Here is a 114,571-nt window from a genome sequence, read left to right as displayed (position 1 = left end):
TCGCCGGGTCTTTGAATATGTTGACGTAATTGGACAGTCCGATGAACTTCCAGTCGCCGTAACCGGCGTAGTTCGTCAGGCTGAAGAACACGCCGACGAGTGCCGGCAGGGTGATGAAGAAGGCGAACAGTGCCAGGACCGGCACCACCATCCAGTAGTAGGTGGGGTCGATCCTGTTCTTAGACCTGATGGCCCGCGACGTGGCTTTCGGGGGAACTGTCGAAGCGGCGGGCTGCGATACCTGCGCCATCTCGGAGGTTGTAGTCATGGGGGCTCCTGGATTATGTCGGGTCAGACCGCGGTGCGCTCGGCGACCCGGCGCCATTCGTCGTCGAGGGCGGAAAGGAACTGCTGGCTGTTCTTGCCGTACACAAAGGCCTGGACGTAGTTGTACAGCGGGACCGACGGCGGGAAGTAGGTGGTGGCTCCCTGGTAGTACCGCCCCTCCCGCACCGAGGCGGCAAGTCCGGTGATCTGGGGATTCTCGACGGCGGGAGCTTCCTTAAGCGGCGAGAACGCCGCGTTCTTCTCGCTGTAGGCGTTCACCACCGAGGGGTCCAGCAGGTAGCTGACGAACCGCCGCGCCGCGGCCATGTTCGGGGTGTTGCGCGTGATGGACAGGGCCATGTCCACGTTCACCCGGACCTTGGTGTCCGCGGGGTTGTTCGTGACGGGCAGCGGGAAGCTGCCGAGCCTGACATTCTTGTTGGCGGCCACAAGCTGGGAAAGTGCCCACGGGCCCTGCAGGTACATCGCCGCCTGGCCCTTGGCGAACGCAGCATTGCCGTCCGCGTAGTTCTTGCTGGCGGCGCCCTTCTGCGAGAACGAAGCCAGCTCGAGCATCTTGGGCAGGGCCGGGCCGAAGTTGCTGGTGAACGACTCCGCGGCGTCCGCGCTGATGGCGGCGCCCTGGGCCGTGAGCCTGGCGAAGAAGTCCACGATGTCCAGGGCGCCGCCGGCCACGTAGTCGAACATGCCCTGCCCAAGGGTCCAGTTGTCCTTGAAGGTGCCGTAGATGGGGGTGATGCCGGCGGCCTTGAACTTTTCGCAGGCGGCGACGAACTCGTCCCACGTCGTGGGGACAGAGACGCCCTGCGCTTCGAAGATGTCCCGGCGGTAGATGACCCCGGCAGCGGCCAGGGAGAACGGGAGGGCGCTGGTCTCGTGCCCGTTGTACTGTCCCCACGAGCTGACCAGGTCCTGGATCTTGGGGTCGATCGTGGCCGCGGCGGGCAGGTCGGAGAGGTCGGCGAACACGCCCTTGCGGACGAAGTCGGCGGTGGCCTGGGCGAAGCCGCGGGTCACGACGTCGGGCGGGTCGTTGCGGACCAGGCCGGGAACGAAGTTGCCCTCGTTGAAGTCCTGGATGACGCGGATGTCCGGGTTGAGGGCCTCGAAGTCCTTGATGACCTGGTTGAAGTAGGCCACCACCTCGGGCTTGTTCTGCATGAAGCGCAGCGTGGTGACGCCGTTCTGGCTGCTGGGCACCGAGCCGCAGCCCGCCAGCGGAAGGACGGCTGCCGCGCCGGCGAGCCCGGCCGCCCTTAAGAGCGCGCGGCGGCTGAACTGAGTGTCGCGGGCAAGAGAAGTTGCGTTCACAGCGCGAAGGCCGGGGCGGAGTGCTGGCAGGTGGTGCGCCGCTGCGCATTGCGGAATGGGGAGTACTTCAAAGGGCTGTTCACAGTTGCTCCTTTGCAAAAGGCGGAGGAAAAGCTGGAAGGGAATTTCCGTGGGCGGTGGCCGTCCGGCCCACGAAGAGAATTTATATGGAATCTAAATTTAGTTCCTCAAGTATTATGTGGGGCAGAGCACAAGGAGGTCAACACCATGTCCGAAATGACGGCGGCCACACCCCAGCTGCTGCGGCGCGTGAGCGCCGGTGCAGTCCTGGACTTCATGCGCGCCTCGGGTGCGGTGACAGTCACTGAAGTCATCCAGGCAACCGGCCTGACCCGGGCCACCGCCATCTCCGTGTGCGAAGACCTCATGCAGCGCGGGTGGATCACCGAACTGGAGAACCAGCGCGCCTTCGGCGGCTACCAGAAGGGGCGACCTGCCCGGCGGTTCGAACTCAACGAGCGGGCCGGCTTCGTCCTTGGAATGGATGTGGGCTTCTCGAAGGCAACGGTGGTGGTGTCCGATCTTCGCGGCAAGGCGCTGGGACGGGCCAGCCAGCCGTTTGACATTGAGGACATTTCCGCCGAGGAACGGGTCGCGGTCATTGACCGGGCCGCCATGATGGCGCTGAACGGGGTCGGGGCCTCCCCCGACGCCGTACTGGCCGTCAGCGCCGGCATCGCCGCCCCGGTGGACCGGAAAGGCAACGTCCTCGCGTCCCAGCACTTCTGGGGGCTGTTCGACGTCGGCCTTGGGTCCGCGCTGTACAAACTCAGGGGATGGACGGTGCTGCTGGAGAACGACGCCAACCTGGCCGCCTTGGGCGACCGGTGGCGGGGCGCGGCGGCGGGTGTGGACGACGTCGTCGTGATCCTGGCGAGTGAGCGCTTCGGTTCCGGCGTCATCGAAGGCGGCCGCCTGCTCCATGGCAGCGGCGGTGGCGCGGGTGAACTCGCGTACCTGGACCTGGTGGAGGGCGTCGGCGACACGTTCGGCATAGCGACGCTGGCGCGGATTTGGGCCGCGGAGTCGCTGAAGGGCACCGCAAAGACGTCCCTTCGCGACCATGCGGCCACGGGGGCCGAGGCGGAGCACGTCTTTGCCGCCGCGGCCGCCGGCGACTCGGAGGCTCTGAAAATCCTGGACCGGCTGGCCGACAGGATGGCCCGGGTAATCGGCTCGGTGGCCACCATGATCAACCCCGAACTCGTGGTGATCGGCGGGGCCGTGGCCAACTCTGCGGGGGTCCTGCTCGGGCCCATTGCCGCCCGGTTGCCCGAGTTCACGGCCACCCCGCCGCGGGTGGCGGTCTCGCCGCTGGGGGATTCGATCGTGACAGTGGGCGCGGTTCGGCGTGCCCTGGACTACGTCGAGACGAACACCCTGGATTTGGAGCTCAACCTCCCGGCGTGACCCGGGACCGGCGTGATCACTACTCCGGCATGATCACTACTCCGGCATGATCATGGTCCGCAGGTCGAGCTGGCGCAGCACCCTGTCGGCCACCTCGGGGTCCATGTCCGGTTCACTGCGGGCCGCGACGACTTCCTGCCGTGCAGCGTCCAGCGCGATGGTCTGGACCGTGATGGCCAGCTCCCTGCCCCGCTCACGCTTCTCGGCCAGGCTCTCGTTGCGGAGGCTGCCGTCCAGCAGTTCGGCATGGAGCCGGGTCATCTTCTCCTTCACCAGCGCCACCTTCTCCGGTGGCAGCTCCTTCATGAGCTCGTTGTCCTTCAGCGCAGCGACGGCGGCTGCCTGCGCACGGCGGGCCAGGAGCCGCGCGGCGTCGCGCTCCTCGGTTCCGTCCTGGGACGCATTCAGGACCTTCATCAGCCACGGCAGGGTCAGACCCGGCAGGACCAGCGTGGCCAGCAGCACCGCACAGGCGATGACCAGCAGTTCGTCCCGGGCCGGGAACGGCGTGCCGTCCGCGAGCGTCAGCGGCAGTGCCAGCGCAAGGGCGAGGGTGGCGAGGCCGCGCATGCCGCACCATGTGAGGATCAGGACCTCCTTCGCGGAGGTCGGCTGCAGCAGGTTCTTCCGTCTGCGGGCGGAGAGGGCCAGCAGCCCCAGCCAGCCGAACCGTACAGCGAACACCAGGACGCAGACCACGACGGCGGTTCCCACCATGCCGAAGATTGCCGCGCCCTCCGCATGGATCACGTCCTGGATCTCGAGCCCCACGAGCCCGAAGGCAAGACCCGTCACCAAGAGCTCCACCACGTCCCAGAAGGCCGTCCGGGTCACCCGCTCCGCGGCGTCCTGCGGGCGGGTGTGCCGCTGCATCTCCAAGGCGGTGACCACAACGGCGATGACGCCGGAGGCGTGGAATTCCTCGGCCAGGATGTAGGCGGCAAAGGGCACCACCAGGGTCACGGCGCTGCGGGCCACCATGGAGGCCACGAGCCGCGTGATCAGCGACGTCAGCCAGCCCATGGCGATGCCGACCACGACGGCAAGCGCCGCTCCCACGACGAACTTGAGGACGACGTCGGGCCCTATCCGTGTGCCGCCGACGGCGGCGGCAACAGCGGCTTGGAAGATGACGATGGCGGCGGCGTCGTTGAATAGCCCTTCGCTCTGCAGCACCGTGATTAACCGCCGGGGCATATGCACGCGGCCGGCAACGGACTCCACCGCGACAGGGTCAGGCGGGGCCACCATGGCTCCGAGCGCGATGGCGGCGGGGATGCCGATCCCGGGAATCATAAGCCAGGCGACGCCGGCGACCACCGCGGTGGAGATGACCACCAGGGCCACGGCGAGCATGATGAGTGTGCGCCACCGGACCCGGAAGACGGCCCAGGAGCTCCGCTGGGCCGTGGCGAACAGCAGCGGCGGCAGGAAGATGGGCAGGATCAGCTCCGGCGGGATCTCGATGTCCGGGAAGCCCGGGATGAATGTCAGCGCAACGGCCAGCAGCAGCATCAGGACCGGATAGGGCAGCCGCAGCCGGTCCCCGAGGCCTACGGCCACCACAGTGGCGAGCAGGAGCCCGATGATGAGTGCCAGCTGGTCCATGTGCCCACTTTCCCCGGAGTGCGCCGCGCCTCTGGACCAAGGGCGGCCGTGCCTTTCAACCCTACCGGGAACACCCGGGGGCGCGGCCTCGCCGGCGGCGCTGCTCCCCGCCGGGCTGCCGCAGGGCTACTGCAGGGCGTCCAGCGCGGCCGCGACCGGCTCGGTGCCGTCTCGGAATTCGATGGTCTTGCCGGCGCTTCCGGGCCGGTCCAGCACCGCGGCGGCAACGATGGCCACGTTGGCACGCGAGGTGTGCGTGCCGGTGCCGGCGTCCTCGGGGTTCACGTCGATCAGCCCGTTCCCCGGCCCCTCGGTCAGGGAGCCCGGCCCCAGGATGGTCCATTCGAGGTTGGTGCTGCGGAGGTACTCGTCGGCGGCGGCCTTGGCCGCGGCGTACGCGTGGAAGCTGTGCCCCTCAGGCACCCCGTGGTCCGGGCCTGCGCCAAAGTAGGACACCATCACGTAGCGCCCGACGCCGGCCTCCGCGGCCGCGTCCATGGAACGGATGGCAGCGTCCCGGTCTACCGCGTAGGTGCGGGCCGGGTCCCCTCCCCCGGCGCCGGCTGACCAGACCACGGCGTCGTGGTCCCGGAGCGCGGCGGCGATGTCCGCCGTCGTCGAGTTTTCAACGTCAAGGACCGACGGCGATGCACCGGTGGCGGCGACGTCGGCCGCATGGTCCGGATTGCGGATGAAGGACGTGACGCTGTGCCCCTGTTCGGTGAGGAGGGCGGACAGTTGCAGGGCCACCTTGCCGTGGCCGCCGATGATTGCGATGCGGGTCATGTCCCCATTGTGTCCCACCTCCGGGCCGCAGGCGCCCGCCGCAGGTCATCAGCCCGCCCCTCTGCGTCCACCAGGTCATTCCGTCCGGTTGGCGTAACGGAGGAACACCGTGCCGTTGCCAAACCGCCGCTCCCCGAGCAGCTCAAGCCGGAGGCGGACGTCGTCCGGGAGGAAGCGCTTGCCGCCTCCCACCGCCACGGGCGAGAGGAACATCTGGAACTCGTCCACCAGCCCGGCCCGGATGGCGGCCGCGGCGAGCTCCGCGCCGCCCACCGCCAGGTCCCGGCTGGCCTCTGCCTTGAGCCGTCCGACGGCGCCGGCGCTGAAATCCCGCTCGATCCTGGTCCGGGCGGTGGTCACGTCCTGCAGGGTCCGGGAGAAGACCACCTTGTCCGCTGCCTTCCAGAGCTCGGCGAAGTCGCGGATGTGAGCGGGCAGGTCGGCGAGCTCGCCGAAGTCCTCCGGATGCTCCCAGGCGGCCATCACCTCGTACATCCGGCGGCCGAGCAGGTGGGTTCCAGCCGGCCGCATCTGCTCGTTGACGAAGGAATGCACCTCGGCGTCAGGCTCGGCCCAGTCGAAGTTGCCGTCCCGGTCCGCGATGTACCCGTCAACGGACATGAGCCCGGAGTAGATCAGTCTGGCCATGCCGGCTCCTCTTGTCCGCCTGCCTGCTTGTGTGCCTCCTGCAGCAGTCCGACCTTAGGTTCATGCCGCCCGAAAGACAACGGTTGCGCTGATTTTGGCGGCAGTCGCAGCGTTGCCACAGGATTGCGTCAAGACCTGATCAAGGATCCGATTCTCCCGCATCCGGCTGACATGCTGGTTGATGCATCAAGCAATTCGTACCGTTCCAGGATTCATCATGGGGGAATCATGCCGCTAGGCACGTTCAATCACACACGACCGTCCAAGCCCGCTGGCCCGTTCAAACAGGCCCGACGCCGGGCGGTTGCCGTCACTGCGTCCATCACGTCCGGCCTTTGGGTCCGGTCGCTCTCAGCCGCCGCCGTGGCCGCCGGCCTGCTGCTCACCGGACTCGCAGTCCCCGCCGAGGCTGCCACCTACTATTCCGCGCCGCTGCGCACCGCCGCCCGCGCCCTCGCGGTGGCCGCGGAGAACAACGCCGGCTACGACCGGACCCGCTACTTCGGCACCTGGCTGGACACCAACCGTGACTGCCAGAACACCCGGGCGGAGGTCCTGCTGCAGGAGGCAAAAGCCGGCGCAACGTACACCACTGCGCGCCGCTGCACCGTGCGCACGGCCCGCTGGGTCACCAGGTGGGACAACCGGACGCACTATTCGGCGTCGGCCGTGGAGATCGACCACACCGTTCCCGTCCACGAGGCGTGGGGCTCAGGTGCCCGCTACTGGTCGCAGGCTCGCCGGGTGGCGTTCTACAACGACCTCGGCGACGGACGGTCCCTGAACGCGCAGACGGCGGCGCTGAACTCCGCCAAGCAGGCGAAGGGGCCTGAGGCCTGGATGCCGCCGGCCAACCGCTGCGAGTACGTCGGCAACTGGATCGCGGTGAAGATCCGCTGGGGCCTGCGGGTGGACAGCGCCGAGAAGGCAGCCCTGATCCGCTACGCCGACTCCTGCCCGAACGTGCGCATCAGCGTCACGAAGGCTTAGGCCGGCGCGGGAGCCCCGCAGCCGAGAAGCCCCGCACCGCCCAACCTGAGCAGATCAGAACGGCGGTGCGGGGCTTTTTCGTGGGCCGGTGCTGTTTAAAACAAAAGCAGGCCAGGGGCTGAATGCCTCTGGCCTGCAGATTCTGTAGCGGTGGGGAGGCTCGATCTCCCGACCTCACGATTATGAGTCGTGCGCTCTAACCAACTGAGCTACACCGCCATGAATGAGAAAAACCCGTGTCAAGCCGGTCAAGACCGCCTTGACACAGGCCCTCATTCAGAGCCCCCCACCGGAATCGATCCGGTGACCTCGTTCTTACCAAGAACGCGCTCTACCACTGAGCTAGGGGGGCAACGAGTAAATACTCTACCCGAAGATTTCGCACTCAACAAATCGGCTGCCGAACGGGGTCCCCGAGGCCAAAAAAGCCCGGAATTACAGGCTCCGGGCGGGCTGCAGGCCACCTCCGGATGCCTCACCGGGACTTTTCCGGACGCGGATGTGATGAAGGAAACACGCCGCCGGAAGAACAGCCTTAAATAGAAACAGGCCGGCTGATCAGCCGGCCTGTTTCTATTCGGATGCGGAATTCACCGCAGCGTCATCATCGCGGAAATTATCCCGATGAGGTGACTACCACTTGCCCTTGCGGTTGAAGTCGCGGTGGCCGCCCTCGTTGCCATGGCGCGGCTTGCGCGAGCCGTCGCCGTGGCCGCCGAAGCGGGAGTCGCTCGACTGGCCGCGCTCACCGAAGGAACGTTCGGAACGCTCGCTGTACGAACGGCCGCCGCGGTCCGCGGAGGAACGCTCGCCGTCGTTCTTGCGGAATTCCTTCTTGAAACCGCCGCCGCCCTTGAAGTTGCCGCCGCGGTCGCCGCCACGGTTGCCCTGGTAGCCGCCGCGGTCACCGGAAGGCTTGCGGCCGGAGTCCAGCTCGAGGTGGATCAGCTCGCCGCCGATCCGCGTGCGGGACAGGGCCTTCAGCTGATCGGGGCTCAGGTCTGCCGGCAGCTCCACCAGCGAGTGGTCGGAGCGGATGTCGATGCCGCCGATCTGCGACGACGAGATGCCGCCTTCGTTGGCGATGGCGCCCACGATGGAACCCGGCATGACGCGCTGGCGGCGTCCGACGGCGATCCGGTAGGTGGCGTTGCCCTCCGTGAGCGCACGGGTCGGGCCGCGGGAGCCGAAGCCGTCCTTGGACCGTTCGCGCTTCTGGTACTCCGGAGCAGCAGGCAGTTCCTTGACCAGCAGCGGCTGGCCGCCCTGGGCCATCACGGCCAGTGCCGCAGCGATTTCTGCTGCCGGCACGTTGTGCTCTTCCTCGTAGGACGCGATCAGGTCACGGAATGCCGCCACGTCTTCGGACTCGAGCGTCTCGGTGATCTTGTCGGCGAACTTGCCCAGGCGCAGGGTGTTGACGGTTTCGGCGGTTGGCAGGTGCATCTGCTCCACGGGCTGGCGCGTGGCCTTCTCAATGGAACGCAGCAGGTACTTCTCGCGCGGAGTCATGAACAGGATCGCGTCGCCGGACCGGCCGGCACGGCCGGTGCGGCCGATACGGTGCACGTATGACTCGGTATCGTGCGGGATGTCGTAGTTGACCACGTGGCTGATGCGCTCGACGTCAAGACCGCGGGCGGCGACGTCGGTGGCAACCAGGATGTCGATGCGGCCTTCCTTGAGCGCGTCGACGGTACGTTCGCGCTGCTGCTGCGGGATGTCGCCGTTGATGGCGGCAGCCTGGAAGCCGCGGGCGCGCAGCTTGTCGGCGAGGTCCTCGGTGGCCATCTTGGTGCGGACGAACGCGATGACGCCGTCGAACTCTTCGACCTCGAGGATGCGGGTCATGGCATCGAGCTTGTGCGGGCCCATGACCTGCAGGTAGCGCTGGCGGGTGTTGGCGCCGGTGGTGGTCTTGGACTTGACCTGGACCTCGGCCGGGTTGTTCAGGTACTGCTTGGACATCCGGCGGATCTGGCTCGGCATGGTGGCGGAGAACAGTGCCACCTGGCGGTCCGACGGGGTCTGCTGGAAGATCTGCTCGACGTCTTCGGCGAAGCCCATGCGGAGCATTTCGTCGGCCTCGTCCAGCACCAGGTACTGGAGCTCGGACAGGTCCAGGGAGCCCTTGGCGATGTGGTCGATCACTCGGCCGGGAGTACCAACGACAACCTGGGCGCCGCGGCGAAGGCCGGCGAGCTGGGGGCCGTAGGCGGAGCCGCCGTAGACGGGGAGGACGGTGAAGTCATCGATGTGCTTGGCGTACGAGGTGAAGGCCTCGGCAACCTGGAGCGCGAGCTCGCGGGTCGGGGCGAGAACCAGGGCCTGCGTCTTGCGGGACGGGCCGTTGAGGTCGTGGAGCTCGGCCAGGCGGGACAGTGCCGGTACTGCGAATGCTGCAGTCTTACCGGTGCCGGTCTGGGCGAGGCCCACGACGTCGCGGCCTTCAAGCAGCAGCGGGATGGTTGCTGCCTGGATCGGGGAAGGCTTTTCGTAGCCGACGTCCTGCAGGGCGGCCAGCACGCGGCCGTCGATGCCGAGATCGGCGAACTTCACGCCTTCTTCATCGTTTTCATCGACTTTGGCAGCAGGGGCCTCAGCGGCAGGGGCTGCGGCTTCGGCGGGCTCGGCTGCGGGGACAGCAGCCTCGGTGAATTCAACGTTGGCGGTTTCGGCGGTTGCCGTCTCAGTGGCGTTGATGTTCTGGGCGTCGTCGTGATTTTCGGGCATAGGGAAATGTTCCTCATCCATAGGGGGCCAGGCGGCACAACCCGAGGTGAGCGGAGCCGCAGTACATGTGCCGTGGGCGCCGGGCATACATTGACCGGCCGGTCACGTAGAAGTCCGGCGCTTTCGCAATCCCGTGGCAGGACTTCACACTGCATCTCTTGGCTGCTATCCCAGCAGTCTGTACAGCGTTTTCTTCAGCCGGCTCTCCCTATGAAACTGCCCGCATCACATTGGCGGGCCCCAACACTTGCCAGTCCTGCCTCAAAAATTGGGCAGGAATAAGGGATTTCCGGAGTGGGGGATATTTCAAGTGTAAGGCATGACCCCCCATGCGACCGAACCGAGGGGCCGGCAGGGGTGGTGAGCTTGGGCACACGCGGCATTTCTGCACCGGTTTCCGCGGCGGCCGCGGCCGGCGCCCGCGCCGGTCCAGGGGGCACTTACGGGGGAACCCGGCCAAAGCGGTGCAGAAATGCGGCAAGGCCGCCGGGCCAGCTCCTGCGTACTAGCGGCCCACGCGGCGGAGCATCTTCTCGAACCGGTCGTGGTACTCGGGCTGCAGCCGGATTTCGCCGTCGGCCTCGGCATCGCGCAGGGCCTCGATGGCGTCGACGTCGGGCTCGCTGAACCAGCGGCCGACGGTCACACCATGCTTGGGCACGAAGAGGCGGTGGATGTGGTCGCCGGCCTGCACAGAGCCGGTCTTGGTGACGCGCAGGTAGGCACCCACCCGGCCAGCCTGCGTGAACCGCTTGACCCACTGGATCTCGTCCATGCGCCGCTGGAAGGTAGCGCACGGAACTCGCGGCGAGGTGACCTCAACCTCAACGTCCAGCCCGATCCGCCAACGTTCACCGATGACGGCGCCCGTGGTCTCGATCCCTGCCACGCGGAGGTTCTCCCCGAAGATCCCGGGCGGCAGTTCGCGCTGCAGCTCGCCGATCCAGTAGTCGGCGTCGGCCTGGGAGTAAGCGTAGAGTGCCTGGTCCTCTCCCCCGTGGTGGATGCGGCTGGCCTGGATGTCGGCGTGCAGACCGAGCTTGTGCACCTTGACCGGGCCGTCCACCGGCCGTTTGTCGATGGCGGTGACGCCCACGCTTCCCTCGTCCGGGAGGAGCTGGTGGACCCGGCAAACGGCAAGAAGAGTGGCTGTGTGCATGGCATTAGTCTAGGTTCTCGGCCTGACCAGCGCTTTTGGTGGTTCCGAGGGATAGTCGGGCAGGGAAATTTATTCACCGCAGCACCTTCCAGCCACTAGGCTTGCTGCAGTGTTTACCGGCATGGACAGCCGGTTCCGCCGGCCGCAGCCAAGCGTTCCGGCCGCCACCAGCGCCGCGTTCAGCAGCACACGTATTCGACAGCACACGTATTCAACAGCATGGAGCAGCAGGGGGAACCATGGACCCGGAGAAGGACCCGAGCAAGGACGCTCACGGGGGCCGGAGCGACGACGAGTCCGGCGGGAACGACCGCTCGGGCGGTGCGTCCGGCGGCCCGGCCAAGCCGCCGCCATGGCAGGTGCCGAAACCTGAGCTCCACCCCGAACTGCTGACCCCCGGCACACCCGGACAGGAAAGCCCCGGAAAGCCAAAGGCGGGGAAGCCCCGCAAGGGAACCGCAGGCGCACAGAAGCAGGGCCCAGGCGGCCAAGGCCCCGGAAACCAGAACCAAACCGGATTCCCCCAGCCCAGCCCCGTCTTCGACCCGTTCGCCCGTGACCGCGAGCGCGACGCCGCTGCACGGAAGAAGCGGTCGCAGCGCCGCACGGTGGTGGTGGGCCTCGGCGTCACGGCGCTCCTGGCCGGCACCATCACGGCGATCGTGGCCAGCAACGAGCAGGACCCCGACTACGCCCAGGTCTGCTTCAACGAGGAAACCGGTGAGCGGGTCGAGGATACCCAGTGCAACAGCTCGGCCGGGCGCGGCGGGGCCCTCTACGCCTGGTACTTCTATTCGCGCGGGGCCAGCGTCCCGGGCATCGGCCAGAACCGGACGGCCTACCCGAACTTCACCAGGACGGTGCCGCAGGGGGCCAAGACGTCCACGGGCTACAGCAGCAAGGGCGGGACAGTCAGCAGGGGCGGCTTCGGCAGCAGCTCCAAGGGCGGAAGCACGGGAGGCTAGTCGTGAAGCGGTTACTTTCGGAGCCCCGGCCGGACTGGAAGCAGAAAATCGAGGAACAGGGCCTGGTGTTCTCCACCACCACCCTGCCTGGTGGCAACAAGATCGAGTACTGGAACGAGGCCGCCTACTACGAATTCACCATGGACGAGGTGGAGGCACTTGAGGTCACAGCCGAGGACATGCACAGAATGTGCCTGGAGGCCGCGAAGTTCCTGGCCACGGGTGCCATGGGCCCGATCGGCATCGGTCCGCAGGCGCTGGAACTGGCCGCCGAGTCGCTGCAGGCCGGGGACGTGGACATCTACGGGCGCTTCGACTTCATCTATGACGGCCAGGGCGGCCCCGCCAAGATGCTCGAGTACAACGCGGACACCCCCACCGGCCTCATCGAGGCGGCCGTGGCCCAGTGGTTCTGGCTGCAGGACGTCTTCCCGGAGAAGGACCAATGGAACGGGATCCACGAGGCACTGATCCGGCAGTGGAAGAAGCTGCAGTACCGCACGGGGATGAGCACCTTGCACGTGGCCCACTCCGAGGCCGAGGAATCCGGTGAGGACTGGATGACGGCCGCCTACATGCGGGACGTGGCCGGCCAGGCAGGGTGGACCACCATCGGCATCAACATGTCGGACATCGGCTGGGACCCCAATCTGAAGCGCTTTGTGGACATGGACAACTTCATGATCAGCACCATCTTCAAGCTCTACCCCTGGGAGCTGATGATGAAGGAGCCCTTCGGCCACCGACTGCTGCAGCGCTCGCACAATCCCCGCTGGGTGGAGCCGGCCTGGAAAATGCTGCTGTCCAACAAGGCGCTCCTGGCCGCCCTCTGGCACCTCTACCCGGACCACCCGAACCTGCTGCCCGCCTATCTCAATGATCCCGGCCCGCTGCGGGAATGGGTGGCCAAGCCGCTGCACGGACGCGAAGGCGACAACATTCGGATCCACGCTGAGGGCATCAGCCTGGAGAAGCCGGGCGGATACGGCCGCGAGGGCTGGTGCTACCAGCAGTACCACTCCCTCCCCGACTTCGACGGCAACCACCCGGTCCTTGGCCTGTGGGTGGTGGACGGCGAATCGGTGGGTTGCGGCATCCGCGAGTCGGACGGGCCGGTCACTGATTACTTCTGCCGCTTTGTCCCGAACACCATTGACGCGCCGGCGCCGCTGAGCGTGCAGGCGGCACAGGCCAACGCGAACAAGGCAGGTATAGCTTTATGAGAACAGGTGCTCGATGAGGACACGAACGACGACGACGGCGGCCGGCGGCGCCGGGGGCCAGCCCGCCGGTGCCGTCCCCGGCAAGGGGCTCCGCGCTGGGATCCTGGACCTCGGCGACTCGGTGATGCTGGGCCTCGCCTCCACAGCGCCGGTGTACTCGCTGGCCGCGACCTTGGGCCTGATCGTGGCCGTCAACGGCAACTACACACCGCTCATCCTGGTCCTGGGCTTCATTCCCGTGCTGTTCATCGCCTACGCTTTCCGCGAGCTCAACAGCGCCATGCCGGACTGCGGCACCACCTTCATCTGGGCACGCCGCGCCTTCGGCCCCTGGGCGGGGTGGCTGGGCGGCTGGGGCGTGGCCCTGGCCGGCGTCGTGGTCCTGGCCAACCTGGCGCAGGTGGCGGGCCAGTACCTTTGGCTCCTCATCGGCGACGGGTCCCTAGCGGGGAACAAGACGGTGGTGACGGCCACCGGCGTCGTTTTCATCGCCTTCATGACCATGGTCAACTACCGCGGGATCCGGCTGGGTGAGCACGTCCAGCGGACCCTGACGTACATCCAGTACATTTCGCTGGGCATCTTTGCCGTGGCGATCATCCTGCGGATCGCGGGCCTGACCGGCGGGGCGCCGGCGGGCCAGCCGTTCGACGTCGAATGGTTCAACCCGGCCGGGGCGTTCGCCGATCCCGGCGCAGTGGTCCACGGCATCCTGCTGGCCCTGTTCATCTACTGGGGCTGGGACACGTGCTTGGCGGTGAACGAGGAGACTGAGAACCCGGCCACCACCCCGGGCCGCGGGGCGGTGATCTCGGCATTCGTGCTGGTGGCCATCTACGTCTCGGTGGCGTTGCTGGTGATGATGTACGCGTCCGTGGGTACAGAGGGAATCGGGCTGGCCAACGCCGAAAACCAGGACGACGTGTTCCTTGCCATGAAGGACGTGGTGCTGGGTCCGTGGGGCTGGCTGATTGTGGTGGCAGTGCTGGCATCCGTGCTTTCCTCCACCCAGACCACCATCCTGCCCACCGCCCGCGGTACCCTCTCCATGGGTGTGCACCGGGCTCTGCCGCCGAAGTTCGGGGAGGTCCACGAGCGGAACCGGACCCCCGGCTTTTCCACCCAGGTGATGGGCGCCGCCGCGGTCGTCTACTACGTGGCCATGAGCTTCCTCAGCGAGAACCTGCTGTCCGATTCAATTAGCTCCATCAGCCTGTTCATCGCCTTTTACTACGCCCTGACCGGCTTTGCCTGCGCCTGGTACTTCCGGAATACCTTGCGCGAATCCGCCCGCAACCTGTGGTTCCGCGGTTTCCTTCCGATGTTCGGGGCCCTGCTGCTGACCGCGGCATTTTTCATCTCGGCGGCGCAGATGTGGGATCCGGCTTACGGAAACACACAGATCTTCGGCGTCGGCGGGGCCTTTGTCAGCGGCGTGGTGCTGCTGGCCCTGGGCGTCGTGTTGGCCGCTGTCTGCCGGTTCCTGCCGTCAACCCGTGAGTACTTCGTGGGCCGGAAGCAGGTTCCCGCAGGAAAATAGCGCCGGCACGTAGGATGCTGCAATGAGCAACGACGCCCTTGATCCTGCGGAAGCCACGGCCGAGTACGGACTCCCGGACCCCTCGGATGTCCTGGCACTGGATTCCCTGCTGTCCCACGATGAACTGGCCCTCCGGCAGCGGATCAGGGACTTCACCGACCAGCAGATCCGCCCGGACATCGCGGACTGGTACGAGCAGGGGGTCTTCCCCCTGCACCTGCCCGCGCAGCTGGGCGAGCTGGGCGTCCTGGGCATGCATCTGGAGGGCTACGGCTGCCCCGGCCGGTCCGCCGTCGAGTACGGCCTGGCCGCCATGGAACTGGAGGCCGGCGACTCCGGAATCCGCACGTTCGTCTCGGTCCAGGGTTCACTGGCGATGAGCGCCATCCACAAATGGGGCTCGGAGGACCAGAAACAGGAGTGGCTCCCCCGGATGGCCGCCGGCGAGGTGATCGGCTGCTTCGCACTGACCGAACCGACGGCGGGCTCCGACCCGTCGTCGATGGCCACCGCCGCGCGGCGGGACGGAACCGGCGAGGACGCGGGCTGGATCCTGGACGGAGCCAAGCGCTGGATCGGGCTCGCCTCCGTGGCCGACGTCCTGGTGGTTTGGGCGAGAACAAACGACGGCGTCCGCGGCTTCCTCGTTCCCGCCGGCACGGCGGGCGTCACCGCCACGCCGATCGGGCGGAAACTGTCCATGCGCGCGTCCATCCAATGCGATGTGACGTTCGACGGCGTTCGGCTGGGTTCGGAGGCGCAGTTGCCCGGCGCCCAGGGACTGAGCGGCCCGTTCAGCTGCCTCAACGAGGCGCGGTACGGCATCGCCTGGGGCGCCATGGGCGCAGCCCGGGACTCGTATGAGGCGGCGCTGCAGTATTCGGTGGAGCGCCAGCAGTTCGGCAAACCGCTGGCGGGCTACCAACTGACGCAGGAGAAGCTCGTCAACATGCTGCTCGAGGTCCAGAAGGGCACCATGCTCGCCCTGCACCTGGGCCGGCTCAAGGACGCCGGGCGCCTCCGCCCCGAGCAGATCTCGCTGGCCAAGCTGAACAACGTCCGCGAGGCCATCAAGGTGGCGCGCGACGCCCGGACCATCCTGGGCGGCAACGGCATCACGCTCGACTATTCGCCTCTGCGGCACGCCGCCAACCTCGAGTCGGTGCGGACATATGAGGGCACCGACGAGGTCCACACGCTGATCCTGGGCCAGCACATCACGGGGCTCCCGGCGTTCCGCTGAGCCGCGTTGCCGGCTCTCGCCGCGGCCGCATTGCCGGGAGCATACTGGGCACATGGCTGACGCTGACGATTTCCTGGCCTTGGGAAGGCCCGAGGAACATCGGGTGGACAGTAGTGCCGAAGATTGGTTCTTGACTCGCGATGAGCGGGGGAATGCGGCCACTGAGGTGCACGCGGGCTGTGCCGGATCGCCGCCCTGGTCGGAGGGCAACCTCGTGCGCCCCCTTATTCATGGCGCCACCTACTTCGCCCGGCTGCATGAGGAGCTGTCAGCCCTGAATTCGGGAGACCGCGTGTGGTTCACCGACTGGCGTGGCGATTCCGACGAGCGGCTGACGGCGGATGGACCGACGATCGGCGAGTTGCTGGCACGGTTGGCCCGGGCCGGAGTGGAAGTGCGCGGCCTGATTTGGCGGTCCCACGGGGAGCGCGTGTCAGCCCCGATGAGCTGGCGTTCCAACGAACTCCTCAGCCGCCAGATCAACGACGCCGGCGGGGAGGTGCTGCTGGATCAGCGTGTGCGCCTCTTCGGCTGCCATCACCAGAAACTGGTCGTCATCCGCCGGCGGAACGATCCGTCGCTGGACACCGCGTTCGTGGGCGGAATCGATCTTTCCCACAGCCGCCGGGACGATGCCGATCACGGAGGAGACCCGCAGGCGGTGGCCATGGATTCCAGGTACGGAAAAACGCCGCCTTGGCACGATGCCGCACTCGAACTCCGTGGCCCGGTGGTTGCGGATGTGCTGGAACTGTTCGCCGAGCGGTGGAACGACCCCCATCCCCTGGACCGCCGCACACCGTACCGGATGCTGCTGCAGCGCCTGGCCGATATGCCCCGGCACCCCGAACCGCTCCCGGCCACTGCCCCGCCCCCGCCGCCCGCGGGACCTCACGCCGTGCAGCTGCTGCGCACCTACGGCATGAAGCACCCGCCGTTCCCGTTCGCACCCGACGGTGAACGAAGCATCGCCCGGGCCTACACGAAAGCCTTCGCCCAGGCCCGCTCGCTGATCTACATCGAGGACCAGTACCTGTGGTCTGAAGAGGTCGCGGCCGGAATCGCGACGGCCCTCGAAAATAACCCCGAGTTGAACGTGATCGCCGTCGTGCCTCGCTACCCGGACTCCGACGGAATACTCGGCGGGCCGCCCAAGCGGGTCGGGCAGATGCGTGCCATCAGCAGGATGCGCCGGGTTGCGCCCGGCAGAGTCGGGGTGTTTGATCTGGAAAACACTGCCGGGACTCCGATCTATGTCCATGCCAAGATCTGCATCATCGACGACGCCTGGTTCACCTGCGGATCGGACAACTTCAACCGCCGCTCCTGGACCACGGACAGCGAGCTCACCTGCGCAGTGGTCGACACCGCGGCCAGTCAGCGGGAACCGCCCGGTACAGACAGCAGTACAGACGCCGGACAAGGGGCAAACACGGGCCCCGGCGCCTCCCGGCCGCTGGCCTACGGGCTGCGGCTCGAGCTGTGGGCCGAACACCTGGGCGTGGACGAGGATGACCCCCAGCTCCACTCCCCTGCGGCCGGGCTTGAACTCTGGAACGCCGCCGCCGATGCGCTGGACCGTTGGCACGCAACTGGCCGCCACGGGCCCCGCCCCAAGGGTCATGTGCGCCACCACGCTCCTGAGCCCGTGCCGCCCTTTCAGCGTCTCTGGGCAGGCGCTGCAAACCGCCTGGTAGTCGACCCGGACGGCCGCCCCCGCAGGATGCGCGGCACCACCCCGTTTTAGGCGGGCAAGTCCAGGTTCCAGCGGCCGCCCCAGCATCTTGCCCGCCCCCAAAAAGCGCCAGAAAGCGTCAGGCCGAAAACCCGCCGTCGGCCTTAATGAGCTGACCGGAAACCCAACGGCCCGCCGGGGACAGCAGGAACGCCACGGTTGCCGCCACGTCGGAGGGGGTGCCCAGGCGGCCGCCGGGCTGGCGCCGGGCCAGTTCTTCACGGATCTGGCCGTCCATCCAGCCGGTGTCCACGGGTCCGGGATTCAGCACATTGGCGCTGATGCCCAGCGGTCCAAGCTCACGCGCCGCGGCGATCACAATCCGGTCCAGCGCCCCCTTGGACGCACCGTACGGCAGGTTGAACGCTGTGTGGTCGCTGGTCAGCGCGACGATCGCACCGCCGTCGTCCGCTGCCTGCTGCGCGAAGGCGCGGACCAGCTGCCAGCTGGCCCGGGTGTTCACGGCGAAATGCCGCTCGAAGCTTTCGAGGGTGGTGTCCAGGATGCCCGAGTCGACGGACTCGGCGTGGCTGAGGACCATGGCGTGCAGGGTCCCCGCCTGCGCGGCCACGTCGGCCATCAGCCGGTCGACGGCGCCCGGGTCCTGGAAGTTGGCAGGCAGGGCCACCACCCTGGAGCCGATGGCCTCCAGTTCGGTGGTGAGCCGGCCGACGTCGTCCGGCTGGATTCCCCACGGCATCCGGGCGTCGTAGTCCTGCCAGTAGGTCAGCACCAGGTCCCAGCCGTCGGCGGCCAGCTGGCGGGCGATCCCCGCGCCGATCCCGGCGAGCCGCCCGGCGCCGGTGACCAGTGCGGTGCTCATTCCGCCAGCTCCGTCACCGCATCGCGCCGGAGGGCCACGAGCCAGCACGCCATCATGGCCAGCGCGCAGAAAACTCCGGCGCTGGATGCCATGATCCACAGCTCCGGCGTCTGGAGGTTGAGGTTTTCGGCGCCTAGGGCCGTGCCGATGGTCTTCGGCGAGAACAGGAACACGACGGTGGACACGCCCAGGACGGCGGCCATCACCCCGCGCTGCAGCCGGTACCGCCGAGGCGTTTCGCGCAGCGTCCAGGCGAACGCCGGAAGCACCGCGGCCATCCAGACCCAGTGGTGCGACCACGAGACGGGGCTGATCAGGAGCATGGTGGTCGCCGTGGCGGAAATGGCCACCACCCTTGCGCCCTGGCTGCTGGCCACCCTGATGAGGGCGGCGCCCAGACCCACAACGAGCAGGCTCACGAGCAGCCAGGGCACGTTCACTGCGTCCGCCGGAACTCCGAAGTGCAGCAGCGCACCCTTGATGGAAAGGTTGTCCACGTAGCCGGCGCCGCCGATCCGGGACGTGTCGGGAAGAATTTCCAGCCAGAAGCTGAGGGACTCGGCGGGGCGGAGCAGCCAGCCCAGCAGCACGGTGAACGCGAAGCCGGCGCACATGTTCAGCAGCCCGCGCCAGTCCTTCCGCACCAGGAAATACAGGCCGAAGACCAGTGGTGTCAGCTTTATTCCTGCGGCAACGCCCACCAGGAAACCGCTGCCGGGCAGGCCGTTCCGCCATCGGGGGTTGCGGGTCAGCAGGTCCGCCGTCATCAGCCCCAGCAGGAGGATGTTGATCTGGCCGAAGGCCAGGGTTTCGCGCCATGGCCCAAGATTGAGGACCGCCAGAAAAAGCACGACGGCGCCGAGCCGGTTGAGCGCGGACCGGAATGTCAGCGAAGCGAAGGTGCTGCGCCAGCTGGGCTTGCTGTTCCAGTAGCGGACGCCGAGCGCCGCCACCCAGACGGCCACAGCAACGCCTGCAGTGTTGAACAGCATCAGCGCGGTGGCCTGCGGCAGTTTCGCGAGCAGGCTGAAGATCAGCGCCGCGAACGGCGGGTAGGTGAAGGGCAGTTCCGGGCCGCCTGCCCAGTTGACCGTGGGCTGGTAGAGGCCCGACGGTGCCAGGCCGGAGTCGTTGAGGATCTTGCCGCCGTACCAGTAGACGCTGAAGTCCAGGCCCTTCTCGCCCCAGGCATCCAACCGCGAGGTCACGAAAAAGGCCGCGGCGAGCACGGCGAGAAGAACCACCAGTTCGACGGCGGCCAGCGCTGCCCGGCGCCGGCGCAGCTGCAGTTCGGCGGTCTGCGCCAACCACTGGCCGGGGAGTTCGGCGGCGTCTTCGGGTCTGTCGTTCTTTGTTCGGGCAGTAAGCAATGCCATTCAGTGTCCCCCAGGTGTAGTCCGGCTGCGCCTCCGGGACGCGTAGCGCGTTCTGCCGCAAGAGCCGGCGCCGCCGCGGGCGCCCCGCCTAGTCTACTGAAGCCGCGGCCACCGCTGCGGGCTTCCGTCGCCCGGTGTCTTTGCGGATGGTGGCGCTGATCACCGCGGCGATGGTGCACATCGCGGCGGCGCCGAACCACGCGTAGGTGTAGTGGCCGGTGGCATCCCGGATGGCTCCAGCGGCCAGGGCTGCCGCGGCGGCGCCGAGCTGGTGCGCGGCAAATACCCAGCCGAACACCACGCTGCCGTCGGCGCCGAACACCTGGCGGCAGATCGCGGCGGTCGGGGGAACGGTGGCCACCCAATCCAGGCCGTAGATCACCACGAACACGATCATGCTGGGCTGGACCGAGGAGCCCAGCAGCAGCGGGAGCACCAGGAGCCCGATCCCGCGGAACTGGTAGTACACGGCGAGCAGGATCCGGGGGTTGAACCGGTCGGTCAGCCAGCCGGAGGCGATGGTGCCCAGGATGTCGAAGATCCCGACGACGGCGAGCAGGCCGGCCGCCGTCGTTTCCGGCATGCCGTGGTCATGGGCGGAGGGGATGAAGTGTGTGCCGATCAGCCCGTTGGTCGTGGCGCCGCAGATGGCGAACCCGGCAGCGAGCGCCCAGAAGGTCCGGTTCCTGCTGGCGCTCCGCAGCACCTGCAGAGCCCGGACGGCTGCGTTGCGGCGGGGCCCTGCCGGCTCCGGGGCAGCGGCTGCTTCCGACTCTCCTGAAGGGGCGCCGGACGGTTCCTCTGCCCCGTAAGGCAACGCCCCGACGTCGGCCGGGGAATTTTTCAGGAACTTCAGGACCAGCGGAACCACGGCCAGGGCACCGGCGGCGATGAGTAGCGAGGCCTGGCGCCAGCCCGGGTCCTGGGCGAGCATCGCGATGAACGGCAGGAAGACCAACTGCCCGGCGGCGCTGCCGGCGGTCAGGATGCCGATCACCAGTCCCCGGCTTTTGCTGAACCAGGTGTTGGCGATGGTCGCCGCGAACACCAGCGCCATCGATCCGGTGCCCAGGCCAATCAGCAGGCCCCAGGTGAGGAGGATCTGCCAGGACTGGTTAACCAGCACGGTCAGGGCGCTGCCGGCGCCGATCAGCCCGAGGGCGACGGCGGTGACGGCGCGGATGCCGAACCGTTCCATGAGGGCCGCGGCGAAGGGGGCCGTGAGCCCGAACAGCACCAGGTTGATGCTGACCGCGGCCGACAGCACGGTGGTGGACCAGCCGAACTCCTGCTGCAGGGGCACCATGAGCACACCGGGCGCGGCACGGAAGCCGGCAGCCCCGACGAGCGCCAGGAACGCCACCGCCGCAACGGCCCACGCCGGATGCAGCCGGCGCCGTTTCTTCTGCCCCTCGCCCGGCTTCTCCGGCTCCTCCTCGTTTGGAGTTTCCGCCCCCTCCCCTCGAGTTTTAGTCCCGATATCGTCCTCTAATAGGCCTTCAGGGCGCGATGTCTGGACATAAACTCCGGGGTCCTCGGGGGTGGTCATGCGGCTGTTCCTTCTTTTCCGCCGCCTTGTACGCGGGTGGTGGGTGTGTTGGTCGTTGTCTCGCGTTGCCGGGGCGCCGTCGCCAGCGGGACCGGCTCTTCTGTTCGGGTCAGGCTGTGCCAGCTGGTGTTCTCGGCGGTGAGCCGTTCCCCGCACCCGGTGCAGGTGTCCGCGGAGGACGTCCGCTGCCCGCAGGTTGCGTGGACCACGTACATGTGGGCGTGCTCCGACGGCGCCGGCAGGTGATTTTCTGACCAGATCACGACGGCGTTGAGTACCGGCAGGGCGTCCTCCCCTTTGGCCGTGAGGACATACTCCTGGCGGGTGCGTCCGCCGTCGCCATACGGCTGTTTAGCCAGCAGGCCGGACTCCACGAGGGAAGCGAGCCGGCGGGTGAGGACCGAGTCGGCCACCTGGAGGCGCGTCTTCATCGCGTCGAAGCGGCCGTTGCCGAAGAAGACCTCGCGGAGGACCAGCATGCCCCAGGGGTCGCCGAAAATGTCCAGGCCGCGGGCCATGCTGCAGTTGCGCTGGGACCAGTCGGAGCGGAGAGCCATGCTGCGAGACTAGCTGACTTTCTTGAAGAAAGCTAGGGTTGCAGGGCGGACAGATCGAAGTGGCAGAACACGGCAGTGTTTCTCGGACACACTGCCGCGAAGTGCCATCTCGAGCAGGACCTGTCCCTAGGTTTGCCGGCGGAGCCCTGTCCGCGAGGGCCGGTAGGCGGCGGCCCAGTACACCAGAAGCGCCACGCCGCAGAGAACACCCAGGCTGGAGACCATGAGCGGCCATTGCGCCTGCGGGTTCACGCCCCACACCTCGGCCCCGGCGGCCATCGCAAGGTCCTTGGGCGCAAGGTAAAAGGCCACGGCCGACGCCGCCACCACCGTCCAGCCGGCCAGCCGCATCAGGCCGGTCTTGGAGGGCACGCGGTGCATGGCGAAGGCCATGGACGGCAGTGCCACCGCAATCCAGACCCAGTGGTGCGACCACGAGACGGGGCTGACCAGGAGCATGAGCACGGCGGTCGCGGACACCGCCACGAAGTTTTCCTCCACGGCCACCGCCCACCTGATCACCAGGGCGGTGAGTCCGGCCAGGGCCAGGGCGAGCACCAGCCACAGCAGGCTGGTGAACCCCGAGTCCGGCAGCCCGGCGTGGAGCAGCAGCCCCTTCAGCGACAGGTTGTCCACGTACCCGGGATCGCCGATGCGCCCGGTGTTGGGCAGGATCTCGGTCCAGAACGTCACCGAGGCGTGGGGCAGTGCGGCCCAGGCCACGGCGATGGAGCCGAGGAAGCCGGCCGCCATCCAGCCCAGGGCCTTGAAATCGCGGCGCACCAAGAAGTACAGGCCAAACGCCAGCGGTGTCAGCTTGATGCCGGCAGCGATGCCGATCAGGAGGCCGGCAGGCCAGCGGATCTCGCCCGCCCGCGACTTCCCGTGCAGCGCGAAGTCGGCCAGGATCAAGCCCATCAGGATGATGTTGATCTGCCCGAACACGAAGGTGTCGCGCCACGGCCCCAGCAGCACGATCGCCCCGGTTCCGGCCAGGGCCACAGTCCGGAACCGCCAGTCCGCAAAGGCGTCCCGCCAGCGCGTCATCCCGAAGTAGTGCCGGGCGAGCCAGGCGGACACCACCCCGGCCCCGCCCAGCGCGGCCCAGATGAAGAGCTGCCCGCTTTGGCCCTGGCCCATGGCGGCCAGGCCGGCGAACAGCAGCGCGGCAAACGGCGGATAGGTGAACGGCAAGCCATCGCGGGGCGCGTACAGCTCGCTGATGCCGGCCTCGCCGGCCTGGAGCACCTTGGTGCCGCCGTAGTAGTAGACCTCGAAGTCGTTCATGGCCGGGGCATACCAGGCGTACAGCCACAGCAAAGCGAGGACGACCGCGGCTGCACCGCCCGCCGTCGCCAGCCAGCCGAGGACAACCCGGCGCGCCTTACCGTGGCTGCCGGCCTCCTGCCGGGTACCGCCGCCTTCCTGCGTCTGCGGGGAGGCCGTCACTGGATGTGCGTGAAGGCTTGCTCAAGGTCGGCGATGAGATCCTCGACGTCCTCGATGCCGCAGGAGAGCCTGATGAGGTTCACGGGGACGGCCAGTTCGGTGCCCTTGACCGAGGCGTGCGTCATCTCCGAGGGGTAGTTCATCAGCGACTCGATGCCCCCGAGCGATTCCGCCAGGGTGAAGACCGACGTCGATTCGGCCACCTTGCGGGCAGCGGCCTCACCGCCCTTGAACTGCACGGAGATCATGCCGCCGAACTTCTTCATCTGCTTCCTGGCCAGCTCGTGGCCGGGGTGCGAGGGAAGGCCCGGGTACAGTACCGCTTCCACCTCGGGCCGTTCGAGGAGCCATTCGGCCACGGCCTGGGCGTTGTCGCTGTGCCGGTCCATGCGAACGCCCAGGGTCTTGAGCCCGCGCGTGGTGAGGAACGCGTCCATCGGGCCGGAGACGGCACCCACGGCGAACTGCACGAAGCCGATCTTCTCGGCCAACTCGGCGTCCTTGACCACGATCGCGCCGCCCACCACGTCGGAGTGCCCGCCGATGTACTTGGTGGTGGAATGAACCACGACGTCGGCACCCAGGTCCAGCGGCGTCTGCAGGTACGGCGACGCGAAGGTGTTGTCGACGATGAGGAGGGCCCCGGCGTCGTGCGCCACCTTGGCGAGCGCCTCGATGTCGGTAATCTTCATCATCGGGTTGGACGGGGTCTCCACCCAGACGAAGCGGGTCTTGTTGGCAGCAACCGCAGCCTGAACGGCGTCGAGATCCGCCATGTCCACCGGGGTGTTGCCGATCCCCCACTCCCCCAGCACGCGGCTGATCAGCCGGTAGGTGCCGCCATAGGCGTCGTTGCCGAGCACGATATGGTCGCCGGGCCGCATCAGCGCGCGGATGAGCGAGTCCTCGGCCGCGAGTCCCGAGCTGAAGGAGTAGGCGTGCGTGCCCCGCTCGAGGGCCGCCAGCTGCTCCTGCAGGGCGTCCCGGGTGGGGTTGGTGCCGCGGCCGTATTCGTAGCCGTCCCGCAGCCCGCCGATGCCGTCCTGGGCATAGGTCGAGCTGAAGTGCAGGGGCGGAACGACGGCGCCGGTGCGTGGCTCGAAGGCCTGGCCGGCGTGGACGGCGCGGGTATTGAATCCTTGGTTCTCAGTGACAGACATGGGGCTCCTTTAGCAGTTGCTGAGGTAGGGATCAGTTGCTGAGGTAGGCGAGGAGGTCGTGACGGGTCAGGATGCCGATGGGCGCGCCGACGAATGTCACCATCACGGTGTCGACGTCGGAGAGCAGTTCGCGGGCGGCGGAGATGGTTTCGAGCGAGCCGATCACCGGCAGCTTCTCCCCCATGTGCTCGGCAATCTTGTCCGTCAGCCTGGCCTCGCCGCGGAACAGCTTGGCGGTCAGGGTCCGTTCATCCACGGCCCCGAGGACTTCGCCCATCACCACGGGCGGCTCCGCGGAGAGGACCGGGATGTGGCTGACGCCGAACTCATTCATGATGTTGATGACGTCGCGGACTGTTTCGTTGGGGTGGATGTGCACCAGGTCCGGCAGTTCGCCCGTCTTGGACTTGATGACCTCGCCGACGGAGGCCTCCTCGCCGCCGGAGAGGAAGCCGTAGGAGCGCATCCACTGGTCGTTGAAGATCTTGGCGAGGTAGCCGCGGCCGGAGTCGGGCAGGATCACCACCACCACAGCGTCCTCGGGGAGGTCCCGGGCGGTGCGCAGGGCGGCCACGACGGCCATGCCGGAGGACCCGCCCACCAGCAGGCCCTCCTCGCGCGCCAGCCGCCGGGTCATCTCGAAGGAGTCGGCGTCGCTGACCGCGAGGACCTCGTCCGGGACCGACTTGTCGTAGTTGCCGGGCCACATGTCCTCGCCCACACCCTCGACGAAGTAGGGGCGACCGGTGCCGCCTGAGTAGACAGAGCCTTCGGGATCGGCCCCGATGATCCTGACCCGGCCGCCGTCGGACTCCGGGCGGTCCGCCGACACCTCCTTGAGGTAGCGGCCGGTGCCGGTGATGGTGCCGCCCGTGCCGGCGCCGATGACGCAGTGCGTCACCTTGCCGTCGGTGTCCCGCCAGATCTCGGGGCCGGTGGTCTCGTAGTGGCTCAGCGGCGCCGCGGGATTGGAGAACTGGTCCGGCTTGTACGCGCCGGGGATCTCCGTGACCAGGCGGTCGGACACGCCGTAGTAGCTCTGCGGGCTGTCAGGCTCGACGGCGGTGGGGGTCACCACCACTTCGGCGCCGTAAGCCTCCAGGACCGCGCGCTTGTCCTCACCCACCTTGTCCGGGACCACGAAGATGCACTTGTAACCCTTTTGCTGCGCCACCAGGGCCAGCCCGACGCCGGTGTTCCCGGAGGTGGGCTCGATGATGGTGCCGCCGGGCTTGAGCTTGCCGTCACGCTCGGCTTCCTCGACCATCTTCGCCGCGATGCGGTCCTTGATGGAGCCGCCAGGGTTCACGTATTCCAGCTTCACGAGGACGGTGGCCTTGACGCCCTCGGTGACGTGGTTGAGCTTGATGAGCGGGGTGTTGCCGATGAGGTCCAGGACAGACTGGGCGTACTTCATGGGTACCAACTTACCGTCTTGGGCTGGCTGGTTGTCCCAGCGGCTTTCGGTGCGAAGATTGGGCCGTGGCGCGGCTGCGAATACCGAAGAATGTGCGGAGCTATCTTCTGCCAGGCTTCATGCTGCTTGCCGGCGCCGCCTGCCTTGGCTGTGGCCTGCTGCCGTGGCCCGCGTTCGGGGAACTGGCGGGTCGCACTGTCCCCGTTCTCGCCTTTGTGGTGGCGATGACCGTTGTCACGGAACTGGCTGACTATGCGGGGCTGTTCCGCGTGGTGACGGACCGACTTTCGGGGCTGGGCCGGGGCAATGTGTTCCTGCTGTGGCTGTTTGTGCTTGGCCTGTCCTCCGTTGCCACGGCTTTCCTGTCGCTCGATACCACCGCGGTGCTGGTGACCCCCGTGGTGGTGCTGCTCGCCGTCCATGCGAAGATCCCGCCCCTGCCCTTCGCCCTGAGCACGGTGTGGCTGGCCAACACCGCGTCGCTGCTCCTGCCGGTCTCCAACCTCACGAACCTGTTGGCGCAGTCGCACATGTCGCTGAGCCCGCTGGGATTCGCCAAACTGATGTGGGCGCCCGCCGCCGTCGGCCTCCTGGTGCCGGCGCTGCTGCTCTTGCTGGCCTTCCACCGCGACCTGCGTGGGCGCTACGGGCCGCAGCCGGCCCACGCGGCAGGCGACCCGACGCTCCTCCGGGCGTCGGCCGGCACGCTGCTGGTGCTGCTGCCGGCACTGGTTTCGGGGATTCCCGTGGCGGTTCCTGCGGCACTCGCGGCCGGGTTCTTGGTGGCCGTGTTCCTGTGGCGGCGGCCGGCAGCCCTGCGCTGGTCGATGCTGCCGTGGCGCCCGCTGATGCTCACCGCCGGGCTGTTCATGGTGGTTGAGACCCTGCACTCGCATGGCCTGACCGAGGCTCTGGCACCCGCTGCCGGGGCCGGCGAGACCTTCCCGGATCTGCTGCGCCTCGCGGCGCTGGGCGCCGCCTCCGCCAACATCGCCAACAACCTTCCCGCCTACCTGGCCCTGGAGCCCGTGGCCGGATCGCCGCTGCGGGTGGGCGCACTCCTGATCGGGGTGAACCTGGGCCCGCTCATTTCGCCCTGGGCGTCCCTCGCCACACTCCTGTGGCACGAGCGGCTGCAGAGCCTCAACCTCCGTGTGCGCTGGGGCGGCTTCGCGGTGGCCGGCCTCGTCACCGTTGTCCTCGCACTTCCTTTGGCTGTCCTGGCGCTATGGCTGGGGAACGGGATGCCTTGACGGCCCCATTGCCACTACGGAAGTACTGGCCGAAGTACCAGCCGAAGTACTAGCCAAGGCCTGTCCGGGCAGGGCAAGCTGGCTACGGCGCCCACGGCCGGGTGCCGACATCAGTGCCGTTGGAAGGAACCGTGCGTGGACTGGACCCTCGAAGTGGTTGTGCTGCCCGTGAGCGACATCGGCCGGGCCGTGGAGTTTTACCGGGACAAGGTGGGCTTCAACCTGGACCACGACACGCAGAACGAGCACCTGCACGTGGTCCAGCTGACGCCTCCCGGTTCCGGGTGTTCGATAGTGATCGGCGACCTGCCGTCGCAGAATGAGATGGCGCCGGGCTCCATGCGGGGCCTGCAGCTGGTGGTGGCCGATGCCCGGGCGGCGCGCGACGAGCTGCTCAGCCGCGGGGTTGAGGCGAGCGAGGTCACCGTTTTCGATGAGCGCGACGGCGGAACCTTCTTCGGGTTCAGCGACCCGGACGGCAACACCTGGGCGGTGCAGGAGCTCAGGATCCGCGCCCAGCAGCCCCTGATCCCGGTGGAGGCCCGCGGCCGCTTCGGCGAGGAGTAGCCCCGGCTGGCGACTGGGTTAGCCGGAAGCCCCGCCGGCATCAGCCGGGAGGTTCTCCCACAGCCCCAGGATGTTGCCCTCGGTGTCCTTGAAGTAGGCGTAATGGCCCATGCCCGGGATGGTCTCCTTGGGCTTGACCACCGAACCGCCCAGCTGCTCAACCGTGCGCAGCGTCGCGTCAATGTCCTCAACGTCCACCGTGATCACCGGTGTGGTCAGCTCACCCTCCCGTGCCATCATGCCGCCGTTGATGGCGCCCGGCTCCGTGGGCCTGCCGGTCTTTTCGTCCATCGGCGTGGTGATCACCACGTTGTAGTCCATCTCCGGCATGGGGTCGATCCGCCAGCCGAGGGCCTGATTGTAGAAGTTTCTCGCCCGGTCCTGGTCGTCCGCGGGGATTTCGAAATGCACCACGCCACCCATTGCCAGCTCCTGCAACTCGAAGGAAGGGACACGGCGGACCCGCGCCTCACTGGGGATTGTAGTCCTGGCACCGCCCCGGGTTAAGGGCCCGGGAATACCCGGCCGGCGGCCACGGCAACGGGTTTGTCGGTACGGCGTGGGACGATGATGACATGACCATTGCTGACGCCCCTGCCCGGCTGGCAGCCGCGGCGGACGCGTCCCTCAGGTGGCATCCCGGCGGCCCGTACAACCTGCAGCGGACCCTGGGCATCCTGATGCGCGGCAACGGCGACCCCTCCTTTTCCTCGCGGCCGGACGGGCTGTGGATGGCGTTCGCGACGCCTGATGGCCCCGTCACGCTGCGGCTCACCGTTGCTGGCACTGCCCTGGAGCCATACGTCGATGCCCAGGCCTGGGGTCCCGGTTCCGGCGCTGCCCTCGCCGGCGTTCCCCGGCTCCTCGGCGCCGGTGACGACTGGTCGGCGTTTGACGAGCCTTCATTCACCGCCACGCTCCCCCACATGGTCCGTGAGGCCCGACGCCGGAACCTGGACGTCCGCCTCCCGTCCACCGGGCGGATGGTTGATTCCCTCGTGCCCACCATTCTGGAGCAGAAGGTCACGGTCATTGAGGCGCGGCGGGGTTTCCGCTACCTGATGTACCGGCACGGAACCCCCGCGCCCGGCAGCGGCACGGTTGCGCCTCCCGGACTCCTGGTCCGGCCCACCGCCGAGGGGTGGCTCCACATTCCGTCCTGGGAGTGGCACAAGGCAGGAGTCGGTCCGCAGCGCTCGGCGACTGTCATGCGCGCCCTGCGGTCCGCCGTCGCCCTTGAACGTCTGGCGCCCCTCCCGGCGGCGGAGGCAGCAGCCAAGATGCAGACCATCCCGGGTATCGGAGTCTGGACAGCGGCCGAGGTGGTGCAGCGGACGCACGGCTGCCCCGACTCAATCGCGGTGGGCGACTACCATCTGGCCGCCTATGTGGGCGCGGCGCTGACCGGGCGGCGCACTGACGACGCCGGCATGCTGGCCCTGCTGGCACCGTGGACGGGGCACCGGCAGCGCGTGGTCCGCATGCTCGGACTCAGCGGCTTCCGCAAACCCACGTTCGGTCCGCGCATGACCATCCAGGACCACCGCAGCCACTGACATCTGACCACTAACCGCAACGCGGGGTCACTTCGCGCCCAATCTCCTGCCTTCATGGGGCATCAGGTGACCCCGCGTTGCTTCAGGCGGCGCGGCGCTTGGCCCTCTTGATCCGGCCGATCACGCCTCGGAATCCCTCGTCCATATCGTCGGCGTTGACCTTGAAGTAGGACCAGCCCGAGCTGGTGAAAGCCTCGTCCCGCCGGTTGTCGCGTGACTGCTGTCCACGCGAAAGATGATGCTCGCCGTCGTACTGCAGTGCGATCCGGAAACGCCGGTACCCGAGGTCGGCGGTGGGCGACCAGGGATCGTAGGGATCCAGGCACACCTGCAGTTCCGGCTCCGGCAGGTGCGAATCCACCATCGCCAGTCGGAGGAAAGTTTCCGGGTAGGAGTCGGCGCCGACCCGCATTTCGTCCAGGGCCAGCCTTGCCTTCTCAACACCCTTCATGTTGGGGTGCTGCCTTATGAGCAGGCGTAGCCCCTCCTTGTAGGCATACGGCTCCGTCCGGCCTTCAAACTGAAGCCTCGGAATCCGGATCAGCTGGTCCCCCATGGCAATGACGTACTTCAGGGGCAACACGGCCGCGAGATCCAGCCAGGTCCGCGGCGGCAGGGAAATGGGAATACCGCCGCACTCCCCAATTTCGCCCGGAACCATATGGACGCGGTGGCCGACCACTCCGGCGCGCCGAACCCTCGGAAGCTCATGCGGCTTGCTCAGGTGGACAGGGTCCCCGCCCATCCAGGGCGGAAGCCCCAGGGGTGTAAGCTCAGCGGCGGTCTGATGCGACACCCAAGCTCCTGGCGTCGCCGCCGCCAAGACCCTGGCCCGTTCCCGCAGGTCGAGGTCCCGGCCCTGCGGCAGGTAGATGAGACGGCCACCGTCGGCCAAGTCTTTGGCGCGGAGCCGTTTCGCCGGAACGCCCAGCGCCCTCGACTCGTACACCGTAAACGGCGAGCGGTGCAGGGTATCGGGGAGGGGCGTTGTCCGGGCCATGGGAATTATTGTGGCTGCTCGAAGGGCGCCCTTCGGAGTTATCCACAGCCCCACCGCTGCAACCAGCAACGCGGGGTCAGGTAGCGCCCAATAAACACCTCCCATTGGGCGCTATGTGACCCCGCGTTGGTTTTCAGGGCCCCCCCGCGTGGGTTGAGTTGTTTCAGAGGCCCAGCCGGGCAACGGCTTCCTCGCGCATCTCCACCTTGCGGACCTTCCCGGACACCGTCATGGGGAAGCTGTCGCGCACATCGACGTAGCGGGGCACCTTGTAGTGCGCCAGCTTGCCGCGGCAGAACTCGGCCACCGCGGCCGCATCCAGCGGTTCGGCGCCAGGCTTGAGGATGATGCAGGCCATGAGCTCCTCGCCGTACCTGGCGTCGGGCACCCCGATCACCTGCACGTCCTGGATGGACGGATGCGTGTAGAGGTACTCCTCGATCTCGCGCGGGTAGATGTTTTCGCCGCCGCGGATCACCGTGTCCTTCATCCGGCCTTCGATCACCACGTACCCACCGTCATCCATGCGCGCCAGGTCGCCGGTGTGCATCCAGCCGTCCGCGTCGATGGCCTCCGCTGTCTTGTCCGGCTGGTTCCAGTACCCCTGCATGACGGCGTAGCCCCGGGTGCACAGTTCACCGATCTCGCCGCGCTCCACAACTTCCCCGGCCGGGTCCACGATCTTGTTTTCCAGCCGCGGCATGGTGCGCCCCACGGTTTCCGTCCGCTGCTGCAGCGTGTCGCCGTCGCGGGTCATGGTGGACACGGGCGACGTCTCGGTCATGCCGTAGCAGATGGCCACGTCCTTCATGTTCATCTCGGAAATCACGCGGTTCATCACCTCGATGGGGCACAGCGAACCGGCCATCACCCCGGTGCGGAGGGTGGAGAGGTCGTACGAGGCGAAGTCAGGCAGCGCGAGTTCGGCGATGAACATGGTGGGAACCCCATACAGGGCCGTGCCGCCGAAGTCCTGCACCGCCTCCAGCGCGGCGGCCGGCGTGAACCCGCGCCCCGGGATGATCGTGGCGGCGCCGTGGCTCAGCGCGTTCAGGTTGCCGATCACCATCCCGAAGCAGTGGTAGAACGGCACCGGAATCACCACCCGGTCATGGTCGGTGTACCCCAGCAGCTCGCCGATGGAATACCCGTTGTTGAGGATGTTGTGGTGCGTCAGCGTGGCGCCCTTGGGAAAGCCCGTGGTTCCGGAGGTGTACTGCAGGTTGATCGGATCGTGCGGATCGAGGCCCGCCATGCGGGCCTTCAGCTCTGAATGCCCGACGGCGTCCGCCCGCTTGAGCAGCTCGGCGTACGTGAACTCCTGCTCACCCAGGGGGACGCCGGCGTCGAGCCCGTCCAATTCGAAGTCCGGCAGGAACACGAGCTCACGGAGGTCCGGGCATCCGGCGAGCGCTTGGCGCGCCATCCCCACGTAGTCGCTGTTCCGGTCCGACGGCGCCGTGACCAGCATCCGCATGCCGTTCTGCTTCACCACGAACTCCAGTTCGTGGCTGCGGTAGGAAGGATTCACGTTGACCAGGACCGCACCGATCTTCGCCGTCGCGTACTGCAGGACGGTCCATTCCGCGCAGTTAGGGCTCCAGATGCCGACCCGCTCCCCCTTCGCGATGCCAAGGGCGAGGAGCGCCCGGGCCAGGCGGTCGACGTCGTCGTTCAGTTTGGTGTAGCTCCAGCGGCGGGCGTCCGCGCCCGGCACGGCGGCAGCCTCGATCAGTGCGTCATGCAGGGGAAACTGCGCGACCACGCGCTCAAAGTTCTCGCCGATGGTTTCCTCGAGCAGGGGGACGTCCGCGTCCCCGGCGGTGTAAGCGCGCATGATGGCACGCTATCAAGCCGGTATTGTGAAATCCATGAGTGCACCCATCGACCTGCAGGCCACGTTCATCCCCAACGACGGCGAGTTCTTCCGCGTGAAGCTCGCCCTCGAAATCGCCATTGACGAGGTAGTCAACGAGCCTGGCTGCATCCGCTACGAGCTCACCGAGGCGACGGAGGAGAAGCTGGTCCTGACCGAGCGGTGGGAATCGGAAGAGGCCCTCGACGCGCACTCCAAGGGCATCGCCCTGCAGGACCTGAACGAGTCCCTCAGCGCCCTCCTGGCCGAACCTGCCCAGGTGGAACGCCTCTAGTCCTCACATACCAAAGCAACGCGGGGTCACTCCGCGCCCAATACCACGTGGTTATTGGGCGCTAAGTGACCCCGCGCTGCTGTTTATGGTGATCTTAGCTGCTGTTTATGGTGATCTTAGAGGTCCGGATCCCTTAGAAGTCGGGGATCTGCGAGCCATCCTGGGGCCCGGCGCTCTTGCCGGGGCTGTTGCCTGCGGCCGCAGCTGCTTCGGCCTGGGAGCGGGCCACATGGGCGTGGACTTCCTCCATGTCGAGCGCCTTGACGGCGTCAATGACCTGTTCGAGCTGCGGGGCACCGAGCGCGCCGGGCTGTGAGAAGACCAGCACCTTCTCGCGGAACGCCATCAGCGTGGGGATCGAGGAAATGCCCGCCTCCGCTGCCAGCTGCTGCTCGGCTTCGGTGTCCACTTTCGCGAAAACGACGTCCGGGTGCTTTTCCGAAACCGCGGAGTACGTGGGGGCGAACTGACGGCACGGGCCACACCATTCAGCCCAGAAGTCCACCAGGACAATGTCGTTGCCCTCGATGGTCGATGCGAACTGTTCACCTGTGATGTCAACGGTAGCCATGGTTCAACCGTACGCGAGCCGTGTCCGTAAGTCCCGCGGCCCGGTCGCTTGTTCGCTCCCCGCGTCACCGGGAATATTCTGCGCCCGCTGTTGCCGCTCAGCCCAATGCCCGCTTGGGCGGCCACGGCGCACGGGCAACGCCGGATAGCGCGGAAAAACCTGCGGGAAACAAGTGCCCGCTCCCGGAAAAACAGGTATTCCCTACTCGTGCAGTGCCTGTGCGGTGGTTCCATACTCGAATCAGGCTGGGGCCGGCACGTTCGCGAGCAGCGTGCACCACTCATGAATAGCGGTCATGCGCCCCATATGCCGTGCTTCCGCCCCCGTGGGCCCCAGCGCCTCCTGTGTCTGCGCGTTACCGTCCGCCGCGCACCCGGACAGCCGCCTGCGCCGAAGCAAAGGTCCGCCATGAACCTGCAGGAGACGCCAGTTCCCCAGAACACCCCTAGCCACGAAGACGATCCGCAGCGCCCGCCGTCGGGGCCCCCGAGCTTCGTCAGGCCAACCCCGGGGCGGCATGGATCGCTGGACGGCAAGTCCGGCGCCCGCGTGCTGCTCATCTCGGCTGCGGTGGCCGCTGCCCTGCTGGCGGCGTCGGCCGGCGTCAACGCGCTGGTGGCGTCCGACGCCGGAAGCCCGGCTGCCGCCGTAGGCCAACCCGCCGCCGTCGAACAGTTGCCCGCCCCCGCTCCGTCGGCAGCAGAAGCCGCGGCACCTGCCACTGACACGCCGCCCGCGGCGCCCGCCGCTGCGCCTGCTGTGGCGCCGGTTGTCAAGTCCCCTGCCGTGGCGCCAGTTGCCAAGGCACCCGCGAAAGCACCCGTCAAGGCATCGGTCAAGGCATCGGTCAAGGCACCAACTACCGCCAAGGCGCCGGCACCGAAACCGGCAACGGCACCGAAAACCACAACGGTCCGCAACGTTGCGCCCGCCCCTGTGCCCAAGCCCACCACGTACCGGGTGGTTGCCGGTGACACAGTCGGTTCAATTGCGGCGCGCTTCAATGTCAGCACCGGCGGTGTGCTGTCAGCCAACGGCCTTGCACCGAGCTCCGTCATTTTCCCGGGTCAGACGCTCAAGCTCAGCGGACCCGCGGTGGCCGTACCGGCACCGGCTCCCGCTCCGGCCCCAGCGCCCGCGCCTGCCCAAGCGCCGGTAGCCGCCCCGGTACCGGCCCCGGCCCCGGCCCCGGCTCCAGCGGTGCGGACCATCTACGTGGCTGGCGCCGGCGGCCAGGCGATGGTGGACAGCTGCATCGGCCCCATACATTTCACGCCAACTGACGGATACTCGCTCTTCATCACCGAGCACGACTTCTGCGGCGGCTGGGCGCGGTTCTCAGGAATCAGCGTCGGTGAACGCGTCGACATCCCGGGCTACGGCTCCTACACGGTCTCGGCCCGCGGGCAGGTGCCGAACCCAGGCACCACCAACGACGTCGCTGCGGTGTTCGGCGGGTTCCCACGGGCGGTCCTGCAAACGTGCATTCCGGGCACCACCCAGATGATCGTCATCGCGCTGAACTGACCGGTGACCGGGGTACGAAGCCCGGCCCGGACACCGACGGGATCCCGGGCGGACTAACGGGGCCTGCACGCAAGGCCGCCCGTAAGATCGTGGCCATGACGCAGCAACGCTACCGGGACCTTGCCGAATGGCCACTGATGGGGACGGCCATTGTGTTCCTGGCGGCGTACGCGTGGCAGGTGGTCGGCAGGACGGAGGGGCGGGGAGCCGAGTGGCTCGAGGCCACCCTGTGGCTCACCTGGGGCGTTTTCGCGCTGGACTACGCGGCCAACCTCTGGCTGGCCGAGGACCGCAGGCGCTGGTTTGTCCGCAACCTGCACGAGCTGCTGATCGTCGCCCTGCCGTTCTTCCGCCCGCTTCGGCTGCTCCGCCTGGTGACCCTGCTGTCGGTGCTTCACCGGACAGTGGGTGAAACACTGCGCGGCAGGGGTGGTCACCTACGTGGCCGCTTCCGCTGCCCTGCTGGTGTTCGTGGGTGCCCTGGCCGTGCTCGACGTCGAGCAGTCGGCTCCCGACGCCAAGATCCTTACCTTCGGCGACGCTGTGTGGTGGGCCGTGGCCACCATCACCACCGTGGGCTACGGCGACATGTACCCGGTCACTCCCCTGGGCCGCATGGTCGCGGCGGCGCTGATGATGAGCGGCATCGCGGTCCTGGGCGTGGTGACGGCCTCCATTGCCTCGTGGCTGGTCCAGCGGGTCGAAGAGACATCTGTGGCAGCTGCCGAATCGGCAGAACAGCCGGTACTGACGGAGGTGGGTGAACTGGCCGCCGAGGTGGCCGCCCTCCGGCGCGAGATCGCCGAACTCCGGCGCGACCTAGCCCCGTAATTGAGGCAGGGCTGAGTATCCAGTGAGCGGTAGGCCCGGCCTGGGGCCAGAGCCGGATAAGCAAAAGACCCCCGGAACCAGTAGGTTCCGGAGGTCTTTCCAATGTGGCAGATGAGGGATTCGAACCCCCGTAGGCGTTGCCAGCTGATTTACAGTCAGCCCCCTTTGGCCGCTCGGGTAATCTGCCGAACTTCAAAAGAAGATCACCACGGCTTTGTTTCCATCACCGCGGCAAGACAACCTTACAGAACTTCTGCCGAAGAATAAAATCGGGGATCCGCAGCCGGAAATCCGCAGAAAATCAGGCTTCACCGAGGATCCGACCCGCCAGCTTTGCCTCGAACCGCAGGGCCTGCTCCTCGGTGATCTGGTTGAGCTGCACCGCCCGCTGGAGATCCGCCTGCACTCCCTCCAGCCGGGTTGAGGCATCGGCGACGGGGCTGAGGATGATCGACGCGGCCACTGCGGCGGCGGCCACGGACGACGCGGCAGTGGCGATGGTTCCGGCGGCTGCGGCCGTGGACCTGGTGACGTAGCGGACGGCCTTGTGGGACATTGCTTTCCTTCCGAGCGGCTTCCAACTGCTACAACTCTGGGCGCCAAAACTTCGTTCCCGCCATGACTTGGCTATGAGTGAACTGTGAATGCTGCCCACGTTCACTTCCCCGCCATCCGTACTACGCTGGAAGCCAGATATCCGCACCCTGCCCGGAGCCTCAACGCCCGGGCGACGCAGGCACCAGCAAAGGAGAGTCATGGCAGGCGAGTCCACATTCGACGTCGTAAGCAAGGTAGACAAGCAGGAGGTGGCCAACGCGCTGAACCAGGCGCAGAAAGAACTCGCCCAGCGGTACGACTTCAAGGGCGTCGGCGCCGAGGTAGATTTCAGCGGCGAGAAGATCCTAATGAAGGCGAACTCCGAGGAGCGCGTCCTGGCCGTGCTGGACGTGCTGCAGTCCAAGCTCATCCGCCGCGGCATCTCACTCAAGTCACTGGACACCGGCGAACCGTACGCGTCGGGCAAGGAGTACCGGCTGGAGGCCTCCATCAAGGAAGGCATCGCGCAGGACCTCGCCAAGAAGATCAACAAGCTCATCCGCGACGAGGCCCCGAAATCCGTCAAGTCCCAGATCCAGGGCGACGAACTCCGCGTCACCTCCAAGTCCCGCGACGACCTGCAAGCCACCATGGCCCTCCTGAAGGACTTCGACGAGGCCGACCTTCAGTTCGTTAACTTCCGCAGCTAAGAAAACGTCAACGGGCCGGGGACACGCCCACCGCATGTCCCCGGCCCGTTTGTGCATCCTGCGACAACCGACGTGGGCCGAGCCACGAAAGGACAGGACATGAGCTTCGCGGTCAGTCCCGAGCCGTGGGACGCCGAGGACGGCGTCAGGCTCCGCGCCATGCAGCGGGCTGAACTGGATGCCCGCTACGGCAGCGACGACCACGAGCCGGGTTCCGCGCCCAGCGCCGGGGACATCACCCTGTTCCTGGTGGCCCGGAACCACGAGGGGGCAGCCGTTGCCTGCGGCGCACTTCGCCGGCTCGACGCCGCGTCCGCTGAGATCAAGAGGATGTTCGTGCTGCCCGGCCACCGCGGAAGCGGCGCGGCCACGGCAGTTCTGCGGAGCTTGGAAGCCGAGGCCGCCCGCCTGGGCCTGACCGAGCTCAAGCTGGAAACCGGCACAGCCCAGCCCGATGCCATCCGCTTCTATGAGCGTGAGGGCTACCGCCTGATCGACAACTTCGGGCCCTACGCCGGCGCGCCGCTGTCCGTCTGCTACGCCCGCACGCTGGCTTGACGAGGCGAACCGTATCAGGCGACAAAGGACGTACGACGGCGGTGCTCAGCTGAGCGGCCGGCCCGCCATCCGCTCCAGGCGGCTGATGCGGTCCTGCATCGGCGGGTGCGTCGCGAAGAGCTTGCTGAGCCCGCCGCCTCGGAACGGATTGGCGATCATCAGGTGCGAGGCGTTGACCAGCCGCTGGTCCTGCGGCAGCGGTGCGACCTGGACGCCCTGGTGGATCTTACGCAGGGCGGAGGCGAGTGCCAGCGGATCGCCGGTGAGCTGCGAACCGTCCTCGTCGGCGTCGTACTCCCTGGTCCGGGAGATGGCCACCTGGATCAGCGAAGCGGCCACCGGTGCCAACAGGGCCATGGCAATGAGGGCCAGCGGGTTCGAGTTGCGCCTGTCCCCACCGCCAAAGAACAGCAGCATCTGCCCCACCGAGGTGATGACGCCGGCCACCGCCGCCGCGACGGACGAGGTCAGGATGTCGCGGTTGTAGACGTGCATGAGCTCGTGGCCGAGGACGCCGCGCAGTTCCCGCGGGGTGAGGAGCTGCAGGATCCCCTCCGTGCAGCAGACTGCAGCGTTTTGCGGGTTCCGCCCGGTGGCGAAGGCGTTGGGCGCCATGGTGGGCGAGACGTAAATCCGCGGCATCGGCTGGCTGGCGCGGGCGGAGAGCTCACGGACCATCTGGTACAGCTGCGGCGCCTGGGCTTCGGAGACGGGGTACGCCTGCATGGAGCGGAGCGCGATCTTGTCGCTGTTCCAGTAGCCGTAGGCCGTGGTCCCCACGCCGATCAGCGCCATGATCAGGATCGGGGCGGAGCTGCGGGTATTGGCGGCAATCAGGGCACCCAGGCCCAACAGGATCGCCCACAGCACGCCGAACAGCGCCGCCGTTTTCAGTCCGTTGTGGTGATTGTGCACATCTGCCTCCACAGCTCAGAAGTCGGAACCGGCACGGCCGCTACGGAACGGGATTCCGCGCGTCGTACTCGAGGAAGCCGGATTGCCACCGCGCCACTATCCAGGCCACCACGATGCACAGGATGCCGCCGAGCAGCAGGACCCAGCCCTCACTAAGAATTTTAGTGCCGCCGCCTGCCAGCATGTCGCCCAGGCGCGGCCCGCCGGCCACCACCACAATGAAAACCCCCTGCAGTCGCCCGCGAAGGTAGTCCGGGGTCGCAGCCTGCAGGATGGTGGTGCGGAATACGGCACTCACCGAGTCGGCAATGCCCGCCAGGGCGCAGCAGAGGGCTGCCGGGATCAGCCAGAAGGTAACGCCGCCGGAGCCGGACCGCCCGGCCAGCACCACCACGAGTCCGAACGCCGCAAACGAGGCACCCCAGCCCATGACGGACCACACCACAGCTGTCCCCTGCCGCCGGACGGCACCCAGCGGACCGGAAAAGAGCCCGGCGAGGAAGGCGCCCACCGCCACGGCCGCCAGCAGGATGCCCACTGTGGTTTCCCCGCCGCCGATCATGAGGGCGCCGATGGCCGGCAGCAGTGCACGCGGCTGGGCCAGGATCATCGCGATGAGGTCGAGGATGAAGGTCATCCGCAGGTTGGGCCGCGTGCCCAGGAACCGGAAGCCCTCCACCACGGACCGCATTCCGGCCCGCCCCGCTTTCTCGCCCGGCGGCATGGGTGGAAGCTTCAGCAGGGCCCAGAAGGCAAAGATGAAACTGACAACATCCAGCGTGTACGTCCAGCCGAAGCCGACGCTGGCTACCAGGACACCGGCCAACAGCGGCCCGGCCGTCATGGACAGGCCAATGGTGATCATGCTGAGTGCGTTGGCGGCCGGCAGGAGCTCTTTCCGCAACAGCGCGGGAATGATGGCGCTGCGGGCAGGCTGGTTGATCGCCTGCGCCCCGCTTTGCACGGCCACGAGGGCGTACAGCAGCCACACATTGCCCACCTGCAGCCAGGCCTGGAGGGCGAGCCCGCCGGTGGTCAGCCACAGCACGGCGGACGATAAAAGCGCCACTGTCCGGCGGTCATGGGAGTCGGCGATGGACCCGCCCAGGAGGCCGCCCACCACCAGCGGCACCAGGGCAAAGATGCTGAGCAGCCCGACGTACAGGCTGTCCTGGGTCAGCCGGTACACTTCCAGGCCCACCGCCACGAGGGTGAGCTGGCTGCCCACGTTCGAGACCGCCGAGCCCAGCCAGAGCCGCCGGAAATCCGGGCTCTCGCGCAGCGGCGTGATGTCGGCCAGAAGTTTTCCCACCCGGCAACTCTAATCCCATCAGAAACTTAGTCCCACCTTATTGTGATCTAGTCAAAATAAGTGTTTCAATGGAGTCATGACCGATCACCCGGAAAGCCACGAAGCATGGGCCGCGGCCCTGCGCGCCCACGGCCGCCGGGTGACCAAGCAGCGGCTGGCGGTGCTGGCCGCCGTCGAGCATCACCCGCACTCCCCGGCGGAAAATATCCTGGCGGCCGCCCGCGAGGAACTGCCGGAACTGACGGCGCAGTCCGTGTACGTGGTGCTGGGTGATCTGACGGACCTGCAGATGCTGCGCAGATTCGAACCTCCGCATTCCCCGGCGCTGTATGAGACGCGAGTGGGCGACAACCACCACCACGCGATCTGCATCAGCTGCGGCCGGGTGGAGGACGTCGACTGCGCTGTCGGCCATGCCCCGTGCCTGACCCCGCACTGGAGCGAGGATTCCCACCCCATGACCATCCAGATCGCGGATGTCATGTACCAGGGGATCTGCGGAGAGTGCCAGCGGACCCAAAAACTTGCTTCAAACGTAACTGACAAATAATCGACAAAGTCGAAAACCAACTAATAGGAGAAAGATGACTTCGAACATCTCTGCGCCTGCCGTGTCCACCACGCAGTCCGGCGCCCCGGTGACGTCCGATGCCCATTCCAAGGCTGTCGGCGCCGACGGCGCGATCATCCTCACGGACCACTACCTGGTGGAGAAGCTCGCCCAGTTCAACCGCGAGCGGGTTCCGGAGCGTGTGGTGCACGCCAAGGGCGGCGGTGCGTTCGGCACGTTCAAGACCACCGAGGACATCTCCAAGTACACCAAGGCCGCGTTCCTGCAGCCGGGCGTGGAGACCGAGATGCTGATCCGTTTCTCCTCCGTCGCCGGCGAGAGCGGCTCCCCCGACACCTGGCGGGACCCCCGCGGTTTCGCGGTGAAGTTCTACACCTCCGAGGGCAACTACGACCTCGTTGGCAACAACACCCCGGTGTTCTTCATCCGCGACGGCATCAAGTTCCCGGACTTCATCCACTCCCAGAAGCGCCTGCCCGGATCGCACCTGCGCGATGCCGACATGCAGTGGGACTTCTGGACCCTCTCCCCCGAGTCCGCACACCAGGTCACCTGGCTGATGGGTGACCGCGGCCTGCCCGCGTCCTGGCGCGAAATGCAGGGCTACGGCTCGCACACCTACCAGTGGATCAACGCCGAGGGCGAGCGGTTCTGGGTCAAGTACCACTTCAAGTCCAACCAGGGCGTCAAGTCCATCACGGGGGAAGAAGCCGAAGCCCTCGCCGGCTCGGACGCGGACTTCTACATCCGCGACCTGCACGAGAACATCGAAGCCGGCAACCTCCCGTCGTGGGACCTGCACGTCCAGGTCATGCCGTACGAGGACGCAAAGACCTACCGCTTCAACCCGTTCGACCTGACCAAGGTCTGGCCGCACGCGGACTACCCGCTGATCAAGGTCGGCACCATGGAGCTGAACCGAAACCCGGAGAACTACTTCGCGCAGATCGAGCAGGCCACCTTCGCGCCGTCGAACTTCGTGCCCGGCATCGCCGCGTCCCCGGACAAGATGCTCCAGGCCCGGATCTTCTCCTACGCGGACGCACACCGCTACCGCGTGGGCACCAACCACGCCCAGATCCCGGTGAACCAGCCCAAGAGCCAGGCCAACAACTACAGCCAGGACGGCGCGGGACGCTTCCTGTTCAACGCTCCTTCGGTTCCGGTCTACGCACCGAACACGTTCGGCGGCCCCGCCGCCGTTGAGCCGCAGAGCCCGGCCGGCGGCTGGGAGAACGACGGCGAGCTGACGCACGCTGCGCACTCCCTGCACGCCGAGGACAGCGACTTCGTCCAGGCCGGCGCGCTGTACCGCGAGGTTTACAACGACGCCGAAAAGGCCCGCTTCCTGGACACCATCACCGGTGCCGTGGGCGGCGTCAAGAGCCCCGGCATCAAGGAACGCGCCATCCAGTACTGGACCAACGTTGACGCCGAACTCGGAGCGAAGCTTCGCGCCAACCTCGGCGCAGCTCCCCTCTCCGAGGCCGAAGCCGCCAACAAGATCGGCTAACAGCACCAGATAGCAACAGGAACCCCGCCGCGGCACAGTGACCCGTTCACAGCCGCGGCGGGGTTCCCTGCGTCCGGCGGTGTTCCCCTAGGCGGGCCCTCCGTTACGCCGTGCCCTGCCCCAACTTCGGCAGAACCGGACGGCATGGCAAAATCAGCAAGGCACTTTCCGTCCTACCCTCGGCAAAAAGGAACTCATGAGCATCGTCCAGCAGGCGCGGGGTGGGGCTGCGGCCGGGACAGTCGCGGGTGCAGGGCTCCGGCGCAGACCGTCGTTCCGGCCTGACATCCAGGCGCTGCGCGCCCTTGCCGTGTCCTTGGTCGTCCTGAACCACCTGTGGCCCAAGGAACTAACCGGAGGCTACGTCGGGGTTGACGTCTTCTTCGTGATCTCCGGGTTCCTGATTACCTCGCACCTGCTGAAGGAACTCCTGGCAACCGGCCGGATCCGCCTGGCTTCGTTCTATGCCCGCAGGATCCGGCGACTGCTTCCGGCGGCCTTCCTGGTCCTGACCGTGTCGCTCCTCGCCGCCATGGTGTGGCTGCCCTTCTCGCGCTGGGAAGACACAGCACGAGAAATCCTCGCCAGCGCCCTGTATGCGGAAAACTGGGTGCTGGCGGCCAAATCCGTCGATTACTCGGCGTCAACGTCATCAGCAACGGTGGCCCAGCACTTCTGGTCGCTCTCCGTCGAGGAGCAGTTCTACCTCATCTGGCCGCTTCTGCTCATTGCCTTGTTTTGGCTGGCCGGCCGCCGCAACAGACCGGCAATCGCCGTAGTGTTCGCCGGAATAGCCGCAGTGACGGCACTCGGGCTAGTGGCCTCGGTGCTCACGACGGAGTTCTCGCCGAACCAGGCGTATTTCGTGACACCGGTCCGGGCCTGGGAGTTCGGCGCGGGTGCGCTGACCGCCCTGGCACTCGGCCGGCACAGGCTGCCGTCGCCGGCCATGAAGGGGGTCGGGCCCGCCGGGTTCGTACTGATCGCGTGCTCGGCCCTTGCCTTCAACGACGGGACGCCATTCCCCGGATTCCTCGCCCTCGTTCCCGTCCTGGGCACGGTGATGGTCATCTTTGCCGGGAACGATAACCGCAGACCGGCCTTCAAGCCGCTAATCAGCATGCTTCCGCTGCAGTACCTCGGCAACATCTCATATTCGCTGTACCTCTGGCACTGGCCGCTCATCGTCATTGCCCCGTTCGCCTTGGGGCGCGCCCTGGGCACCTTCGACAGAATCGGAATAGTCCTTCTCGCCGTTGTCCTGGCAGCTCTCACGAAGGCGTATGTCGAGGACCGCGGCCAGTCATCCGTTTATCTCAACGCGTCAGCGCGCCGGACTTTCGTCGCGATGGCCGTCGGCATGGCCCTTGTTGCAGGGCTGGCCGGCCTTCAGCTGCAGGTCAGGGAAGTTCGTCGCGAGGCAGCGGAACAGGCCGCCGCAGCCGCCGCCCTGCAGCCTTGCCACGGACCGCTGGCACTGCTCGCCGGTGCCGACTGCGCCGATCCGTTCGGACCGTCAGCTGCCCCCGTGATGTCAGATGCCAATGAGTACTGGAAAACTCCTCCAACATGCGACCGCCCAGACGACGAGTTGAAGGCCGCTGAGACCAGGACGCACCAGCGTTGCGACTTTTCCGGCGGGAAGCGCGATGCCGAAACTGTCTGGCTGGTGGGCGATTCCCACGCGCAGCAGTGGCAGGCGGCGGTCTTCGCGGCGGCCAAGCAACGAGGCTGGATCGTCCATACAGCCCTGCTGGGAGGATGTCCTGTGGCGGACGTCAGATTCACGGGCTATGCAGACAACGTCGACCAGAACTCCACCCGGACCTGCATGGACTGGGCGAAAAGAGTAACGGACGCCGTAGCTGCAGACCGGCCCGCGGCGGTTTTCACGTCCATGTTTGCGAGGAAGCAATCCGTTGACGACGGCTCAGGCCGTCCGGTGTCCGAACAGTTCTCCGCGGGCCTGCAGAAGACCTGGCAGCGGTGGACCGATGCAGGGTCCAAGGTCTATGTCCTGGCAGACCCGCCGCTTAACCAGGCGGTGCGGCAGCCCGACTGTACTAATCTGCATGTCCAGGACCCGGCGGCGTGTGCCGTGGATCGTGCCCTTGCCCAGCCGGAGGATCCGCTAACAACGGCAGCCAAGTCTACGTACAACCGCGACGTCCAGCTTGTGGACCTGACCGACTACTTCTGCGATCCGCGCAAGTGCTATACGGTTGTTGGCGGCGTCAATGTCTACTTCGACGCCAACCACCTCAACCGGGAGTACAGCGAGCTCCTGGCGCCGCTGTTGCTGGACAGATTGGCGAAGTGAGCTAGGTTAAGCCGGTTTGCCGGCAAGTTTTCCACATGGGCAACGTGCCCGTAGCCTGGGCCGGACAGCTTCCTTAGGCTTCATTCATGAGCACATTCGAGGGCATTCCGGCAGCAGCAGCTGAGTTTTATGCTGAGCTGGAAGAGAACAACAGCCGGGAGTGGTGGCAGGCCCACTTAGAGGTGTACCGGGAGTCCGTGAAAGAGCCTCTGGCCGCACTGCTGGCCGCACTTGAACCCCGCTTTGGACCGGGGAAAATGTTCCGGCCCAACCGGGACATCCGCTTCTCCCAGGATAAATCCCCGTACAAGACGGCCCAGGGCGCTTTCGCCTCATACCAGGAAGGCGTGGGGTTCTACCTGCAGATCAGCGCGGACGGCCTGCTCCTCGGCGGCGGCTACCACTCACATTCTCCCGCGCAGCTGGTCCGATACCGGAACTCGGTGGACGCAGCTGGCAGCGGCGGACAGCTGCAGCACATCGTGGACGCCGTCGCAGCAGCCGGCTTCGCCGTCGAAGGCGAAAAGCTAAAGACGGTGCCGCGGGGCTTCCCGAAGGACCACCCGCGCGCCGAGTTGCTCAAGCACAAGTCGCTGTCCGCAGGTGTTGCGCTGGGCGAGCCGGACTGGCTCAGGTCATCGGAAGCGGAAAGGGAGATCGCCGCCCGGTGGGAACAGCTCCGTCCGCTGGTCGACTGGGTGGGAAGGCACGCCGCCCCCTGACGGCATCAGGGGGCGGCAGCCCAGCGGAACCAGTGACGGCCCGGTCCGTGCTGGCGCTAAACCTTGCTCAGCTCGTCGTCGTCATCCCGGTCGCCAAGGCCGCCTACAGGGCCGTCCACAGCTCCTTTGGCGCCGGCGAACTTCTCGTTGAGGCGGGAGTGGCGCTGCCCGTACGCGAAGTAGATGGCAATGCCCAGCAGCAGCCAGATGCCGAAGAAGATCCAGGTCTCCACGGCGAGGTTGGTCATCAGGTACAGGCACAGCACTGCGGATACGACGGGGAGCACCTTGCCAAACGGGACCCGGAAGGCCGGCTTCAGGTCGGGGCGCTTCTTGCGCAGCACCAGGATGCCCAGGCTGACCATCACGAACGCGGACAGCGTGCCGATGTTGATCATTTCCTCGAGCAGGTCCACGTTGGTAAGTCCGGCAACCAGGGCAACGGCAGCGCCGCAGATGATCTGCAGGCGGACCGGCGTCGAACGCTTTTCGCTGGTCTTGGACAGGGAGCGGGGCAGCAGGCCGTCGCGGCTCATGGCCAGCACCACGCGGGCCAGGCCCATGAGCAGCACCATGATCACAGTGGTCAGGCCCACGAGCGAGCCGAAGGCGATCACCTTCGCGGCGTCGGTGTTGCCGACAGCTTCAAAGGCCGTGGTGAGTGTGGGGCTTTCCGCCTCGGCGAGCTGCGTGTAAGAGACCATGCCGGTCAGGGCGAGGGACACAAGGATGTACAGCAGCGTCACTAGGGCCAGCCCGCCGAAGATGCCGCGGGGCAGCGTCTTCTGCGGGTTCTTCACCTCTTCTGCGGAGGTGGCCACTACGTCGAAGCCAATGAAGGCGAAGAACACCAGCGCGGCGCCGGCGAAGATGCCCATGGTGCCGTACTGCGCGGGGGCAGCACCGGTGAGGAAGCCGAAGAACGACTGCTTCAGAACGTCGGCCGCACCGGCGTTGGCCGTGGGCTCAGAGGCCGGGACGAAGGGGGTGTAGTTGGAGAACTTCACGTAGCTGAAGCCCACGATGATCACGAACACCACCACGGCGATCTTGATCAGCGTGAAGATGTTGCCCACGCGGGCGGACAGCTTGGTTCCAAGCACCAGCAGCACGGTGAAGACGGCCACGATGAGGAAGGCGCCCCAGTACAGGTCAACGCCGCCGATCGAGATGGCAGGCGGCATTTCGACGCCCATGAGGGCGAAGACCTTGCTGAGGTAGATGCCCCAGTACTTGGCGATAACGGCAGCCGCGGTGAAAAGCTCCAGGATGAGGTTCCAGCCGATAATCCAGGCCAAAATCTCGCCCATGGTGGCGTAGGTGAAAACGTAGGCCGAGCCGGCCACGGGGATGGCGGTGGCAAATTCGGCGTAGCACATGATCGCCAGGGCACATGTGACCGCGGCGACCAGGAAGGAGATGGTGACGGCGGGGCCGGCGAAGTTGGCGGCGGCCTTGGCGCCCACGGAGAAGATGCCGGCGCCTACAGCAACAGCGACACCCATGATCATGAGGTCCCACGTGCTCAGGGAGCGCTTCAGCTTGCGTCCGGGCTCATCGGCGTCGGCAATTGACTGCTCGATGGATTTGGTCCGGAAAAGGTTCATTGGAAGTCCACAGTCCTGATAGGGGATGGAAACAGACCTATCAAGAATAGTGTCCATCCAGTGGACGGCCACATTTGTCCCGAATACTGAGACGGTCGGCACGCAAACCACGCCCGGCCCTCCTCCGCGCTGCGGCTGCGCGGTGTGGTGGAGGGCCGGGCGTGGGTCCTTGGGTACGAGCTGGCGGCCTTGCCGGCCGCCAGCTCTGGTATTGCTGGGTTACAAGCCGGTTCCCGTGGTGAACGTCCAGGACCGTGTAACAAACGGATTCCCGGCGAGGTCACGTACTGCCGATGTCCCACCGGTAACCGTGACCCGGTACTGCGTGTTGGCCAGCAGTGTTCCGGACGGGTTGATGGTCAGTCCCCGGTTGTTCGGGTTGAAGATCATCGTCGCCGGGAATACCGCCCCGTTGGACACTCGAGTCAGCCGAACAGTCGTGGAGTTGTATCCGGTGATGTTTTCGCTGAAGAACGCCGTCAGGTTGCCGTTCCGTGCCTGCCCCGTGGCCCCGGCTCCCCGGAAGATCGAGGTCAGCGTTGGAGCTGGCCCGGTCGTAAACGTCCAGGTGGTCGGCGCCACTGTGTTGCCCGCAGCATCACGGATGTTGGAAATAGCTGCCGTGTAGGTACGGTCGGGCAGGAGTGTTGCGGACGGATTGAGCGTCGCGGTCCTGGTCGTGCCGTTGTAGGTAACCGCTGCCGCCAGCGGCGTCCCCGTTGTGTTGTTGGTTCCGAGCCGCACGGCGAATGTTGAGTTACCCACGTTTGCCACTGCTTCACTGAACGTTGCCGTCAGATTGCCCGTCTGGCTGACGGACCGTGCGGCAGGAGCGGGCGTCCTGGCAGTGATCGTCGGGGCCACGAATTCACTCCGCGGGGTGACGAGACCGCTACGAGCCGAAGGTGCTCCCGTGCCTGCCGAGTTGATTGCCGAGACATCAAACGTGTAGCCGGTGCCGTTGATCAGTCCCGTGATCACCGTGCTCGTTACATTGCCGACCGTGACTTCGCGGGCAGGCGTGGCCGCCGCTCCGACGAAGACGCGGACTCGGTACTGCGTGACCGCCGTGGCGTTGGTGACTGCCGCGGGGGCGGTCCACCTGACCGTGGCCTCGGCCGTTCCGGCCGTTGCCGTGCCGATAACTGGTGCACCAGCGACGACCGGGGCGACGGTAGTCACGACGTTGGACGGCGCAGAGAACGGGCTGGTTCCGATGTCATTGGTAGCTGACACCTCGAACTTGAACTTTCTTCCGTTCTCCAATCCAGTTACCACCAAGCTGGTGGCGCCGGCGGGTGCCGTGCGCAATGCTCCCACCTGGACACCGGCGGCGTTGGTCGTTACATCCAGCACCCTTACCGAGAAGCTGGTGGCAAGGCCTCCTGCCCCTGGGGTGAAGTTCACCGTTGCCTGACCGTTGCCGGCCGAAGCCACGCCGATGAGCGGGGCTGCGGGAGCCACAGAGTCGGAGAACCGCAGGGTTTCGATGTTGCGGAGGGTGTCCGTTCCATCGGGACCCGCATTGTTGTGGCTTACCGTGGTCACTCCGTTCGCTTCTTCGGTGATGGTGTAATTCGCGCGGATATCGGAGAACACCGCCGTATCGGTGCCACCGCTGGCGGAGAGGATTTCGCGGACCGCTACGATGTTGCCCGGGTTTACGGTTCCCGCGAAGACAGCTTCCTGAAGCGTCGGGCCCGTCAGATTGCCATTGGCATCCTTCAGGTAGCGGCTGGTCATTGCGCTCTGCCCTGCTCCGTCGGCAGCGGCACTGCCGATCTCGGTGGCCGGATCATTGGGGTTAGTGCGGACACTGAGCCGGACGCTGAGGTATGCGTCTCCGTCGATGACGTCATCGCCTCCGCGGCCTTCGATTTCGTCACTTCCGCCGCCGCCCAGGAGCACGTTGCCGGCTCCCCAAACCAGGGATCCGGGGGTAAGGAGCGGGCAATCCTTGGAAGCGGATGCTGCGATGACCGCATCCGCGGACGTATCGAGATCTGGAACCAGAGCGTCAAGACCCGTTATGCGGTTGAGCCCTTCCTGGTCCAGCACGTTGCAGCCGATGAAACCGCCGCCGCCGACGGCACTGGGAACAACGTCGTCTCCACGGATCTTGTCATCGAACTTCCAGCCAGAGGCGGCCTCAACTTCGTTGAACTTGTCGCGGACATCAACAGTAAGGATGTCAAGCGGAACAAGCGGGAGGTCAAGATCCAGGTTCTGCGGCTGGGGATCCCCAAGGCCGATCTCCCAGTCGTAACCGGACGCTCCAGCAACCTTTTCGATGCCCGGTCCGCCGAGGCCGATGTCGTCGCCGCCCTCCATGTCGTAGTCATCGTCACCGCCCTGGCCGATCAGGATGTCGTGTCCGGGCTTCTGCGAGTCATCCAGGAAGAACAGGTTGCCGCTGTCCCCCTGCATGAGGTCCGGCTGGTCGCCGCCTTCTTCCCAGTCATCGCCGCTGTCACCGAATGCGGCGTCGAGGCTCTGACCCAGCATGACGAAGTCGTCGCCGGCTCCAGCGAAGGTCTCGTTGGCGTTGGCTCCGCCGTTCGTGAAGTCCTTGCCATCGCCACCCATGACGATGTCCAGGCCGGGACCGGCGTCGATCGCGTCATTGCCGGGGCCGCCCTTCGGGACGTCGTCACCGGCGAGGTCGGTGATGATGTCGTCGCCTTCTCCACCGAGCGCGACGTCGGCGCCGTCACCACCTTCGATGACGTCATTGCCTTCACCGCCCCAGAAGGTGTCGCTGTCGTTGCCGCCGAAGATACGGTCCACGCCGGCGGTGCCGTTGTAGACGCTCTGTCCGTTGATTCCGGAGGGGTCGACGGAGTTCCGCGCGCGGTACTTGATCGTGCCGTCCGGCATGCGGATCAGCAGGTCCGCCTCACTGCACTCCGAGTCCGGGTCATCCGCTACGGCGTTGCCGGATGCTGCAAAGCCGGCTGTGGTGCCTGCCAGCTTCTTCAGCTCAAACTTGCAGTCCGAGGTGGCGAACGCGTCGGCCTTCAGGGTGTGCACATTGGTGTTGCGCATCATCATCTCGGCGAACGAGTTGCCCTCCAGCTGAGCCCTCAGGTTCATGCCCGGGGTGCGCGCCAGGTAGTAGAGGCGGTCGCCGTTCTGCAGGTCCGTCAGCTGGTTCTCGAAAACGTAGTTGAACGTGCTGCCCAGCAGGCCGCCGAACACAACGGTCTGTTCCGCGAGGCCGCCGACCCAGAGATCGACGTTGTCGAGGCCGGTCTTCGAGTTGGCGCCGTCGTTGGCCCAGGCGTCCGTGCTGTTCATGAACGCGGCGGCGTCGGTCGGAGGGACGTCCCCAAGTTCGGGATTGACGATCGCCCGTGCAGCTGCCCGACGCGATTCCAGCGTCGCCGGACCGTCGTCGGCGGTGTCAAGGAGGCCGTCCGCCCCTGCATCCTTAAGGATTGTGGGGTGCTGGCCGTACGCCGCGACGAAGTTGACGAGGGACTCCGGGTGCTTGAGGTTCTCGCCGAAGTCGACCCAGTTGATGTAGGGCTTCAGCTGGCCGTCATTCGTTTTGTTGAAGAGCTCACGGCGAAGGACGTTCAGCCGCGGGATTCCTTCAGAACGGGCCCGGGTCATGTTGATCGTTGGAAGGTCCAGGGGCAGGCCCAGCAGGTTGTTGCGGAGCGTGTCGGTCACGAACTCATCAAGTTCGTTACCGGCCTGGTCCGACATTCCCATGATGATGCTGCCTGCAGCCTCTTCCGAGGTCAGCGCCCCGGCAGGGCCGCCGTCGGTGTACTCCGGCGGGTTGAGGAATCCGTCGAGCAGCGAGATGTCGTTCGGGCTGCCCTTGGTGTCGTCGGAATCACCGAATGTTCCGTTGAGGCCCGGGCCGTCCTCGTTCCTGCGCGAGATCGTTTCGGTCAGCATGGAGTGGCCGAAACGGTACACGGCGTGAGCAAATTCGGCCTTGACCGCCGGGTTGAGTTCCGTCTGAGTGAAAGCAAATGGCTCAAACGGGTTGATCGCCGGCTGCACCTTGCGGGCGAATTCCTCGAAGACCAGGTGCTGGTATTCCATCTCGGTGATAAATCGAGCCGCCTGGAAAAGCCGCTCACCGTTCCAGCCATCCCCACCGTTTGCGCTACCTGCACCGGTGGCCAGCTTCCACTCTGCCAGGGCCTTGACGCCGCTGGCGGAAGTATCGGTCGTCAGGACGTGCTCAATGTCGTCGACGAGCCGGTCGTGCTCTGAGTGGAAGATCTGGTGGATGGCCGTCAGGCCGATGTTCTCGTTGACGCGGCCGTCGCCGGCGATGAAGTGCGCGTCCAGCATCTCGTCGTCATAGGTGCCGGGGGCCTGGCTGGCGAAGTCGGCAGATGCCGTGTTGTCGGCGTCCGGAGCCGGCGTAACCTTGGCAGTCGCAGGGTTGTGGTCCGTATCCTGCGGGGACGGATCAGCGTTGTGGGCGATGTCGGTCAGGAACGGGGTGTCAAAGTACTTGACGTTCGCCGGGACCGGTACGGTCTCGTCCACCGTTGTCGTCAACGGGTCGTCGAGGTGTCCCTCGACCAGCCCCGTCGCCGTCACGTACTGCGGCAGGCCGTTGGGTCCGGGGATGAACTTGCCGTATGGGTCCGCGGCGATCATCGGGACGTTCAGGACGTCCTTGTCTTCGAGCCTGAGCCCAAGCTTGGTCGCGGCCTGTTCCTTGGTCGTAGCCCAGGTGGCCATCCCACCGGCCGTCGGGCCGGTTGGACCGCCCAGCAGCTTGCCCGTTGAAACCGGCTTGCCCTCGGCATTCTCGACGTACTCCCGCACGAACACCTGATGGGAAGCGTGCGACGTGTAGGTCTGGCTCTGGTCAACCCACGGTGAGTCCGTGTTGTTCGCGTCCTGGATGTCGTCAGCACTTTCATCGGCAGGAGTGTCAGGCTTGTCACCCAGGATGCCGTCCGGGCCGGGCTGGTTCTGGCCACGGGTGAGGACCATGAAGCGCATATGCGGGTCGAGGTCGTCCGCGTTGCCAAAGACGTGGTCCGGACCTGCGATCAGCGGGTCGTCGCCCTTCAGCGGAACGTAGACCGTTCCGCCGCTCTTGACAGTCTGATCGACACCGTGGTCGAAGAACTGGCCGAACAGGGTGAACATTGAGTTGTAGGGCGGGGAGAGGCCGACGTCGGTGGTCACGTTCTCGATAAACAGCGTGCTGTGGGACGGGACGCAGTCTGCGGGGACGCCTGGGGTGGCGCCCACCGGGTCCGTGGTGCACGGCTCAACGCCCGTGTTGCCCTGTGTCCTCACCGGGAAACCGGCGGCCGCCCGAGCAGCCGGGTTGGTGGAAGTCTGGTCCACGATCAGGTTGCTGATCACGCGGGGCTCGGAGTCGAAGACGTTGCCCTTCTTCTGCTTGTAGGAAGACGGGCCGGGAGGGCCGAAGCCGGCAGGAACAGCGTCTGCATCGTTGAACACCGGCGTTGTGAGGCGTGGGAATTTCTGGTCAGCTGCACCGAACGTTTCCTGGCCCGGCTGCAGGTTGTTGCATGACCCGTCAACGGTCCGCAGCCCCGCGGAGACCAAGGGGCTCGGGATCTGGTTGGGGCCCGTGCCGATCAGCGCGCCGCAAGGGCCGGTAGCTGAGGTCGTATTGGCCACATGCGCTTCAGCGATCTTGATCTGCTTCAGGATGAAGGAGAGATCTGAGGGGGTGATGGTAAATCCTTCCCCCACTGGTGCCTGCACCGCGTTGGCTGCCACAACGGGCAACCCCATGGCGATCGGCATCATTAATGTAGTTACTGCTGCCACCGTCCGAAAGGACATGGACTGTTTGCTGCGCTTCTTGCGTCGTTGACGCCGGTTGGTTGGTGGATCCACGGGGGCCCCGGATCGACTCTGATCCGGGTCCCCCTCTGACTTCAAGGCTGAATTGTTCATGGCACACCTGCCGCTAGGAGGAATGTAACGGTGCCATCGTCCGGTGGAGTGCCCGTGAAAACCTTGGGGGGATAGCTGGTCGGCCCGCCCAGCCACCCAAATTGGGGGTTCCCAATCGCGGTTTAAATGTGCAACGCCCGGACGAAGCCCCTGATTCGGGGCCCCATCCGGGCGTAACACTATGGAGTTTTGCTGGGCAAAGCCTGTCTACACGGGCCAGTCCATGAGCGTGGAGCGGATCAGGAAGCGTTTGCCTTCCGGCGCCTCGACCGAAAACCCGCTCCCCCGGCCCTGCACCACATCCACCGTCAGGTGGGTGTGGCTCCAGTAACCGAACTGTTCCCGGGACATCCAGAACTCCAGCGGCTGCCCGCCGTCGTAAGCGGAACCGAACACGCCGCCGTCGTCCGCAGAGAGATCAAACCGCCCCAGCAGCACGTCCGAATCCCCGGTGAGGAACTCCCCCGCCGGGTAGCACATGGGCGCGGAGCCGTCGCAGCAACCACCGGACTGGTGGAACATGAGCGGGCCGTGCTGCGCCCAGAGCTTCCGCAGCAGCCCCACCGCCTCGGCGGTGAGCGCCACCCGGGAGAAGTCCTCCCCGGGCAGCGTCACGGCGGCGTTCAGCTTAGTGTCGGTCATCAGAACCTCAGCACCACCCGGCCGTCGATCTTGGCGTGCTTCATTTCGTCGAGCACCGCATTGACTTCCGAGAGTTCCCGGGTGGATACAGTCGGGTGGATCTTGCCTTGCGCGTAAAAGTCGAGCGCTTCCTCCAGGTCCTGCCTCGTTCCCACGATGGAGCCGCGGACAGTCAGGCCCTTGAGCACAATCTCGAAGATCGGTGCGGGGAAGTCGCCCGGCGGCAGGCCGTTGAACACGATGGTGCCGCCGCGGCGGGCCATGCCGATGGCCTGTCCGAAGGCCGACGGGTGCACCGCCGTGACCAGGACGCCGTGGCAGCCTCCGGTTTTCTGCTGGATGACTTCCGTGGGATCCTCGTGGAGCGCGTTGACGGTGAGTTCGGCGCCGTGCTTCTTGGCGAGGGCGAGTTTGTCGTCCGCGATGTCCACGGCGGCGACGCGCAGGCCCATTGCCACGGCGTACTGGACGGCGATGTGCCCCAGCCCGCCGATGCCGGAGATGGTGACCCACTCCCCCGGCTTGGCCTCGGTCATTTTCAGTCCCTTGTAGACGGTGACGCCGGCGCAGAGCACCGGGGCAACCTCCACGGGGTCCGAACCGGCCGGAATCCTGGCGGCGAACCGGCTGTCCACCAGCATGTACTCGCCGAAGGAACCGTCCACGCTGTAGCCCGCGTTCTGCTGCGCCTCGCACAGCGTCTCCCAGCCGGTGCGGCAGTACTGGCAGTCGCCGCAGGCGGACCAGAGCCAGGCGTTGCCCACCAGGTCACCGACGGCGAGGTCCGTGACCCCCTCGCCGAGGGCCACCACCTCGCCCACGCCTTCGTGTCCCGGCACGAAGGGCGGCGACGGCTTGACCGGCCAGTCCCCTTCCGCGGCATGGAGGTCGGTGTGGCAGACACCGCTGGTGATCACCTTGACCAGGGCCTGGCCGCGGCCCGGGGTGGGAACGGGGATGTCCTTGATCTGAAGATCCTTGGCGAATTCGGTCACTACGGCTGCTTGCATTGTCGTCGTCATTGGCGAAATCCTTGCGTCGTTGAAGCGTTGTTCTGGGGTGGTGCGGGACGGTGTTGCTGCCTTCCTGAGGGGTGGCCAGGGGTCGGTCTTCCGCCGCGGTGCGGGCGGGAAGCATGGTGCGGGCGGGGACGGATGGAGCTGATCCGTCCCCGCCCGGGCTAGGGGCGGCCTAGAAGAAGCCGAGCTTGTTTTCGTTGTAGCTGACCAGCAGGTTCTTGGTCTGCTGGTAGTGGTCCAGCATCATGGCGTGGTTCTCGCGTCCGATGCCGGAGGACTTGTAGCCGCCGAACGCGGCGCCGGCCGGGTATGCGTGGTAGTTGTTGACCCAGACACGGCCGGCCTGGATCTCGCGGCCTGCCCGGTATGCGACGTTGCCGTTACGGGACCAGACGCCGGCGCCCAGGCCGTAGAGGGTGTCGTTGGCGATGCCCATGGCGTCGTTGTAATCGCTGAAGCGGGTCACGGACACCACCGGGCCGAAGATCTCCTCCTGGAAGATGCGCATCCGGTTGTGGCCCTCGAAGATCGTGGGCTGGACGTAGTAGCCGCCAGCCAGGTCCCCGGGCAGCTCCGCGCGCGCGCCGCCGGTGAGCGCCTTGGCACCTTCCTGCTTTCCGATGTCAATGTAGGAGAGGATCTTTTCCAGCTGGTCATTGGAGGCCTGCGCGCCGATCTGGGTTTCGGTGTCCAGCGGGTTGCCCTGGATGATCTTCTCGGTCCGGGCGAGGGCGTCGGCCATGAAGGAGTCGTAGATGTCCTCCTGGACCAGGGCCCGGGACGGGCAAGTGCAGACTTCGCCCTGGTTGAAGGCGAACAGCGCGAAGCCCTCGAGCGCCTTGTCGTAGAACGCGTCGTTGGACTGGGCGACATCGTTGAAGAAGATGTTCGGGCTCTTGCCGCCGAGTTCCAGCGTCACGGGGATCAGGTTGTTGGAGGCATACTGGCTGATCAGGCGGCCGGTCGTTGTCTCGCCGGTGAAGGCGATCTTGCGGATCCGCGGGCTGGAGGCCAGCGGCTTGCCCGCCTCGACGCCGAAGCCGTTGACCACGTTGACCACGCCGGCCGGCAGCAGGTCGCCGATCAGTTCCATCAGCACCAGGATGGACGCCGGCGTCTGTTCCGCGGGCTTGAGGACGACGGCGTTGCCCGCCGCGAGCGCGGGGGCCAGCTTCCAGACGGCCATCAGGATGGGGAAGTTCCACGGGATGATCTGGCCGACGACGCCGAGCGGCTCGTGGAAGTGGTACGCGGTGGTGTCGTCGTCGAGTTGCGACAGCCGGCCCTCCTGGGCGCGCACGGCGGAGGCGAAGTAGCGGAAGTGGTCGGCGGCGAGCGGGATGTCCGCGTTGAGGGTCTCGCGGACCGGCTTGCCGTTGTCCCAGGTTTCGGCGACGGCGAGCAGTTCGACGTTCTCGTCGATGCGGTCGGCGATCTTGTTCAGGATCGCCGCGCGCTCTGCAACGGAGGTCTTGCCCCAGGAGGGGGCCACCTTGTGCGCGGCGTCGAGGGCTAGTTCGATGTCCTCGGCGGTGCCGCGGGCCACCTCGCAGAACGGTTTCCCGGTGACCGGCGTGATGTTCTCGAAGTACTGGCCCTTCACGGGGGCAACCCATTCGCCGCCGATCCAGTTCTCGTAGCGGTCCTTGAACGTGACCTTCGAACCTTCGGTGCCGGGCTGTGCGTAAACGGTCATTGCTAGCTCCTTTGCTGTGCAACACGGAGGCGATACGTCATGGTGATCGCCGATGCATCGAGCCTAGGAGCGGGTAGGTTGCAGCAAGGTTGCAACAGAAGTGACCCGGGTCACCCGGAGTTTGAGCCCGTCGAAATTAGGTTTCGGCAAGCTCGACCAGCGGGCAGGAGCCCCGCGTTGGGGACTAAACGCTCAGTTCCGCTTCCAGCCGTTCCAGATCCGCGACGACGGCGGCCCGCTTGGGTGAGCGCGGCGGCAGGAGCTTCAGGGCGGCGCGGCGGACGTCGACGTCGTCCGCCGCCTCCGGCAGTTCCGCGTACTTGAGCAGCGACTCCGCGCTGCCGTCCGTCAGGACGGCCTCCCGCAGCAGCGCGGACACGCGGTTCCGGAGCTCAACGACGCCGGGCGCCTCAGAGCGGGGCAGAACAGCGCCGCGGTAGATGTCGAGGGCGATCCGGTGGGCGCCGCGCTGCAGGCAGGTGAGCACCTGGCTGCTGTCCGGCAGGAGATCCATGGCCAGCCTGTACGGCCGCGATTCCGGTACCGCGGCCGGGTTCAGCTGCTGTAGGACCTTCCGGAGGCGCACCATCTCGGCCCGCAGGGTGATCGTGGACCCGTCCCCCGGGTACAGCAGGACGCTCAGTTCCTCGGCGCTGAGCCCGTCCGGGCGGGTGCCGAGCAGGGCCAGGATCTCGCTGTGCCGGGCAGACAGCACCACGCTGCGGCCCTCGATGCTGAGCAGTGCCTGGTCGCGGCCCAGCAGCTGCAGGCTGTTGCGGTACAGGCTGCCTTCCCGCGCAGAACCGCCGGCAGCCCCGGAACCGGGGTGCCGCCGTCGTGCCTTAACCCGTTCCTGGGCGGCAGCGAGCTGCAGGCGTTCCACGCGCAACTGGGCCTGGGCTGCCGCCACGGTGGCCTCCACGAGGGAGAGCGTGTGTGGTGCGACGGCCGCCTCGGTGCCCGTGATGTCCACGACGCCCAGCAGCGCGCCGGAATCGGGGTCCTGGAACGGGACCGCCGTGCAGCTCCAGGGGTGGACTGAACGCTTGTAGTGCTCGGCGCCGGAGATCTGGATGCCCCGGCCCAGGGCGAGCGCCGTCCCGGGGGCGCTGGTCCCCACGGTCGCCTCCGACCAGTCGGCGCCGGGAACGAACATCATGCCCTCCGCCCGGCTGCGCGCGCCGGGATCGCCCTCCACCCAGAGGAGGCGGCCCACTTCGTCGCCGACCGCAACCAGCAGGCCGCTGTCATGGCTGGGCCGGATGAGGAGCTTCTGGATGACGGGCATGATGGCGGCGAGGGGGTGTTGGCGGCGGTATTCGTCAAGCTCGTCAGCGGCGATGGCCAGCGGGGCCTCGGGATGGTCAGGGTTGGCCCGCAGCTTGGCCGACCGCTGCCAGGATTCGCGGATTAGCCGGCGCAGGCCGGGAAGCTCTTCGGCATCGGGGAATGCTTCGCTCTGCGCGTGGCTGTCCAGGAATTCGTGGCCGGCCAGGGCGCGGCGCTGCAGCAGCACCGAATCCTCGGTTCCGGGTGCCGTCGGCTGGATCAGGTTCTTCATCGAACTCCCACTCGCCCAAACGCTTGCCCGCGACAGTCTAGTCCACCCCCGTCAGGCGCGGGAGATCTGGATCATCTCCTCGCGCGGCACCACCTTGATGCGTTCGCGCACGACGCCGTCGGACGCGGCGGATTCCGTCCACGATGCGCCGAGGGCGGCCTCGTGAGCGTTCAGCTTGTTCCAGCCCTCCCACGTGGTGTACTCGATGCCGCGCTCCTCCAGCAGGTCGATGATCGCCTGCGGGTCCGGGTTTTGCGCCGGCGGCAGGGTGAGCCGGTCCTCGAGGAGGAACCCGATGGTCTCCAGGGCGTCGCCCTTCGTGTGCCCGATCAGGCCGACCGGGCCGCGCTTGATCCAGCCCGTGGTGTAGATGCCGGGAACGGCGTTCCCGTCGGCGTCGAGGACCCGGCCGCCCTCGTTGGGAATGACCCCGCGCTTGGCGTCGTATTCCAGTTCGTCGAGCGCAGAGCCGTGGTAGCCGATGGCGCGGTAGACGGCCTGCACCGGGTAGTCGATGAACTCCCCCGTGCCCTTGACGTTGCCGGTGCCGTCCAGCTGCATGCGCTCGAACTTGATGCCGGCAACATGGCCGGATCCGCCGTCGCTATCGCTCCCATAGATTTCCACCGGGCTGTGCAGGAAGTGCAGGTGCAGGCGGCGCGACGACGGCTGCTCGGCCTCTGCGTGCTCCTCGACGAGCCAGTTGGTCATGGTGTTCACCATGGTCTTGGTCTGGTTGTTGCTCCGGATCGCGTCGTCGGAGGCCTCGTCGAATTCGAAGTCCTCCGGGTACAGCACAATGTCGACGTCGCGGGCGTGGCTGAGTTCGCGCAGCTCCAGCGGGGTGAACTTCACCTGGGCGGGGCCGCGGCGGCCGAAGACGTGCACGTCGGTGACCGGCGAGTTCTTCAGGCCCTGGTAGACGTTGTCCGGGATCTCGGTGACGAGCAGTTCATCGGCGTGCTTCACGAGCATCCGGGCGACGTCCAGGGCCACGTTGCCATTGCCGATGACGGCGATTTCCTTGGCATCCAGCGGCCAGTCCCGCGGAACGTCGGGGTGGCCGTCGTACCAGGACACGAAGTCGGCGGCTCCAAAAGAGCCCTCGAGGTCGATTCCGGGGATGTCCATATCAGCGTCCTTGATGGCGCCGGTGGAGAAGATGACGGCGTCGTAGAAGGCGCGGAAGTCGTGCAGCGTCAGGTCCCGGCCGTAGGTGACGTTGCCGAGGAAGCGGATGTCTCCGCGGTCCAGGACTTTATGCAGGGCGTTGACGATGCCCTTGATGCGCGGGTGGTCAGGCGCCACGCCGTAGCGGATCAGGCCGTACGGTGCCGGGTAGGCCTCGAAGAGGTCGATGCTGACCTCGAAGTCGCCGTCCTTGACCTCGTTGGACTTGGTCAGGATGTCCGCGGCATAGACGCCCGCGGGTCCGGCGCCGACGATCGCGACGCGGAGCGGGCGCTTGGCCGTGGATTCAGCTGTGTTGGACACCTTAAGCCCTTCCGGAACGGGAGACCGCGCCCCACCGGCGCGCAGTTTTCAATTCTAATTGTCCGCCCGGCCCCCGCCCGCATCAGCCGCTCTTGCGGAGGGGCACCACGTCGCCCTCGCGGTACAGCAGTGCCCGCAGCTCCGACTCGGCCGAATCCAGGCGCTTGGGGTCTATGGTCTCCCCGGCTGCGAAGTGGTCCAGCAGCCGGGGGTCCACGTAACTTTTGCGGGCGATTGACGGCGTGTTGCCCAGCACCGCCGCCGCCTCCATCATGGCGACGCTGATGGCACGCTTCCGCTTCCCCTCGGTTTTCTGCGGTCCGCTCCGGGCCAGGCTGACGGCGGCCGCGACGGTGCCGCGCAGGGTGCGGAAGTCCTTTGCGGTGAAGTCGTCGCCAGTGCGTTCCTTGACATAGCCGTTGATGTCGGCGCTGGTCACGGGGTGCCACGTCCGGCCGTTCTTGTAGGCCAGCAGCCGCGCGTTGCCGCCGCGCCGCTTGAGGGCCTGGGCCAGAGGAGCCAGGTCCGGGTCGTCAATGCGGGACTCCCATGTTTTGCCGCTCTTGGCCGGGAAACTCAGATGCAGGCATTCCTTGCGGACACGGACGTGGGCGCAGAGCAGGGTGGCAAGCCCGTGGCTGCCGTTTTCGTTCGTGTACCGCTCTGACCCCACCCGCAGGGAGCCGCTGTCCAGCAGCCTGAAGGCCGCGGCCAAAACCCGCTCGCGGGTGAAGCCGTCGGACCTCAGATCCATGGTGACCAGCCGGCGGGCGGTGGGCAGCGACTCGGCGAGCTGGAGCGCGCGGTCGAATTTCAAGCGGTCCTTCCGTTCGCGCCACTCCGGATGGTAGATGTACTGCCGGCGGCCCACGGCATCCAGCCCGGTGGCCTGGATATGCCCGTTCTCAAAGGGCGCTATCCAAACGTCCGTCCAGGCGGGCGGAATCCCGATGGCTTCCAGCCGGTCGCGGACCGGACCGGGCGGCAGTGTGGAGCCGTCCAGGTCCCTGTAGCTGAACCCGGCGCCGGCCCGCACCCTCCGGTAACCGTGGCCGGAGGCGTTGCTGTGGCGGAGCCTCATCGTGCCGGCGCCCTGCGGTGAGTCGTACTCATAATGGCAAGCCTACTGACTAATTCGTTTCCGCAGGCAGCTTTTCGCTCGGTCAGACGGAATACCGCTCCTTAGGATGGTGTTATGGGACTTGTGCCTAACCCCGACGGATCCGTCTCCTCCGCTGTTCCGACTGCCCCTACACCTGGCGCCGCGCCCGCCGGCGTGACCGGCTCCGGTAGGGCCGGGTCACCCGGTTTGCCTGGGGCACCCGGTTCGCCCGTGGCACCCCCTTCCCCCGTGGCACCCAAGGCGGTGGACAAGGAGACGACGGCGGGAATCCTGTTCGGCATCGGCGCTTACGGCCTGTGGGGGCTGCTTCCGCTGTACTTCTTCGTTCTGCAGCCCGCAAGTGCCGTTGAAATCGTGGCCAACCGGGTGGTCTGGTCCCTGATCTTCTGCGCCCTCCTGATCACCGTGACCAGGGCATGGCGCGCCCTGGGCGCTGCCCTGCGGAACCGCGCCATCCTCGGAACCTTGGCTCTTGCCGCCGGCCTCATCGCGGTGAACTGGCTGACATACACGTACGGCGTCACCACCGGGCAGGCGGTCGAGGCCTCACTTGGCTACTTCATCAACCCGCTTGTGTCCGTCCTCCTCGGCGTGTTCGTCCTCAAGGAAACGCTCCGGCCCCTGCAGTGGGCCGCCGTCGGAATCGGTTTCATCGCCGTCGGGGTGCTGACCGTGTCCTACGGGAAACTGCCCTGGATCGCCCTGACCCTGGCCGTCAGCTTCGGCCTCTACGGCTTCGTGAAGAAACGGGTGGGTCCGCGTGCCGACGCCGTCACCAGCCTTACCGTGGAGACCATCGTCCTCGCGCCCCTGGCCGCGGCCACCATGATTTTCCTCGCGGCGAGCGGCACTGCCTCGCTGACCACCCACGGACCGGGGCACTTCTGGCTGCTCCTGGCGTCCGGCGTCATCACGGCCGTGCCGCTGGTGTTCTTCGGCGCCTCCGCCCGCCGGCTGCCCATGACCACCATCGGGCTGCTGCAGTACTTCGCCCCGGTGCTGCAGTTCATCGTTGCTCTGGTGGTGTTCCGGGAGGCCATGACGCTGGACCGGTGGATCGGCTTTGGCGTTGTGTGGCTCGCCCTGCTGGTGCTCACAGTGGACATGCTGGCCGCAACGCGGAAAAGCTCAGCGGCCAAGCGCCTCGCCCGCAGGGAAGCGCGAACGGACACTTAAGCCCCGGCGGCGGGGCCACAACTGTCCGTTCGCCCTCGGGAGGGCAGCACCGATCAGGGGGCCGAGTCCTCGCGGTCGTAGTCGCGCGGCACAACCACCATGGGAACCGGCAGGGCCCGCAGCACCTTGTTGGCCGTGCTGCCCAGGAACATGCGGTTCTTCCCGGCCAGGCGTGAGGACCCCACGATGAGGATTTCGCCGTCGTCCCATTCGAGTCCGTCGATGGCTTCCTCGATGGTGCGGCCGTGGGCCACGGCGACGCCGACCTCGTGACCGGCGGGTACCTTCCCTGATGCGGCCGTCAGGACGGTGTTCGCGTGAATGTGCGCTGCATTGATGGCCTCCCCTGCGTCTCCGGCGGCGTCGAGCTCCACCAGTGACACCAACCGCAGCGGCACACCGCGCCGCCTGGCCGCCCTGATGGCGGTCTCGATTGCGGCCTCGGCCCCGGCACGTTGCCCCACGGCCAGCGTCAGGCGGGTAACGGGTGCCGTCCGCTGGTAGCCGCGCGGCGCGAGTGCCACCGGGACCGTTGAGGCGTGCAGCAGCGCGTTGGCCACGCTTCCCACGGTGTGCCGCTTGAACAGGCCTGCGCTGGCGGCGCCGACCGCGATGAGTCCGGCTTCGAACTCCGCCGCAGCGTCGATGAGCCCGCCGGCGAAAGAATCGGCCTCCCGCACATGGAATTTCGCGGGCAACCCCTCCGGAACGAGAGCCAGGCCCTCCCGTTCTGCCGTCAGCACCTCCTGCTCCGCGGCGCTGACCCGGCTGCCCTCCGGGTTTAGTGCCACGTACGGCGTGCCCGGCTTCACCACATAGACCAAATCAAGTTCGGCGCCCTGGGCCAGGGCCAGTGACGTGGCCAGGGCGACGGCGTCCGCGCCGCGCTCGGTGGGTGTGTAGCCGACTACGTATCGCATGCGAAACCCCTCTTTGGGTAGTGCAGACCGGCGTCCGGATCGCGGCGGCGCTCACCGGCCTGCGGCGTGAAGTGCAGTGGTGAGGATGACTCTACCGCGGCGCCCGCGCCGGCGGGCGGGAACGCAACGGGAGTACGACGGCGGCGAGAACGACGGCGGGCCGGGCACCTTTTGGTACCCGGCCCGCCGTCGTCGTACATCCCCCGCGCGAACTGGCAGCTAATGCCCTGTTGCGAGGATTTTGGGGGCATTACCTGCCAGTTCGCGCTAAAGGAAGAAGAGAACTATGCGTTGGCCTTGATGGCCGCGGCGAGTACTTCCAGGCCGTCCAGCAGCAGCTCGTCGCTGATCACCAGCGGCGGCAGCAGGCGGATGACGTTGCCGTACGTTCCGCAGGTCAGGATGATGACGCCTTCCTTGAGGCAGGCGGCTGCAACGGCCTTGGTGAGCTCCGGGTTGGGCTCCTTCGAGCCGGCCTGGACCAGCTCGATGGCCAGCATGGCACCGCGGCCGCGGATGTCGCCGATCACGGAAACTTCTTCAGCGAGCTCGCGCAACTTGCCGAAGGACAGGTCCTCGATGTGCTTGGCGCGGGCGTTGAGGTCGTACTCCTGCATGGAGCCGATGGAGGCCAGTGCGGCGGCGCAGGCCACCGGGTTGCCGCCGTAGGTGCCGCCGAGGCCGCCCGGGTGGACGGCGTCGAGCAGGTCCGCGCGGCCGGTGATGGCGGACAGCGGCATGCCGCCGGCGATGCCCTTGGCCATAGTGATGATGTCCGGAACGATGCCCTCGTGGTCCACGGCGAACCATTCGCCGGTGCGGCAGAAGCCGGACTGGACCTCGTCGGCGATGAAGACGATGCCCTTTTCCTTGGCCCAGGCGGACAGCGCCGGCAGGAAGCCTTCGGCCGGGACGATGAAGCCGCCCTCACCCTGGATCGGCTCGATGATGATGGCGGCCACCTGATCGCCGCCGATCTGCTTCTCGATCGCGGTGATGGCGCGCTTGGCGGCCTCGGCACCGGTGATCGCCGGGTTCTCCTCGCGGAACGGGTAGCTCATGGGCATGCGGTAGACCTCGGGCGCGAACGGGCCGAAGTTGGTCTTGTACGGCATGGCCTTGGCGGTCAGCGCCATGGTCAGGTTGGTGCGGCCGTGGTAGGCGTGGTCAAACGCGACGACGGCGTCCCGGCCGGTGGCCAGGCGGGCTACCTTGATGGCGTTTTCCACGGCTTCCGCGCCGGAATTGAACAGCACGGTGCGCTTCTCGTGGCTGCCCGGGGTGAGCCTGTTCAGCTGCTCGGCAACCGCGACATAGCCCTCGTAGGGGGTGACCATGAAGCAGGTGTGGGTGAAGTGCTCCACAGCCTCCTTCACGGCACCGACGACGGCGGGATCGGACGCGCCGACGCTGGTCACCGCGATGCCTGAGCCGAGGTCAATGAAGGAGTTGCCGTCGACGTCATGGATGATGCCGCCGTCGGCGTCTGCGACGTAGACGGGAACGCTGGAGGCGACGCCGGCGGCGACCACGGCCTTGCGGCGTTCGGTCAGTGCCACGGACTTGGGGCCCGGGAAGTCGGCCTGGACGCGGCGCTTCTGCTCGAGGCGGTAAGTGATTTCTGATGCTGTTGCGGTCATCGTGTTTCTTTCTTTACTGAATGGGCGCCGGCGGTTGGGGCCACGCCGGCAGGGTTCCCTGGCCGAAGCGGAGCGAGGTTAGGGTGCCGGTGGGGACTATGCATCAAGGGCGGACATGACGTGCTTGATGCGCGTGTAGTCCTCGACGCCGTACATGGAGAGGTCCTTGCCGTAACCGGACTGCTTGAAGCCGCCGTGGGGCATTTCGGCGGTGAGGAGAATGTGCGTGTTGATCCAGACCGCACCGAAGTCAAGATCGCGGCTGAGGCGCATGGCCGTGCCGTGGTCGCTGGTCCAGACGCTGGAGGCCAGGGCGTATTCGACGTCGTTGGCCAGCTCCACGGCTTCGGCCTCCGTGCTGAACTTCTGGACCGTGATGACCGGGCCGAACGTTTCCTTCTGCACGATGTCGTCCGTCTGCTTGGCTCCGGTGATGATGGTGGGCTCGAAGAAGAACCCCTTCTCCCCCGCACGGTGCCCGCCGGTTTCGATCCGGCAGTGCACCGGCAGCGAGTCCACCACAGAGCTGACGGCCTTGAAGTGGTTGACGTTGTTCAGCGGGCCGAAGTAGTTGTCTTCGTCGTTCTGGGAGCCGGTGTGCAGGGTCTTGGTGTGCTCCACCATGGCCGCCACGACGTCGTCGTGCACCGAATCCTCCACCAGCACACGGGTAATGGCCGTGCAGTCCTGGCCCGCATTGAAGAACGCGAACTCAGCGATGGCCGCGGCGCTCTTCTTGATGTCGGCGTCCTTGAAGACAATGGCCGGGGCCTTGCCGCCGAGCTCCAGGTGGGCGCGCTTGAGGCCCTTCGCCGCGCCCGAGGCGACGGCGATGCCGGCACGCACGGATCCGGTAATGGACACCAGGCCCGGCACCTTGTGCTCCACCATCAGCGCACCGGTTTCCCCGGTGCCGAGGATGACGTTCAGGACGCCGGCGGGCAGGATGTCCGCGGCCAGGCGCGCCAGGACCAGGGTGGATTCGGGCGTGGTGTCGGACGGCTTCAGGACCACGGTGTTGCCGGCTGCGAGCGCGGGGCCGATCTTCCAGATGGCCATCAGGAACGGGTAGTTCCACGGCGCCACCTGGGCCACGACGCCGATCGGCTCGCGGCGGATGAAGGAGGTGTGGCCTTCGAAGTACTCGCCGGCGGACTTGCCTTCGAGGATGCGGGCAGCACCGGCGAAGAAGCGCAGCTGGTCGGCGCCGGCCGCCACCTCCTCGGACGCGATCAGGGCACGGACCTGCCCGGTGTTGCGGTGCTGGGCATCGACGAGCTCGTCGCTGTTGGCCTCGATGGCGTCAGCGAGCTTGAGCAGCATGAGCTGGCGCTGCCCGGGGGTCACGTGCTTCCAGGTCTTGAAGGCGTCTTGGGCGGCGGCCATGGCGGCGTCGACATCGGCCTCGACCGAGACGGGCGACTTGGCCACGACGTCACCGGTCACGGGGTTCACGATGTCGATCAGGCCCGTCCCGGCCGGCGCGACGAACTCGCCGTTGATGAAGTTCTGCAAGGTTTGAACCACGGTGTACAACCTCTTTCGTCCTGAATAGTGTGATGCGGCTGACTCGAGCCTATTCCAGCCCGCCACCGCGGGGAATAGCCACCTGCACACCCGTGGGCCGTTGCTTTAGTGCGAAAGCCCAGCCTCCCGCTACCCTTGGTCCATGGCAATTTCCCTCGCGGCGCTGCTGGCCGTGCAGTCTCTGGGACTCAAGAAATCCAGCCTCGCGGAGACCACCTCTCACCAGGACATCCGCTGGGTGGCGGTTACCGAACTCGAGGACCCGCAGCGATTCCTCAACGGCGGCGAGCTGGTGCTGACCACCGGGCTGCGGATGAAAAGTGCGCCCGAACAGCGCCGCTTTGTCCGCCAGGTCCAGCGCGCCGGCGCCGTGGGGATCGGGTTCGGCGTGGGGCTCTCGCACGACGCCGTTCCCCCGGCTTTGATCGCGGAAGCGAACCGCTGGGGGCTGCCGGTGGTCGAAGTGCCGTACGGCACTCCGTTTATTGCCATCAGCAAGCTTGTGGCGGACGCTCAGTCCGCGGACCACTACTCCAAGCTTGAGCGGCTGATCGCAGGGCACCAGATCCTGGCCCGCGCCCTGCTGACCGGCGGCGGCCTGGCCGAGCTCCTGCGGCACCTGGGCGGCATGCTCCGCACCGAGATCGCGCTCACCCAGTTCACCGCCCAGCTGTACAACAGCGGCAGCGAGCCGCCGTCCGCGGACTCCTGGACCACGTACCCCATTCCCACCGGCCGCCGCGATGCCTGCACATTGTGGGTGAAGCAGCCGTTCGAGGATTCCGGCATCATCGGCTACGCGCAGAACCTCATCAGCGTGGAGCTCAACAACATGGTCAAGCAGCGCCAGGCCGAGCGGGCTCTCTGCGGGCAGGTGCTCGAGGACGTGATCCACGGGACCCTGGACCCGAGCGAGGCACAGCGCCGTCTTGCCGGGACGGGCATCAACAGCACGCGCAAGAATGTGGTGATTCTGGCCGGCTCCGAGGCGCACCACAAGCAGCTGGTCAGCTCCTCACTGCCGCAGGCGCTGGAGACGGCGGTGACCGCCGTCGTCGGAAAGGATCTGGTCACCGTGGTGCCCGACGACGGACGCGGCGCCACGGCGATGGCCAGGAGCCTCAGCGACCACCTCGCCGAGGCCGGGATCCACGCCACCATCGGCATCGGCGGCGCGTACACCAAGCCGAACGGCCTTCGCTGGAGCTACTTCGAGGCGCGCGACGCCGCCAGCCACGGGCTGCCGGTTAATGAACCCGAGCGGCTTAGCCTGACCTCCCTGCTCCTCGCGAGCGAGGACGTGCCGCTGGCGGACATGGCCAACGAGTCACTGGATCCGCTCCGGAGCTTCGATGCCGCCCACGGCGCTGAGCTGATGGTTACGCTGGAGAGCTACCTGAACAGCAACGGCTCCGTTGCCGCCGTCGCCGAGGCCCTCACCCTCCACCGCAACACTGTCCGCTACCGGCTGGCGCAGATCACCGAACTCACCGGGTACGACCCCTCCGTCACCGCCGACCGGGTGCAGCTGTGGCTGGCTCTGGCCGTCGCCCGGCTCGGGGCGCGGCACGCCGGCTGAGCCGGGCTACCCATCCGGTCACAGCGATCTGCGTGCGTAGCCGTCCAGCCGGCGTGCGAGCTCAACCGGGTTGCTCAGGGCAACCAGGTGTCCGCCCGGGATTTCGTCGGTCCCCAGGCCCAGCCGGGTGCGGACCACGCGGCGCTGAAAGGCCACGGGGAAGAACCGGTCGTCGCGGCCCGGTGCTCGTGTTCCTCTTACACCGCGTCTCGGTGCGGCCCTCGAGAACCCCCGCTCCTACTCGAACCACACCACGTTCCACTCGAGGATCCGCGGCTCCGCGAGCCCCTCGGTGGTGAATGGATCGCCGGCGATGAAGCGTTCGGCGTCCTCGCGCGAAGTGAAGATGCCCATCGATGAGCCGGCCGGATCAGGAGCCTGGAAGGGGCCAAGAGCGACCAGCCCGCCCCCGCCGGCGCGGAACTCCTCGTAGTAGGCCTTGTGGCGGGGATACGTCTCAAGGACTCGCGAGCGGTCGACGCCCACAGGCAGGCTGTACAGCACGACGAATTTCATGGACGCGATCCTACCGGCCGCCACCGGAAACACCGGAGAGGTCAAGCACAACCGTCCCCGCCGCTCCGTCCACGGTGACGGTGTCCCCGGTTCGAATGCGCATGGTCGCGTCGGGGACTCCGACGACGGCGGGAAGCCCGTATTCGCGGGCCACCACCGCTCCGTGGGAGATGGGTCCGCCCATTTCCATGACCAGCGCCCCCGCTGTCATGAACAGCGGCGTCCACCCCGGGTCCGTCGACGGGGCGACGAGGATTTCGCCCGGCTCCAGGTGCGCCCCGGCCGGGTCAAGGATGACCCTGGCTTTGCCAGTGACGGTGCCGGCCGAGGCCGGCGTCCCGGCCAGGGTTCCCGCCTGCAGCTGCCCGCCCGAGGACGACGCCGCAGCAGTCCGTCCGGCCATGGCCGCTTCCACGTCGGTGCCATCGGACAGCAGCAGGCGGGGGATGCGCCGGCGCCGCATTTCGCGTAGGTAGCTCTGGCGGCGTTCGGCGACGGGTCCGCGCAGGTCCGCGCCGCGCAATGCCACGCGGGCTTCGGTGAGGTCAAGGAAGAAGACGTCGTCGGGCACCGCGATCCGGCCCGCGTCCGCGAGTTCCTGACCCACCAGCTGGAGCTGGCGGCGGAGGACGGCGAACGCCGCAATGAGCCGGAACTTTGGGTACTCGCGCATGCCGGCGGTTTCGCGGGCACGCCGCAGGCTGTGGGCAACGGTTCTGCCCAACTGCCGGCCCCGGGAACGGGCAGCGCGTGCGGCCAGCTCGGCCGCCTTGGTTTCCGCGTTTTCTGCGGCCCGCCGGAAGACACGGTCCGGTGCGAGTTCCGGGTCCGCCAGCTTCAGGTAGTTGGCCAGGGCGTTGATGATGTGGGCGGGGTCCTCACCCCAGCGGGGAATGCCGAGGTCAATTTCTGCCACGGCGCGGTGTCCGTACCTGGCGAGGAAGTTGCGCAGCGCGCCCTGGCAGACGGTGGGCAGTGATCCCTGGGCGTAGCGGCCGGCGAGTGTCTCCGGATCCTCCCCGGTCAGTGCGCGGACCGACTCGGGGTCCTCCCGGATGGAGGTGGCTGTCCGCCAGAGCTCCAGATCCATCTCTGTGGTCACGTTGTGGGGCAAACCGCGCAGCACGGCCTGCAGCTCGCCGGCCTGCGCAAGCCGGCCCAGCAGCAGCCGGGCCAGGCCAAGCCATACGTACCCGGCGGCCGCCGGCGGCAGTACCCCCATCACGGCGGGCGTGATCTCTTTGGTGAGGAGGCGTTCCACGAAATCCAGCCGCCGGGAGCCAGAGGCCGGCTCCGGCAACACCAGCATCCGGTCCAACGCATGGTCCGCTTCCCTGACCCGCTCCAGCGCGGCGGCGGGATTGACCAGCGCGCGCAGGATTTGCCCAACCAGGCCAAAGGGCGGCGAGGCCCGGAGCCCCGCCTTCAGCGACGCCAGCTTGGGTGCCCTGGTGAGGGCGAAGCGGGGGTCGGCCGCCAGGTAGGCCAGCACATCCACAGACCTGGCATCGGCCACTTTCATGGCTCTCAGGAGGCCGCGCCTCCCGCCCTTGCTCCGCAGGAGGGGCGTGACATCCACATACATGCGCATCCCGATCTGGGCGGAACGGTAAGCCGCGGGTCCGTTGTCCGCCGACCGGGCGCTGTCGCTCATCAGGGTGAAGGATGCCAGTCCCATGGGGGTCAGCGGCCGGGTCAGCCCCTGCAGCAGGCTGGCGCACAAGTAGGCGCGGGCGCCGCCGTCGTGGTTGTCAGGCTCGGGCAGGGGAAACAGCGTGGTGATCGGACGGGATTGCACCACCCGGATTCCGCCGTCCGGCGCGATAGCCCACTCTAGATCCTGCGGCTCGCCGTAGAGTTCTTCCACACGGGTCCCTACCCTTGCCAGGGAGCGGACCTGCTCATCCGTCAGGCACGCCTTGCGGCCGGCGTCCTGCCGGCGCAACAGCCGTGTCCCACCGCCGGGGGCTGGCCCGATTTCGGTGCGTTTGTCCCCCAGGCTCCGCTGGAGGATCTCCCCGGTGGCCGCGTCAACCGTGAACTGGTCCGGGTTCACAGCCCCGCTGACCAGCGCCTCGCCGAGTCCGGGCGCTGCGTCGATGACGGTTTCCCTCCTCCGGCCGGTCAGCGGGTTTGCCGTGAACATCACGCCGGCCACGTCGGCGTCAACCATTTCCTGGACAACGACGGCGAGGCTGACCGAGTGCTGATCCATCCCGTGGTCTGCCCGGTAGGCCACGGCCCGGTCTGACCAGAGGGAGGCCCAGCAGCGGCGGATTGCGTCCAGCAGCGGGTCCGGGCCGACGACGTTGAGGTACGTGTCCAGCTGGCCGGCGAAGCTTGCTTCGGGAAGATCCTCGGCGGTGGCGGAGGAGCGCACGGCCACCGGGAGGTCCCCGCCCAGGCCGGCGTAGGCGGCAAGGATGTCTTCGTTTATGTCCTCGGGTATGGGAGCCGACTCCAGCCTCCCGCGTGTCTGCGCCGCGGGCTCGGAAGGTTGCACTCCTGCCGCGGCCGCCGCCCGCCGGTAGGCCGCGGTGGTGACGCAGAAGCCGGGCGGGACCGGCATTCCGGCGGCCAGAAGGACACCGAGGTTGGCAGCCTTGCCGCCCACCGCTGGCACCATGTCCGCGTCCACGCGGGCCAGGCTGATGACAGTCCCCACCTGGCGTGGTGCGCGCCGCTCTGCCTGTTCAGCCATCGGCCGCCGCTATCCCACTCCGCGCCGGACCAGCTTCCGGGACTTCCGGTGCGCCTTGCGGTACTTGGCTTCGGCTTTGGCGGCGCTCTTCTGCTCCCGCTTCAGCAGCGAGCCGTAGGCCGCCACCACCGGCTCCGGCAGGTCCGGCCCGCCGGCGAGCTTTCCCAGGAAGATCCGCGCCATCACACTGTCGTGGTGGTCGCCGAGGATCTTCTGCTGTTTGTGCGCGGCCTTGGCGAGCTTGGCCGCGCGCTTGCCGAAGACGGGATCGACGGTCTCGGCCGCGTGCCTCAGCCGCTTGGCGTCCTTCCGCACCTGGTGCAGCGCGGTTTCCTGCGCGGTGGCATCCTTGAGCTCCATGCCGGGCTTTTCGCTGGCGTCGTCTTTGACGCGCAGAGCCGCCTTGTGGGCGCGGCGCAGGCGTTTTGCCGACTTGCCCACCAGCTTGCGGGCGGCCTTGCGTGCGGGTGCCGCAGCGGACGGGCGGACGGGCGGGTGGTCACGGAAGTCTTCGAGGTCGTCCAGGAGGCGGAAGTAACGGTCGGTCAGGAGCACCTCCTGCGTCTTGCGGTAACCGGCCTCCAGCCTGGTGACCAGTTCCCGCTCGATGCGCCGCTTCACGTCGTCGGCCGCTTCCCCCGGCGGGAGCTTCCCGGCGTGTGTCCGCAGCCGGTCCAGCATGACTTCAGCGTCACGCGGCGTTCCGAGGATCCGGCCCAGCCACTTGAGCTCGTCGCGCAGCCTGCCCACCGCTCCCCCGCCGTAGAGCTTCCGGTAGACCGCGAGGGCAGACCGCACGCGGCGCGTGGCCGAGCGCATCGCATGGACCGCGTCCGGCTCCTCCAGCCGCACCCGGGGGTCGTTGGCCAGGATTTCGCTGATCTGCCCGTCCAGGTACGCGGTGACGACGGCGGACGCCGGCCACTTCTTGCCCGGTTTCCTGCCGCCGGGCTGCCTTACGCCGCCTTCGGCCTCCGCCGTGCCGTCAGCTTCGGCAGTCCCCGATATTTCCTTGACTTGGGCCTTCGGCGCCGCCGCGCCCAGTGCTCGCCGGAGCTTGGACTCGTGCGCTGCGGGCCGGGCACCTGCCGCGGACAAGACCGCTGCGGCTGCCTTGAAGACCTCCGGCTGGCCGTGGACCAGCTCAAGTTCCCATTCGCGCCACTGCTGCTCCCGGCCGGCGGACTCACCTGCCGGTTTCTGGTCCGCGCCCTGAAGAAGCCTGGCGTCCACGGTGTCGTCGGCAAAGTCGGCGAGGTGCACGCCGTCGTCCCCGTACAGGGCAAGTGTGGTGCGCCGCGTGCTGAGGCGGGCTACGGGCACGGGATCCGATCCGCGGAGGTAGGCGTGCAGGTGGGCCAGCAGTTTCCCCGGAACGACGTCAGCCTGGCCCAGCGGGGCGTGGATCTCGCGGCGGGCTTCCGGTCCCTCTTCCAGTCCGGGTCCGGTTGCGGACCCGGACTCAGCCCCCCGCTCCGGTGGCAGCTTTACATGCCAGCCGGCGTCGGCTCCGCCGCTCCTGCGCCGCAGCGTGATGCGGCGGGAGGCGAGAACCAGATCTTCAGTGTCGAAGTAGACGGCTTCCAGTTCAGCGCCGTGCGGCTCGCCCACGCGGCCCACACCGGGGATGGCGGCGAGGTCGGGCAGCTCGGCGCCGGCGTCGACGTCGTACTTCTTCTCCCTTTCAAGGCCTTCGGCGGTCATGGCCGGACGCCGTCCTTTCCCCTTGCCAATCCCTGCGCGCTACGCGCCTGCTGGCCTGAGTCTATGCCCGCGCAGGAACGGCCCGCGAGAGTTTCCCCACAAAACTCTAGACATCAAACGTCAAACGTCTAACGTTAAGGAATGGCGACCACTTCCTCAGCACCCGCGACCACGGCCACGTACCCAACCAGGCCCCGCGCCGCCGTCGCCGCCGCCGTGATTGCCCTGGTCCTCATCGGCCTGAACCTGAGAGCCGGCATCACCGGCGCCTCGGCGTTGCTGCACGACCTGCAGCAGGTGCTGGGATACGGGCCGCTGGTCGCCTCGCTTATCCCCTCCATTCCCACGCTGTGCTTCGCGGTGGCCGGTGCCGCGACGTCGTGGCTGACCGGGAAGCTCGGCGTCGAGAAGGCCATCCTGCTCTCGCTCGGCATGCTGGCAGGCGGGCTGCTGCTCCGGGGCATTCCCACCACAGGAATGCTGGTGGCGGGCACGGTGGTTGGGATGTCCGGACTTGCTGTCTGCAACGTGTCCATGCCGTCCTTCATCCGGGAGCACTTCGCCGCTCGCACCTCGCTCATGACGGGCGTCTACACGGTGACCATGACCAGCGGCGCCACCGCCATGGCCGTCGTCGTGGTTCCGCTGTCGCAGGCGCTGGGGTCGCCGTCGGCCGGGCTGGGCACCATCGGGGTCCTCGCCCTGTCCGCATTCCTCGGCTTCCTGCCCGTGACGCTGCACGCCCACCGCAACACTGCCCGCAAAACGGCCGGACACATCTCCCCGTGGCCGCTGCTGCGCACCAAGACCGGGCGGCTGCTCACCGGCATTTTCACCCTGCAGGCGCTGCTGGCCTACGCGCTGCTCAGCTGGTTCCCGTACATGCTCACCACCATGGGCCTCAGCGCTGCGGACAGCGCCATCATGTTCGGCGTCATGCAACTGGTCTCCGTACCTGCCGGGATGGTGCTGATCGCCATCGGGTCCCGGCCGCGGATGCTGCGCCCCGCCGTCTACCTGGCCACCCTCACCATGACGGCCGGTATCGCCGCGTTGCTCTTCCTTCCCGTGTCACAGGCCGTCATCCCCGCGGTGCTGCTGGGCTTCGGGCTGGGCATCTTCCCCCTGGTGATGGTGATCATCAGCCGCAGCGGGCGGAGCACCGCCGAAACCACGGCACTGTCCACGCTGGCCCAGTCCACCGGCTATCTCCTGGCCACCGTGGGGCCGTTCGGCATGGGCCTGCTGCACAGCGCGACGGGCAGCTGGACGCTGCCGCTGGCGCTGCTCCTGGCCATCGCCGTGGTGCAGATCGCGGTGGCGCACATGCTCAGCAGCCGCCGGGCTGCCGGAGTGAGCGCCGCCGGCACCGGCGCTGCCGGCACCGGCGCCGCCGGCACCGGCGCTGCCGGAATGAAAGAATAGGACGCCATGACCCTGAGCACGTCGCACCGCCAGCCGCTGGCGGACGAAGTCACCGCCAAACTCCGAGAAATGATCCAGACGGGTGAGTGGCCGCTGCAGCAGCGCATCCCGTCCGAAACCGAACTCATGACCGGACTCGGCGTGTCCCGCGGGACACTCCGGGAGGCGGTCAAGGCGCTGGCCCACAGCGGGATGCTCGAAGTCCGCCGCGGCGACGGGACCTATGTCCGTGCCACCAGCGAAATCTCGGGGGCCGCGCGCCGGCTGTACAAGGAGCACACGGACGAACACGTCCTCGAGGTCCGCGTGGGGCTGGACACGCAAGCGGCGCGCCTTGCCGCCCGGCATGCAACGGCGGACGACGTTGCCGCCATGCGTGCGCTGCTCACCGAAGGTGAGGAGGCCTGGCGCGCTGCGGACTTCGCGCGCTGGGCCCGCGCGGACTGGGGCTTCCACGAGCGGGTGGCACAGGCCTCGGGCAACCCCCTGCTGCACGAGCTCTATGTCAGCTTCGGCGACGTGTTCCACGCCGACCTGCTGAAGCAGCACCGCCGCCCCGGCTTCAACGGGCTGCCGCAGGCGGGCCACGGTGAGCTCGTGAATGCCATCGAAGCGCATGACGGCGAGGCGGCCCTGGCCAGCGTGCACCGGAACCTCAACTCCTGCGCGGAGTGGCTGCGGGAGTAACGGGCTATCGCCCGAACAGGGAACATCAGTAGGCTTACTAAGCAAGCCAGTCGCCTGGTTGCCCTGATGAGTAGGAGTTCCCCATGGCCCGAACAGCCCGACTGTCCGAGCAAGATCCGCCCCAAGAGCTTGCACCCGGCCCGCTCCTGGGCCGCAAGGCACCCCGGCAGCCGAACCACAAACCGCTCCACGGGCTGTGGTCCGACAACCTCGGCAAGGTGGGGATCCGGTGCGCCCAAGTCCTGCTGGTCCTTGCCGTGGCAGCAGTGTCCGTGTACGGACTCCTGCAGGTCCGGCTGCTGGTCATTCCCGTGCTGATCGCGCTGATCCTCGCGGCCGCCATTGGGCCGTTCGTCAACCTGCTGCGGCGCCGCGGGCTTCCCGGCGGGGCCGCCACGGCGGTGGCATTCGTGGCCCTGCTGCTCCTGCTGGCCGGCGTCGCCACCGTGATCTACTTCTCCGTCCGCAGCCAGTGGGGCGAGCTGGCGCAGCGGGCCTCTGAGGGACTCGACGAACTCGAACGCTTCCTCCTCTCCGGCCCGGTCCCCATTGACCGCGAGCAGCTGAACCAGGCCCGGGAAGGCGCTGTCCAGTTCGCCACAAGCAGCCAGGTGCGCTCGGGAGCCATCACCGGCCTGTCTGTGGTGACGGAATTCCTGGCCGGCGCGAGCCTCATGGTGGTGATCCTCTTCTTCTTCCTCAAGGACGGCGCGAAGATCTGGAACTTTCTCCTGCGCCCCTTCACCGGGGAACGGGAAGCCAGGCTGCGGCGCGTGGGCAAGCGGACCCTCGAGGTTTTGGGCGGCTATGTCCGGGGCACAGCCATTGTGGCACTGGTGGATACGGTGGCCATCGGCGCAGCGCTGCTCATCATGCAGGTGCCGCTGGCCATCCCCCTGGCCATCATCGTCTTCATCGGCGCCTTTGTTCCGCTCGTGGGAGCCACAGTGGCCGGCATCCTGGCAGCCCTGGTGGCCCTCGTCGCCAACGGCCCGGTGGTGGCACTGATCGTGGTGGCGGTGGTCATCGCCGTCAACCAGCTCGAAGGCGACCTGCTGCAGCCGGTCGTCATGGGCAAGTCCCTGCAACTCCACGCCCTCGTCATCCTCATGGCCCTGACGGCGGGCACCATCCTGGCGGGCATCATCGGCGCCGTCCTGTCCGTGCCGCTCGCGGCCGTGGCGTGGGCGATTATCCAGGTGTGGACGGCCGAGGACCCCCACCTCCAGGACATGAACCCGGACCTGCCGCCCGCAGACAGCCAGCCTACGTAGGACACCCCGCGTCAGCGGAGGTGATCCGCGCACGACGGCGGCCGGGCCCGATGGGTACCCGGCCGCCGTCGTACGTCATTGACTTAGAGTCCGTTATCGCCGGCGGCGGACGCCGTCAGCGCAGCCCCTTGAAAACGTTCTTGGGCCGCTGCATCTCACCGTGCTTCGCGCCAAGGACGATGACGGAGGCGGCGAAGGCGGGGATGGTCCACTGCAGCACTTTCAGCTGCTTCTGCGCCGACTGCAGTTTCGCGGAAGAGCCGGGCCGCGGCTCGGTGGCACCTTCGGCACCCTCATCGGCCAGCTTGTCCACCTTCTTCCCCAGTAGACCCGCGTACAGCGTGACTGCGGCCCCCGCCACCGTGACAGCCGTCTTGTAGACGGTGTCCCGGGCCACGCCCTCCTGGCTTGCGATCCTGTCCTTGTTTTCCAGCGCAATAAACAGGTCCGCGAGCAGGTGGGTTGCGAAGGCGGCCGTCTGGACCGGGGCCCACTTCATCCAGCCGCGGCTCGAGAGGCGCGTGCGCTCGGCGGGATCCTTCGCCTCAGCAGCGGCTCCGTTGAGGCCGACCGCCCCCATCAGGGAGCCGCCAAACCAGGCCGCTGCCGTGAGGTCATGAACAGACCGTGCAAATAGATTTCCAGCCATGATGTCCTTCCTAATACGAGAGGTTCAATCCGGAACACTGGCTGCGGCGGGCCCTGGGTCCAGGTGCCCTGCAGCCGTACCAAAGACATGGTCCCCACATGGTAAGCACACTTACTAACGTTACGATAGCCCGTAATATCAGTGGTTCTGTGCGTAAAATCAAGGCCATGGGATCAACAGGAACACTGTTCGGCTGGGCATTCGGCGACTCCGAACGCGAAGACGACCAGGCGTACGTGGACGGGCTGAAGGGCGAGGCGCTGTCGAACGCGACGCAGGCCGCCAAAAGCAAGGGCTTCGATGTCGAGGCGGGCTCGGAAGTATTCACCGTCCTCAGCGCCGGCGACGCCCTCGTCGACATCGACACGGCGCCCGACGACCTCGTGGTGCGCTGCACGGTAAGACTCGTGGGCGAGGGCGCCGAGCGCATCCACGCGGAAGGGCCGATGAACGGCTGAACGCAGTAAGGCAAATGGAGCACGGCTGGACACCGTCCGGCAGACACCAGGACGGATAAGCGGGAACGGCTACCGGAGGGCACTACGGACTACGACTCGACGATCAGCGAGGCGGCCGACGCCGCGGAGGCTGCATCGAACACCAAGGCGCTCGACGTCGTCGCGCGTTCCGGTTTCGCTGTGATGGCCCTGCTGCACATTATTCTCGGCGCCATCGCGATTGCCCTGGCCTTCGGCCACCCCGGGGAGGCCGAGCCCACCGGTGCCATCGAACAGCTGGCCGCCAATCCCTGGGGCCCGGCAGTCATGTGGGCGTGCCTGATCGCGTGCTGGGGGCTCGCCCTCTGGCAGTTGAGCGAGGCCACTCTCCGGGCCCGCCATCTGCCGCGCAAGGAACGGATCGGGAAGCTGATCTCCTCCGGCTTCCTCGCGATCGCTTATGGCAGCGTCGGGGTCAGTTTCGGCGGTTTCGCGGTGGGGCTTCGCGGCGACTCCGGTGAATCAACACGGGACGTGAGCGCGGCACTCCTCAGCAACCCCTTTGGCGGCGTGATCCTCAGCGCCCTCGGCCTGACCGTCATTGGCGTGGGCATCTACTTCGTGGCGAAGGGCATCCGGCGCGGCTTCAAGGAGGAGCTCTTCCACTTTGACGGCACCCGCCGGGGCAAACTCATCGACATCCTGGGTGTGACCGGGCATGTGGCCAAAGGCATCGCGCTGTTCCTTGCCGGGCTGCTCTTCGCCATCGCGGCCGCCAAACGCACGCCCGAAGAATCCACCGGCCTCGACGGCAGCCTGAAGGCCCTGCGGGACCATGCGTATGGGCCCTACCTGCTGTTCGCCATCGGTGCAGGCTTCATTTGCTACGGAATCTTCGCCCTGGTCCGGTCAAAGTTCGGCAGGATGTAGCCATGGGAACGGGCCAGCGATGGGAAGGCGACGCGTGAAAAGACGATTCAGCGGCGATCCGGGCGGCGCGCCACATCGCACGCACGACCTGGCCTCGGACCGGGCGGCAGACCTCGCCGGGCTCGGCTTCGCCGCCGCGTTCCGGGCGATTAAGGCAGTGCGCCCCGTCCGCCCCATCCATCCGCGGGGCATCAGCCTGGTGGGGGAACTGAACCTCACGGGCGCCGCGGGGCGGGCAGCGGCAGGTCTTCCGGCGGCCAGCGGAATCGCTTGGCTCGACGACGCCGGGACCTTCCAGGTACGCGGCCGGTTTTCCCGCTCGGTCGGCCTTCCCGAGTCGCTGCCGGACATACTGGGTTTGGCGCTGCGGACTTCGGGCGCATTAGGTGCTGCCGGTGCCGGTGACATCCCCGGCGTCGGTGACGGTGCCGACGTCGGGGATGTCCTGTTTGCTTCGACCGGCTGGGGCGTGCCGGGCCGTTTCATTCTGCTGCCCAAGCTGGATGTTGGCTCCGCCAGGTTCACCACGCTCATGCCGTACAGGGGTGCCAGCGGCCCCGTCCTTCTGGGACTGCGCACCCTGTCGCTGCCCGGGCGTGCCACCGGCAGGGCGGACACCGGGGGCAATTTCAAGGAGTCGCTGGGTACCGAAGACTGGACCTTGGCGCTGCATTACGCCACCCCGGCAGGCCGGTGGGTGCCGGCCGGTGTGCTGCACCTGAGGGCCGCTGCTTCCGACGCCGGGCACGCGGACGGTGCGGAAAGGGACGGTAGGGACAGTGCCAGCACGGACACAGCCATCCGGTTTGATCCGCTGGAGCATCCCCTGCCCGGCGCCGGGACGTATCCCTGGGCGCGCCGGCTCCGGGAGCGTTCGTACCGGGCCGCCCGGCGCCCCTCCCCCCGCATTATTGCCGCCCCGGATCCCGCCGGGTCCACAGCTGCAGACCGGATCTCCGCCACCCGCCGGCAGGGCCCGGCCGACGAAAGGAACACCATGTCAACCGTCACGCAGGTCTTCAATTCACCGGCATCGGCAGTCTGGAGGGTGATTGCGGACGGCTGGCTCTATTCCGGCTGGGTGGTCGGGGCCTCGAGAATCCGCGACGTGGATGCGCAGTGGCCGGCGGTCGGGTCACTGCTCCACCACTCGGTCGGCGCCTGGCCGCTGCTCATCAACGATTCAACCAAGGTGACGGCGGCCGACCCGGGGCGGCAGCTGGAACTGATCGCGCGCGGCTGGCCGATCGGCGAGGCCAAGGTGATTATCACCCTCGAGGACCTCGGCGAGCAGTGCCGGGTCACGATGAGCGAGGACGCGGTCCGCGGCCCCGGCCTGGCGGTTCCCAAGGCGCTGCGCGACCCGATGATCACGGTGCGCAACCGCGAAACCCTGCAGCGCCTCGAGCTCATGGCCGCCGGCGGTGCGGGAGCCTAAACCAACGCGGGTTAAACCAACGCGAGGTCACTTGGCGCCCAATATTCCGTATGGAACAGGCGCGAAGTGACCTCGCGTTGCTTTAGAAAACTCTCAGACGCTGGCGGGAATCCCGTCGCGGGAGATGGAGACCATGTCCTCGCGCGGCACCACCTTGACGCGCTCACGCACAACCTCAACACCGTGTGAGCCGCCGGCAGCGGTGGCCTCGGCGCCCAGGGCGAGCTCGTGCGCGTCCAGTGCCAGCCAGCCTTCCCAGGTGGTGTATTCCACGCCGCGGCTCTCAAGCAGGTCGACGACGGCGCTGGCAGCGGGTGCCTCGGCAACGGGCAGGTTTTCGCGGTCTTCCAGCAGGAAGGTCACGGTCTCGAGGGCATCGCCCTTGGTGTGGCCGATCAGGCCGACCGGTCCGCGCTTGATCCAGCCGGTGGCGTAGATGCCCGGGACGTGCTCGCCGGAGGCGTCCAGGACGCGGCCGCCGGCGTTCGGGACAACGCCCTTCTTGTGGTCGAACTCGATCTCCGGCAGGGCCGAACCGAAGTAGCCGATGGCGCGGTAAACGGCCTGGACCGGGTAGTCGACGAACTCGCCGGTGCCGCGGGCGTTGCCCGTGCCGTCCAGTTCGGTGCGTTCAAACTTCATGCCGCTGACGCGCCCGGGGTTCTCGGCGTCGTCGTAAATTTCCACCGGGCTGTGCAGGAAGTGCAGGTGCAGGCGGCGGGATGCCTTGAGCTCGGAGAGGTCCTCAGGCTGCTCGGCGATCCAGTTGGTGAGCGTTCCAACCATGGTCTTGATCTGGTTGTTGCTCTGGATCTGGCGGTCCGATTCCTCGTCGAACTCGAAGTCCTCCGGGTACAGGATGATGTCCACGTCCTTGGAGTGGGACAGCTCGCGCAGCTCCAGCGGGGTGAACTTGACCTGGGCCGGGCCACGGCGGCCAAAGACGTGGACGTCCGTGACCGGCGATGCCTTCAGGCCGGCGTAGACGTTGTCCGGGATTTCGGAGACCAGCAGGTCGTCGGCGTGCTTGGAGAGGACGCGGGCTACGTCGAGGGCCACGTTGCCGTTGCCGATAACGGCGATTTCCTTCGCGTCCAGCGGCCATTCGCGGGAAACGTCAGGGTGTCCGTCGTACCAGGACACGAAGTCGGCGCCGCCGAAGGAGCCCTCGAGTTCGATGCCGGGGATGTTCAGGTCGGCGTCCTTGATGGCGCCGGTGGCGAAGATGACGGCGTCGTAGTGCGTCTTCAGGTCCTCGATGGAGAGGTCCGTGCCGTAGTCAACGTTGCCGAAGAAGCGGATGTCGCCGCGGTCCAGTACCTTGTGCAGGGCGTTGACGATGCCCTTGATGCGCGGGTGGTCCGGGGCCACACCGTAGCGGATCAGGCCGTAGGGTGCCGGGTAGCGGTCAAAGAGGTCGATGCTCACGGTCAGCTCGCCGCTCTTGACGGCCTCGCTCTTGGTGAGGATGTCCGCTGCGTAGACGCCGGCCGGGCCGGATCCGATGACGGCCACGCGCAACGGGCGGGCGGCGGTTCCTACGGGGGTGCTGGTTGACACGGCTGTGTTCCTTTTCTTCGGTCCCACCCAACTGACTCGCATTTGTTGTCGTTTTGAAGGCTCATAACGACAACAACTGCCAGCTAGTTGGGACTCGGGGGCTAGGGGGTGAGAACGCGGGTGGTGCTTGTGCGGGGCTTGTTGGGGCTGGTGGTGCTGTAGTCGGCGGTTTTGAAGTGCGACGGCGCGAAGGGGCTGACGCGGACAACGTCACCGATGACGATCACTGCAGGATTGGCGACGCCGGCGGCCTCGGCCTGGTCGGCGATGGTGCCGAGGGTGCCGATGGTGACGCGCTGGTCCGGCAGGTAGCCGTTTTCAACAATACCAACTGGTGTGTCTCCGGGCAGGCCGGCTTTGCCGAGGGCGGACGCGGATTCGCGCAGCTGGCCCACGCCCATCAGCAGCACCACGGTGTGGTCGGCGCGGGCCGGGACCTCGGACAGTTCCTCGTGGCCCGTTACAACGCTGAAGCCCTTCGCCAGGCCGCGGTGCGTGACCGGGATGCCCGCTGCGGCGGGGACAGAGATCGCGGAGGTCACGCCGGAAACCACTTCAACCTCGACGCCGTGCCGGCGGCAGAATTCCGCCTCCTCGCCGCCGCGGCCCAGGACGTAGGGGTCGCCGCCTTTGAGACGCACCACGCGGTGGCCTTGAAGGGCTTCCTCGACGAGGATCCGGTTGATCTCGGCCTGCGGCACGGGGTGGTGGCCGGGGGTCTTGCCCACCTCGATGACGCGGACGTCCGGGGCAAGTTCGTTGAGCAGTTCACGGGGACCGAGGCGGTCGGCGACGACGACGTCGGCCTGGCCGAGCAGCCGGCGGCCGCGGACGGTGATGAGGCCGGTGTCGCCGGGGCCGCCACCGACAAGGGCAACCGATCCGCGGTGTGCCCGGCGGCGCCGCAGCGGCAGGTCGCCGGACTCCAGGGCGGTGGCGACGGCATCGCGCAGGGCCATGGCACGGCGGGGGTCTCCCCCGGCGTTGACGGCGATCTTGACGTCGTCCACCACGGCGACGGCGGGCGTCCAGGCGGCGGATGCTTCATGGTCGGAGGCGTTGACGCACCAGACGCGCTGCGCCTCGGCGTCGGAAGCTACCAGCTTATCCACCATGGGATCGCCAGTGGCGGTCTGGACGAACCAGACGCCGTCGACATCCTCGGACCGGTAGGTGCGGGGCTCCCAGGTGAGAAGGCCGGCGTCGGCGAGTTCGCGGAGCGCGGCAGTGGCCTCGGGGGCAACCACGGTGACGCGGGCACCGGCGTCAAGCAGGCCCTTCGCGCGGCGCGCAGCAACGCGTCCGCCGCCCACCACCAGCACAGGGCGGCCGAGGAGGCGCAGCGCAGTGGGGTAAATGTCCTGAATTGCCATGAATCAACGGTAGGGCTGTATTACGGGCCCCACCAACGGCACAGAAACACCAGTTCACGCAAGGTAACGCTGCGTCACATAGGTGCGGAGGCGGCGTAGGGCCGCCTCCGCCCCACGCGGGCCGTTACTTTACGGCGATGAGTTCGATCGGCCGGATGTCCGGATCCTTGGCGAGCAGGGACGGACCATATTGGCCAAGGGCTGCAGGAATGGCCCCTTGGAGGTGCGCCTGTCGGTCCTCCTCAGTGTCAAAAGTGTCGAAAATGCCGAAGGTGTTCGCGCTGACTCGGAAGGCGTACCAGGTCCTCGTGCCGGGCTCGGTGAGCACTATCTCGCGGCCGCCGCCGAGGAAGTCCCAAACTTCCTGTTCCTTCCCGGGCTTGGCCTCGACCAGTGCCAGCAGTCCAAATTTTGGTGCCACGGCTACCTCCTGAACAGTTGTGGAATCGGGCCGGATGCCGGCCTCATCGCGAGTCTAGGCATGCATTGTTCGCGGAGCAAGGGTCCGTCGGCGGGCAGAGGAAAGCCCGACGGCGGAGTCGCCGTCGGGCTTTCGGGTTCAGTACGGGGGTGCTTAGCGGGTGCTGCCTGCCAGGAGGCCGCGGCGCTGGAGGAGTCGCTTCTCGATCGGCGCGAACACCAGCAGCTCGATCAGGATGCCCACGGCCAGGATCAGGAGGATCGCGGACATGACGATGGTCATGTCGGCAAGGTCGCGGCCCTGGTTCAGCATGGAGCCGAGGCCGAAGCCGATGGTGCCGCCCACGGCGATGATTTCCGCGGCCATGAGCGAACGCCAGGAGAAGGCCCAGCCCTGCTTGAGGCCACTGAGATAACCCGGAAGTGCCGCGGGGAGGATGACCTGTACGGCCATCTGAAGCCGCGAGGCGCCGAGGACCGTACCCACGCTGCGGTACTGCGGCGGGATCTGGTCAACACCGGAGATCAGTCCGTTGATGATGGACGGGATGGCACCCATGAACACCACGAAGTACACCGTGGCGTCGGTGAGGCCGAACCAGATGATGGCGGCCGGCACCCAGGCCACCGACGGCAGCACCTGCAGTCCGGAAATCAGCGGCCCGAACGCCCTGCGTAGCGGCGCCACCTGGGCTAGGAGCAGCCCGACAGGTGTGGCGATCGCAACACTGATTAGGAACCCCAGAAGCCCGCGCTGCAGCGACGTCCAGACGGCCTCCTGCAGCGACCCCTCAGCCCACAGCGCACCGAACTGCTCCAGCACGTCCATGGGGCCGGGCACCTGGTCGCGGCGCTTGAGGCCCAGCGAAACGTAGAACTGCCAGATAATGATCAGCACCACGACGGCGGCGATCGGCAGCAGGATCCGGCTCCAGTCGATGCGCGCCTTGCGAACAGCGTCCGACTGCAGCGAGTCCAGCCCCGATTCGAGTTCGCGCAGGTCCGCCGAGCCAGTGGAAGACCGGGTCAGCGCGGCGTGAACCTTTTCCGCGGCGCTGGTTGAGATCTTGGTTTCGGCAGGCTCAACCAGCGGCGTTTCGGTCGCCTCGGGCGTCTCGGCCACGGGAGATGAGTTACTTGGCATGGCGGCGGATCTCCTCTCGCAGCCGGGCGGTGATGACCCCGGTCAGCTGTCCGGCAAGACCGGCGTCGGTACGGTGTTCTTCGGTGACTTCCCATTCCTGCACCACGCGGCCGGGCCGGGAGGACAGCAGCAGGACGCGCTGGCCCAGGCGGACCGCCTCGCGGACGTTGTGGGTCACAAAGACGATGGTGCGTCCGGTTTCCTTCCAGATGCGCTCGAGTTCGTCGTGCAGCAGGTCGCGGGTGATGGCGTCCAGCGCCGCGAACGGCTCATCCATGAGGAGCAACTGGCGGTCCTGCGCGAGCGAGCGGGCCAGAGCCACGCGCTGACGCATGCCGCCGGACAGCTCGTGCGGACGCCGGTCAGCGGCCTCGGCAAGGTGGACCAGGTCCAGCAGCTCGGCGGCCTTGACGCGCCGTTCGGCCTTGCCCACCCCGCGCAGCTTCAGCGCCAGCTCCACGTTCTCGCGGGCGGTGAGCCACGGGAACAGGGCAGAGTCCTGGAACATGAAGGCGGCGCCGTCGCTGGGCACCTCCAGGGCGCCCGACGTCGGGAGCTCCAGTCCCGCCATAATGTTCAGCAAGGTGGACTTGCCACAGCCGGACGCCCCCAGGAGTGCGACGAACTCGCCCCTGCCGATGGTGGCGTTGACGTCGTCCAGCACCGGGGCGCCTTCGCCGAAGCGCTTGCCCAGGTTCTCCAGTACGACTGGCATGGTTCCGTCCTTTGTTCGTGGTGCGTTAAATGCAGCGGCGCAGATGCGGGGCCGGACTAATCCTGGCCCAGCCCTGCAGCTGTGATTTTTTCCGTGGCCACTGAATTCAGCGCCCGGAGATCGAAGAGGCCGTTGAGGTCGGCCTGCTTGGTGGTGCCGGCGTCCACACCGTCCTGCAGCAGCTTCTTGTACGTTCCCGCCAGCGGGTCCACCGTGAACACGATGTTCTTCAGCGAGCGGTCAATGACGTTAGGCGCCAGGGCCTTGCCTGCATCCTGTTTGAGGGCGGCATTGACGACGGCGGCCTTCTCGGCGGAGGGGGTGTCGTTGAGCCACTTCACGGCTTGGACATGGCCCTTGAGCAGGGCCTCCACGGTCTGCGGGTGCTCCGCGGCGAACTTCTTGTTCACGATCAGGATCGTGGTGGGGAACTCGCCGGGCTTGCCGGTCAGCGAGCCGTCCCACAGGTCCTTCTCGTCCACCAGGACCTTCGCTCCGGCCTGGAGCACCAGACGGGAGGCCCACGGCTCGGGCACCCACGCGCCGTCGAGCTTGCCGTCCTGGAACAGCTTCAGGGTCTGGGCGTTCTCGGTGGGATTGATGGCAACGTCCCCGCCGCCGTCGGGAGTGGTCTTGTAACCCTGCTTGCCCAGCCAGGCGCGCAGCGCCACGTCCTGGGTGCCACCCAGCTGCGGGGAGGCCAGGGTCTTGCCCTTGAGGTCGGCCGCGGACTTGATCTCCGGCTTGACCACCAGCTGCGCGCCGCCGGAGGCTGCCCCGGCGATGACGCTGACGGATTCGCCCTTGCTCTTAACGAAAGAATTGATGGCCGGGTTCGGACCGATGTACGTGGCATCGATCGCGCCCGCGTTCAGCGCCTCAATAGCGGCCGGGCCGGCGTTAAATACCTGGGTGCTGAGCTTGGTGTCGCCCAGGTTCTTGGCAATGAGGCCCTGCTTCACTCCGACCAGTGCCGGGGCATGCGTGATGTTTCCGAAGTAGCCCAGCTTTAGCTCGGCCGCCGGGGTACCCGCCGCGTCCGGAGCCGCGGAGGCATTGGAATCCCGGGCCACTGCCGACGCAACAACCGCTCCAACACTGATCAGCAGGACCAGGCCGACGGCCAGCGCGACTTCCAGGGCGCGGCGGCGCTTGGGCGTCTGGCTCTCGCCGGCCACAATGCGGGTCATGCCCGGCCTGGAAGTACTCATGGATTCACCATAGGGACTGGCGTAAACACGGTTCAACGAAGCGGAAACCGGGGGTCACGCACGTTCATGCAGCGTCACATTCAGCCACATAAATCCGCCTGTGCGCAGGCCTTAACATTTCAGGGGCTAATCCCCCTTGACATTGACCAGCTGGCGCAGCCGGTGCCGTACCCTCACGAGGTCCTTGGCGTCGTGCATGACCTGGTCGATGGGCTTGTAGGCGGCCGGGATCTCATCGATGAACGCCTCGCTGGCCCGGAACTCGATCCCGTGCATGGCCTCCTTGAGCTGGGCGAGAGAAAACGTCTTGCGCGCTGCGTTACGCGAATACTCCCGGCCGGCACCGTGGGGTGAGGAGTTCAGGGAGGCGGTGTTGCCCAGTCCCTCCACGACGTACGACGCCGTCCCCATGGATCCCGGAATCAGGCCGGGGTCGCCGGCCTCGGCCTTGATGGCGCCCTTGCGCGACACCCAGACCGACTTTCCGTAATGCGTTTCCTGTTGGGTGAAGTTGTGGTGGCAGTTGATCCGCTCCGTCTCCGTGACCGTTCCGCCGACCCAATCACCGAACTGCCGGATCACGCGGTCCATCATCTCCTCGCGGTTCAGCAGGGCGAAGTGCTGGGCCCAGCGCAGCTCCTTGATGTACCGCGTGAACTCCTTCGTGCCCTCCTCCAGGTACGCGAGGTCCGGGTCCTCCAGGCTGATGCGCTTGTCCCGGGCCACGCCCTGCGCCACCTTGATGTGGTGCTGGGCGATCTTGTTGCCGATGCCGCGTGAGCCCGAGTGCAGGAACAGCCACACGGCGTCGGTCTCGTCGGTGCAGACCTCGATGAAGTGGTTGCCGGAGCCGAGCGAGCCGAGCTGCAGGTCCCATTTCGCCACATACTGCGCCGGGTTGAACCCGGCCTTTTCGGCCCGCCGGTGCAGCTCCGCGATGCGCGGCTCCGCAGTGGTCGTCACCTTGCGGTTGTTGTGGCCCGCCGACAGCGGAACGGCGCGCTCGATGTTCTCGCGCAGCGGCTTCCGGTCCCGCGGCAGGTCTTTAAGGCTGTACTGGGTTCGCACCGCGATCATGCCGCAGCCGATGTCCACCCCGACGGCGGCCGGAATGATCGCCCCGAGCGTCGGGATGACGGACCCCACCGTTGCGCCTTTGCCCAGGTGTGCGTCCGGCATCAGTGCCAAGTGGGGGTAGATGAACGGTAGGCGGGAGGTAGTCAGGGCCTGCTCGCGGGTCTTGTCGTCCAGAATTGACGCCCAGTTGATGAGCCGGCTGGTGATGGATTCCACGTACCCTCCCGGGACGAACGAGGACTAACGTTGTTCCTAGGCTAGACCTCGCCCCCGCACATAGGAGACGCAAGCATGGTGGATGTTCAGACAGAGGTCCTTATCCGGCGGCCGCGGGATGTCGTGGCAGAGTACGCCTCGAACCCCGACAACGCGCCGCAGTGGTACGACAACATCCACTCTTCACGCCGGCTGACGGCCGGACCGATCGACGTCGGATCCAAGGTTGCCTTCACTGCCAAGTTCCTGGGCCGAGACCTGAACTACACCTACGAATTCACCGAGTACGTCCCGGGCGAGAAGCTTGTGATGCGCACCGCCCAGGGTCCCTTTCCCATGCAGACGACCTACACGTGGGCAGAGGTCAGCGGGGGGACCCGGATGACGCTCGGCAACACGGGCAAACCGTCGGGTTTCTCGCAGCTGGCGGGGCTGTTCATGGCGCCGATGATCTGCAGAGCAACACGCAAGGACCTGCAGAAGCTCAAGTCGGTCCTCGAAGCCGGCGCCTAACGCCGGCCGCTCACCCCGAGCTCGCAGGAACGCAGCGAGGCCGCCGTATGGCTACGGCGGCCTCGCAGGTTTGCGGCGAATTCGGCGCGATCAGATCGAGTAGCGCTCGTCCTCGTGGTCGCCCGGGTGGTCCTTGACCAGGCCGGCGGCGAGGGTGTTGCCGTCGAGCGGGTCGATCACCAGGAACGCGCCCGTGCGGCGGTGGTGCAGGTAGTTCTCGAGCGGCAGCGGAGCCGCGAGCCGGAGCTGAGCGTGGCCGATGTCGTTGAGCTCCAGGCTGGAGGCACCCTCGAGGTTGAAGGTGGCCAGGTCCAGCTTGCCGTTGACGCTGCGCACCAGGGCCTGCACGGTGCGGGTGCCGTGCTTGACCAGGACCTTGGCGCCCTCGCGGAGCGGCTTCGGGGACAGCCAGCACAGCTGGGCGTACAGGTCGGCGGTGCTTTCGCGGACAGTGCCGGCGGCGGCGATGGTGTCACCGCGGGCGACGTCGAACTCCTCCGCCAGGCGGATCGCCACGGACTGCGGAGCGGAGGCTTCCTCCAGCGAGACACCGGCGAAGTCAATGCCAATCACCGTGGTGGTGCGCGGGTCCTGGCCGGGGGTCAGCACGCTGACCTTGTCGCCAACCTTGACCGAGCCTTCGGTAATCTGTCCGGCGTACGCGCGGTAGTCACGGTAGGCCTCCACGTCCAGGCCGGCGGCCACGGCGTCGGGTGCCAAGGCGCCCTGCGGCCGGATGACCAGCTGTACCGGGAAGCGGAAGCTCTCCAGGTGGCTTTCGAGTTCGTCGGCGGCGGGCAGCGTCTCGAGCACCTCGAGCAGCGCCGGGCCGGTGTACCAGGGGGTGCGCTCCGAGCGCTCCACCACGTTGTCGCCGTCGAGCGCGGATACCGGAACCACCAGCAGGTCGGCAATACCATCGGAACCGAGGCCCAGTTCACGGCCCACCTGCTGCACGTCGGCTTCGATCTCGCGGAAAACGGACTCGCTGAAGTCCACCAGGTCGATCTTGTTCACGGCCACAATCACGTGCGCCACGCGCAGCAGCTGCAGCACGGACAGGTGCCGGCGGGTCTGTTCGAGCACGCCCTTGCGGGCGTCAATAAGTACGACGACGGCGTCCGCTGTGGACGCGCCGGTCACCGTGTTTTTGGTGTACTGGACGTGCCCCGGGCAGTCCGCCAGGATGAAGCTGCGGCGGTCGGTGGCGAAGTAGCGGTAGGCCACGTCGATGGTGATGCCCTGTTCGCGCTCAGCACGCAGTCCGTCGGTCAGCAGGGCGAGGTCGATGCCGCCCTTGTCGCCGCCGAAGCCGCGGTCCGAGGAGGTCCGGGCAACAGCCTCGAGCTGGTCGGCGAGGATCGCCTTGGAGTCGTGCAGGAGGCGGCCCACCAGAGTGGACTTCCCGTCGTCGACCGATCCGGCGGTGGCGAAGCGGAACAGCGAGGCAGAGGCGAGGGGGGCCTCGTCCAGGAGCGCCGCGGCGCGGGCGGTGTCAATGTCGGTAGTCATTAGAAGTAGCCGTCCTTCTTGCGGTCTTCCATGGCGGCCTCGGAGATGCGGTCATCCGCACGGGTGGCGCCACGTTCGGTGATGGTGGAGGCGGCAACTTCGATCACGACGTCGCGCACTGTGGCGGCGGCCGACTCGACGGCGCCGGTGCAGGACATGTCACCGACGGTCCGGTAGCGGACGGTCTTGGTGATGACTTCCTCGTGCGGCAGCGGCTGGGACACCTCGCCCACCGCGCGCCACATGCCGTCGCGGGCGAAGACCTCGCGGTCGTGGGCGTAGTACAGGCCCGGAAGTTCAATGTTTTCGCGCTCGATGTAGCGCCACACGTCCAGCTCGGTCCAGTTGCTGATGGGGAACGCACGGACGTGCTGGCCCACGGTGTGCCGGCCGTTGTACAGGTTCCACAGCTCGGGGCGCTGGTTGCGCGGGTCCCACTGGCCGAACTCATCGCGCAGGCTCAGGATGCGCTCCTTGGCGCGGGCCTTGTCCTCGTCGCGGCGGCCTCCGCCGAACACAGCGTCGAACTTGTTGGACTGGATGGCGTCCAGCAGCGGGACGGTCTGCAGCGGGTTGCGGGTGCCGTCGGCACGCTCGGCCAGCTCGCCGCGGTCAATGAACTCCTGCACGGAGCCGACGACGAGCTTCAGTCCCAGCCGCTCCACCGTCCGGTCGCGGAAGTCGATAACCTCGGGGAAGTTGTGGCCGGTGTCCACGTGCAGCACGGGGAAGGGGACCTTGCCGGGCCAGAACGCCTTGGTGGCCAGGTGCAGCATGACCACGGAGTCCTTGCCGCCGGAGAACAGCAGCGCCGGCTTCTCGAACTCGGCCACAACCTCACGGATGATGTGGATCGCTTCGGATTCGAGGGTGTCCAGGCTGGAGAGGCGCTTGGATTCAGCGGCGTCGGTCACCAGGGTGGGCTCCTCAGTAATGAAAGTGCTCATACGTGTAGTCCGCATTCTGTCTTGTTAGTTCCTGCCCAGCGGCCGGCGCGGGGATCATCACCGGGCGCCACCTTGCGGGTGCAGGGCTGGCAGCCGATCGATGGGTAGCCCTGGGACAGGAGCGGGTTGACGGGCAGGAGGTTGTCATCGGAGTACTGGACCAGCTGGTCGAACGTCCAGGCCGCCACCGGGTTGACCTTGACCAGGCCGTTGGCCTCGTCCCAGGTCACCAGCGGCGTGTTGGTGCGGGTTGGGGCCTCGTCGCGGCGGACGCCGGTGAACCACAGTTCGTAGCCAGCGAGCGTGCGGCGCAGCGGGGCCACCTTGCGGAGGGCGCAGCACTGGGCGGCGTCGCGGGCGAACAGGTCCTTGCCCAGGAGCCGGTCCTGCTGCTCCACGGTGTTCTCGGGAAGCACGTCGACCACGTTGACGCGGAGGTTTGCGGCCACCTCGTCGCGCGTGGCGTAGGTTTCCGGAAAGTGGTAGCCGGTCTCCAGGAACAGGACGTCGACGCCGGGAAGCTGGTCGGCAACGAGCGCCGGCAGGACGGCGTCGGCCATGGAGCAAGCGACGGCGACGGCGGGCATGTCGAAGTTGCGCTCGACCCATGCGATGACGTCGCGGGCCGGGGCGTCCCAGCCGAGCTCGGCTGCGCCGGCCTCGGCGAGGGCCTTCAGCTCTTCGACGGAACGCTTGGTTCCGCTGGTCGAGGTTTCGACAGGCTCAACCACCGGGTCGATTCCCAGTGCGTGCTTGCTCACTGGAGTGCCTCCTCGTCTGCTGCGTGGGCCCACTCGGCGAACGTCTGGCCCTCGGCGCGGTCCGCGACGAACCTGCGGACAACCCGCTCGACGTAGTCCGGCAGGTCGGCGACGTAAACCTTCAGGCCGCGGACGGTGCGTCCCAGGCCGGCCTCGTCGCGTTCAACGGAAGCCAGCCCGCCGCCCAGGTGGACCTGGAAACCCGGGGTGGGGTCGCCGTCGGGCGTGGGAAGCATCATGCCCTTGAGCCCGATGTCCGCGGTCTGGATGCGGGCGCAGGAGTTGGGGCAGCCGTTGATGTGCAGCGACAGTGCCTGCGGGAGCTGGCCGCTGTCCGCGAGGTCGGCGAGCCGGCGTTCCAGCTCGGCGACGGCAGTGGCCGCGGTGACCTTGGTTTCCACGATGGCCAGCTTGCAGTATTCGATGCCGGTGCAGGCGATGGTGCCGCGGCGGAACACGGACGGGCGGGCGGACAGGCCCAGCGCGTCGAGTTCAGCCACAAGCGGCTCCACCTCGTCCTTGGGAACGTCCAGCACCACGAGCTTCTGGTGCGGGGTGGTGCGCAGGCGGTAGGAGCCGCGCGCCTCGAGCGTGTCGGCGAGCTTGACCAGCTGCGCGCCGGAGAGGCGGCCTGCAATGGGGGTGGCACCGATGAAGAACTTGCCGTCCTTCTGCTCGTGCACGCCCACGTGGTCGCCCGGAGTGGAGGGCTTGGGAGCGGCAGGGCCATCAGCCAGCTTGTAGCCGAGGTATTCGTCCTCGAGGATCTGGCGGAACTTCTCCGGACCCCAGTCGGCCATGAGGAACTTCAGGCGGGCCTTGGTGCGCATGCGGCGGTAGCCGTAGTCACGGAAGATGCTGGTGACGCCGAGCCACACGTCAGCGGCCTGCTCCGGCTTCACGAACGCGCCCAGGCGCTTGCCGAGCATCGGGTTGGTGGAGAGCGCGCCGCCGGCCCAGAGGTCGTAGCCGATGCCGAGCTCGGGGTGCCTGACGCCAACGAGGGCGAAGTCGTTGATCTCGTGCACCACGTCCTGGCTGGGGTGGCCCGTGATGGCGGTCTTGTACTTGCGCGGCAGGTTGGACAGCAGCGGGTTGCCGATGAACCGCTCGCCCAGCTCTTCGATGAGCGGGGTGGGGTCGATGATCTCGTCCTTGGCGATGCCGGCCACGGGCGAGCCGAGGATGACGCGCGGAACGTCGCCGCAGGCTTCGGTGGTGGACAGGCCGTTGCTCTCGAGGCGGCGCCAGATCTCCGGGATGTCTTCGACGCGGATCCAGTGCAGCTGGATGTTCTGGCGGTCGGTGAGGTCCGCGGAATCGCGTGCGAAGTCCACGGAAATCTGGCCGATGACGCGCAGCTGCTCGGTGGTCAGCGCGCCGCCGTCGATGCGGACGCGGAGCATGAAGTACTTGTCCTCAAGCTCGTGCGGCTCCAGCGTTGCGGTCTTGCCGCCGTCGATCCCGGGCTTGCGCTGGGTGTACAGGCCCCACCAGCGGAAGCGGCCGTGCAGGTCCTGGCCGGGGATGGCGTCGAAGCCTTCCTTGGCATAGATGGACTCGATACGCTCGCGGACGTTGAGGCCGTCGTCTTCCTGCTTCCAGGTTTCGTTGGCGTTCAGCGGGGTGGTTCCGTCCACCTTCCACTGGCCGTGAGGCTTGGCGGCGGGTCGGGAGGCACGGGCCGGGCGCGCGGGCTTGTCCGTGGCCGCTCCGGCTACAGCTGTATCAGTCATGCATCGACTGTAGGGCCGCCCCGAAACACGTCACAAAGGCCCGGAAATGCTAAGTCACCTAAGGAAACATTTCGTCATGACTCGCCGGGAGGCCTTGAACGGCGCCGCCGCCTGTGCTTCCTGGGGCTTGTCTCCCGGCGCGTTTCAGGACGTGACGGCGTGGGCCGCGAGCGCGGCGTCGTACCGTTCCAGCGCGATCTCCGCGAGCACCGGCGAGGGCAGCAGCGGCTCGGTCACCAGGTCTGCCCCGGCCTTAGCGAGCTGGTCGTGGAAGAAGCCCGGCGCCAGGAGGTACGAGGCCACTACCACGCGCCCGCCAACGCTCACGCCCCCGGCCGACTCCCCCGCCCCGGCGCCGCCTGCGGCTTCCTCGCGGAGCATGGCGACGGCTTCGGGCACCGACGGCTTGGCCGAGGCGCCGTACGCGGGGACGATTCGGTTGGAGCGCAGGGCCCTCAGCTGGTCAGCCAGTTCCTCCACGCTGACCGCGGCGTTCGGGTTGGACGAGCCGGCGGCGGCGAGCACGATCGCGTCGTTGTCCGTAACACCTGCCTCCCGCAGCCGCTGGTCGAGCAGGGCGGCGAGGCGCGGATCGGGTCCCAGCGGCGCCGCGGCCGCCGTCCCCGGCCGGCTCTTGACGGCCTTCGCGATGTCCACCTTGACGTGGTAGCCCACGCTGAGCAGCAAGGGTACGACGACGGCGGACGTGCCGGCGGCGCCGGGCCCGCCGGCGGCAGCACCGCCGTCGGCCGTTGCTGCGGAGCCGGCCGTTGCTGCGGAGCCGGGGTCCCCGGGGAGCCCGGCCACTACGTCCACCAGATCGGGCTGCTGGACGTCCACGTAGGCTTCGCGGACGTCGAGCCCCGGACGCAGCGCGGCGATGGCGTCACGGAGGGCGTTGACCTCGGCGGCTCCTTGCGCGTTGGAGGTCCCATGGGCACAGGCGATCAGGATCGGGCTATTCATAGGGGCTAGCGTAACGTTGGAGCTGCACTGTCCGCCCCTTGAAATATGCCGGGACGCTCCATGACATTCTCTTTTGACATCGCCCTGGCATGGCTGGACCTGGCCGGCATCTTCTTCTTCGCGGTGTCCGGATCGCTGCTGGCCGCGCGGAAGCAGTTCGACCTACTCGGGTCTCTCCTGCTCGCCTCCCTGGTCTCGCTCGGTGGCGGCGTAATCCGCGACATCGTCCTCAACTCCGGCCCGCCCGCCGCGTTCAGCAACCCGGCCTACCTGGTGCCGCCGTTGCTGGCCACCGGGCTGGTGTACTTCCTGTTCTCCAGCGTGCAGCGCTACACCTCACTCCTCACCCTGTTCGACGCCGCGGGCCTGGCCCTGTTCTGCATCACCGGGACGCTCAAGGCGCTGTCCTTCGGGATGAACCCCGTCGCCGCCGTGCTGCTCGGAGTGACGACGGCGGTGGGCGGCGGTCTGCTGCGCGACATCACCGCGAACGAGGTGCCCCAGCTGTTCGATGCCCGGGATCTGTACGCGCTGCCTGCCTTCTTGGGCGCCGGACTCACCACAGTGCTGTGGCTGCTGGGTGCGTTCAGCGCCCTCACGGCCAGCGCGGTGGCGGCCCTGGTGTTCACGTTCCGGGTGGTGGCCTGGCGCCGGTCGTGGCGCATTCCGCTAGCCGTGCGAGGGTGGCACCGGCTGGGGCTCGAACCCGGCAATTCGAGGGGCCGGGATTAGCTAGGATAAGAGCCATGACTGACATGTTCCTCGAGAAGTTCCGTGCGCTCGTTCCGAAGTATCTCGAAGACGAATGGCAGGAAGAGGACGGGCTGTCAGCCGAGGAACTGGACGCGGAGCTCTCCGACCACAAATTCACCATCCCCCTGGTGCTGCGCGAGTTCTACCTGGCACTCGGCGGGTGCGAGGACCTCATGGAGGCCTACCACTACTTCTGGGACCCCGAGGAACTCGAGGTGGACGACGAGGGCTTCCTTATGTTCCTGGAGGACGAGGAAGAAAACTTCACCTGGGGCTTCCGCACCGGCGACCTGAGCGTCCCGGACCCCATCGTGTACCGGCGGAACAACGCCCGCGGCCAGTGGAAGAGCGAGGAAGGCACCTTCTCTGAGTTCGTCTTCGACATGTTCGACTGGGCCTTCAACGACGAGGACTAGATTCCTGCTGCCGTCCTGACCCTGATGGGTCGCGTCCGGGCCGCAAGTCGCCCCTTTCGTCGGCGTGTCGCGGGACTTGCGGCTCAAAGAAGGTCACGACGGCGTCATTCAGGAGCAAACCTGCCAGGTGTCCGCAGACGGAGGACCGCCAGGACCTCTTCCACCATGGACTCGGGGTGATAGACCACGTCGTCGTAGTAATAGCGCAGTGTGAGAAAGCCCCCGCGTATGCCGGCGTTGTTTCTCCGGTGGTCCTTCTTGACCTGGCGGGGTTCAAAGTGCGTAGACCCGTCCAGCTCCACCACGAGGCATTCCTCAACCAGGCAATCAACCTCGCCCACCCCTGGCAGGGGAACATGCATGCGGACGCTGAGTCCGGCCCGGACAAAGTGGGTATGGGCCAGGACCTCCAGCACGGAATCTGCCCGCGATATAAGCAGACCCAGCACCGCGCGGGCGCGGCCATTCCTGTTCCCGATGAGCTTGTCCCTCAGGAAGTCGGCGGATATCTGGCCCCGGCCGGTCGCCGACTGTACCAGCGCGAGCGCTTCAAGCTCCGGCAGGCACTTGAGTGCGTGCAGTAGCACGTCGGCCAAGCCCGCCACCGGATAGCCCGGTTCGGATGCGTGCATACACGGAGCGTGGTCAATGACGCCGACCTTTGGCACCCCGTTGCCGCAACTCAGGTGCACTTCCCGTGGAGGATGAAGGGCCCACAGGCTGTAAAAGCGGGCAGCCGACACGCACGTGAGCCGGCCGTTCGCCCTGAAGGCGGCCAGGACGCCGTCGTCCGCGGTGTGCAGTGCGTAGACCCCCCGCAGCGGCCGGTACAGTCGGCCGGAATCTACGGCAGCCTCAAGTACGGGACGGCGGAACCCGGCCCGCAGCAGATCGCCCCTCCTAGCCGCTCCCCCGCGGCGAACCAGATATTTCTCAAGGTCCATCGCTCCACTGTCCGCGCGCCCGGGGCTGTTGGGGAGCAGCGGGTTTGCCTATGTGCACAAAACAGGCGCCGTCCGTCATGACCCGGTTTCACGGCCTGCCCCTCAGGACGCGCCATGCCAACGGCGTGTCTTCCAGCGCGGGTGGCCAAAGAGGGTCAGGACGGAGCGGCCTCGCGGGAGCGGACTGTGTGACACGCCGCTTAACAGGAATTTTGCAGATGTGACAAAGCTGTCATAGACTGTTTTTCGGATCAACTGAATGCCTCCGGTGGATCTGATGCGAACGGAGAGACGGCCCCGGTTCCGCGCAGCGTTTGACTCGTAACGCTGCAGGGAACCGGGGCCGTTCCGTTTAAGCTGGGTCAAGCGAGAAGGGCCCGGCACCTCACGGATACCGGGCCCAATGCTACGGCCAAGCTAGCTGGCGCGGTCCACCACGGCGTGCGCGAAGCTGGTCAGCGAGGCCTTCACAACGCCCTCGGGCAGCGGGGCCAGCGCGGCGATGGCCTCGGCCGCCCACGCACGGGCCACCACCCAGGACTCCGCCGCCACGGGGTGCTCGCGCAGCCCGGCGACGGCTTCGGCGAGGGCCTCATCCGAGGACAGGTCGCCGTCGATCAGCTTGAGAAGTTCGACGGCGGACTGGTCACCGTCCGCCGCGGCGTTGCGGAGCAGCAGCACGGGCAAGGTGGGAACGCCTTCACGCAGGTCCGTGCCCGGGGATTTGCCGGACTTGACCTTGACGCCCGTGACGTCGATGACGTCGTCGGCAAGCTGGAAGGCGACGCCCACCTTCTCGCCGTACTGCACCAGCACGTCCTCGTAGGCCTCGTCGGCGCCGGAGAAGATGGCACCGAACTGGCCCGAGGCCGCCACCAGCGAGCCGGTCTTGTCCGCGATCACGGACAGGTAGTGCTCCACGGGGTCCTCGTCCGGGCGTGGCCCGACGGTTTCGTGCAGCTGGCCCAGGCACAGCCGCTCGAAGGTCCGGGCCTGGATGCCCAGCGCGCGGCCGCCCAGCTCGGAGACGAGGATGGAGGCGCGGGCGAAGATCAGGTCACCGGTGAGGACGGCTACGGAGTTGCCCCAGACCTCGTGGGCCGTTGGTGCGCCGCGGCGGAACGGCGCGGAGTCCATGACGTCGTCGTGGTACAGCGTTGCCAGGTGCGTCAGCTCAACCACGACGGCGGCCTGCACCACAGACGGCAGCGACGCGTCGCCCAAGTGGGCGCAGAGCAGGGTCAGCAGGGGGCGGATGCGCTTGCCGCCGGCCTCCACGAGGTGACGCGACGTTGCGTCAGCCAGCGGGTCGGAGTTGGCGATGGCTTCGCGGAGTTTCTTCTCCACCCGGGCCAGGTTGGTGGTGAGGGCAGGACCCAGGTCGGGGTCTTCCGCGATGGCCGCAAAGCCTGCCGGCAGCTGCAGTCCGGTGGCGATGGCAGTGGTGTTGAGGCTGGGTTCGGAGTCCGGCAGGCCATGCCCGGCGTGCGTCCAGCTGTGGTTCGCGGAGTTGGTCACGGGTTAACCCTAACTTTTTGTTGCGGAAACCGCTGATTTGGAGCCGGAGGGGGCAAGGGCGGAAGTGTTGGAGGTGGCCGGGACCAGCAGTTCGAGGAGGCGGATCACGCGGTCTTCGAAGCCCTTGGCCGACGGGTCGGTCAGGTTGGCCAGCAGCCGGACCACGAAGCGCATCAGCACCGGAATGGGCATCCCGGTCCGCAGCGCGAGCTTCATGACAGCCGGCTTGCCGATCAGCGCGGCGAAGGCACGCCCCAGCGTGAAGTGGGATCCCCATTGTTCCCGCACATAGTCCGCGTACCCGGCGAGCCGGGCGTCGGCGTCGGACGCGTTCCAGCCCCCGGGGGCGGGGCGGCTGCCAGCAGACCCAGAGGCGTCAATGATGAACTCGGCCGCGAAGCGGGCGGACTCCATGGCGTAGGAGATGCCCTCACCGTTGAAGGGGGACACCATGCCGCCGGCGTCGCCGAGGAGCAGCAGGCCGGGCGAGTAGTGCGGGGTGCGGTTGAAGCCCATGGGGAGGGCGGCGCCGCGGATCTCCCCCACCTGGTTCTCGGGGGTGAAACCCCACTCGGCGGGCATGCCGGCAGTCCACTCGCGGAGCACCTGCTTGTAGTCCAGCTTGCCGAATTCCTTGGAGGAGTTCAGGATGCCCAGGCCCACGTTGGAGGTGCCGTCGCCGACGCCGAACACCCAGCCGTAGCCGGGCAGGAGCTTTCCGTCGCGGCCGGGAAGTTCCAGCCAGCCTTCCATCCAGTCGTCGTCGTGCCGCGGCGAGGTGAAGTAGGTGCGGACGGCGACGCCCAGGGGCCGGTCGTCGCGCTTCTGGATGCCGAGGGAGACGGCGGTGCGGGTGGAGTTGCCGTCGGCAGCAAGCACGACGTCGGCGCTGAAGTCGAGCGTCTCCCCCGTCTTCCGACCGGACTCGTCCAGTATCGCTGCGCCCACGCCGGTCACGCGGCCGTCACCGTTGCGGAGCGCCTGGGTCACGCTGTGGCGTTCCAGGACTGTGGCACCGGCGGCCTGCGCGTGCCGGGCGAGTTCCTCGTCGAAACCGAGGCGGGTGCGGATCAGGCCGTACTGCGGAAAGTCGGATACCTCGGGCCACGGCAGTTCGATGCTGCGGCCGCCGGCGAGCAGGCGCAGCCCCTTGTTCCGGCGCCAGCCGTCCTGTTCGGGGTGCGGCAGGCCGAGCTTCTGGATCTCGCGGACAGCCCGCGGGGTGAGGCCGTCGCCGCACACTTTTTCGCGCGGGAAGCTGGTCTTTTCCAGGACCGTGACGTCGATGCCGGCTTTGGCGAGGTAATACGCGGCGGTGGACCCGGCGGGACCCGCGCCAACAATCAGTACTTTCACAGTGTCAGCGGGCGGTCCGCGGAAGGTTGCGGCGCAGTTTGGCCACCGGGCCGGTGTGGGCTGCGATGGCTTCCGCGGAGCCGTTGCCCGTGACGGGCTTGTGGGCGCGGTGGACGGCCACGATGCCGCCGCTCAGGTTGCGGTAGGTGACATCTTCCCAGCCGGCGTCCTGCAGCCAAGCTGCGAGGTTGTCCTGGTCCGGCCAGGCACGGATGGACTCGGCCAGGTAGACGTAGGCATCCGGGTTGGAGGAGACCTTGGTGGCGATAGCCGGCAGGGCGCGCATGAGGTACTCCGTGTACATGGTGCGCCACAGCGGAACGACGGGCTGGGAGAACTCGGCGATGACCAGTTTGCCGCCCGGTTTGGTCACGCGGAGCATCTCGGCCAGGGCCTTCTTGGGCTCGTTGACGTTGCGCAGACCGAAGGAGATGGTGCTGGCGTCGAAGGCGTTGTCCGCGAAGGGCAGGTTGGTGGCGTCACCGGCGATGAAGTCGATGTCCGGGCGGCGTCGCTTTCCGACCTTGAGCATGCCGAGGGAGAAATCGCAGGCAACGACGTCTATGCCTGCATCGGCATATGGCTCGCTGGAGGTTCCTGTTCCTGCGGCCAGGTCCAGCACCCGCTGGCCGGCCCGCACGTCCATGGCTTCGACCACAACCTTGCGCCACCGGCGCGTCTGTCCCATCGAGAGGACATCGTTGACGACGTCGTATTTGGGTGCGACGTCGTCAAACATCGTGGCTACTTCGTCCGGACGCTTATCCAAGGATGCTCGGTTCACCCTGTCATTGTCTCAAAAGTTCCGCAGGCTCCGTGACACCGCCGCTGCCGGGCGTGGTGGCCCGGCTGGATTACTGCGAATCACCGTAAATTGCTGCGCGGAGTACTGTTGACCCATCATGACCAGCACGCTCCGCACCCTGACAGTCCCTTTGGATGGAGATTCGGCTCCCGAGGGACTGCCGTCGTATCTGGTGCGCGATGACGTTCTGTGCTGGACCCGGCGAGAAGCCGGTCTGGTGGGCTTCGGCGAAGTGGCGCGCTTCACCGCAACAGGCCCGGAACGGTTCCTCGAGGCGGACATCTGGTGGCGGCACCTGGTCATCGAGGCAGACATCACCGACCATGTGGCGTGCCCCGGCACCGGCCCGGTGGCGTTCGGTTCCTTCGCGTTCTCCAAGGCTTCAGACCACCAATCCCGCCTGATCGTGCCGGAGATCGTGGTGGGCGTCCGGGACGGCCGCGCCTGGCTCACCCAGATAACGGCCGACGACGGCGAACTCACCGAGGCGGGCGCGTTCGCCGCCCTGAAGGGGTGGCTGGAGTCGGACCAGGCTGCCGCCGTCGTACTTCCGGGCCCGGCCGAAGTCCCAGACCAGGCCACGCTGAAGACCGGTTCCCTCAGCGAAGAGGACTGGAAGGATGCCGTCACCGCCGGCGTCGCCGAGATCCGCACCGGGAAACTGGAGAAGCTGGTCCTGGCCCGGGACATCGTGGCGACAGTTCCCGAGGGCGTGAACGCCGCCGAGGTGTTGCGACAGCTGGCCGGCCGTTACCGGGAATGCTGGACTTACGGTGTGGACGGCCTCGTGGGGGCGACCCCGGAAATGCTCATCCAGGTGGAAGGCCGCACCGCCCAGGCCCGGGTGCTCGCCGGGACCCTGGACCGCCGCGACGCCGTGGGCGAGGCCGGGCTGCCGCTTGACTATGCCGAGAGGGTCCTGGCCGGCTCGGAGAAGCAGCGCCACGAGCACGAGATCGCCATCCAGTCGCTGACCACCCAGCTCGCCCCCTTCTCCGAGGCCATGAATGCCCACGACGAGCCGTTCATCCTGGAGCTGCCCAACGTGTGGCATCTCGCGTCCGACGTCAAGGCCGAGCTCACCGAGGTGGAGGGCCACGTTCCCACCTGCCTTGCGCTGATCAATGCGCTGCACCCCACCGCGGCCGTGTGCGGCACGCCAACGCAGGTTGCGGGGGCACTGATCCGGAAACTCGAGCACCTGGACCGGGGGCCGTATGCCGGTCCGGTGGGCTGGCTGGACGCGGCGGGCAACGGCGAGTGGGGCATCGCGCTCCGCGGCGCGGTCATAGAGTCCCCCACTACCGTCCGGCTATATGCCGGCTGCGGCATTGTCGAGGGCTCCCAGCCGGAGGCAGAGCTGGCTGAGACGTGGGCCAAGTTCCGGCCGATGCTGGAGTCGCTCGGGATCAGCAACTGATCTGATTCGGACGGACATCGGCCCGTACGCCCTACTATCGAGGGCAGAGAGCGTCCGGAATCCCGGACAGGCCTACGATTAAGGCCCTTGAAAAACGCTGTGGTTTAGTTATCAAATAGTGAAACTTAGTTTTCTGTGATGCACATCTCCTCTTCGGCGATACACTATGAACCGATTTAGTTCCGCATACCCCTGCAACAAAAGGTAAAGAAATGCAGCTTAAGTCCCGTGCCACGGCCACATTCAGCGCCAAGGCAGCCGCAATCCTCGCCGTCGGGGCCATCAGCCTCACCGCTTGCGGCGGCGGTAGCTCCACCCCGGCTGCAACCAGCAGCGGCGGCGTGCAGCTCATCAATTCCGGAAAGCTCACCATCTGCTCCGACGTCCCCTACGAGCCCTTCGAATTCCAGAAGGACGGCAAGATCGTGGGCTTCGACATGGACATCGCCGGCGAACTGGCCAAGGACATGAAGGCCGAAGTCAATGTGGTGGACAGCTCCTTCGAGGCCATCGAGACCGGCACCGCACTCACCGGCTGCGACGTCTCCATCTCGTCCATTTCCATCACGGATACCCGCAAGGCCGTCATGGACTTCTCCGACCCCTACCTGAATGACGACCTGACCCTGGTGGCATCGGAGGCTTCCGGCATCACGAACCTCGACGGCGCCAAGGGCAAGAAGGTTGGCGTCCAGCAGGCCACCACAGGTGCCAAGTACGCCAAGGACAAGGGCATCGACGCGCAGCAGTTTGAGGACACCGGACTCCTGGTCCAGGCGCTCAAGGCCGGCACCATCGACGCCGCCCTGGGCAACCAGTCGGTCCTCGGCTACGCCATCAAGGATGACTCCAAGTTCAAGCGTGTCGAGAACTACGCCACCGGGGAAAAGCTCGGCATCGCGGTCAAGAAGGGCAACACCGCCATGCTCGCGCAGGTCAACACGACGCTGAAGCGCCTGACTGACGACGGAAGCCTCAAGAAGTTCGAGACCAGCTGGTTCGGCGAAGCCACCAAGTAACCGGCGCGCCTGACACCTACGCGGCAGGGGCCTCGTCCGGGATCTGTTCAGCAGTCCGTGCGGGGCCTCCACTGCGCAAAATGAATGTGAGTACACCATGGCAATGACCGCACGACAGCGGGCCAGAGTAAGTCTGTACGTCCAGGCAGGGATTTTCGTTGTGGCCGTGGCCGCGTTGATCCTGGCCACCGACTGGAAGACCCTCACCACCAACGTCTTCAACTTCGGCAAGATCGGCCCGATGTTCCCGGACATCTTCTTCTCGGGCCTGAAAAACACCCTGATCTACACGTTCCTGGGGTTCATCGTGGGCCTGTCCGGGGGCCTGCTGCTGGCGCTCATGAAGCTCTCCAGCTTCCCGTTGTACCGCTGGATCGCCACTGGCTACATTGAATTCTTCCGCGGCATCCCGGCGCTGCTGGTCTTCATCGCCTTCGGCTACGGCGTTCCGCTGGCGTTCGGTGTCCAGTGGAACGTAGCCGTCGTGGTGATGGTTTCGCTGGGCATGGTGGCGGCCGCCTACATCGCCGAGACGCTTCGTGCCGGACTGCAGGCTGTGCCCAAGGGCCAGACCGAAGCCGCGCGGTCGCTGGGCATGCCGCAGTGGCGGGCCATGGTCACGATCGTCATCCCGCAGGCCTTCAGGATTGTCCTCCCGCCGCTGACCAACGAGGTCATCCTGCTGACCAAGGACTCCTCGCTGATCTACGTGCTGGGCCTGACGGCGGCGCAGTACGAACTCACCAAGTTCGGCCGGGACGGCATCTCCAGCCTCGGTGCGGGACTAACTCCGCTCCTCGTGGCGGGTGCGTTCTACCTGGTGGTCACCATCCCGCTGAGCCTCCTGGCCCGGAAGTTCGAAAGCCGCTCCGCGCGGACCAAGCGTTAGGCAGGGAAGTCATGAACGACGTCGAAATTCACTCCCGCACCCAAAGCGGGCGCGTCCACGCCGCCGGTGTGGCCATCAAGGACCTGCGCAAATCGTACGGCTCCAACGAGGTCCTCAAAGGCATCAGCCTGGACGTCGCACCGGGGGAAGTGGTGTGCCTGATCGGCCCGTCCGGTTCGGGCAAGTCCACCCTGCTGCGGTGCGTCAACCTGTTGGAGCAGCCTAATGAAGGCAGCATCCACGTGGGCGGCTTCGACGCCACGGATGCCGATGTGGACATCGACAAGATGCGCCGCAAGGTGGGCATGGTGTTCCAGCAGTTCAACCTGTTCCCGCACCTGAACGCGCTGCGCAACTGCACCATCGCCCAGACCAAGGTGCTGAAGCGCCCGCAGGCCGAAGCGGACAAGATCGCCCGGGCCAACCTTGAGCGCGTGGGGCTCGGCCACCTCGCGGACCGGTTCCCGGACCAGCTCTCCGGCGGCCAGCAGCAGCGTGTGGCGATCGCCCGCGCGCTGAGCATGGACCCCGAGCTGATGCTCTTCGACGAGCCCACCTCCGCCCTCGACCCTGAGACCGTCGGCGACGTCCTCTCGGTCATGCGGAACCTGGCCAAGGAAGGCATGACCATGCTGGTGGTCACGCACGAGATGGGCTTCGCCCGCGAAGTTGCGGACCGCGTGGTGTTCATGGACGGCGGCGTGGTGGTCGAGGAGGGCGTGGCCGAGCAGGTCATCGGCTCCCCCACCCAGGGCCGCACCAAGGAATTCCTCCGCCGCGTGCTGGACCCGACCCACATCGAGATCGCCGAATAGGCCACTCTTCAGGACGCGGTAACGGCCCTGCGACGCGCAAATGCCCCGGCGCTATTCCGGTAGCGCCGGGGCATTTCCGCATCACGGGCAAGTTTGCGCGTCGCCAAGAGGAGCGACGTCACTGTGCGGACCGGGCACGACGGCGGGGCACGCCTGCCGCCGCCAGCTCCCGTTCCAGCCGTCCCGGCGTCATCAGGTCCGACCACACTAGCCGGCAAGCACCCCGGCCACTGCCGCACTCACCGCGGCCTTGATCCTGCCGTGCAGGGCGCGGAGTTCATGCCGGTCCGTGCGCACTTCGACGATGGTGCGTCCCGTGAACGGTGCGGCCAGCGCCTCGGCGAGTCCCGCCGTCGTACTCACCGAGCAGTGCCCGACGCCGTACGCCGCGGCGAGTGCCGCGATGTCCACTGAGTGCGGGGTGCCGAAGAGGCGTTCGACGGCGTCCCCGTAGCCGCCGGCCTCGGCCACCGCGCCGTGTTCCAGGAGGCTAAAGATGGCCCCGCCGTAGTCGTTGAGGACGACAATGCGCAGCTGCGGCTGTTCCTCGCCGGCGCCGAGGAAGAGGCCGCCGGCGTCGTGCAGGAAGGTGACGTCGCCGAGCAGCAGGGTGGTCGCCTGGTGTCCGCCGAGGGCGATGCCGGTGGCGGTGGAAACCGTGCCGTCGATCCCGGCGAGGCCCCGGCTGGCGAAAACCGTGGCGGATGGCTCGGGTGCGGGCTGGCCGGCGAGGTCGACGTCGCGGATGCCGTTGGATGAGCCGAGGACGAGCTGGCCGCGGGCGTGCTGCCAGACCAGGGAGCCGACGGCGGGGCCGGTCGCCGTGTCAGCGGCGGCAAGTATGCCGTCGACGGCATGCTGGGCCGCGGCGCCCGCGAGCAGCCAGGCGTCGAGCCAGGAGGACGAGCCCCGGCCGGCGAAGTCCGCGAGTTCGGCCAGGGTGGCAACGGGCGTTTCCCGGCGCCGCCCCGGCTCGTACCAGGCAACCGGCACCGGCTCATACAGGGCCGCCGGAACGTCCGTCCGGGCCAGCAGCGCCGACACCGGCCGCGACAACGTCGGGCGGCCGAACACCACGGCACGCTCGATCGGCAGCGCCGAGTCCGGACCGAAGTGCTCCAGCAGCAGACGATAAGGTCCCACGGCGTTGGGGCCGAAACGGGAGTTGGACGACGGCTCGGCCAGCAGCGGCAGTCCGTGGGCGCGGGCAAAGGCCTCGGCGACCGGACCGGCGTCGTGCCCGGCAAGGACCACGGTGCGCCGTTCCGCGAGGCCGGCCGGGGCGGGATCGAGGGTCATGGTGAGCGGTTCGGTGCCGATCCGGAAGGTCCCGTGGCCGCGCCGTTCGGGCAGCCGCTCCCCCGTCTCAGGCACCAGCGGATCACGGAAGGCGAGGTTGAGCTGCACCGGTCCCGGCGGTGTGCCCTCGAAGGCACCCGTCGCGGCGGCAAGCGATGTTTCCACCGCACGCTGCGGGCTCTCGCCGGCGGGAACGTCGACGGCGAAGCGGACGTGCTCGCCGAAGAGGTCCAGTTGGACTGTGGTCTGGTTCGCACCGGTTCCGCGCAGTTCCTCGGGGCGGTCGGCCGAGACCACCACCAGCGGGACGGCCGCGTGGTTGGCCTCCATCACAGCCGGGAGGAGATTCCCGACGGCGGTCCCCGACGTCGTCAGCACAGCCACCGGAGCGCCGGTTGCCAGGGCCAGCCCGAGTGCAGTGAAGCCGGCCGAACGCTCATCGATGCGCACCAGCAGATCAACTTGCCCCGCAGCCGAGGCCTCTGCCAGCGCATAAGCCATAGGCGCGGACCGCGAGCCCGGGGCTACAACGACGTAGCGGATGCCACCGCCGAGCAGCGTTGCGACGGCAATCCTTGCCGAAGCCATGGACGTCAGGGCAGGCTCGGGGTTGGCCGTGGAAGCCGCGGGTTGGGCAGTGCCAGCGGGGTCTGCAGGCGCGCCGATGGTGTAGGCGGAGGGCTCGGTGGGGTCCTGTGAAGTCACCAATCCAGTCTGCCACCACCGACGCCCCATCAGATCCTGCCGTCCAACGCCAAACGCGTCCTCACCTCCCGGCACTTAAGCGCCAAACGCGCACTCACCTCCTGCCGCTTAAGCGCCAACGCTCCCTCACTTTCCCGACGAAAGTGAGCGAGCGTTGGCCGAAAACCTGCAGGATCTGATGGAGCGTCGGGAGGAAACCCGGCCGGATGTGATGGAGCGTCTGGCAGGTAAAACCCTAAGCGTCGGTTCGGAACACCTGGACCACGGCCGGACGGGGTGCCCTGGCCTGGCCGCGCCGGACCGGGGCGCCGGCGCGCACGTAGTCCGGGAAGTACGAGTGCGGCGCCTCGAAGGTGCCCTCCTCGCCCGGGTGCTGCACGGAGACGAAAACGCTGCGTTCGGTGTCACGGACAATCGGGCCGCAGGTTTCGGCGTCGCGAGGCACGGCCAGGAACTGCTCCACGCGGCCGCGCTCGGGGCCGTCCAGGGTGACCTTGAACAGACCGTCAGCCTTGCCGATGCCGGAGGGGGCGCCGTCGGTGGAGATCCAGAGATTGCCCACGGAGTCGAAGGCCAGGTTGTCCGGGCAGGAAATCGGCGAGACCTGGTCAGCCGGGAAACCGGAGAAGTAGGTGACGTCACCGGTGGATGGATCACCGCAGACCATCAGCAGGTTCCACGTGAACTTCGTAGAGGTCTGGTCGCCAGTCTCCGTGATTTCAACGATGTGGCCGTCGCGGTTTTCGTTGCGCGGGTTCATCTCGGTGGCGCCTTCCTTGCCAGGCTTGCCGCGGTCCGAGTTGTTGGTGCAGGCCACGTAGACCTTGCCGGTGTGCAGGCTGGGCTGGACGTCCTCGCAGCGGTCCATCTTGGTGGGGCCCACCTTGTCCGCCGCCAGCCGCGTGTACACGAGGACTTCCTCGACGGACATGCTGGCCACCATGGACTTGCCGCCGACCACCAGGGGCAGCCATTCGCCGGTGCCGTCGAAGGATCCATCCGCCGGAACGGAGCCCTTGCCGTCGATCTCCGCTGCCGGGGCGTTGCCGGTGAACTTGGCAACGTACAGGTCGCCCTCGGAGAGGAGCGTCATGTTGTGCTTGCGGTCGCCCTCGCGGTACTTGGCCTTGGAGACGAACTTGTAGAGGTAGTCGAAGCGCTCGTCGTCGCCGGAGTAGGCAACCACGTGGCCGGACTTGGCCACGATCACGTTGGCGCCCTCGTGCTTGAAGCGGCCCAGGGACGAGTGCTTCTTCGGCGTCGAGGTCGGGTCGAACGGGTCCACCTCCACGATCCAGCCGAAGCGGTTGGTTTCGTTTTCGTAGCCGGCGTTGTTGGCGTTGAAGCGGGGATCATCGAGCTCCCACTGCCGCGCGGTGGCCTTGTTGGTCAGGCCGTAGCGCTTGTCCGAGGTGGACGTGCCCGGGGCAACGAAGTAGCCGTTGAAGTTTTCCTCGCCCGAGAGGATGGTGCCCCACGGGGTGGTTCCGCCGGAGCAGTTGCCCAGGGTGCCGTTGATCCAGCGGCCTTCGGGGTCGGCCACGGTCTTGACCAGGTCCGAGCCGGCGACAGGTCCGGTCAGCTCGTAGCGGGTGCTGTTCAGGTAGCGGCGGTTCAGCGGGGCGCCCTGGACGTAGGTCCACGGCTTGTTCTTGTTCTTGCGCTCCAGCTCGACGACACTCAGGCCGTGGGCAGCAGCCCCCACCGCGCGCATCTGCGCGGCCGGCATGCTGGCCGGGAACATGATGTTCTCGTTCGTGTATTCGTGGTTCGCGAACAGCAGCGCGCGGCGGCCCTTGCTACCGGGGATCTCGAGGATGTCCGAGTAGTCGTTGTTGTAGCCGAACTGGCGCTCCTGCGCTGCGGCGGTCTGGTTGCCCAGCTCGAACGCCGGGGCGTCCTTGAAGATCGGGTCGCCCCACCGGATCACCGGCTGCCAGGTGAAGCCTGCCGGCACCGTCAGGGCGTCGACGTCGGACGCTACGGCGGGGATGGCCGTGAACTGCAGCTTGGACGCACCCGGGCCAAAACCGTTCTTCGCGGCGGCGGACAGTCCCGTTCCGCCGTCGGCAATGGCCTTCTCGCCGGACGTTACGGCACCGCCGAGTACGACGGCGAGGGCACCTGCGGCGCCGAAGCCTAGGGCGGCGCGGCGGGATAGCGTCGTGGAGGCGATGTCGCGGAAGTAGCTGTTGGAGCTCGTGTTGCAGACGTCGCCCGCGCAGGCGTTGTCGCACTTGAGCGCGCAGGTGATAGGGCTGCGCTTGCCTTTGGTGTGCCCGAGCATGGGTAGCAGGGCGAACTTGCGTCCGGAGATTTCAGACATGGAGAGAGACCTTCCAAGGGTTTAGATGCGGCACCGCCACCTTTCCATCGAAAGCGAACCGGAAGCTGACACTCAGATGAAGATCCGGTGAACTCGCATCCCACTGAGAGAGGGACAGGGGAAAAGCTGCAGGAACCGCGAGAGCGTCAGGGGCAAGGTGGCAGGACGTGAGAGAGAATCGCGGGAGAACCTGCAGGAGGCGGGAGAGGGTTGTTTAGGCCGCGGCTTGGAGTGCAGCGTACGCGCGGTGGAGCCGGGCGAGCCACCACTCCCGGCGCTCGGACGGGGCGGCGTAGTGCTCAAGCAGCCCCTCGTCGGCGACGGCATCGCGCAAGGCGATGGCGCCGTCGTCCGCCACCAATGGTTCGGTAATCACGTCCGCGGCGAGCAGCGAGACCGTTCCCAGCCCGCAGGCATAGGGCAGTTCCGGCAGTGCGGCAGCGAGCGCGAGCCCGGCCCGGATCCCCACCGACGTATCCAGGGCGGAACTCACGACGGCGGGCATCCCGGCCTGCGCGACCAGCTCCAGCGCGCGCCAGACTCCCCCGAGCGGCGCTACTTTCACCACGAGGAGGTCGGCGGCGCCGGCCCGCGCCACCTTGAGGGGGTCGTCCTCTTTGCGGACACTTTCGTCGGCCGCAATCAGCACCGGAACCCCTGCCGCACGAAGCCGGCGCCGCACTTCCGCCAGGCCCTCGATCTCCGGTACGGGCTGCTCGGCGTATTCGAGCCCGACGTCGGACAGCCGGGTCAGTGCCTCCACCGCCGACGGAACGTCCCAGCCGCCGTTGGCGTCCACGCGGACGGCAGCGTCCGGAAGGGCGGCGCGGACCGCAGCGAGGCGGGCCGCGTCGTCGTCGAGCGTCTGCCCGCGTTCCGCCACCTTGACCTTGACGGCGTCCACGCGGCCGAACCTGTCCAGAATCTCCGGCACCCGGTCCGCCGTGATGGCGGGCACGGTCGCATTGACGGGAATGCTGGTCCGCAGCGGCGCCGGGAATCCGTGCCAGGCGGCTTCGATGGCGGAGGCAAGCCAGCGGGAGGCCTCGGCGTCGCCGTACTCGGGGAAGGCGCCGAACTCGCCCCATCCCAGCGGACCGCGGAGGAGCAGCGTTTCGCGTTCCAGGATCCCGCGGAACTTGACGCGCATGGGCAGAACCACCACGCGGGCGCTGTGCAGCAGTTCCTCGAGGGACGGGTACGGGACAGGCATGGAATCACTGTACCGGCGTGGCCGCCGCCATTCAGTGAGTCATGTTGAGGGGACCGGCTCCTGTTCGTGCTCGACGGCGGCCGGAACCTTGGTGCCCCCGACTCCGAAGCGCGCGATCACCGTGGTGCCCCGTCCGGGAGCGGACATCAACTGGAGCGTGCCGCCGGCCTCGCCGATGGTGTCCTTCATGATGCGCAGGCCGAAGTGTCCTTCCGGCGACCCCTGGCTCTGGTCGAAGCCGCAGCCGTCGTCCTGGATGCGGATCTCCGAACGGTGGCCGTCCTGATGGAGGTGGAGCTCAGCCTTGGTCGCCCTGGAATGCTTGGCGGTGTTGGCCAGGGCCTCACGGGCCACCCGGTAGAACAGCGCCGCCCGGTCCCGGTCCAGCTCACACTGCTCCGGCAGGTCGAGCTCGAGGCTGATCCCGCGTTCCTCGAGCGGATCGCCGAGCCGGGCGAGCGCCCCGGAGAGGCCGAGGCGGTTCAGGTCCGGCGGGTACAGCTCGCTGGTCATGGCGCGCAGGCTGCGGACGTTGTCCTGCAGGATCCGGCGGGCGTCGGAGAACAGCGCACGCTGGCCCACCGGGCTGTGCAGTTCCTCGGACTCCATCACGTAGGACAGGCCCGAGAGCTCCTGGATCACTTCGTCGTGCAGGTCCCGGGCAATGCGCTGGCGCTCCAGCTCGGAGGCTTCGATGGCCCGGCGCAGCAGGCGGCTCCGGCCGGCTTCATAGGCCTGGATCCTGCGGGCGAGCTGGACTGCCGGGAACAGCTGTGCCAGCTGCAGGACAGCAAGTGACAGCAGGAACGGCGGGGCCATGCCGAACAGAACGGCAGCCTGCTCCTGGCGGACACCGTCGTCGTCGTAATAGCACTCAAAGACAAGTTTCTGCCCGTCGGGAGCCACGACGGGCACGTAGACCTCCACGAGCTCACCGTTTTCGACGTCGGGCGTGTTGACCTCGTCCTTTTGCGTCTCCAGGTTGGCGGGGACGTCCCCGCCGTCCAGGATTTCCTGCGCCTCGTGCGGCAGGTCGAAGGTCTTGCCGATCAGTTTCGAATCTTCAGAGTAGACAATGCGCCCGTCCTTGTCCCACAGCCTGATCTCGAACACCGAGGTCTCCCCCATCCAGGGACGGAGGCGCTCGTCGAGCCGTTCAACGGCAGTGGGTTCGCCGGACAGGACTTCCTTGTCCAGCAGCGGCCCCACCACGTTGTTGGCCAGGTGGTCGGTGGCTTCCTTGGAGTTCTCCAGCGCGTGGCGTTCCGCCTCGGACCAGATCCAGAAGGCCACCGGGGTGGTGACCACCACCAGGGCAACCAGCCCCATCAGCAGGAACCGCCGGACGGCCTTGAAAACCTCGGAATTGTGATAGGCCGGCGATTCGAACGGGCGGAACAGAGCAGGTTTGCGGAGCGATGGCCTAGCCATTTGATGGCTGCTCGAGCATGCCGCGCCGTGACGCTTCCATGACCGATTCGAGCTGCGAGTGGGTGCCGAGCTTCGCGAAGATTGCCTTCACGTAGCCGCGGCAGGTGTTGAGGGAGATGTCCAGCTTGCTGGCCACTTCCTTCGACCCGTGGCCACCGGCCATGAGCCGAAGGACGTCCAGTTCGCGGGGCGTCAGGACGGGTCCGCCGGGCTCCACTTCGCGGACCACGGGGGCCGGAGCGGGGGTGGACATGCCCAGCTGGGCCACCAGCGAGGGGTGCACCACCATGTTGCCGGCCCGCGCGTAGCGGAGGGTGTCCAGGAGGGTGGACAGCGATCCGCCCTTCGGCAGGAAGGCGCAGATACCCATGGAGGCGGCGGTCCGCAGCGCTTCCGGCGTCGGGTCGCCGGTGAGCATGACGATCCGGGTGTCGGGGGCGTCGGCCAGGATGCGGGCAGCGGCAGTGAGGCCGTCGCCGTCGGGCAGGTGGAAGTCCATGATCACGACGTCGGGCTTGAGGGCGATGCTCTGCTCCACGCCGCTCTTGGCGGTGGTAGCCGAGGCGACGCTCCGCAGGTCCGGTTCGCGGTCGAGGGCTGCCGTCAGCAGTTCGGTAAACGTGCTGTGGTCGTCGATGGTCAGGATGCTGATTTCCCGGGTGACTTGGGAAGTTGCCGGGGGCTGGGCACCTGAATCTGTGAGGTCCATGTCATCCTCGCTGGCGGCTGTTGCCTGGAGCAGCCGGGCGTGCGCTTCGCGAAGCGGGCGTCCGGGGAGGCAGCCGATCTCCTGGTCCATGACCCGGCGGCAGCGCCCGTAGGCCCGCAATGCTTCCATGTACTGCCCGGATTCTTCCAGACCCAGGATCAAGGCGGTCCAGGCGCGCTCGTTGATGGGATCGTCCACGAGCAGTTCGCTGGCGAGGGCCACTGCGCGCTCCGGGTGTCCGACGGCGACGGCTGCTTCCGCGGCCCGTGCCTTGATGCTCGCGACGCGGGCTGAGTGGAGCGAACGCTCTTCCTCTGCCCAGCCGGCCAGCAGCTCATCGCCGAGCAGTGGCACGGAGGCGATGCCGAGGGCCTTCTCGAGCAGCCGGAAGGATTCCTCTGGTGAGGCGTGCCCCGCCTGCTTCAGAAGCTCATCGAACCGATCGAGGTCCAAGTCAACCATGGCGCGGTCGATCATGTAGCCTCCGGTGACTGTGCGGAGGGCTCCGCCCTTGCCGCTCCCGGGCTGAAGGTGGCGGCGCAGGACGCTGACGTAGCTTTCCAGAGTGGACAGTGCCTCGGACGGCGGCTGGCCATTCCACAAAACTTCGATCAGGTGGTTCTTGGAGACCGGGGTCCCCAGCTTGAGCAACAGGATTTCAAGGACCTGGCGGGGCTTGGGCCCACCAAGCTCGTGGGATCCGATCTCCACGCCGCCGCGGCGGACACGGAGCGGGCCCAGGATGTTGATGGACAACTTCGTCGTTGTTCCACCAGCGTCTTCCATTGAGTTTGGAAGGTACTCGTCGTCGTTAACTCTCCGGGACCAACGAGTATCTTCTGCAACAGTTTGTACCATTTTGTGCACCTACTATCCCCATGAACTGCATTCCCCATGAATGGCTTGGATTCATACTTGTCACTCGGGCAAGTGTGGGCACGAGTAGCGAGTACTCGACTTTCGGCTGGGCCACTACTTGGTTGCTTTCGCATCAAGCGGGCCACCACCAGGCTGGGGTGGCCCACGGCTCCCCTGGAACCTCCTGCCGGGAATGCAGCGGCGCCGCAGACACCAAGTTTTTCCCAAGAACCCGGGGCTAGATTCGTATTACCGCAGTAACAGCGGTGCTATTGCGGTTTTCATCCCCGGAGGACCGCCGAATCAGCGTGAAATGGGTGATCCAATGAGACAGACCATGGCCGGGCCGGGTACAACCAAGTATTCCGAGTACTCGGCGATGAGCGTCTCTGCCGGCGACCCCCGATTTCAAAAAAATTTTGCGTGGCCAGCCCTGCCTCGCGACGTGTTACGTGCATCACACGTCAGATTCGCCCGGGTGGTCCCATGAACACGGCCGGCGCGCTGCGCACGGAAGTCCACTCCGTCCGCTTCCGGCTGCTGGCCACGCTGCTCGTCTTCATGGCCGTGGGCCTGTTTGTCGCCGGCGCCGCCACCCATGCCGCCCAGCTGAACAGCCTCAATGACCGCGTCAATGCCGAGCTCCAGGTGCCGCGCAAGAACCTGGACGCGCTGGCCAAGCGCGGCCAGCCCAATTCCGGCGCACCTTATGCCTCCCTGAACAGCCTCTTTACAACCTATCTGCGCAGCGGTGCTCCCGGGGGCTACGTGTCGGTGATGACCGTGGTCCGCGGCCGCAGCGTCATCCTGCCTGCCGGGGAGCAGCCGACCAAGCTCAGAACGGCCGCGATCACCGACAACATGTGGGACTGGAGTGTGCCCCGTCAGACCGTGATGCGGGACATCGACCTCGACGGCCGGCAGGTCCGCCTGGCCATTACGTCGGTGTCCCTGCCGGGCGGCCGCCCAGACCAGGGTCTTCTGATTACCTCGAGCGAGATCGGAGCCCAGCGCGAGGAGGTTTTCGCTTCGATGTGGACCTTTGCCCTGGCGTCCGCCGTCACGCTCGCAATGACCGGCCTGGTGGGTTATCTGGTCACCGGGCGGCTGCTGCGCCCCGTCCGGCGGCTCCGCGAGGCCACGGAGGCCACGACATTTGAGGACCTGAGCAAGCGGGTGGAAGTGCCGGCCAGCACTGACGACATCGCTCAGCTGGCCATGAACTTCAACCGAATGCTCGAACGGCTGGAATCCGGATCGGACAACCAGCGCCGCTTCGTCCACGACGCCAGCCACGAACTGCGCACCCCCATGACGATCATCCGCGGGTACCTGGAGCTGCTCCGCAGTGGGGACCCCAACGACGTGGACCAGACCCGCGAGCTGCTCCTGGACGAACTTGACCGGATGCAGGTGCTGGTGGATGACCTGCTGCTGCTTGCCCGCAGCGGCCGGCCCGACTTCGTGACGCCCGCCTGGGTGGAGGCGGATGACCTCCTGGAGGATGTCCTCAACCGCGTCCGGGTCCTCGGCGAGCGGCAGTGGCGGCTGGAGGCCAGGCCCGGCGGCCTAATCCGCGCTGACCGCCGCCGGCTCACCCAGGCGCTGGAACAGCTCGCCGCCAATGCGGTCAACCACACGTCCGAGTCGGACCAGATATCCGTTGGCGGCGCCTGGGTGGAGGACGACGGCGGCGCTCCCCAGGGCGGGCGGGCAGTAGTTGTCCGCGAGCTGGCAGCGCGGCACCGCGCGTCCAGGGAGCTGGAAATTTGGGTCTCGGACACCGGCACGGGGATTCCGGCGGACGAGCATGAGCGCATATTCGAACGCTTCGGCAAGGGCAGCAATTCGGCGGCCACGGAAGGCTCGGGCCTGGGCCTTTCCATCGTCAAAGCCATCGCCGAGGCGCACGGCGGCACTGTGCTTCTGGAGTCGGAGGAGGGCAAAGGCAGCCGCTTCACGCTCCGGATACCGTCCGGCGGCACAGATGAGAGCGATGAAACGGATGGCTCCGTCGCGGCGGACACCGGCGGCGACACCGAGGGCTTCGACGCACAAGGTGATGCGCGGCCCAAGAAACGGCGCCGGGGCGGCAAACCGAAGCTGGCCGGGCCGGCGTCGGGCATTGAACTGGCCATCCGGGCTGGAGGTACGCCTTGACGCGGATCCTGATCGCCGACGACGAGCCCCGCATTGCCGCCTTCCTCGCCAAAGGCCTCACAGCGGCCGGCTACACCACCACCCAGGTCTTCGACGGGGTGAAGGCGCTGGATTACGCCACGTCCGGGGAGTTCGACCTCCTCATCCTGGACATCACCATGCCGAGGATGGACGGTCTTACCGTCCTCAAGAACCTCCGGAACATGCGCTCAACGATTCCGGTGATCGTGCTGACGGCGGCAGACAGCCTTGAGAGCACTGTGGCGGCGCTCGACGGCGGTGCGGATGACCACATGACCAAGCCCTTCCGGTTCGAAGAACTGCTCTCCCGCATCAAGCTCCGGCTCCGCGGCGCGCAGGTGGTCGCTTCCGCCCCGACATTCGTCTGCGGCGACCTGTCCCTCGACGTGAACCTCCGCACGGCAGAGATCCGCGGCCGCGTGATCGACCTGTCCGCGAGGGAGTTCGTCATGGCACGGACATTCATGGAGAACGCCGGCAAGGTGCTCAGCCGCGAGCAGCTTCTGAGCCGGGTGTGGGGTTACCACTTCGAGGGGTCGTCCAACGTGGTGGACGTCTACGTACGGTACCTGCGGCACAAGCTGGGCGCGGACCGCATCCAAACCGTCCGGGGCGTGGGCTACCGTCTGGTGTGCCTTGGCGTTGATGGAACGAACGGGCATGGCGGTCCGGTTCAAACCCCTTAACCGCGCTAAACCCGGCCCCGCCCGGCGATGAGAAGACTCTCATCCGCGTCTCATCCCTGCCTCACCTTTACGCCTCAAAGTGAAAGCACGAAGGAGGGCCGGCCCATGAAGAAGTGGTCGTTGCTGAGCATTCCGCTGGTGGGTTTCGCCGGAATAACTGTCTGGGCGCAGGCTGTTGCCGGGGCTCCAACCGGCCTGGGACCGGGCGTGATTGTTACCGAGGTGGCTCCCCGTCACTCGGTCCAGGAGCTCGACCCATCCACGGGAAATCGGCGGCTGACGCCGGCCACCGGCCCCGCTGCCACGCCCAAGACCACGTCTCCGGCGCTTAAATCGGCTCCGCTGAACGAAGCCACCCCCTCTCCGCTCTCCACGAAAGCAGCGGAGCCCGGCGTCGAGTTCGTGGAACCGGCGCAGGTCACTTCCCCGGCACCGGCACCCACCGACGATTTAGCGTCCTCGAGCCAACTCGAGGACAAAGGCGGTCTCTCCAGCAACAACGGCAGGAGTGGCAGCAGTAATGGCTAGGCGTACCCGGAGGCAGTCCGCAGAAGCAGTTTCTCCCCGCAAGAAGGAGCCAGTGATGCATACGGAATTCCGCGACCTGTATGAACCCATCCCGCCGGAGCGGTGGGGGACGACGGTCGACGCTGCCTTTGGCGAGCCGACGACTGTCATGGTGGACGACTCCGAGCTCCATCAACAGGTCCTGGATATTATCCACAACGTGCTCGCCACGGCTGATCCGCGGTCGGAGGTCCGGCGCCGGCTCCTGCGCCATCTGGCGGAGAACCCCGGGCATCCCGAACAGG

The 114,571-nt window shown here is 67.1% G+C and carries 95 protein-coding genes, 3 tRNA genes and 1 pseudogene (2 of these 99 only partly in view); 38 read left to right on the top strand and 61 right to left on the bottom strand.

Annotated elements, in window-relative coordinates; translation table 11 throughout:
* Both DBZ45_RS17600 and DBZ45_RS17595 read right to left on the bottom strand, forming a co-directional pair.
* Positions 1-268, bottom strand: the 5' portion of a protein-coding gene (locus DBZ45_RS17600) for a carbohydrate ABC transporter permease (protein WP_111905144.1). 680 nt of this gene lie to the left of the window's left edge; the window shows 268 of its 948 coding nt (coding positions 1-268); its start codon is at positions 266-268; its stop codon lies off the left edge, out of view.
* Positions 269-291: 23 nt separating this feature from the next.
* Positions 292-1,599 (bottom strand): ABC transporter substrate-binding protein, encoded by a 1,308-nt coding sequence (locus tag DBZ45_RS17595; protein WP_111905143.1) that lies wholly within the window; start codon positions 1,597-1,599, stop codon positions 292-294.
* 228 nt (positions 1,600-1,827) lie between these two features.
* On the opposite strand from DBZ45_RS17595, the gene DBZ45_RS17590 reads away from it, so the two are divergent.
* A complete protein-coding gene (locus DBZ45_RS17590) occupies positions 1,828-3,030 on the top strand; it encodes an ROK family transcriptional regulator (RefSeq protein ID WP_111905142.1) in 1,203 nt (400 codons plus the stop codon).
* Positions 3,031-3,066: 36 nt separating this feature from the next.
* Here DBZ45_RS17590 and DBZ45_RS17585 read toward each other — a convergent pair whose 3' ends face one another.
* From DBZ45_RS17585 to DBZ45_RS17575, 3 genes are all read right to left on the bottom strand, one after another.
* On the bottom strand, positions 3,067-4,638 hold the full coding sequence (locus DBZ45_RS17585) for a Na+/H+ antiporter (protein WP_111905141.1): 1,572 nt from the start codon (positions 4,636-4,638) through the stop codon (positions 3,067-3,069).
* Between the two features lie 126 nt (positions 4,639-4,764).
* Positions 4,765-5,424, bottom strand: a complete 660-nt coding sequence (locus DBZ45_RS17580; RefSeq protein WP_111905140.1) for an SDR family oxidoreductase — start codon at positions 5,422-5,424, stop codon at positions 4,765-4,767.
* A gap of 75 nt (positions 5,425-5,499) precedes the next feature.
* Positions 5,500-6,072: a dihydrofolate reductase family protein gene (locus DBZ45_RS17575; protein WP_111905139.1), complete on the bottom strand. Its 573-nt coding sequence runs from the start codon at positions 6,070-6,072 to the stop codon at positions 5,500-5,502.
* 228 nt (positions 6,073-6,300) lie between these two features.
* Here DBZ45_RS17575 and DBZ45_RS17570 point away from each other — a divergent pair, with 228 nt between their 5' ends.
* Positions 6,301-7,062: an HNH endonuclease family protein gene (locus DBZ45_RS17570; protein ID WP_111905138.1), complete on the top strand. Its 762-nt coding sequence runs from the start codon at positions 6,301-6,303 to the stop codon at positions 7,060-7,062.
* A 145-nt stretch (positions 7,063-7,207) separates the two neighbouring features.
* On the opposite strand, the gene DBZ45_RS17565 is transcribed toward DBZ45_RS17570, so the two are convergent.
* From DBZ45_RS17565 to DBZ45_RS17550, 4 genes are all read right to left on the bottom strand, one after another.
* Positions 7,208-7,281: transfer RNA gene (locus tag DBZ45_RS17565), tRNA-Met, on the bottom strand.
* Between the two features lie 61 nt (positions 7,282-7,342).
* Positions 7,343-7,414: transfer RNA gene (locus DBZ45_RS17560), tRNA-Thr, on the bottom strand.
* Between the two features lie 281 nt (positions 7,415-7,695).
* Positions 7,696-9,795, bottom strand: a complete 2,100-nt coding sequence (locus DBZ45_RS17555) for a DEAD/DEAH box helicase (RefSeq protein ID WP_111905137.1) — start codon at positions 9,793-9,795, stop codon at positions 7,696-7,698.
* Positions 9,796-10,300: 505 nt separating this feature from the next.
* Positions 10,301-10,954: an MOSC domain-containing protein gene (locus tag DBZ45_RS17550; protein WP_111905136.1), complete on the bottom strand. Its 654-nt coding sequence runs from the start codon at positions 10,952-10,954 to the stop codon at positions 10,301-10,303.
* A gap of 239 nt (positions 10,955-11,193) precedes the next feature.
* On the opposite strand from DBZ45_RS17550, the gene DBZ45_RS17545 reads away from it, so the two are divergent.
* The 5 genes from DBZ45_RS17545 to DBZ45_RS17525 are packed head-to-tail and all read left to right on the top strand — an operon-like array spanning position 11,194 to position 17,672.
* The gene (locus DBZ45_RS17545) at positions 11,194-11,919 is read left to right on the top strand and encodes a Tat pathway signal protein (protein WP_111905135.1); all 726 of its coding nucleotides are present in this window, start codon (positions 11,194-11,196) and stop codon (positions 11,917-11,919) included.
* A gap of 2 nt (positions 11,920-11,921) precedes the next feature.
* Positions 11,922-13,142: a glutathionylspermidine synthase family protein gene (locus tag DBZ45_RS17540; protein WP_111905134.1), complete on the top strand. Its 1,221-nt coding sequence runs from the start codon at positions 11,922-11,924 to the stop codon at positions 13,140-13,142.
* Between the two features lie 13 nt (positions 13,143-13,155).
* On the top strand, positions 13,156-14,682 hold the full coding sequence (locus DBZ45_RS17535) for an APC family permease (RefSeq protein WP_111905133.1): 1,527 nt from the start codon (positions 13,156-13,158) through the stop codon (positions 14,680-14,682).
* A 22-nt stretch (positions 14,683-14,704) separates the two neighbouring features.
* Positions 14,705-15,925, top strand: a complete 1,221-nt coding sequence (locus DBZ45_RS17530) for an acyl-CoA dehydrogenase family protein (protein WP_111905132.1) — start codon at positions 14,705-14,707, stop codon at positions 15,923-15,925.
* Positions 15,926-15,977: 52 nt separating this feature from the next.
* Positions 15,978-17,672: a phospholipase D family protein gene (locus DBZ45_RS17525; RefSeq protein WP_146617537.1), complete on the top strand. Its 1,695-nt coding sequence runs from the start codon at positions 15,978-15,980 to the stop codon at positions 17,670-17,672.
* A gap of 67 nt (positions 17,673-17,739) precedes the next feature.
* On the opposite strand, the gene DBZ45_RS17520 is transcribed toward DBZ45_RS17525, so the two are convergent.
* From DBZ45_RS17520 to DBZ45_RS17490, 7 genes are all read right to left on the bottom strand, one after another.
* On the bottom strand, positions 17,740-18,483 hold the full coding sequence (locus DBZ45_RS17520; protein ID WP_111905130.1) for an SDR family oxidoreductase: 744 nt from the start codon (positions 18,481-18,483) through the stop codon (positions 17,740-17,742).
* Complete coding sequence (locus DBZ45_RS17515) at positions 18,480-19,859, bottom strand: glycosyltransferase 87 family protein (protein WP_223257142.1); 1,380 nt, start codon at positions 19,857-19,859, stop codon at positions 18,480-18,482. Before DBZ45_RS17515 ends, DBZ45_RS17520 begins: the two co-directional genes overlap by 4 nt.
* An 88-nt stretch (positions 19,860-19,947) precedes the next feature.
* Positions 19,948-21,408, bottom strand: coding sequence for an MFS transporter (locus DBZ45_RS17510; protein ID WP_111905129.1), 1,461 nt, complete (start codon positions 21,406-21,408; stop codon positions 19,948-19,950).
* Positions 21,405-21,965, bottom strand: a complete 561-nt coding sequence (locus tag DBZ45_RS17505; protein WP_111905128.1) for a winged helix-turn-helix transcriptional regulator — start codon at positions 21,963-21,965, stop codon at positions 21,405-21,407. Before DBZ45_RS17505 ends, DBZ45_RS17510 begins: the two co-directional genes overlap by 4 nt.
* Before the next feature lie 126 nt (positions 21,966-22,091).
* A complete protein-coding gene (locus DBZ45_RS17500) occupies positions 22,092-23,414 on the bottom strand; it encodes a glycosyltransferase family 87 protein (protein WP_111905127.1) in 1,323 nt (440 codons plus the stop codon).
* A complete protein-coding gene (locus DBZ45_RS17495; RefSeq protein ID WP_111905126.1) occupies positions 23,411-24,574 on the bottom strand; it encodes a cystathionine gamma-synthase in 1,164 nt (387 codons plus the stop codon). Before DBZ45_RS17495 ends, DBZ45_RS17500 begins: the two co-directional genes overlap by 4 nt.
* Positions 24,575-24,605: 31 nt before the next feature.
* Positions 24,606-25,991 (bottom strand): cystathionine beta-synthase, encoded by a 1,386-nt coding sequence (locus tag DBZ45_RS17490; protein ID WP_111905125.1) that lies wholly within the window; start codon positions 25,989-25,991, stop codon positions 24,606-24,608.
* 119 nt (positions 25,992-26,110) lie between these two features.
* Between DBZ45_RS17490 and DBZ45_RS17485 the strand changes: the two genes are divergently transcribed.
* The gene (locus tag DBZ45_RS17485; RefSeq protein ID WP_111905124.1) at positions 26,111-27,244 is read left to right on the top strand and encodes an SLC13 family permease; all 1,134 of its coding nucleotides are present in this window, start codon (positions 26,111-26,113) and stop codon (positions 27,242-27,244) included.
* 135 nt (positions 27,245-27,379) lie between these two features.
* Positions 27,380-27,811, top strand: a complete 432-nt coding sequence (locus tag DBZ45_RS17480; protein WP_111905123.1) for a VOC family protein — start codon at positions 27,380-27,382, stop codon at positions 27,809-27,811.
* Between the two features lie 18 nt (positions 27,812-27,829).
* Here DBZ45_RS17480 and DBZ45_RS17475 read toward each other — a convergent pair whose 3' ends face one another.
* Complete coding sequence (locus DBZ45_RS17475; protein WP_102973882.1) at positions 27,830-28,234, bottom strand: VOC family protein; 405 nt, start codon at positions 28,232-28,234, stop codon at positions 27,830-27,832.
* A 152-nt stretch (positions 28,235-28,386) separates the two neighbouring features.
* Between DBZ45_RS17475 and DBZ45_RS17470 the strand changes: the two genes are divergently transcribed.
* Positions 28,387-29,367 carry a DNA-3-methyladenine glycosylase family protein gene (locus DBZ45_RS17470; protein WP_111905122.1) on the top strand — a complete coding sequence of 327 codons (981 nt, stop codon included), beginning with the start codon at positions 28,387-28,389 and terminating at the stop codon, positions 29,365-29,367.
* A gap of 82 nt (positions 29,368-29,449) precedes the next feature.
* On the opposite strand, the gene DBZ45_RS17465 is transcribed toward DBZ45_RS17470, so the two are convergent.
* Positions 29,450-30,367 (bottom strand): hypothetical protein, encoded by a 918-nt coding sequence (locus tag DBZ45_RS17465; protein ID WP_111905121.1) that lies wholly within the window; start codon positions 30,365-30,367, stop codon positions 29,450-29,452.
* A gap of 163 nt (positions 30,368-30,530) precedes the next feature.
* Positions 30,531-32,204: an AMP-binding protein gene (locus DBZ45_RS17460; RefSeq protein WP_111905120.1), complete on the bottom strand. Its 1,674-nt coding sequence runs from the start codon at positions 32,202-32,204 to the stop codon at positions 30,531-30,533.
* Positions 32,205-32,238: 34 nt separating this feature from the next.
* On the opposite strand from DBZ45_RS17460, the gene DBZ45_RS17455 reads away from it, so the two are divergent.
* Positions 32,239-32,517, top strand: coding sequence for a putative quinol monooxygenase (locus DBZ45_RS17455; protein WP_111905119.1), 279 nt, complete (start codon positions 32,239-32,241; stop codon positions 32,515-32,517).
* Between the two features lie 133 nt (positions 32,518-32,650).
* Here the strand turns inward: DBZ45_RS17455 and DBZ45_RS17450 are convergent, their stop codons facing one another.
* On the bottom strand, positions 32,651-33,088 hold the full coding sequence (locus DBZ45_RS17450; RefSeq protein ID WP_111905118.1) for a thioredoxin family protein: 438 nt from the start codon (positions 33,086-33,088) through the stop codon (positions 32,651-32,653).
* 408 nt (positions 33,089-33,496) lie between these two features.
* On the opposite strand from DBZ45_RS17450, the gene DBZ45_RS17445 reads away from it, so the two are divergent.
* Positions 33,497-34,615: a LysM peptidoglycan-binding domain-containing protein gene (locus tag DBZ45_RS17445; protein ID WP_111905117.1), complete on the top strand. Its 1,119-nt coding sequence runs from the start codon at positions 33,497-33,499 to the stop codon at positions 34,613-34,615.
* A 95-nt stretch (positions 34,616-34,710) separates the two neighbouring features.
* Positions 34,711-35,446 (top strand): annotated as a pseudogene (locus DBZ45_RS17440) (potassium channel family protein).
* A gap of 105 nt (positions 35,447-35,551) precedes the next feature.
* Here the strand turns inward: DBZ45_RS17440 and DBZ45_RS17435 are convergent.
* Positions 35,552-35,633: transfer RNA gene (locus DBZ45_RS17435), tRNA-Tyr, on the bottom strand.
* A gap of 114 nt (positions 35,634-35,747) precedes the next feature.
* The gene (locus DBZ45_RS17430; protein ID WP_102973875.1) at positions 35,748-36,002 is read right to left on the bottom strand and encodes a hypothetical protein; all 255 of its coding nucleotides are present in this window, start codon (positions 36,000-36,002) and stop codon (positions 35,748-35,750) included.
* 199 nt (positions 36,003-36,201) lie between these two features.
* Between DBZ45_RS17430 and DBZ45_RS17425 the strand changes: the two genes are divergently transcribed.
* The gene (locus DBZ45_RS17425; RefSeq protein WP_003804256.1) at positions 36,202-36,693 is read left to right on the top strand and encodes a YajQ family cyclic di-GMP-binding protein; all 492 of its coding nucleotides are present in this window, start codon (positions 36,202-36,204) and stop codon (positions 36,691-36,693) included.
* A gap of 99 nt (positions 36,694-36,792) precedes the next feature.
* Positions 36,793-37,251 carry a GNAT family N-acetyltransferase gene (locus tag DBZ45_RS17420; RefSeq protein WP_111905116.1) on the top strand — a complete coding sequence of 153 codons (459 nt, stop codon included), beginning with the start codon at positions 36,793-36,795 and terminating at the stop codon, positions 37,249-37,251.
* 45 nt (positions 37,252-37,296) lie between these two features.
* Here DBZ45_RS17420 and htpX read toward each other — a convergent pair whose 3' ends face one another.
* Complete coding sequence (htpX, locus tag DBZ45_RS17415; protein ID WP_111905115.1) at positions 37,297-38,166, bottom strand: zinc metalloprotease HtpX; 870 nt, start codon at positions 38,164-38,166, stop codon at positions 37,297-37,299.
* Positions 38,167-38,206: 40 nt separating this feature from the next.
* Entirely contained in the window at positions 38,207-39,478 is a 1,272-nt protein-coding gene (locus DBZ45_RS17410) for an MFS transporter (RefSeq protein ID WP_111905114.1), read from the bottom strand.
* A 76-nt stretch (positions 39,479-39,554) separates the two neighbouring features.
* On the opposite strand from DBZ45_RS17410, the gene DBZ45_RS17405 reads away from it, so the two are divergent.
* The 4 genes from DBZ45_RS17405 to DBZ45_RS17390 all read left to right on the top strand — a co-directional run bounded on the left by DBZ45_RS17405 (position 39,555) and on the right by DBZ45_RS17390 (position 44,604).
* The gene (locus DBZ45_RS17405) at positions 39,555-40,028 is read left to right on the top strand and encodes a Fur family transcriptional regulator (RefSeq protein ID WP_111905113.1); all 474 of its coding nucleotides are present in this window, start codon (positions 39,555-39,557) and stop codon (positions 40,026-40,028) included.
* A 34-nt stretch (positions 40,029-40,062) separates the two neighbouring features.
* Positions 40,063-41,562 carry a catalase gene (locus DBZ45_RS17400; RefSeq protein WP_111905112.1) on the top strand — a complete coding sequence of 500 codons (1,500 nt, stop codon included), beginning with the start codon at positions 40,063-40,065 and terminating at the stop codon, positions 41,560-41,562.
* A gap of 196 nt (positions 41,563-41,758) precedes the next feature.
* Positions 41,759-43,882, top strand: a complete 2,124-nt coding sequence (locus DBZ45_RS17395; RefSeq protein WP_111905111.1) for an acyltransferase family protein — start codon at positions 41,759-41,761, stop codon at positions 43,880-43,882.
* Positions 43,883-43,968: 86 nt separating this feature from the next.
* Positions 43,969-44,604: a DUF2461 domain-containing protein gene (locus DBZ45_RS17390; protein WP_111905110.1), complete on the top strand. Its 636-nt coding sequence runs from the start codon at positions 43,969-43,971 to the stop codon at positions 44,602-44,604.
* Between the two features lie 56 nt (positions 44,605-44,660).
* Here DBZ45_RS17390 and DBZ45_RS17385 read toward each other — a convergent pair whose 3' ends face one another.
* From DBZ45_RS17385 to DBZ45_RS17350, 8 genes are all read right to left on the bottom strand, one after another.
* A complete protein-coding gene (locus tag DBZ45_RS17385; protein ID WP_111905109.1) occupies positions 44,661-46,211 on the bottom strand; it encodes an amino acid permease in 1,551 nt (516 codons plus the stop codon).
* Positions 46,212-46,430: 219 nt separating this feature from the next.
* Positions 46,431-51,977, bottom strand: a complete 5,547-nt coding sequence (locus DBZ45_RS17380) for a peroxidase family protein (protein WP_223257141.1) — start codon at positions 51,975-51,977, stop codon at positions 46,431-46,433.
* A gap of 357 nt (positions 51,978-52,334) precedes the next feature.
* Positions 52,335-52,769, bottom strand: a complete 435-nt coding sequence (locus DBZ45_RS17375; RefSeq protein ID WP_111905107.1) for a DUF779 domain-containing protein — start codon at positions 52,767-52,769, stop codon at positions 52,335-52,337.
* The gene (gene adhP, locus DBZ45_RS17370) at positions 52,769-53,791 is read right to left on the bottom strand and encodes an alcohol dehydrogenase AdhP (RefSeq protein WP_190243170.1); all 1,023 of its coding nucleotides are present in this window, start codon (positions 53,789-53,791) and stop codon (positions 52,769-52,771) included. The genes DBZ45_RS17375 and adhP overlap by 1 nt, the downstream gene beginning before the upstream one ends.
* A 169-nt stretch (positions 53,792-53,960) precedes the next feature.
* Positions 53,961-55,484: an acetaldehyde dehydrogenase ExaC gene (gene exaC / locus DBZ45_RS17365; RefSeq protein ID WP_111905106.1), complete on the bottom strand. Its 1,524-nt coding sequence runs from the start codon at positions 55,482-55,484 to the stop codon at positions 53,961-53,963.
* A gap of 184 nt (positions 55,485-55,668) precedes the next feature.
* Positions 55,669-57,045, bottom strand: coding sequence for a GAF domain-containing protein (locus DBZ45_RS17360; protein WP_111905105.1), 1,377 nt, complete (start codon positions 57,043-57,045; stop codon positions 55,669-55,671).
* Positions 57,046-57,096: 51 nt separating this feature from the next.
* Positions 57,097-58,539 carry an FAD-dependent oxidoreductase gene (locus tag DBZ45_RS17355; protein ID WP_111905104.1) on the bottom strand — a complete coding sequence of 481 codons (1,443 nt, stop codon included), beginning with the start codon at positions 58,537-58,539 and terminating at the stop codon, positions 57,097-57,099.
* Between the two features lie 82 nt (positions 58,540-58,621).
* A complete protein-coding gene (locus tag DBZ45_RS17350; RefSeq protein WP_111905103.1) occupies positions 58,622-59,620 on the bottom strand; it encodes a DNA topoisomerase IB in 999 nt (332 codons plus the stop codon).
* 114 nt (positions 59,621-59,734) lie between these two features.
* Between DBZ45_RS17350 and rarD the strand changes: the two genes are divergently transcribed.
* Positions 59,735-60,838: an EamA family transporter RarD gene (rarD, locus tag DBZ45_RS17345; RefSeq protein WP_111905102.1), complete on the top strand. Its 1,104-nt coding sequence runs from the start codon at positions 59,735-59,737 to the stop codon at positions 60,836-60,838.
* A gap of 53 nt (positions 60,839-60,891) precedes the next feature.
* Here the strand turns inward: rarD and DBZ45_RS17340 are convergent, their stop codons facing one another.
* From DBZ45_RS17340 to DBZ45_RS17330, 3 genes are all read right to left on the bottom strand, one after another.
* Positions 60,892-61,758, bottom strand: coding sequence for a universal stress protein (locus DBZ45_RS17340; protein WP_111905101.1), 867 nt, complete (start codon positions 61,756-61,758; stop codon positions 60,892-60,894).
* A 284-nt stretch (positions 61,759-62,042) separates the two neighbouring features.
* Positions 62,043-63,398, bottom strand: a complete 1,356-nt coding sequence (gene gabT, locus DBZ45_RS17335; RefSeq protein ID WP_111905100.1) for a 4-aminobutyrate--2-oxoglutarate transaminase — start codon at positions 63,396-63,398, stop codon at positions 62,043-62,045.
* Positions 63,399-63,494: 96 nt separating this feature from the next.
* Entirely contained in the window at positions 63,495-64,925 is a 1,431-nt protein-coding gene (locus tag DBZ45_RS17330; RefSeq protein ID WP_111905317.1) for an aminobutyraldehyde dehydrogenase, read from the bottom strand.
* 142 nt (positions 64,926-65,067) lie between these two features.
* Between DBZ45_RS17330 and DBZ45_RS17325 the strand changes: the two genes are divergently transcribed.
* Positions 65,068-66,504 carry a PucR family transcriptional regulator gene (locus DBZ45_RS17325; RefSeq protein WP_111905099.1) on the top strand — a complete coding sequence of 479 codons (1,437 nt, stop codon included), beginning with the start codon at positions 65,068-65,070 and terminating at the stop codon, positions 66,502-66,504.
* 18 nt (positions 66,505-66,522) lie between these two features.
* On the opposite strand, the gene DBZ45_RS17320 is transcribed toward DBZ45_RS17325, so the two are convergent.
* The 4 genes from DBZ45_RS17320 to DBZ45_RS17305 form a co-directional block, all read right to left on the bottom strand.
* Complete coding sequence (locus tag DBZ45_RS17320) at positions 66,523-66,660, bottom strand: hypothetical protein (protein WP_223257140.1); 138 nt, start codon at positions 66,658-66,660, stop codon at positions 66,523-66,525.
* 81 nt (positions 66,661-66,741) lie between these two features.
* The gene (locus tag DBZ45_RS17315; RefSeq protein ID WP_111905316.1) at positions 66,742-67,020 is read right to left on the bottom strand and encodes a YciI family protein; all 279 of its coding nucleotides are present in this window, start codon (positions 67,018-67,020) and stop codon (positions 66,742-66,744) included.
* Positions 67,021-67,030: 10 nt separating this feature from the next.
* The gene (locus DBZ45_RS17310) at positions 67,031-69,721 is read right to left on the bottom strand and encodes a PEP/pyruvate-binding domain-containing protein (protein WP_111905098.1); all 2,691 of its coding nucleotides are present in this window, start codon (positions 69,719-69,721) and stop codon (positions 67,031-67,033) included.
* Positions 69,722-69,730: 9 nt separating this feature from the next.
* The gene (locus tag DBZ45_RS17305; protein ID WP_111905097.1) at positions 69,731-71,425 is read right to left on the bottom strand and encodes a CYTH and CHAD domain-containing protein; all 1,695 of its coding nucleotides are present in this window, start codon (positions 71,423-71,425) and stop codon (positions 69,731-69,733) included.
* 141 nt (positions 71,426-71,566) lie between these two features.
* Here DBZ45_RS17305 and DBZ45_RS17300 point away from each other — a divergent pair, with 141 nt between their 5' ends.
* The 3 genes from DBZ45_RS17300 to DBZ45_RS17290 all read left to right on the top strand — a co-directional run bounded on the left by DBZ45_RS17300 (position 71,567) and on the right by DBZ45_RS17290 (position 74,811).
* Positions 71,567-72,850: an MFS transporter gene (locus DBZ45_RS17300; RefSeq protein WP_111905096.1), complete on the top strand. Its 1,284-nt coding sequence runs from the start codon at positions 71,567-71,569 to the stop codon at positions 72,848-72,850.
* Positions 72,851-72,856: 6 nt separating this feature from the next.
* On the top strand, positions 72,857-73,537 hold the full coding sequence (locus tag DBZ45_RS17295; protein ID WP_111905095.1) for a FadR/GntR family transcriptional regulator: 681 nt from the start codon (positions 72,857-72,859) through the stop codon (positions 73,535-73,537).
* Between the two features lie 83 nt (positions 73,538-73,620).
* Positions 73,621-74,811 (top strand): AI-2E family transporter, encoded by a 1,191-nt coding sequence (locus DBZ45_RS17290; RefSeq protein WP_111905094.1) that lies wholly within the window; start codon positions 73,621-73,623, stop codon positions 74,809-74,811.
* Positions 74,812-74,926: 115 nt separating this feature from the next.
* Here DBZ45_RS17290 and DBZ45_RS17285 read toward each other — a convergent pair whose 3' ends face one another.
* Complete coding sequence (locus tag DBZ45_RS17285) at positions 74,927-75,460, bottom strand: hypothetical protein (RefSeq protein WP_111905093.1); 534 nt, start codon at positions 75,458-75,460, stop codon at positions 74,927-74,929.
* Positions 75,461-75,627: 167 nt separating this feature from the next.
* On the opposite strand from DBZ45_RS17285, the gene DBZ45_RS17280 reads away from it, so the two are divergent.
* The 3 genes from DBZ45_RS17280 to DBZ45_RS23310 all read left to right on the top strand — a co-directional run bounded on the left by DBZ45_RS17280 (position 75,628) and on the right by DBZ45_RS23310 (position 78,265).
* A complete protein-coding gene (locus tag DBZ45_RS17280; RefSeq protein WP_111905092.1) occupies positions 75,628-75,918 on the top strand; it encodes a hypothetical protein in 291 nt (96 codons plus the stop codon).
* Between the two features lie 183 nt (positions 75,919-76,101).
* Positions 76,102-76,827, top strand: a complete 726-nt coding sequence (locus DBZ45_RS17275) for a DUF1206 domain-containing protein (protein WP_223257139.1) — start codon at positions 76,102-76,104, stop codon at positions 76,825-76,827.
* A gap of 34 nt (positions 76,828-76,861) precedes the next feature.
* Positions 76,862-78,265, top strand: coding sequence for an SRPBCC family protein (locus DBZ45_RS23310; protein ID WP_223257138.1), 1,404 nt, complete (start codon positions 76,862-76,864; stop codon positions 78,263-78,265).
* Between the two features lie 93 nt (positions 78,266-78,358).
* Here DBZ45_RS23310 and DBZ45_RS17260 read toward each other — a convergent pair whose 3' ends face one another.
* From DBZ45_RS17260 to DBZ45_RS17230, 7 genes are all read right to left on the bottom strand, one after another.
* Positions 78,359-79,825: an FAD-dependent oxidoreductase gene (locus DBZ45_RS17260; RefSeq protein ID WP_111905090.1), complete on the bottom strand. Its 1,467-nt coding sequence runs from the start codon at positions 79,823-79,825 to the stop codon at positions 78,359-78,361.
* Positions 79,826-79,926: 101 nt separating this feature from the next.
* Positions 79,927-81,198 carry a uroporphyrinogen-III C-methyltransferase gene (gene cobA / locus DBZ45_RS17255; RefSeq protein WP_111905089.1) on the bottom strand — a complete coding sequence of 424 codons (1,272 nt, stop codon included), beginning with the start codon at positions 81,196-81,198 and terminating at the stop codon, positions 79,927-79,929.
* A gap of 124 nt (positions 81,199-81,322) precedes the next feature.
* Positions 81,323-81,619: a putative quinol monooxygenase gene (locus DBZ45_RS17250; RefSeq protein ID WP_111905088.1), complete on the bottom strand. Its 297-nt coding sequence runs from the start codon at positions 81,617-81,619 to the stop codon at positions 81,323-81,325.
* Positions 81,620-81,772: 153 nt separating this feature from the next.
* Positions 81,773-82,762: an ABC transporter permease gene (locus tag DBZ45_RS17245; protein WP_111905087.1), complete on the bottom strand. Its 990-nt coding sequence runs from the start codon at positions 82,760-82,762 to the stop codon at positions 81,773-81,775.
* Positions 82,752-83,477 (bottom strand): ABC transporter ATP-binding protein, encoded by a 726-nt coding sequence (locus tag DBZ45_RS17240; protein ID WP_111905086.1) that lies wholly within the window; start codon positions 83,475-83,477, stop codon positions 82,752-82,754. The genes DBZ45_RS17245 and DBZ45_RS17240 overlap by 11 nt, the downstream gene beginning before the upstream one ends.
* Before the next feature lie 56 nt (positions 83,478-83,533).
* Positions 83,534-84,667, bottom strand: a complete 1,134-nt coding sequence (locus DBZ45_RS17235) for an ABC transporter substrate-binding protein (protein ID WP_111905085.1) — start codon at positions 84,665-84,667, stop codon at positions 83,534-83,536.
* Between the two features lie 147 nt (positions 84,668-84,814).
* Positions 84,815-85,981, bottom strand: coding sequence for an RtcB family protein (locus DBZ45_RS17230; RefSeq protein ID WP_111905084.1), 1,167 nt, complete (start codon positions 85,979-85,981; stop codon positions 84,815-84,817).
* A 75-nt stretch (positions 85,982-86,056) separates the two neighbouring features.
* Between DBZ45_RS17230 and DBZ45_RS17225 the strand changes: the two genes are divergently transcribed.
* Positions 86,057-86,494, top strand: coding sequence for an SRPBCC family protein (locus DBZ45_RS17225; RefSeq protein ID WP_111905083.1), 438 nt, complete (start codon positions 86,057-86,059; stop codon positions 86,492-86,494).
* Positions 86,495-86,584: 90 nt separating this feature from the next.
* On the opposite strand, the gene DBZ45_RS17220 is transcribed toward DBZ45_RS17225, so the two are convergent.
* The 5 genes from DBZ45_RS17220 to DBZ45_RS17200 form a co-directional block, all read right to left on the bottom strand.
* The gene (locus DBZ45_RS17220) at positions 86,585-88,006 is read right to left on the bottom strand and encodes a sulfate adenylyltransferase subunit 1 (RefSeq protein WP_223257137.1); all 1,422 of its coding nucleotides are present in this window, start codon (positions 88,004-88,006) and stop codon (positions 86,585-86,587) included.
* On the bottom strand, positions 88,006-88,953 hold the full coding sequence (cysD, locus tag DBZ45_RS17215; protein ID WP_111905082.1) for a sulfate adenylyltransferase subunit CysD: 948 nt from the start codon (positions 88,951-88,953) through the stop codon (positions 88,006-88,008). Before cysD ends, DBZ45_RS17220 begins: the two co-directional genes overlap by 1 nt.
* The gene (locus DBZ45_RS17210) at positions 88,950-89,699 is read right to left on the bottom strand and encodes a phosphoadenylyl-sulfate reductase (RefSeq protein ID WP_190243186.1); all 750 of its coding nucleotides are present in this window, start codon (positions 89,697-89,699) and stop codon (positions 88,950-88,952) included. The genes cysD and DBZ45_RS17210 overlap by 4 nt, the downstream gene beginning before the upstream one ends.
* 11 nt (positions 89,700-89,710) lie before the next feature.
* The gene (locus DBZ45_RS17205; RefSeq protein ID WP_111905081.1) at positions 89,711-91,450 is read right to left on the bottom strand and encodes a nitrite/sulfite reductase; all 1,740 of its coding nucleotides are present in this window, start codon (positions 91,448-91,450) and stop codon (positions 89,711-89,713) included.
* 144 nt (positions 91,451-91,594) lie between these two features.
* On the bottom strand, positions 91,595-92,416 hold the full coding sequence (locus tag DBZ45_RS17200; RefSeq protein WP_111905080.1) for a sirohydrochlorin chelatase: 822 nt from the start codon (positions 92,414-92,416) through the stop codon (positions 91,595-91,597).
* A 60-nt stretch (positions 92,417-92,476) separates the two neighbouring features.
* On the opposite strand from DBZ45_RS17200, the gene DBZ45_RS17195 reads away from it, so the two are divergent.
* On the top strand, positions 92,477-93,148 hold the full coding sequence (locus tag DBZ45_RS17195) for a trimeric intracellular cation channel family protein (RefSeq protein WP_111905312.1): 672 nt from the start codon (positions 92,477-92,479) through the stop codon (positions 93,146-93,148).
* A gap of 14 nt (positions 93,149-93,162) precedes the next feature.
* Positions 93,163-93,585 carry a hypothetical protein gene (locus DBZ45_RS17190; protein WP_102971347.1) on the top strand — a complete coding sequence of 141 codons (423 nt, stop codon included), beginning with the start codon at positions 93,163-93,165 and terminating at the stop codon, positions 93,583-93,585.
* 104 nt (positions 93,586-93,689) lie between these two features.
* On the opposite strand, the gene DBZ45_RS23485 is transcribed toward DBZ45_RS17190, so the two are convergent.
* The 4 genes from DBZ45_RS23485 to DBZ45_RS17170 form a co-directional block, all read right to left on the bottom strand.
* Complete coding sequence (locus DBZ45_RS23485; protein ID WP_317616967.1) at positions 93,690-94,217, bottom strand: endonuclease domain-containing protein; 528 nt, start codon at positions 94,215-94,217, stop codon at positions 93,690-93,692.
* A 729-nt stretch (positions 94,218-94,946) separates the two neighbouring features.
* Positions 94,947-96,047, bottom strand: a complete 1,101-nt coding sequence (locus DBZ45_RS17180; RefSeq protein WP_111905078.1) for a polyprenyl synthetase family protein — start codon at positions 96,045-96,047, stop codon at positions 94,947-94,949.
* A 9-nt stretch (positions 96,048-96,056) separates the two neighbouring features.
* Positions 96,057-97,403, bottom strand: a complete 1,347-nt coding sequence (locus DBZ45_RS17175; RefSeq protein WP_111905077.1) for a geranylgeranyl reductase family protein — start codon at positions 97,401-97,403, stop codon at positions 96,057-96,059.
* A 4-nt stretch (positions 97,404-97,407) separates the two neighbouring features.
* A complete protein-coding gene (locus DBZ45_RS17170; RefSeq protein ID WP_111905076.1) occupies positions 97,408-98,187 on the bottom strand; it encodes a demethylmenaquinone methyltransferase in 780 nt (259 codons plus the stop codon).
* A gap of 118 nt (positions 98,188-98,305) precedes the next feature.
* Here DBZ45_RS17170 and DBZ45_RS17165 point away from each other — a divergent pair, with 118 nt between their 5' ends.
* The 4 genes from DBZ45_RS17165 to DBZ45_RS17150 all read left to right on the top strand — a co-directional run bounded on the left by DBZ45_RS17165 (position 98,306) and on the right by DBZ45_RS17150 (position 102,351).
* Positions 98,306-99,628, top strand: a complete 1,323-nt coding sequence (locus DBZ45_RS17165) for an isochorismate synthase (RefSeq protein WP_111905075.1) — start codon at positions 98,306-98,308, stop codon at positions 99,626-99,628.
* A gap of 212 nt (positions 99,629-99,840) precedes the next feature.
* Positions 99,841-100,647, top strand: a complete 807-nt coding sequence (locus tag DBZ45_RS17160) for an ABC transporter substrate-binding protein (RefSeq protein WP_111905074.1) — start codon at positions 99,841-99,843, stop codon at positions 100,645-100,647.
* A 97-nt stretch (positions 100,648-100,744) separates the two neighbouring features.
* Positions 100,745-101,536, top strand: coding sequence for an amino acid ABC transporter permease (locus tag DBZ45_RS17155; RefSeq protein WP_111905073.1), 792 nt, complete (start codon positions 100,745-100,747; stop codon positions 101,534-101,536).
* Between the two features lie 11 nt (positions 101,537-101,547).
* The gene (locus DBZ45_RS17150) at positions 101,548-102,351 is read left to right on the top strand and encodes an amino acid ABC transporter ATP-binding protein (RefSeq protein WP_111905072.1); all 804 of its coding nucleotides are present in this window, start codon (positions 101,548-101,550) and stop codon (positions 102,349-102,351) included.
* A gap of 207 nt (positions 102,352-102,558) precedes the next feature.
* Here the strand turns inward: DBZ45_RS17150 and menD are convergent, their stop codons facing one another.
* The 5 genes from menD to DBZ45_RS17125 form a co-directional block, all read right to left on the bottom strand.
* On the bottom strand, positions 102,559-104,355 hold the full coding sequence (gene menD, locus DBZ45_RS17145) for a 2-succinyl-5-enolpyruvyl-6-hydroxy-3-cyclohexene-1-carboxylic-acid synthase (protein ID WP_440130530.1): 1,797 nt from the start codon (positions 104,353-104,355) through the stop codon (positions 102,559-102,561).
* A 235-nt stretch (positions 104,356-104,590) separates the two neighbouring features.
* Positions 104,591-106,681: a PhoX family protein gene (locus tag DBZ45_RS17140; RefSeq protein WP_111905071.1), complete on the bottom strand. Its 2,091-nt coding sequence runs from the start codon at positions 106,679-106,681 to the stop codon at positions 104,591-104,593.
* 214 nt (positions 106,682-106,895) lie between these two features.
* The gene (locus DBZ45_RS17135; RefSeq protein ID WP_111905070.1) at positions 106,896-107,894 is read right to left on the bottom strand and encodes an o-succinylbenzoate synthase; all 999 of its coding nucleotides are present in this window, start codon (positions 107,892-107,894) and stop codon (positions 106,896-106,898) included.
* A 39-nt stretch (positions 107,895-107,933) separates the two neighbouring features.
* Entirely contained in the window at positions 107,934-109,325 is a 1,392-nt protein-coding gene (locus tag DBZ45_RS17130) for a sensor histidine kinase (RefSeq protein WP_111905069.1), read from the bottom strand.
* Positions 109,318-110,820, bottom strand: a complete 1,503-nt coding sequence (locus tag DBZ45_RS17125; protein WP_223257136.1) for a BTAD domain-containing putative transcriptional regulator — start codon at positions 110,818-110,820, stop codon at positions 109,318-109,320. The genes DBZ45_RS17130 and DBZ45_RS17125 overlap by 8 nt, the downstream gene beginning before the upstream one ends.
* A gap of 558 nt (positions 110,821-111,378) precedes the next feature.
* Between DBZ45_RS17125 and DBZ45_RS17120 the strand changes: the two genes are divergently transcribed.
* The 4 genes from DBZ45_RS17120 to DBZ45_RS17105 form a co-directional block, all read left to right on the top strand.
* Positions 111,379-113,052 (top strand): sensor histidine kinase, encoded by a 1,674-nt coding sequence (locus tag DBZ45_RS17120; protein WP_111905067.1) that lies wholly within the window; start codon positions 111,379-111,381, stop codon positions 113,050-113,052.
* The gene (locus DBZ45_RS17115) at positions 113,049-113,759 is read left to right on the top strand and encodes a response regulator transcription factor (RefSeq protein WP_111905066.1); all 711 of its coding nucleotides are present in this window, start codon (positions 113,049-113,051) and stop codon (positions 113,757-113,759) included. Before DBZ45_RS17120 ends, DBZ45_RS17115 begins: the two co-directional genes overlap by 4 nt.
* Positions 113,760-113,864: 105 nt before the next feature.
* Positions 113,865-114,287: a hypothetical protein gene (locus DBZ45_RS17110; protein ID WP_111905065.1), complete on the top strand. Its 423-nt coding sequence runs from the start codon at positions 113,865-113,867 to the stop codon at positions 114,285-114,287.
* Between the two features lie 55 nt (positions 114,288-114,342).
* Positions 114,343-114,571, top strand: the 5' portion of a protein-coding gene (locus tag DBZ45_RS17105) for a hypothetical protein (RefSeq protein ID WP_111905064.1). The gene runs 89 nt beyond the window's last position; the window shows 229 of its 318 coding nt (coding positions 1-229); it begins with the start codon at positions 114,343-114,345; its stop codon lies beyond the right edge, outside the window.

The sequence above is a fragment of the Arthrobacter globiformis genome (assembly GCF_003261175.1).
Lineage (GTDB): Bacteria > Actinomycetota > Actinomycetes > Actinomycetales > Micrococcaceae > Arthrobacter > Arthrobacter globiformis_A.
The sequence above is the reverse complement of the archived record's forward strand: the minus strand, read 5'-3'. Positions and strand labels throughout refer to the sequence as shown.

Excerpts from the sequence above, each read along its gene's own strand:
- DBZ45_RS17590 (WP_111905142.1), top strand. The coding sequence starts at position 1,828 with ATGTCCGAAATGACGGCGGCCACACCCCAGCTGCTGCGGCGCGTGAGC.
- DBZ45_RS17585 (WP_111905141.1), bottom strand. The coding sequence starts at position 4,638 with ATGGACCAGCTGGCACTCATCATCGGGCTCCTGCTCGCCACTGTGGTG.
- DBZ45_RS17580 (WP_111905140.1), bottom strand. The coding sequence starts at position 5,424 with ATGACCCGCATCGCAATCATCGGCGGCCACGGCAAGGTGGCCCTGCAA.
- DBZ45_RS17575 (WP_111905139.1), bottom strand. The coding sequence starts at position 6,072 with ATGGCCAGACTGATCTACTCCGGGCTCATGTCCGTTGACGGGTACATC.
- DBZ45_RS17570 (WP_111905138.1), top strand. The coding sequence starts at position 6,301 with ATGCCGCTAGGCACGTTCAATCACACACGACCGTCCAAGCCCGCTGGC.
- DBZ45_RS17555 (WP_111905137.1), bottom strand. The coding sequence starts at position 9,795 with ATGCCCGAAAATCACGACGACGCCCAGAACATCAACGCCACTGAGACG.
- DBZ45_RS17550 (WP_111905136.1), bottom strand. The coding sequence starts at position 10,954 with ATGCACACAGCCACTCTTCTTGCCGTTTGCCGGGTCCACCAGCTCCTC.
- DBZ45_RS17545 (WP_111905135.1), top strand. The coding sequence starts at position 11,194 with ATGGACCCGGAGAAGGACCCGAGCAAGGACGCTCACGGGGGCCGGAGC.
- DBZ45_RS17535 (WP_111905133.1), top strand. The coding sequence starts at position 13,156 with ATGAGGACACGAACGACGACGACGGCGGCCGGCGGCGCCGGGGGCCAG.
- DBZ45_RS17530 (WP_111905132.1), top strand. The coding sequence starts at position 14,705 with ATGAGCAACGACGCCCTTGATCCTGCGGAAGCCACGGCCGAGTACGGA.
- DBZ45_RS17525 (WP_146617537.1), top strand. The coding sequence starts at position 15,978 with ATGGCTGACGCTGACGATTTCCTGGCCTTGGGAAGGCCCGAGGAACAT.
- DBZ45_RS17520 (WP_111905130.1), bottom strand. The coding sequence starts at position 18,483 with ATGAGCACCGCACTGGTCACCGGCGCCGGGCGGCTCGCCGGGATCGGC.
- DBZ45_RS17515 (WP_223257142.1), bottom strand. The coding sequence starts at position 19,859 with ATGGCATTGCTTACTGCCCGAACAAAGAACGACAGACCCGAAGACGCC.
- DBZ45_RS17510 (WP_111905129.1), bottom strand. The coding sequence starts at position 21,408 with ATGACCACCCCCGAGGACCCCGGAGTTTATGTCCAGACATCGCGCCCT.
- DBZ45_RS17505 (WP_111905128.1), bottom strand. The coding sequence starts at position 21,965 with ATGGCTCTCCGCTCCGACTGGTCCCAGCGCAACTGCAGCATGGCCCGC.
- DBZ45_RS17495 (WP_111905126.1), bottom strand. The coding sequence starts at position 24,574 with ATGTCTGTCACTGAGAACCAAGGATTCAATACCCGCGCCGTCCACGCC.
- DBZ45_RS17490 (WP_111905125.1), bottom strand. The coding sequence starts at position 25,991 with ATGAAGTACGCCCAGTCTGTCCTGGACCTCATCGGCAACACCCCGCTC.
- DBZ45_RS17485 (WP_111905124.1), top strand. The coding sequence starts at position 26,111 with ATGCTGCTTGCCGGCGCCGCCTGCCTTGGCTGTGGCCTGCTGCCGTGG.
- DBZ45_RS17475 (WP_102973882.1), bottom strand. The coding sequence starts at position 28,234 with ATGGGTGGCGTGGTGCATTTCGAAATCCCCGCGGACGACCAGGACCGG.
- DBZ45_RS17470 (WP_111905122.1), top strand. The coding sequence starts at position 28,387 with ATGACCATTGCTGACGCCCCTGCCCGGCTGGCAGCCGCGGCGGACGCG.
- DBZ45_RS17465 (WP_111905121.1), bottom strand. The coding sequence starts at position 30,367 with ATGGCCCGGACAACGCCCCTCCCCGATACCCTGCACCGCTCGCCGTTT.
- DBZ45_RS17460 (WP_111905120.1), bottom strand. The coding sequence starts at position 32,204 with ATGCGCGCTTACACCGCCGGGGACGCGGACGTCCCCCTGCTCGAGGAA.
- DBZ45_RS17455 (WP_111905119.1), top strand. The coding sequence starts at position 32,239 with ATGAGTGCACCCATCGACCTGCAGGCCACGTTCATCCCCAACGACGGC.
- DBZ45_RS17450 (WP_111905118.1), bottom strand. The coding sequence starts at position 33,088 with ATGGCTACCGTTGACATCACAGGTGAACAGTTCGCATCGACCATCGAG.
- DBZ45_RS17445 (WP_111905117.1), top strand. The coding sequence starts at position 33,497 with ATGAACCTGCAGGAGACGCCAGTTCCCCAGAACACCCCTAGCCACGAA.
- DBZ45_RS17430 (WP_102973875.1), bottom strand. The coding sequence starts at position 36,002 with ATGTCCCACAAGGCCGTCCGCTACGTCACCAGGTCCACGGCCGCAGCC.
- DBZ45_RS17425 (WP_003804256.1), top strand. The coding sequence starts at position 36,202 with ATGGCAGGCGAGTCCACATTCGACGTCGTAAGCAAGGTAGACAAGCAG.
- DBZ45_RS17420 (WP_111905116.1), top strand. The coding sequence starts at position 36,793 with ATGAGCTTCGCGGTCAGTCCCGAGCCGTGGGACGCCGAGGACGGCGTC.
- DBZ45_RS17405 (WP_111905113.1), top strand. The coding sequence starts at position 39,555 with ATGACCGATCACCCGGAAAGCCACGAAGCATGGGCCGCGGCCCTGCGC.
- DBZ45_RS17400 (WP_111905112.1), top strand. The coding sequence starts at position 40,063 with ATGACTTCGAACATCTCTGCGCCTGCCGTGTCCACCACGCAGTCCGGC.
- DBZ45_RS17395 (WP_111905111.1), top strand. The coding sequence starts at position 41,759 with ATGAGCATCGTCCAGCAGGCGCGGGGTGGGGCTGCGGCCGGGACAGTC.
- DBZ45_RS17390 (WP_111905110.1), top strand. The coding sequence starts at position 43,969 with ATGAGCACATTCGAGGGCATTCCGGCAGCAGCAGCTGAGTTTTATGCT.
- DBZ45_RS17385 (WP_111905109.1), bottom strand. The coding sequence starts at position 46,211 with ATGAACCTTTTCCGGACCAAATCCATCGAGCAGTCAATTGCCGACGCC.
- DBZ45_RS17380 (WP_223257141.1), bottom strand. The coding sequence starts at position 51,977 with ATGATGCCGATCGCCATGGGGTTGCCCGTTGTGGCAGCCAACGCGGTG.
- DBZ45_RS17375 (WP_111905107.1), bottom strand. The coding sequence starts at position 52,769 with ATGACCGACACTAAGCTGAACGCCGCCGTGACGCTGCCCGGGGAGGAC.
- adhP (WP_190243170.1), bottom strand. The coding sequence starts at position 53,791 with ATGACGACGACAATGCAAGCAGCCGTAGTGACCGAATTCGCCAAGGAT.
- exaC (WP_111905106.1), bottom strand. The coding sequence starts at position 55,484 with ATGACCGTTTACGCACAGCCCGGCACCGAAGGTTCGAAGGTCACGTTC.
- DBZ45_RS17360 (WP_111905105.1), bottom strand. The coding sequence starts at position 57,045 with ATGAAGAACCTGATCCAGCCGACGGCACCCGGAACCGAGGATTCGGTG.
- DBZ45_RS17350 (WP_111905103.1), bottom strand. The coding sequence starts at position 59,620 with ATGAGGCTCCGCCACAGCAACGCCTCCGGCCACGGTTACCGGAGGGTG.
- rarD (WP_111905102.1), top strand. The coding sequence starts at position 59,735 with ATGGGACTTGTGCCTAACCCCGACGGATCCGTCTCCTCCGCTGTTCCG.
- DBZ45_RS17340 (WP_111905101.1), bottom strand. The coding sequence starts at position 61,758 with ATGCGATACGTAGTCGGCTACACACCCACCGAGCGCGGCGCGGACGCC.
- gabT (WP_111905100.1), bottom strand. The coding sequence starts at position 63,398 with ATGACCGCAACAGCATCAGAAATCACTTACCGCCTCGAGCAGAAGCGC.
- DBZ45_RS17325 (WP_111905099.1), top strand. The coding sequence starts at position 65,068 with ATGGCAATTTCCCTCGCGGCGCTGCTGGCCGTGCAGTCTCTGGGACTC.
- DBZ45_RS17315 (WP_111905316.1), bottom strand. The coding sequence starts at position 67,020 with ATGAAATTCGTCGTGCTGTACAGCCTGCCTGTGGGCGTCGACCGCTCG.
- DBZ45_RS17310 (WP_111905098.1), bottom strand. The coding sequence starts at position 69,721 with ATGGCTGAACAGGCAGAGCGGCGCGCACCACGCCAGGTGGGGACTGTC.
- DBZ45_RS17305 (WP_111905097.1), bottom strand. The coding sequence starts at position 71,425 with ATGACCGCCGAAGGCCTTGAAAGGGAGAAGAAGTACGACGTCGACGCC.
- DBZ45_RS17300 (WP_111905096.1), top strand. The coding sequence starts at position 71,567 with ATGGCGACCACTTCCTCAGCACCCGCGACCACGGCCACGTACCCAACC.
- DBZ45_RS17295 (WP_111905095.1), top strand. The coding sequence starts at position 72,857 with ATGACCCTGAGCACGTCGCACCGCCAGCCGCTGGCGGACGAAGTCACC.
- DBZ45_RS17290 (WP_111905094.1), top strand. The coding sequence starts at position 73,621 with ATGGCCCGAACAGCCCGACTGTCCGAGCAAGATCCGCCCCAAGAGCTT.
- DBZ45_RS17285 (WP_111905093.1), bottom strand. The coding sequence starts at position 75,460 with ATGGCTGGAAATCTATTTGCACGGTCTGTTCATGACCTCACGGCAGCG.
- DBZ45_RS17280 (WP_111905092.1), top strand. The coding sequence starts at position 75,628 with ATGGGATCAACAGGAACACTGTTCGGCTGGGCATTCGGCGACTCCGAA.
- DBZ45_RS17275 (WP_223257139.1), top strand. The coding sequence starts at position 76,102 with ATGGCCCTGCTGCACATTATTCTCGGCGCCATCGCGATTGCCCTGGCC.
- cobA (WP_111905089.1), bottom strand. The coding sequence starts at position 81,198 with ATGGCAATTCAGGACATTTACCCCACTGCGCTGCGCCTCCTCGGCCGC.
- DBZ45_RS17245 (WP_111905087.1), bottom strand. The coding sequence starts at position 82,762 with ATGCCAAGTAACTCATCTCCCGTGGCCGAGACGCCCGAGGCGACCGAA.
- DBZ45_RS17240 (WP_111905086.1), bottom strand. The coding sequence starts at position 83,477 with ATGCCAGTCGTACTGGAGAACCTGGGCAAGCGCTTCGGCGAAGGCGCC.
- DBZ45_RS17235 (WP_111905085.1), bottom strand. The coding sequence starts at position 84,667 with ATGACCCGCATTGTGGCCGGCGAGAGCCAGACGCCCAAGCGCCGCCGC.
- DBZ45_RS17225 (WP_111905083.1), top strand. The coding sequence starts at position 86,057 with ATGGTGGATGTTCAGACAGAGGTCCTTATCCGGCGGCCGCGGGATGTC.
- DBZ45_RS17220 (WP_223257137.1), bottom strand. The coding sequence starts at position 88,006 with ATGACTACCGACATTGACACCGCCCGCGCCGCGGCGCTCCTGGACGAG.
- cysD (WP_111905082.1), bottom strand. The coding sequence starts at position 88,953 with ATGAGCACTTTCATTACTGAGGAGCCCACCCTGGTGACCGACGCCGCT.
- DBZ45_RS17205 (WP_111905081.1), bottom strand. The coding sequence starts at position 91,450 with ATGACTGATACAGCTGTAGCCGGAGCGGCCACGGACAAGCCCGCGCGC.
- DBZ45_RS17200 (WP_111905080.1), bottom strand. The coding sequence starts at position 92,416 with ATGAATAGCCCGATCCTGATCGCCTGTGCCCATGGGACCTCCAACGCG.
- DBZ45_RS17195 (WP_111905312.1), top strand. The coding sequence starts at position 92,477 with ATGACATTCTCTTTTGACATCGCCCTGGCATGGCTGGACCTGGCCGGC.
- DBZ45_RS17190 (WP_102971347.1), top strand. The coding sequence starts at position 93,163 with ATGACTGACATGTTCCTCGAGAAGTTCCGTGCGCTCGTTCCGAAGTAT.
- DBZ45_RS23485 (WP_317616967.1), bottom strand. The coding sequence starts at position 94,217 with ATGCACGCATCCGAACCGGGCTATCCGGTGGCGGGCTTGGCCGACGTG.
- DBZ45_RS17165 (WP_111905075.1), top strand. The coding sequence starts at position 98,306 with ATGACCAGCACGCTCCGCACCCTGACAGTCCCTTTGGATGGAGATTCG.
- DBZ45_RS17160 (WP_111905074.1), top strand. The coding sequence starts at position 99,841 with ATGCAGCTTAAGTCCCGTGCCACGGCCACATTCAGCGCCAAGGCAGCC.
- DBZ45_RS17155 (WP_111905073.1), top strand. The coding sequence starts at position 100,745 with ATGGCAATGACCGCACGACAGCGGGCCAGAGTAAGTCTGTACGTCCAG.
- DBZ45_RS17150 (WP_111905072.1), top strand. The coding sequence starts at position 101,548 with ATGAACGACGTCGAAATTCACTCCCGCACCCAAAGCGGGCGCGTCCAC.
- DBZ45_RS17140 (WP_111905071.1), bottom strand. The coding sequence starts at position 106,681 with ATGTCTGAAATCTCCGGACGCAAGTTCGCCCTGCTACCCATGCTCGGG.
- DBZ45_RS17135 (WP_111905070.1), bottom strand. The coding sequence starts at position 107,894 with ATGCCTGTCCCGTACCCGTCCCTCGAGGAACTGCTGCACAGCGCCCGC.
- DBZ45_RS17130 (WP_111905069.1), bottom strand. The coding sequence starts at position 109,325 with ATGGCTAGGCCATCGCTCCGCAAACCTGCTCTGTTCCGCCCGTTCGAA.
- DBZ45_RS17125 (WP_223257136.1), bottom strand. The coding sequence starts at position 110,820 with ATGGAAGACGCTGGTGGAACAACGACGAAGTTGTCCATCAACATCCTG.
- DBZ45_RS17120 (WP_111905067.1), top strand. The coding sequence starts at position 111,379 with ATGAACACGGCCGGCGCGCTGCGCACGGAAGTCCACTCCGTCCGCTTC.
- DBZ45_RS17110 (WP_111905065.1), top strand. The coding sequence starts at position 113,865 with ATGAAGAAGTGGTCGTTGCTGAGCATTCCGCTGGTGGGTTTCGCCGGA.